Source organism: Pedobacter sp. BG31, assembly GCF_042464845.1.
GTDB lineage: Bacteria > Bacteroidota > Bacteroidia > Sphingobacteriales > Sphingobacteriaceae > Pedobacter > Pedobacter suwonensis.
The window spans coordinates 1-115,343 of record NZ_JBHNZK010000010.1 but is presented as its reverse complement, the minus strand read 5'-3'; the positions used below and the strand labels follow the sequence as shown (position 1 = coordinate 115,343).

General features: G+C 39.6%; 83 protein-coding genes (1 of these 83 running past the window's edge). 52 read left to right on the top strand and 31 right to left on the bottom strand.

Translation table 11 applies throughout. The features are described from left to right. The 3 genes from ACFE6N_RS13690 to murI form a co-directional block, all read left to right on the top strand. Nucleotides 1-385 carry the 3' portion of an OmpH family outer membrane protein gene (locus ACFE6N_RS13690; RefSeq protein ID WP_090986068.1) on the top strand. Its footprint begins 146 nt before the window's first position, so only the last 385 of its 531 coding nucleotides appear in the window; its start codon lies beyond the left edge, outside the window; the stop codon is at nucleotides 383-385. A gap of 64 nt (nucleotides 386-449) precedes the next feature. Further along, on the top strand, nucleotides 450-1,028 hold the full coding sequence (locus tag ACFE6N_RS13685) for an OmpH family outer membrane protein (RefSeq protein ID WP_378937321.1): 579 nt from the start codon (nucleotides 450-452) through the stop codon (nucleotides 1,026-1,028). Between the two features lie 262 nt (nucleotides 1,029-1,290). Then, nucleotides 1,291-2,109 carry a glutamate racemase gene (gene murI, locus ACFE6N_RS13680; protein ID WP_378937319.1) on the top strand — a complete coding sequence of 273 codons (819 nt, stop codon included), beginning with the start codon at nucleotides 1,291-1,293 and terminating at the stop codon, nucleotides 2,107-2,109. A gap of 223 nt (nucleotides 2,110-2,332) precedes the next feature. Here murI and ACFE6N_RS13675 read toward each other — a convergent pair whose 3' ends face one another. The 4 genes from ACFE6N_RS13675 to ACFE6N_RS13660 are packed head-to-tail and all read right to left on the bottom strand — an operon-like array spanning nucleotide 2,333 to nucleotide 9,184. Next, a complete protein-coding gene (locus tag ACFE6N_RS13675) occupies nucleotides 2,333-3,472 on the bottom strand; it encodes a cytochrome-c peroxidase (protein WP_378937317.1) in 1,140 nt (379 codons plus the stop codon). A 2-nt stretch (nucleotides 3,473-3,474) separates the two neighbouring features. Next, nucleotides 3,475-5,034 (bottom strand): DUF6850 family outer membrane beta-barrel protein, encoded by a 1,560-nt coding sequence (locus ACFE6N_RS13670; protein ID WP_378937315.1) that lies wholly within the window; start codon nucleotides 5,032-5,034, stop codon nucleotides 3,475-3,477. A gap of 34 nt (nucleotides 5,035-5,068) precedes the next feature. Then, on the bottom strand, nucleotides 5,069-6,400 hold the full coding sequence (locus ACFE6N_RS13665) for a DUF4876 domain-containing protein (protein ID WP_378937313.1): 1,332 nt from the start codon (nucleotides 6,398-6,400) through the stop codon (nucleotides 5,069-5,071). Between the two features lie 3 nt (nucleotides 6,401-6,403). Beyond that, nucleotides 6,404-9,184 carry a TonB-dependent receptor domain-containing protein gene (locus ACFE6N_RS13660; protein WP_378937311.1) on the bottom strand — a complete coding sequence of 927 codons (2,781 nt, stop codon included), beginning with the start codon at nucleotides 9,182-9,184 and terminating at the stop codon, nucleotides 6,404-6,406. Between the two features lie 222 nt (nucleotides 9,185-9,406). Here ACFE6N_RS13660 and ACFE6N_RS13655 point away from each other — a divergent pair, with 222 nt between their 5' ends. Beyond that, nucleotides 9,407-11,308, top strand: a complete 1,902-nt coding sequence (locus ACFE6N_RS13655; RefSeq protein WP_378937309.1) for an amidophosphoribosyltransferase — start codon at nucleotides 9,407-9,409, stop codon at nucleotides 11,306-11,308. A gap of 182 nt (nucleotides 11,309-11,490) precedes the next feature. Here the strand turns inward: ACFE6N_RS13655 and ACFE6N_RS13650 are convergent, their stop codons facing one another. Both ACFE6N_RS13650 and ACFE6N_RS13645 read right to left on the bottom strand, forming a co-directional pair. Continuing rightward, nucleotides 11,491-11,631, bottom strand: a complete 141-nt coding sequence (locus tag ACFE6N_RS13650) for a hypothetical protein (RefSeq protein ID WP_378937307.1) — start codon at nucleotides 11,629-11,631, stop codon at nucleotides 11,491-11,493. A 49-nt stretch (nucleotides 11,632-11,680) separates the two neighbouring features. Continuing rightward, complete coding sequence (locus ACFE6N_RS13645; RefSeq protein ID WP_378937305.1) at nucleotides 11,681-12,307, bottom strand: LysE family translocator; 627 nt, start codon at nucleotides 12,305-12,307, stop codon at nucleotides 11,681-11,683. 143 nt (nucleotides 12,308-12,450) lie between these two features. On the opposite strand from ACFE6N_RS13645, the gene ACFE6N_RS13640 reads away from it, so the two are divergent. The 7 genes from ACFE6N_RS13640 to ACFE6N_RS13610 all read left to right on the top strand — a co-directional run bounded on the left by ACFE6N_RS13640 (nucleotide 12,451) and on the right by ACFE6N_RS13610 (nucleotide 19,329). After that, nucleotides 12,451-13,887 (top strand): MFS transporter, encoded by a 1,437-nt coding sequence (locus ACFE6N_RS13640; protein ID WP_090986049.1) that lies wholly within the window; start codon nucleotides 12,451-12,453, stop codon nucleotides 13,885-13,887. A 64-nt stretch (nucleotides 13,888-13,951) separates the two neighbouring features. After that, nucleotides 13,952-14,410: a deoxycytidylate deaminase gene (locus ACFE6N_RS13635; protein ID WP_378937303.1), complete on the top strand. Its 459-nt coding sequence runs from the start codon at nucleotides 13,952-13,954 to the stop codon at nucleotides 14,408-14,410. A 91-nt stretch (nucleotides 14,411-14,501) separates the two neighbouring features. Next, nucleotides 14,502-14,738, top strand: a complete 237-nt coding sequence (locus ACFE6N_RS13630) for a type II toxin-antitoxin system Phd/YefM family antitoxin (protein WP_378937301.1) — start codon at nucleotides 14,502-14,504, stop codon at nucleotides 14,736-14,738. Further along, nucleotides 14,735-15,133, top strand: coding sequence for a type II toxin-antitoxin system VapC family toxin (locus ACFE6N_RS13625; protein ID WP_378937299.1), 399 nt, complete (start codon nucleotides 14,735-14,737; stop codon nucleotides 15,131-15,133). Before ACFE6N_RS13630 ends, ACFE6N_RS13625 begins: the two co-directional genes overlap by 4 nt. 141 nt (nucleotides 15,134-15,274) lie before the next feature. Beyond that, a complete protein-coding gene (guaA, locus tag ACFE6N_RS13620; protein WP_145860314.1) occupies nucleotides 15,275-16,804 on the top strand; it encodes a glutamine-hydrolyzing GMP synthase in 1,530 nt (509 codons plus the stop codon). 119 nt (nucleotides 16,805-16,923) lie between these two features. Then, nucleotides 16,924-18,135 (top strand): ABC transporter substrate-binding protein, encoded by a 1,212-nt coding sequence (locus ACFE6N_RS13615; protein ID WP_378937294.1) that lies wholly within the window; start codon nucleotides 16,924-16,926, stop codon nucleotides 18,133-18,135. Nucleotides 18,136-18,162: 27 nt separating this feature from the next. Beyond that, nucleotides 18,163-19,329 (top strand): RsmB/NOP family class I SAM-dependent RNA methyltransferase, encoded by a 1,167-nt coding sequence (locus tag ACFE6N_RS13610; RefSeq protein WP_378937292.1) that lies wholly within the window; start codon nucleotides 18,163-18,165, stop codon nucleotides 19,327-19,329. Between the two features lie 477 nt (nucleotides 19,330-19,806). Here ACFE6N_RS13610 and ACFE6N_RS13605 read toward each other — a convergent pair whose 3' ends face one another. From ACFE6N_RS13605 to ACFE6N_RS13590, 4 genes are all read right to left on the bottom strand, one after another. Then, the gene (locus tag ACFE6N_RS13605) at nucleotides 19,807-20,373 is read right to left on the bottom strand and encodes a MarC family protein (protein WP_029274105.1); all 567 of its coding nucleotides are present in this window, start codon (nucleotides 20,371-20,373) and stop codon (nucleotides 19,807-19,809) included. Nucleotides 20,374-20,452: 79 nt separating this feature from the next. Next, complete coding sequence (locus tag ACFE6N_RS13600) at nucleotides 20,453-21,784, bottom strand: porin (RefSeq protein WP_378937290.1); 1,332 nt, start codon at nucleotides 21,782-21,784, stop codon at nucleotides 20,453-20,455. Nucleotides 21,785-21,882: 98 nt separating this feature from the next. Next, nucleotides 21,883-23,340 (bottom strand): amino acid permease, encoded by a 1,458-nt coding sequence (locus ACFE6N_RS13595; RefSeq protein WP_090986039.1) that lies wholly within the window; start codon nucleotides 23,338-23,340, stop codon nucleotides 21,883-21,885. A 130-nt stretch (nucleotides 23,341-23,470) separates the two neighbouring features. Beyond that, complete coding sequence (locus ACFE6N_RS13590; RefSeq protein WP_378937288.1) at nucleotides 23,471-25,717, bottom strand: sodium-translocating pyrophosphatase; 2,247 nt, start codon at nucleotides 25,715-25,717, stop codon at nucleotides 23,471-23,473. A gap of 315 nt (nucleotides 25,718-26,032) precedes the next feature. Between ACFE6N_RS13590 and ACFE6N_RS13585 the strand changes: the two genes are divergently transcribed. From ACFE6N_RS13585 to ACFE6N_RS13530, 12 genes are all read left to right on the top strand, one after another. Continuing rightward, on the top strand, nucleotides 26,033-27,475 hold the full coding sequence (locus ACFE6N_RS13585; protein WP_378937285.1) for an APC family permease: 1,443 nt from the start codon (nucleotides 26,033-26,035) through the stop codon (nucleotides 27,473-27,475). A gap of 787 nt (nucleotides 27,476-28,262) precedes the next feature. Beyond that, a complete protein-coding gene (locus ACFE6N_RS13580) occupies nucleotides 28,263-28,832 on the top strand; it encodes a hypothetical protein (RefSeq protein ID WP_378937283.1) in 570 nt (189 codons plus the stop codon). A gap of 5 nt (nucleotides 28,833-28,837) precedes the next feature. Then, nucleotides 28,838-29,554, top strand: coding sequence for a hypothetical protein (locus ACFE6N_RS13575; protein ID WP_378937281.1), 717 nt, complete (start codon nucleotides 28,838-28,840; stop codon nucleotides 29,552-29,554). 34 nt (nucleotides 29,555-29,588) lie between these two features. Then, complete coding sequence (locus ACFE6N_RS13570) at nucleotides 29,589-31,403, top strand: type VI secretion system Vgr family protein (protein WP_378937279.1); 1,815 nt, start codon at nucleotides 29,589-29,591, stop codon at nucleotides 31,401-31,403. A 1-nt stretch (nucleotide 31,404) separates the two neighbouring features. Beyond that, on the top strand, nucleotides 31,405-32,331 hold the full coding sequence (locus ACFE6N_RS13565) for a hypothetical protein (protein WP_378937277.1): 927 nt from the start codon (nucleotides 31,405-31,407) through the stop codon (nucleotides 32,329-32,331). Next, entirely contained in the window at nucleotides 32,328-33,422 is a 1,095-nt protein-coding gene (locus ACFE6N_RS13560) for a hypothetical protein (protein WP_378937275.1), read from the top strand. Before ACFE6N_RS13565 ends, ACFE6N_RS13560 begins: the two co-directional genes overlap by 4 nt. Before the next feature lie 5 nt (nucleotides 33,423-33,427). Next, the gene (locus tag ACFE6N_RS13555) at nucleotides 33,428-34,006 is read left to right on the top strand and encodes a hypothetical protein (RefSeq protein WP_378937273.1); all 579 of its coding nucleotides are present in this window, start codon (nucleotides 33,428-33,430) and stop codon (nucleotides 34,004-34,006) included. Nucleotides 34,007-34,108: 102 nt separating this feature from the next. Next, on the top strand, nucleotides 34,109-34,375 hold the full coding sequence (locus tag ACFE6N_RS13550) for a hypothetical protein (protein WP_378937271.1): 267 nt from the start codon (nucleotides 34,109-34,111) through the stop codon (nucleotides 34,373-34,375). A 326-nt stretch (nucleotides 34,376-34,701) separates the two neighbouring features. After that, the gene (locus ACFE6N_RS13545; protein ID WP_378937269.1) at nucleotides 34,702-35,649 is read left to right on the top strand and encodes a TIGR01212 family radical SAM protein; all 948 of its coding nucleotides are present in this window, start codon (nucleotides 34,702-34,704) and stop codon (nucleotides 35,647-35,649) included. A 347-nt stretch (nucleotides 35,650-35,996) separates the two neighbouring features. Beyond that, complete coding sequence (locus ACFE6N_RS13540; protein WP_090986021.1) at nucleotides 35,997-37,403, top strand: ammonium transporter; 1,407 nt, start codon at nucleotides 35,997-35,999, stop codon at nucleotides 37,401-37,403. A 36-nt stretch (nucleotides 37,404-37,439) separates the two neighbouring features. Continuing rightward, nucleotides 37,440-38,465, top strand: coding sequence for a porin (locus tag ACFE6N_RS13535; protein ID WP_090986019.1), 1,026 nt, complete (start codon nucleotides 37,440-37,442; stop codon nucleotides 38,463-38,465). A 93-nt stretch (nucleotides 38,466-38,558) separates the two neighbouring features. After that, the gene (locus tag ACFE6N_RS13530; protein WP_378937266.1) at nucleotides 38,559-39,137 is read left to right on the top strand and encodes a hypothetical protein; all 579 of its coding nucleotides are present in this window, start codon (nucleotides 38,559-38,561) and stop codon (nucleotides 39,135-39,137) included. 6 nt (nucleotides 39,138-39,143) lie between these two features. Here ACFE6N_RS13530 and ACFE6N_RS13525 read toward each other — a convergent pair whose 3' ends face one another. Together ACFE6N_RS13525 and ACFE6N_RS13520 are read right to left on the bottom strand one after the other, a co-directional pair. Then, complete coding sequence (locus ACFE6N_RS13525) at nucleotides 39,144-39,611, bottom strand: SRPBCC family protein (RefSeq protein WP_244950748.1); 468 nt, start codon at nucleotides 39,609-39,611, stop codon at nucleotides 39,144-39,146. 244 nt (nucleotides 39,612-39,855) lie between these two features. After that, the gene (locus ACFE6N_RS13520) at nucleotides 39,856-40,329 is read right to left on the bottom strand and encodes a ribonuclease H-like YkuK family protein (protein ID WP_090986015.1); all 474 of its coding nucleotides are present in this window, start codon (nucleotides 40,327-40,329) and stop codon (nucleotides 39,856-39,858) included. A 215-nt stretch (nucleotides 40,330-40,544) separates the two neighbouring features. Between ACFE6N_RS13520 and ACFE6N_RS13515 the strand changes: the two genes are divergently transcribed. The 5 genes from ACFE6N_RS13515 to ACFE6N_RS13495 all read left to right on the top strand — a co-directional run bounded on the left by ACFE6N_RS13515 (nucleotide 40,545) and on the right by ACFE6N_RS13495 (nucleotide 46,048). Next, on the top strand, nucleotides 40,545-40,763 hold the full coding sequence (locus tag ACFE6N_RS13515) for a hypothetical protein (protein WP_378937264.1): 219 nt from the start codon (nucleotides 40,545-40,547) through the stop codon (nucleotides 40,761-40,763). Between the two features lie 50 nt (nucleotides 40,764-40,813). Beyond that, a complete protein-coding gene (locus ACFE6N_RS13510; protein WP_378937262.1) occupies nucleotides 40,814-42,118 on the top strand; it encodes a DEAD/DEAH box helicase in 1,305 nt (434 codons plus the stop codon). A 228-nt stretch (nucleotides 42,119-42,346) separates the two neighbouring features. After that, a complete protein-coding gene (locus ACFE6N_RS13505) occupies nucleotides 42,347-42,580 on the top strand; it encodes a DUF1456 family protein (RefSeq protein WP_029274124.1) in 234 nt (77 codons plus the stop codon). After that, on the top strand, nucleotides 42,531-45,254 hold the full coding sequence (locus ACFE6N_RS13500; RefSeq protein ID WP_378937259.1) for a TonB-dependent receptor: 2,724 nt from the start codon (nucleotides 42,531-42,533) through the stop codon (nucleotides 45,252-45,254). The genes ACFE6N_RS13505 and ACFE6N_RS13500 overlap by 50 nt, the downstream gene beginning before the upstream one ends. Before the next feature lie 59 nt (nucleotides 45,255-45,313). Then, a complete protein-coding gene (locus ACFE6N_RS13495) occupies nucleotides 45,314-46,048 on the top strand; it encodes a GDSL-type esterase/lipase family protein (protein WP_378937257.1) in 735 nt (244 codons plus the stop codon). Between the two features lie 689 nt (nucleotides 46,049-46,737). On the opposite strand, the gene ettA is transcribed toward ACFE6N_RS13495, so the two are convergent. Beyond that, nucleotides 46,738-48,417 carry an energy-dependent translational throttle protein EttA gene (ettA, locus tag ACFE6N_RS13490; protein ID WP_378937255.1) on the bottom strand — a complete coding sequence of 560 codons (1,680 nt, stop codon included), beginning with the start codon at nucleotides 48,415-48,417 and terminating at the stop codon, nucleotides 46,738-46,740. Nucleotides 48,418-49,240: 823 nt separating this feature from the next. Between ettA and ACFE6N_RS13485 the strand changes: the two genes are divergently transcribed. From ACFE6N_RS13485 to ACFE6N_RS13460, 6 genes are all read left to right on the top strand, one after another. After that, complete coding sequence (locus ACFE6N_RS13485) at nucleotides 49,241-52,492, top strand: SusC/RagA family TonB-linked outer membrane protein (protein WP_378937253.1); 3,252 nt, start codon at nucleotides 49,241-49,243, stop codon at nucleotides 52,490-52,492. Between the two features lie 20 nt (nucleotides 52,493-52,512). Beyond that, entirely contained in the window at nucleotides 52,513-54,498 is a 1,986-nt protein-coding gene (locus ACFE6N_RS13480) for a RagB/SusD family nutrient uptake outer membrane protein (protein ID WP_378937251.1), read from the top strand. 25 nt (nucleotides 54,499-54,523) lie between these two features. Continuing rightward, the gene (locus tag ACFE6N_RS13475) at nucleotides 54,524-55,723 is read left to right on the top strand and encodes a DUF5000 domain-containing lipoprotein (RefSeq protein ID WP_378937249.1); all 1,200 of its coding nucleotides are present in this window, start codon (nucleotides 54,524-54,526) and stop codon (nucleotides 55,721-55,723) included. Between the two features lie 30 nt (nucleotides 55,724-55,753). Next, a complete protein-coding gene (locus ACFE6N_RS13470) occupies nucleotides 55,754-56,953 on the top strand; it encodes a DUF4998 domain-containing protein (RefSeq protein ID WP_378937247.1) in 1,200 nt (399 codons plus the stop codon). Between the two features lie 119 nt (nucleotides 56,954-57,072). Then, entirely contained in the window at nucleotides 57,073-58,311 is a 1,239-nt protein-coding gene (locus ACFE6N_RS13465; RefSeq protein ID WP_378937245.1) for a hypothetical protein, read from the top strand. 1,125 nt (nucleotides 58,312-59,436) lie between these two features. Then, nucleotides 59,437-60,498, top strand: coding sequence for a cyclic nucleotide-binding domain-containing protein (locus ACFE6N_RS13460; protein ID WP_378937243.1), 1,062 nt, complete (start codon nucleotides 59,437-59,439; stop codon nucleotides 60,496-60,498). Between the two features lie 135 nt (nucleotides 60,499-60,633). Here the strand turns inward: ACFE6N_RS13460 and ACFE6N_RS13455 are convergent, their stop codons facing one another. Then, nucleotides 60,634-61,194, bottom strand: coding sequence for a hypothetical protein (locus ACFE6N_RS13455; RefSeq protein WP_378937241.1), 561 nt, complete (start codon nucleotides 61,192-61,194; stop codon nucleotides 60,634-60,636). A 400-nt stretch (nucleotides 61,195-61,594) separates the two neighbouring features. On the opposite strand from ACFE6N_RS13455, the gene ACFE6N_RS13450 reads away from it, so the two are divergent. The 9 genes from ACFE6N_RS13450 (at nucleotide 61,595) to ACFE6N_RS13410 (ending at nucleotide 76,588) form a co-directional block, all read left to right on the top strand. After that, on the top strand, nucleotides 61,595-62,776 hold the full coding sequence (locus tag ACFE6N_RS13450; protein WP_378937239.1) for an efflux RND transporter periplasmic adaptor subunit: 1,182 nt from the start codon (nucleotides 61,595-61,597) through the stop codon (nucleotides 62,774-62,776). A gap of 19 nt (nucleotides 62,777-62,795) precedes the next feature. After that, on the top strand, nucleotides 62,796-65,936 hold the full coding sequence (locus ACFE6N_RS13445) for an efflux RND transporter permease subunit (RefSeq protein ID WP_378937237.1): 3,141 nt from the start codon (nucleotides 62,796-62,798) through the stop codon (nucleotides 65,934-65,936). 1 nt (nucleotide 65,937) lies between these two features. Beyond that, nucleotides 65,938-67,347: an efflux transporter outer membrane subunit gene (locus tag ACFE6N_RS13440; protein WP_378937235.1), complete on the top strand. Its 1,410-nt coding sequence runs from the start codon at nucleotides 65,938-65,940 to the stop codon at nucleotides 67,345-67,347. Between the two features lie 46 nt (nucleotides 67,348-67,393). Next, the gene (locus ACFE6N_RS13435; protein WP_378937233.1) at nucleotides 67,394-68,491 is read left to right on the top strand and encodes a sensor histidine kinase; all 1,098 of its coding nucleotides are present in this window, start codon (nucleotides 67,394-67,396) and stop codon (nucleotides 68,489-68,491) included. Continuing rightward, a complete protein-coding gene (locus ACFE6N_RS13430; RefSeq protein ID WP_378937231.1) occupies nucleotides 68,488-69,249 on the top strand; it encodes a LytR/AlgR family response regulator transcription factor in 762 nt (253 codons plus the stop codon). Before ACFE6N_RS13435 ends, ACFE6N_RS13430 begins: the two co-directional genes overlap by 4 nt. A 633-nt stretch (nucleotides 69,250-69,882) precedes the next feature. Further along, nucleotides 69,883-70,389 (top strand): hypothetical protein, encoded by a 507-nt coding sequence (locus ACFE6N_RS13425; RefSeq protein WP_378937229.1) that lies wholly within the window; start codon nucleotides 69,883-69,885, stop codon nucleotides 70,387-70,389. A 99-nt stretch (nucleotides 70,390-70,488) separates the two neighbouring features. Next, nucleotides 70,489-73,641 (top strand): hypothetical protein, encoded by a 3,153-nt coding sequence (locus ACFE6N_RS13420; protein ID WP_378937227.1) that lies wholly within the window; start codon nucleotides 70,489-70,491, stop codon nucleotides 73,639-73,641. Next, nucleotides 73,641-75,500: a clostripain-related cysteine peptidase gene (locus ACFE6N_RS13415; protein WP_378937225.1), complete on the top strand. Its 1,860-nt coding sequence runs from the start codon at nucleotides 73,641-73,643 to the stop codon at nucleotides 75,498-75,500. Before ACFE6N_RS13420 ends, ACFE6N_RS13415 begins: the two co-directional genes overlap by 1 nt. A gap of 110 nt (nucleotides 75,501-75,610) precedes the next feature. After that, nucleotides 75,611-76,588: a methyltransferase domain-containing protein gene (locus tag ACFE6N_RS13410; protein WP_378937223.1), complete on the top strand. Its 978-nt coding sequence runs from the start codon at nucleotides 75,611-75,613 to the stop codon at nucleotides 76,586-76,588. An 81-nt stretch (nucleotides 76,589-76,669) separates the two neighbouring features. Here the strand turns inward: ACFE6N_RS13410 and ACFE6N_RS13405 are convergent, their stop codons facing one another. The 5 genes from ACFE6N_RS13405 to ACFE6N_RS13385 all read right to left on the bottom strand — a co-directional run bounded on the left by ACFE6N_RS13405 (nucleotide 76,670) and on the right by ACFE6N_RS13385 (nucleotide 82,393). Then, complete coding sequence (locus ACFE6N_RS13405; RefSeq protein ID WP_378937221.1) at nucleotides 76,670-77,542, bottom strand: hypothetical protein; 873 nt, start codon at nucleotides 77,540-77,542, stop codon at nucleotides 76,670-76,672. A 32-nt stretch (nucleotides 77,543-77,574) separates the two neighbouring features. Continuing rightward, nucleotides 77,575-78,144 carry a glycoside hydrolase family 108 protein gene (locus ACFE6N_RS13400; RefSeq protein WP_378937219.1) on the bottom strand — a complete coding sequence of 190 codons (570 nt, stop codon included), beginning with the start codon at nucleotides 78,142-78,144 and terminating at the stop codon, nucleotides 77,575-77,577. 270 nt (nucleotides 78,145-78,414) lie between these two features. Next, entirely contained in the window at nucleotides 78,415-79,428 is a 1,014-nt protein-coding gene (locus ACFE6N_RS13395; protein ID WP_378937217.1) for a phytanoyl-CoA dioxygenase family protein, read from the bottom strand. 2 nt (nucleotides 79,429-79,430) lie between these two features. Next, nucleotides 79,431-80,624, bottom strand: a complete 1,194-nt coding sequence (locus ACFE6N_RS13390) for an aspartyl/asparaginyl beta-hydroxylase domain-containing protein (RefSeq protein WP_378937215.1) — start codon at nucleotides 80,622-80,624, stop codon at nucleotides 79,431-79,433. Further along, on the bottom strand, nucleotides 80,621-82,393 hold the full coding sequence (locus ACFE6N_RS13385; RefSeq protein WP_378937213.1) for a carbamoyltransferase: 1,773 nt from the start codon (nucleotides 82,391-82,393) through the stop codon (nucleotides 80,621-80,623). Before ACFE6N_RS13385 ends, ACFE6N_RS13390 begins: the two co-directional genes overlap by 4 nt. Before the next feature lie 126 nt (nucleotides 82,394-82,519). Here ACFE6N_RS13385 and ACFE6N_RS13380 point away from each other — a divergent pair, with 126 nt between their 5' ends. From ACFE6N_RS13380 to ACFE6N_RS13340, 9 genes are all read left to right on the top strand, one after another. Continuing rightward, entirely contained in the window at nucleotides 82,520-83,236 is a 717-nt protein-coding gene (locus ACFE6N_RS13380; RefSeq protein WP_378937211.1) for a Fe2+-dependent dioxygenase, read from the top strand. Nucleotides 83,237-83,245: 9 nt separating this feature from the next. Further along, nucleotides 83,246-84,370: an ABC transporter substrate-binding protein gene (locus ACFE6N_RS13375; protein WP_378937209.1), complete on the top strand. Its 1,125-nt coding sequence runs from the start codon at nucleotides 83,246-83,248 to the stop codon at nucleotides 84,368-84,370. Nucleotide 84,371: 1 nt separating this feature from the next. Then, nucleotides 84,372-85,310 carry a formyltransferase family protein gene (locus ACFE6N_RS13370; RefSeq protein ID WP_378937207.1) on the top strand — a complete coding sequence of 313 codons (939 nt, stop codon included), beginning with the start codon at nucleotides 84,372-84,374 and terminating at the stop codon, nucleotides 85,308-85,310. 6 nt (nucleotides 85,311-85,316) lie between these two features. Next, nucleotides 85,317-85,922 (top strand): phage tail protein, encoded by a 606-nt coding sequence (locus ACFE6N_RS13365; RefSeq protein ID WP_378937205.1) that lies wholly within the window; start codon nucleotides 85,317-85,319, stop codon nucleotides 85,920-85,922. A gap of 24 nt (nucleotides 85,923-85,946) precedes the next feature. After that, entirely contained in the window at nucleotides 85,947-86,564 is a 618-nt protein-coding gene (locus tag ACFE6N_RS13360; protein WP_378937203.1) for a phage tail protein, read from the top strand. Between the two features lie 33 nt (nucleotides 86,565-86,597). After that, complete coding sequence (locus tag ACFE6N_RS13355; protein ID WP_378937201.1) at nucleotides 86,598-87,218, top strand: phage tail protein; 621 nt, start codon at nucleotides 86,598-86,600, stop codon at nucleotides 87,216-87,218. Between the two features lie 113 nt (nucleotides 87,219-87,331). After that, on the top strand, nucleotides 87,332-94,966 hold the full coding sequence (locus ACFE6N_RS13350) for an MBG domain-containing protein (protein ID WP_378937199.1): 7,635 nt from the start codon (nucleotides 87,332-87,334) through the stop codon (nucleotides 94,964-94,966). A gap of 13 nt (nucleotides 94,967-94,979) precedes the next feature. After that, nucleotides 94,980-95,840 (top strand): PorP/SprF family type IX secretion system membrane protein, encoded by an 861-nt coding sequence (locus tag ACFE6N_RS13345; RefSeq protein WP_378937197.1) that lies wholly within the window; start codon nucleotides 94,980-94,982, stop codon nucleotides 95,838-95,840. A gap of 729 nt (nucleotides 95,841-96,569) precedes the next feature. Further along, nucleotides 96,570-99,122, top strand: coding sequence for an ATP-dependent Clp protease ATP-binding subunit (locus ACFE6N_RS13340; RefSeq protein ID WP_090988276.1), 2,553 nt, complete (start codon nucleotides 96,570-96,572; stop codon nucleotides 99,120-99,122). Between the two features lie 88 nt (nucleotides 99,123-99,210). On the opposite strand, the gene ACFE6N_RS13335 is transcribed toward ACFE6N_RS13340, so the two are convergent. The 12 genes from ACFE6N_RS13335 to ACFE6N_RS13280 form a co-directional block, all read right to left on the bottom strand. Then, on the bottom strand, nucleotides 99,211-100,083 hold the full coding sequence (locus tag ACFE6N_RS13335) for a RimK family alpha-L-glutamate ligase (RefSeq protein WP_378937195.1): 873 nt from the start codon (nucleotides 100,081-100,083) through the stop codon (nucleotides 99,211-99,213). Nucleotides 100,084-100,260: 177 nt separating this feature from the next. Next, a complete protein-coding gene (locus tag ACFE6N_RS13330; protein ID WP_378937193.1) occupies nucleotides 100,261-101,328 on the bottom strand; it encodes a PA0069 family radical SAM protein in 1,068 nt (355 codons plus the stop codon). Nucleotides 101,329-101,445: 117 nt separating this feature from the next. Continuing rightward, nucleotides 101,446-102,684, bottom strand: coding sequence for a carboxypeptidase-like regulatory domain-containing protein (locus ACFE6N_RS13325; protein ID WP_378937191.1), 1,239 nt, complete (start codon nucleotides 102,682-102,684; stop codon nucleotides 101,446-101,448). Between the two features lie 991 nt (nucleotides 102,685-103,675). Continuing rightward, nucleotides 103,676-104,911 (bottom strand): carboxypeptidase-like regulatory domain-containing protein, encoded by a 1,236-nt coding sequence (locus ACFE6N_RS13320; RefSeq protein WP_378937189.1) that lies wholly within the window; start codon nucleotides 104,909-104,911, stop codon nucleotides 103,676-103,678. Between the two features lie 120 nt (nucleotides 104,912-105,031). Then, complete coding sequence (gene recN, locus ACFE6N_RS13315) at nucleotides 105,032-106,684, bottom strand: DNA repair protein RecN (protein ID WP_378937187.1); 1,653 nt, start codon at nucleotides 106,682-106,684, stop codon at nucleotides 105,032-105,034. Nucleotides 106,685-106,783: 99 nt separating this feature from the next. After that, a complete protein-coding gene (locus ACFE6N_RS13310; protein ID WP_378937185.1) occupies nucleotides 106,784-108,880 on the bottom strand; it encodes a M56 family metallopeptidase in 2,097 nt (698 codons plus the stop codon). A gap of 94 nt (nucleotides 108,881-108,974) precedes the next feature. After that, a complete protein-coding gene (locus ACFE6N_RS13305; protein ID WP_378937183.1) occupies nucleotides 108,975-109,346 on the bottom strand; it encodes a BlaI/MecI/CopY family transcriptional regulator in 372 nt (123 codons plus the stop codon). A gap of 403 nt (nucleotides 109,347-109,749) precedes the next feature. Next, the gene (locus ACFE6N_RS13300; protein WP_378937181.1) at nucleotides 109,750-110,862 is read right to left on the bottom strand and encodes a redoxin domain-containing protein; all 1,113 of its coding nucleotides are present in this window, start codon (nucleotides 110,860-110,862) and stop codon (nucleotides 109,750-109,752) included. A gap of 54 nt (nucleotides 110,863-110,916) precedes the next feature. Continuing rightward, nucleotides 110,917-111,810, bottom strand: a complete 894-nt coding sequence (locus tag ACFE6N_RS13295) for a DUF4835 family protein (protein ID WP_378937179.1) — start codon at nucleotides 111,808-111,810, stop codon at nucleotides 110,917-110,919. After that, nucleotides 111,807-113,003 carry a bifunctional phosphopantothenoylcysteine decarboxylase/phosphopantothenate--cysteine ligase CoaBC gene (gene coaBC, locus ACFE6N_RS13290; RefSeq protein WP_378937176.1) on the bottom strand — a complete coding sequence of 399 codons (1,197 nt, stop codon included), beginning with the start codon at nucleotides 113,001-113,003 and terminating at the stop codon, nucleotides 111,807-111,809. Before coaBC ends, ACFE6N_RS13295 begins: the two co-directional genes overlap by 4 nt. A gap of 77 nt (nucleotides 113,004-113,080) precedes the next feature. Next, nucleotides 113,081-113,407, bottom strand: coding sequence for a DNA-directed RNA polymerase subunit omega (locus tag ACFE6N_RS13285; protein WP_090988294.1), 327 nt, complete (start codon nucleotides 113,405-113,407; stop codon nucleotides 113,081-113,083). 3 nt (nucleotides 113,408-113,410) lie between these two features. After that, the gene (locus ACFE6N_RS13280; RefSeq protein ID WP_378937174.1) at nucleotides 113,411-114,358 is read right to left on the bottom strand and encodes an outer membrane protein assembly factor BamD; all 948 of its coding nucleotides are present in this window, start codon (nucleotides 114,356-114,358) and stop codon (nucleotides 113,411-113,413) included. Between the last annotated feature and the right edge of the window lie 985 nt (nucleotides 114,359-115,343).

The following is a 115,343-nucleotide window of genomic DNA, read 5'->3' as shown; positions in this document are numbered from 1 at the left end:
ACAATGGCAGCAGCAGGTTGATCAGAATTTTTCAGAAATCGACAGAATGTACAAGGCTTATCAGGCAGATCAGGTTTTATTAACTGATGATATGCGCAAACGTCGTGAAAACGAGATTATAGAAAAAGAAAAACAAGCTAAAGAGTTTCAACGCTCTAAGTTTGGGCCAGACGGAGATCTTTTTCAAAGCAGGGTGAAACTGATTAAGCCAATTCAGGATAAAGTGGCTGAAGCCATTAAACAGATTGCAAAATCTAAATATTTAGACTTCATTTTCGACAAGAGCAGTGAGGCCACAATGATGATTTATGCCAGTAGCAGTTACGATGTGAGTAATGATGTAATTGTAAAATTAGGTTATAAACCAGGGACCGTAAATAATTAGTATATTCGTCCCTGATTTTTGAAGAAAAACAAACAGAAAAAAATAAAAAAAGTAAAGTAAAACGATGAGAAAGTTAATTAACGTATTCTTTGTAGCAGCGGGGTTATTGTTTACAGCGAATATGGCAAGTGCACAACAAAAATTAGGTCACATTAATTCTGAAGAGGTTTTTGCAAATTTACCTGAAGCTAAAACAGCTCAAACTACCTTAGAAACTTTAGGTAAACAAAAGCAAGCTGATATTGATGCAATGATCAAAGAATATCAGACTAAAATGTCTGCTGCAGAGGCTAAACAAAAAACGTTAAGTGAGGCGAATAAAGAAACAGTAGGTAAAGAATTACAAGCTGCCGGTCAGGAATTACAGGACTTGGAAAAACGCATTACCGATGCACGTACCAAAGCATCACAAGATATAGGTACCAAACAAGGTGAATTATTCCAACCTATCCAGGCTAAAGTTGCAAATGCAATTTCTGCTATCGCTAAAGAAAAAGGTTTGGCTTACGTTTTTGATATTGCAAACGGTCAAGGTGGTAACAATTTAGTATTCTGGGATGGTGGCGATGATATTACCGCTGCAGTTAAAACTAAATTAGGTATTTCAGCTACTGCTGCAAAACCAGCTGCGCCTAAGAAATAGTCTTCAGTCAGAAGTCAACAGTCTTTGGTCTGTATGACAAAGCGGAATTAAGTGTAACTTAGTTCCGCTTTTTTGTTGGAAGACAAATCGTCATCTCGACCGGAACACAGTGAAGTGGAGAGATCTACCTTGAGATAGATTTCTCGACTTCGTTGCACTCCGCTCGAAATGACGGCAAATTAGAAAAGTGAAATACAGATACTTTATTGAATAAAACATTTCAACCTTCCTCCAACATTTAACTAATTTTACAACAGCACGTATGCAAAACTCTTCACCAATAGGTATTTTCGATTCAGGTTACGGTGGTTTAACGGTATTCCGTTCTATTGCCGATCAGTTACCAGATTACAACTATATTTATTTAGGTGATAATGCCCGTTCGCCTTATGGTGATCATGCTTTTGATACCATTTACAAATACACTCTAGAATGTGTAGAATGGCTCTTTGCCAAAGGTTGCCATTTAGTAATACTCGCCTGTAATACTGCTTCAGCTAAGGCACTTCGAACCATTCAGCAGCGCGATTTACCTGCTAAGTATCCAGATCGGCGCGTACTCGGCGTAATCCGGCCTACAGCCGAAGTAATCGACCAGTACACAAGTACCAAACAAGTAGGGGTAATGGGTACCAGAGGAACCGTTAATTCGAAATCCTACCTTTTGGAAATCAATAAATTTTACCCCGATATACAAGTGTACCAGCAAAGTTGCCCAATGTGGGTACCATTGATCGAAAATAATGAGCATTTAGAGCCAGGGGCAGATTTCTTTATCAATGAATACTGTAGTCAGCTGCTAAAACAATCGGCCGATATCGATTGTGTATTGCTGGCCTGTACGCATTACCCTTTATTATTACCCAAGTTAAAGACCATATTTCCTGATTACATCAACATTTTGGCACAAGGTGATATTGTAGCAAATAGTTTGGTAGATTACTTGGCAAGGCATCCGGAAATTGAACAAAAGCTGGGCAAACGGGGTGAGCGATCTTTTTACACCAGCGGCGATCCGGTTGCATTCGATGAGCATGCCTCTATCTTTTTTGGCGAAGCATTGAAATCGGGTAAGATGTAAGGTCGTTCATTGGTCATTGGTTTATTGGTCATTAGTCATTAGTCATTGGTTATTTGTCATCAGGCCATTGGGTGATTAGTTCATCGGTGAGTTGTTTATTGGGTATACTAAACGCTAAAATGCTAACTAAGGCGAGAGTTAATGTTCAACTGTTCAAAGTCGTTAAGAGACTGTCAACTGCCAACTGTAAGCTCCCAACTCCAAACTCCCAACTCCAAACTAACTATTGCGGTAACTGCTCAACCCTAACCAATACCGCTGGCGATGATAAGGCATTTAGAAAGGCAACAACAGCATCTTTCTCGGCTTTGCTCAGTTTTAAGCCCTTTAACAATTTATCGTTTTTAGGCAAAAGCGGATCGTTTACCTGTTCTGGCTTTACCCTTTGTACAGGCATGCCCATATTGTACATGTTCATTACGCCATCCATATCAGGGAATAGGCCATTGTGGAACCAGGGGGCAGTTTTCATTACATTTCTTAAACCCGGGGTTTTAAATTTGCCCACATCTTCCGGTTTTTTAGTTACGTTATATAAGCCTAAATCTTCGTATTTACGGCCATAATAAGTTAAACCGTCATTATGAAATTCGTTATCCGTAAATAAGGGACCATTATGGCAATTGATACAACGTGCTTTAGTACGGAACAGGTGTAAACCCACCAATTGCTGATCAGTAAGCGCTTTTTTATCTTTTCCTAAAAAACGGTCGAAAGGTGTTCTGCGGCTTACGATACTACGCTGAAAAGTGGCCAGGCTCTCGAAGATACGTTTATTGGTAATTTCTTTTGAACCAAATGCAGATTTAAAATAAGGTTGATAACCTTTTATCTTACTTAGTTTTTTAGATAGTGCTTTCATATCCTGGTGCATTTCATTATGTGCAGCTACCGGACTACCAGCTTGTTCTTCTAAGTTGCTTGCACGGCCATCCCAAAACAGGCGTTTGTAAAACCAAACATTCTCTAAAGACGGGGCATTGCGGATATTGGCCAGATGATCGTGTCCAATAGATACCTGGCGGCCATCAGTCCAGTGTAAATCTGGCGCATGGCAGCTCGAGCAGGAGATTTGGTTTGAGCCTGATAAACGTGGATCGAAAAATAAAATTTTGCCTAACTCCACCACACTTTTCACCGAATCATTTTTTAAATCGACAGGCGAGGGAGGAAGTTCACCAAGTTCCTGAAAAACGGCGCCTGCATCTACCGTAGGTTTGGGCCATTGGCTGGTCGGTTTTGAATAAACTTTGCGCAGGCTATCAATACTCAATTCATCGTCATCATTAAAATTGGCCGATTGAAATGAAAACAAGATCAACCCACTCAGGATTATGGTAAGGATGGTAAAGATTTTACTCATGGTTAAAAATAGAGGTTTAAGCTGATGTTGGAAGAAAGGCGGTCTTTGCCGGGAGTATTTGTTAATATTCTACCGAAATCTTTTAGTTCGTCTCTTCTCCAATAGCTAAGTCCAAGTTTAATTCCGGCCTGGATTTGTTTGAACATCGGGATACTATAATCACTTGATAAGCCAACACCAAATTTCGAGGTCGTATTATAGGCATAGTCGTAGTAAATTACATTCTTAGTAAAAACACCTTCGTTAGCCAGCAGTACACTGAAATCAGAATTAAGGTACTGATTGTATAAACCGGTTAAGCTGATGCCCCAGTTGTGGTTGTTTTTGTTTTGATGGTTTACACCATAACTAAGTGAGTAGATTAGCTGGTTAAATCTGATATCATTTCCGGCAATGCCATCTTGTTTACGTTCTTCATACTGTTTCAGACCCAAACCAAAGTTATGGGTAAATTGGTTATTTCTTATGCTGTAGTAAGCCTGTGTACCCAATGACTTGTTCCTAAATAGGTAACTGTTTGCTAAATAAACATTCATGTAATTATCGCCGGTATTTGATTTATAACTAATGTTTATACTTAATGCACTTGAAGCTGTTTTCTTTAACCAAAAAAGACGATAGTTTTCACTTACCAGATTAAAGTTGATATATTCAGTAATCGCCAGTGAAGTTCTGTAATCAAATTTTTGTTTCTCCCTAGATGTCTGGAAAATAAAATTAAAGCTTCCCAACTTTTTATTTTCAAAGCTTAAATAAGCATCAAAGCCGTTCCTTATCTGGTTATTTTGAACGGTTCTTCTTTCATTATACTCTTCGCCTTCACCATACCCGTTTATTAAATAGTTCGTAAATTCAGGAATTACTTTGCCTTGAGAAAGACTACTGTTTTTATATGCAACGTTTACCTTTTCCAATCCGTAGCCATGTCTGTAAGCTGTACCCAGGGCTAGTTCTTTTGTAATATGATAACCTACTGAGGCGAGTAAATTTAATTGGTAGTCGCTGATTTCGCCACGTGGATCATTCGTAGAGTAATGGTTGCCTATCCTATAATCGGCTCCTAAGCCAACGTTTAAATGATCATTCAGTAAATTTTTACTTGCTGAAGCCTTCAGATTATAAACTGTTCGTTGATAATTTAAATTTTTAACTGAACCAAAATAATAAGGGTTTGCCAAATTATTCCGGGTTTGATGAGAAAACGATGTACTGTCTTCTACCGATCTGTTGTATGAGAACAATCCCCACAATGTGATCGAATTAAGTTGTGAAACTCCCTCCGTGCTTAATGAAGTGGTACTTACCTTTGATGCATCCTGGGCTTTCATCAAAGTACCTTTTTCAAAAACCTGGTTAAGCTTTAAACTATTAAAAGTTATGGGCATTAGCTTTTTAATGAAAAAAGGGCTGATTTTTGCGAAATCATAGGCGCCAAATTTCACTGAGTCTGCAGAGAATCGTTTGGCATCTGTTGCGGTATGCTGCGCATTGTTAATTTGGGCTGATGCCGTGAATACAGTGCCAAAAATTAAAAGTATATATAAAATATTGTTATGCTTCATTTTTATGTTGCGGCTATTTTGACCCATGTAATAATTATTTAAATCCCCTGGGATTAGCAAGTGGAAGGAAGTCAAAATCCTCTGCTGAGTTATTGGTGTCTTTTAAAATGATCCTGCCATTCACGATGGCTTCTGTTTTTCTGATTACAGATTGAGAAGAATATATCCCATTGGGTACGTAGGTATATAATGCATCAAGGCTTGCAATAAGTTTTTTAGGTACTCTTGATGTTGCTACATTGGTTTGCGTCTCTACAGCATCAATGATGAAGGACCGGGGAATCTGATAATATCTGTCAGCACTAGCACTTGGCGGAGCAATGGTTGGATATGGGTATTTTGGTAAATCTTTAATAGCTGTTGTACCAGGGTTTTTAAATATGATGTATCCCATTCTGCCACTTGTTTCTAAAATCAGATCAGTTCCGTTGTAAGATAAAACGTCAACATTGGGCACTAAAGGATTATCTATATCGGAAGCGAGAGGTCGGGGCAGGAAAGGGGCGTAATAGGCTTCAAAATCTGCACCACTCAAATCGATTGTTAAAGAGGGGTCTCTCGCTGCAATTACCTTTCCGTCAGAACCGGTAAAAGGTGCTTTGTGGTTTACAGCAGTTTGTGCCAGTACAATACTATTGCCCGGTTGAACCGGATATTGCTTTCCAGTTCCAGGTATCATCAATACTGCTCTCGTATAAACATAATCATTATTGGCATCAATATTTGTAGGCATACCTTGCGCTTTACTCCAGTCATACTGGCTGTTCGGTTGCCTGTAAATATTTACGGCAGTGAAATTTTGGATGCCCAATGCTTCCCCGATATACAAACTATCAGCATATAATACAGAATCAGAATTGTTGTAAATCTCAATAAATTGATCTCTAAAAGAAGCACCGGTTGTGGTATTAGACCCTGCAAAATAGATTTGCTTGATTACCCATGGGCCTGTTGGGCCTGCGATAAGTTTTAAATGAATACTTTGACCGTTTTCAATGGTAATAGTCCTTGCTTTTTCTGAAGCATTAAAAACCACATTTTTAGATACGGTTTCTCCTGTAAGAGTAGAATATTCGGAAGCTGAAATTTCTATGGAGGCTGAAATATCATAGCTTCCCGGTGAAATTGAATCTAAAGAAAACGTGCCATCAGTTTGGGTAGAATAAATATTTTCTTTGTTATTTTTATTGTTCTTGAAAGTCAACTTCACTTTGCCTAAGGGTAAAGCCTTTGCCAGGTTATCTGAAGCGTATGATGTGATCACCTTAAACTGAACCGGATGGATTTCTGGTATATCGCCCTGGTATTTTTTGCAGGCAGAGAAAAGAGATACAATAACAGCGATTGCGAATATAGTTTTTTTCATCGTCTATAGTTTAATCGATAATTCAGCACCAAAAGTCGGGCTGCTGTTTGGATAGTTGTATGTTCCCGAAGGAGTAACATAATATGGCTGATAATTGAACACATTATAAACGTTAAATGCGAATTTGAAACGTTTCTTAATCTCTTTTGCAATGCTCATGTGGTAGTTAGAGAATATACGGGGAAGATTGGCTTCGGCCTGTTGCTCTGGCGTTTTATACAAATGGCCATAAGAAGGGTTATTCTTATCGAAATTTGTAATGCCTATATACTTATTGGTACTGGTGTAATAACCTAATGGGATTCTTGAACTTTCGGTATTGATAACTTTATCCAGTAATTGGAATTCGGCAATAAATGAAACCACGAGGCTTAATTTGGGTATATGGGTTAAGCTGGTAATTCTACCGTTGCTGAAATAAGCTCTGGTATTTTTTGGCTCATAAACGCCGATATAAGCATAGTTCGGATCTGTTGTAATTGTGTTGGGGATTTCACTGCTTAATAAATTATGAACCGAACGCGATTTAGTTTTGAAAAGTCCGCCGCTAATATTAAAAGAGGTTTTAATCTCCCTGATCTCTGGTGTATTTAAAATGGCTTCAAATCCCTGATTATCAGATAAAAGATCGTTTTTAAATGTTGAATAATTAATTGCGTAAGCTTTTGTTCCTGTTTGATTAATTGTTGGCTTTGCACCCGCATTTAAGGTTGCAGTATAACCAGGAAGGAAAATGCTCTGTAAATTTTGGACAGTAGATATTCCGTCTCTCGATTTTTTGTTGAAGGCTGTCAGTGAAAGACTGAAATTATTCATTTTTAATTGGGCTGAAAGCTCTATACTCTCGCTTTTTGACGGCTTTAATCCCACACTTGTAGGTTCGTAACGTTCTACATAAACCAAATAGGTACTTTCATTTACCTTTCCATTATATGCGTTTAGTAAAGGTATTTCAAAAAAGGTTGGTCCGGGAAAACGCTGTGCTAAGCCCGGCGATTTATAGGATAAACCATAGGCAACACCAAATCTTAAGTTCTTATTAACCTCGTAATTGATGTTTGTTCTTGGAGAAAAAGAGGTATAGCCATTTTGTATATCAGTTCTCATACCTGCTCTTACATTTAATGGCTTGCCTAGTATTGTCGCTGTAAAGAGATCCTCAATATAAAAGCCAAGGTCTTTTTGTGCCAGGGCCAGTCTGAAGTCATAATAACGTTCTGAGCTTTTTGTGCCCAGCGATGTGTTTGCAACTCTTGTGGTACCCCGTGGCTCGTTCGGATCAATGGTCTGGCCCAATCCCTTGTTTGCACTGTAGCTAAAACTAGTGCCGAAAGATAGGTTATGCACAAGACTTCCTGTTGCAAACCCTCCGGTAAAATCTAAATTAGCGGCTGCATTTATCGGACGACCATCTATTAATGATTTTGCCGTGTAGATACCTGAATCGTAATATCCTTCGTGTATTCCGGTAGTTGTTGCCGTACTGTATAATACATATGCATCATTAACTAACTCTTCCTTATAACTAACCTGATGTCCTTCTGCATATCTTAAATTTAGACCAATATTTTTTAGGAAACCGTTATTAAAACGATAGTTGCTTCTGTTTGCAACACTAAAATTCCAGCTGTCGAATTTTGTTCGGGTACTTTTTTCGTCATCCGGGTCGAATTTTATGCCATCAAGGTTTCTGCCATAATCTATGCTGAAGGTGTTTTTTAATTGCCTGGTATTGCCAAAGGAATTAGTCCACATCGCGTTTGTATTGATTCTTCGGTAAGCCTTTAATTTATCGCGGTTATCCTCGAACGAATTAACATAATTAATGCCCACATTTACAGCGCCGTATCTTGGACTGATTTCAACGCCTTTGGAGAAACCATATGACGTGGCATTATCGCGTAACTGCATTCTGACATAGGCTGGAGATTTACCCGCTTGTCGTTCAATAATAATTGCTCCATCGGTTAAATCACCATATTTTGCGGGTGCCACCCCAGGTATTACCTCTATGCTTTCAATATTATCAGCTGGAATTTGCCTTAAATCGATACCTCCAAAAGTATAGTCACCAGTATAACCTGTTTTATCATTCCCAGTCCCCCTGATTCCGTAACTTCCACTTTTTACAAATGATGAGCCTACGCCACCGGCCCTGCCAGCATTAAAGCTTTGCATGTTTGCATTGTTACTAATGGTATTCCCATCCATAACTATAGCAATTCCAAATGCATTATTTAGTTCGAAAGCGCCTTTCCCATCAGTAGTAGGTGCATAAGCAGCCCTTAAATTAATGTTTTGTACATTTTGAAGAGAAGGCGGCTGGATTTTTCTGTTCGGAATCTGATTCAAGAGATCGTTTACGCTCAATGCCGGAGTTTGTTCAATTAAATCCCTGGTAATCATCAGCGAAGAGTTGGTTTGACCAGAATAATTCCGCTTAGCGTTAATTTCAATGTTCTCCAAACTGAGATCTAAAATCTTTAACCGGATGTTTCCAAGATTGGTTTCTCCTGCTTTAACGGTTACGGGTAAGCTTAACTTCTGATAGCCGATATGGGAAAATTCGAGGGTTAGGATATTATTCGTTTCAGAGCCGTTAATCCTGAACAAACCATTTTTGTCTGTAATTGCATATTGATTGGTTTCTAAAATTTTAATGTTAACAAGTTCCAAAGGCTTGTTCTGCGGATCGACTACAGTGCCAATTACCCCATTTCTTACCTGCGCCAGCACCGACGAACAAATAAAGAATAATAATAATGATGTGTAAAATTGTTTCAATTTAGACTAAATCTTAATAATGCTGCAAAAATGTTAATTTCAACTTGTTTTTGCAAGTTATTTAGAATTATTCTAATTAATCATACAGATTTTTAACTTGGGAAATGCAATGGCAGTCTATTTGTTTCATCTGTCAGATAAAACTCATCATCACAAAAGAAAACACTTTTGTTTAGGTTCTGAATATTTAAAAGGATAACTTTGCGCCTTCAAATCCATATCATGAGTGATCAGATAAAACACGAATGCGGAATCGCTTTTATTCGCCTGTTAAAACCACTTTCTTACTACCAGCAAAAGTACGGTACAGCACTTTACGGCCTTAATAAATTATACCTTTTAATGGAAAAACAGCATAACCGGGGCCAGGACGGCGCAGGTATTGCCACCATTAAACTGGATATGAAACCAGGCAGCAGGTATATTAGCCGATATCGAAGCATGGCTTCAAATGCAGTGGCCGATATCTTCGAATATGTGCAGAACAAATTTGTTGATATCCAGGAAAACACCCCTGAATTAATGCAGGATACAGAATGGCTCAAAAACAATGTCAGTTTTATTGGCGAAGTTTTATTGGGCCATTTGCGTTATGGTACACATGGTAAAAACAGCATCGAAAATTGCCATCCTTTTTTAAGGCAAAACAACTGGATGACCCGCAACCTGGTTATTGCCGGTAACTTTAACATGACCAATGTGGATGAGTTATTGGAACAGTTGTACGAATTGGGGCAGCATCCAAAAGAAAAAGCAGATACCGTAACCGTACTTGAAAAAATCGGTCACTTTTTGGATGATGAAAACCAGGAGCTTTTTGATCATTACAAAAAAGAAGGACACGATAACGTTGCCATTACACACAAAATATCTGATAACCTGGATATTGCCAATATCCTTCGCCGCTCGGCCAAAACCTGGGATGGAGGTTATTCGATCTGTGGTATGGTCGGTAATGGTGATTCGTTTATCATGCGCGATCCGGCAGGTATCCGTCCGGCATATTATTATTACGACGATGAGATTGTGGTAGCGGCTTCTGAAAGACCTGCTTTACAAACCGCATTTAATATTCAGTTTAAAGATGTAAAAGAGATCGATCCAGGTCATGCTTTAATTATCAAGAAAAACGGCGAGGTAAGCATGGAGCAGTTCCGCGAGCCTACTGAAAGACTATCTTGCTCATTCGAGCGCATCTATTTCTCAAAAGGAAGTGACGTGGAGATTTACCGTGAACGTAAACAGCTGGGGCGTTTATTGAGCGATAAAATTCTTCAGGCCGTTAATTACGATCTAAAGAATACGGTATTCTCGTTTATTCCAAATACAGCAGAAGTTGCATTTTTCGGAATGGTTGATGGTGTTCAGCAATATGTACGCAGGCACCAGAAAGACACCCTTTTGCATAAAAAAGAGCAGCTAAACGACGAGCAGCTTGACGAGTTATTATCGATGGCGCCTAGGGTGGAGAAACTAGCGGTTAAAGATGTGAAATTGCGTACGTTTATTACGCAGGATGCAGATAGAAGCGAAATGGTGGCACACGTTTATGACACTACATATGGTATTATCAACAATCATCAGGATACTTTGGTAGCATTGGACGATTCGATTGTACGTGGTACTACCTTAAAACAGAGTATCATTAAAATTGTAGACCGTTTACATCCTAAAAAAATTATTATTGTTTCTTCTGCACCTCAAATTCGTTATCCTGATTGTTATGGTATAGATATGAGCCGGATGGGACAGTTTGTAGCTTTTGATGCAGCTATTCAATTGTTAACTGAGCGCGGCATGTGGCAGGTAATAGAAGATGTTTACGCCAAATGTAAAGCTTCGTTATTGTTGCCTAAAGAGGAAATTGTAAATCACGTTAAAGATATATACAAGCCGTTTACACCGGAAGAAATTTCGGCCAAGATTGCACAGATCATTACCCCTAAAGGTACTGTGGCAGAAGTTGAAGTAATTTACCAAAGTTTAGAGAACCTGCACGAAGCTTGTCCGAAAAATAAAGGCGACTGGTATTTCTCTGGAAACTACCCTACGCCGGGAGGAAACAAGGTAGTTAATAAAGCTTTTGTGAACTGGAAAGAAGGAAATAACCAAAGGGCTTATTAGTAGCTTCAAAATTTCCCGTAAGAAATAAGATAAAATGGCTCATATCGCTGATATGGGCTATTTTTGTTTATTTGCTGCCGTTCGTGAGGACACGGCTACGGCGTGCAAAAACAAATATTGATTGCTAAGAAACATTTAATTATTGATTGTAAGTTGGTTATGAAAGTATTGTCTGCTTGATGTTACTGACTTTTCCCATCTAAACCTGACATACGCGGAAAGCCCGGAACCCGGTTTTTCACCGGGTGAGGACTTGCAGTATTGGCAGGACGGACCTTAATGGCAGCACTGGCATTGCTTTCCAAAAAAAAGCTGCTAGTCATTAAAGTGTTTAGGACACTGGTGGGTATTAATTTGCCAGAAGGTTAAGTTTTACGCGTAAAACTTCAGGTAAGTTTTAATAATGAGCCAGAAGGCGAAAAAGATGATTATTACACCGGCAATTTTATTCAGCTTTTTAAGCGCATCTTCTTTTATTTTATAACGCAGTTTGCTAGAGTAATAACTTTTGGCGCCATCAATGCCAAGTTGTGTGGCCATGGCAATAAAAAAGCAGACCAGTTTTTCGTTAAGCATATTGTTGAGCTTAACAGAGATAATTCCGCTCACAATAATCCAGAACATGAGGGTAGAAGGAGTGAGGATACACATTAAAAAACCTTTGAGCACGTAACCTCTTTTGCTTACTTTTTGGAGTGTATTGCTATCGTAATGCACAGTAATTTTTGAAACCAGGTAATAAATCCCCACTGCCAGTAGAAACACACCGCCAATACTGCCTACGTATTTATCAAATTCTGCTTTATAATTAAAAAACTGGCTACCAAAAAGAACCAGTCCAATCAGAATAATATCACTTATAATTACGCCAATGGCTAAAGAGAAACCAGCCTTGAAACCCCGTTCGATGCTGGTTTTAATCATTGCAAAAAATACCGGCCCTGTTAAAAACGATGAAATAATCCCTGCTCCTATACCTAGTAATATGGCTTCAAACATGCATTGTATTGTTTATGATATGCGAATATGCAATTTTATACCTAAAGATGTAACATTTATTTTTGTTGCATAGGTTGCATAAAAAATACTGGTTATTAGTTTTTTTTATTTATGTTTAGCCCCACTAAAACTAGATTTATAATATGAATTCAGAACAAACGCAAACCAAGTGGGCGCAGTTTATTCCACTGGTCACTGTATTCTTCTTTTGGGGCTTTGTAGCCGCCAGTAATGACATTCTCATTCCGGTATTTAAAAAGGCATTTGATTTATCGCAGGCCGAAAGTCAATTGGTTTCACTGGCATTTTACATCGCATATACGGTGGGGGCGTTAATTTATAACCTCATTTCAGTTATTATGGGAAAAGATATTGTAAATAAGCTTGGTTATAAAAATTCATTAGCTCTTGGTTTAGTTATCTCGGCAGCAGGAACCTTACTTTTTTATCCGGCAGCCAATTTACATTCTTTCCCATTAATGCTTTCCGGTTTGTTCATCGTAGCCTTGGGTTTTTCTTTACAGCAAACTGTTGCCAATCCGTTGGCCATTGCTTTAGGACCGATTAAAACAGGTTCACAACGTTTAACACTTGCGGGTGGTATCAATAACTTCGGTACAACCATTGGGCCGCTTATTGTAAGTTTTGCCATTTTCGGTTCGGCGGCGAATGCCAATACCAACATTAGCGTAGAAAGCGTTAAAATTCCTTATTTAATATTAGGGGTGGCTTTTATTGCCGTTGCCATTTTCTTAAAAATGTCATCGTTGCCTGATCGACCTGCTTTGGTTGAAGCTTCGGCAGATGACACTAAATCGATTAAGGGATCAGCCTTGAATTACCCGCAACTGGTTTTAGGTATGATCGCCATTTTCGTTTATGTAGGTGTTGAGGTTTCAACAGCGAGTAACCTGCCGGCTTACATGGAGAAAGACTTAGGCTTTGAAATCAAAGATATTGCACCTTATATTTCATTATACTGGGCAAGTATGATGATCGGCCGTTGGACAGGTGCCGTTGAAGCTTTTACCGATAATGTAAGCACACAAAAAGTATTACGCTTTATTGCACCTTATTTAGCCTTTGGTATTTTTCTGGTTGTAAATGCAATTGCAAAACACGATCTGGCACCTTTTTATATTTATGCAGCAATTATTTTGGTGCTAATCTTAGCCGATATGGCCAGCAAAGGTAATCCGGCCAGAATGTTATTGATTTTTTCTGCTATTGGCATTACCGCTTTATTAATTGGTATGTTTACTACCGGCATGACGAGTGTATATGCCATTACCAGTGTTGGTTTGTTCTGCAGTACCTTATGGCCATGTATCTTTACTTTAGCCGTTAGTGGTTTAGGTAAACATACCAGTCAGGGAAGTAGTTTCCTAATTATGATGATTATGGGCGGTGGTATCATCAGCTGGTTGCAAGGTTTGGTATCTGAATTCACCGGCATTCAATACAGTTATATTGTGGGTATTATTTGCTTCGCTTACCTGGCATTTTACGCCTGGAGGGTAGCTTCCATATTAAGATCGCAGGGAATTAATTTCGATCAGAAAATTTCTGGCGGACATTAATTTTTATTCCAGTATTTTAGCAGCCACAAAGATTAAGTTCTTTGTGGCTTTTTTATTTTAGCACATGACAGATAAACCAAGTTTCGACTCCATATTTATGAACCTGGCAACCGATTTGGCTGCCCGCTCACACTGTGTGCGTGCGCATGTTGGTGCCGTTTTAACCAAAGATACCCGCATTATTTCGATCGGTTACAATGGTCCGCCGGCCGGTACACATAATTGCGATGAGGAATGGCCGGAGCATGGATGCGCACGGGATAGTAAAGGAAGCTGTTCATTAGCCTTACATGCAGAAGAAAATGCTATTCTGTATGCCTCGAAAAATGGAGCAAAGATAGAAGGTTGTACACTTTATACCACTTTATCACCTTGTATTGCCTGTGCCCGTCTTATTTTATCGTCAGGCATCAAACTGGTATATTATTCAAAATCTTACGCTGCTTACAAGGGTTTGCCCAGTGATGAGGGGGTTGACTTTTTGAGGAAATTTGGGGTGGATGTAATTCTAATGGAGAGCTAAAGTTAATCGTTTTTAATTGTAGAAGTTTACTGCTAATATTTATCTTGACAACTTGACAAGTATTGTTTATATTTGATAGCAAAAAATAGTTATGAAAACAATGTCTGTTGGGCAATTTAAAGCTCACTTTTCTGAAGTACTTGAAGATGTTAAGGCAGGTATTGGTATTGCCGTAACTTATGGTAGAAAGAAAGAAGTTATTGGTTATTTTCTTCCGGAATCTGGCAAAAATAAAGGTAAAAGAAAATTAGGCCCTTTAGAAGGAAAAGCTCAGGTGATTTTCAATGACGATTTTGCCATGACAGATGAAGAACTTTTAGGGTTATGATTTATTTGTTAGATACTCATGTGTTTTTATGGGCAATAATTGATACAAAAAGACTTTCAAACGAAGCAATATCTATTATTGAAAATAATGAAAATACAATTCTTGTAAGCGCCATCAGCCTTTGGGAAATATCTTTAAAATATGCACTTGGTAAACTTAATCTTATAGGTTTAGAGCCTAATGAATTGTTGAGCCAAGCAAAAGATTTGGGCTTTGACTTAATGCCGGTTTCACCAGAGTTGGCAGCAAATCATTATAAATTAAATGCCATCTGGCATAAAGATCCATTTGACAGGATGTTAATATGGCAGGCCATTCAGAATGATATTACTTTAATCAGCAAAGATGAAAATATGAATAAATACCAATCAGCAGGTTTAAAGATTATCTGGTAATTTTCTACTTGGTTTTTGTTCTGTTAATTTTTTTAAAAAGATTAATTAACGCCAAACACTATGCGCTAAGCGCCAAACTTTTTCCTTCAAAAATCTCTAATCTCCCCTCTCAAATCTCGTATCTAATTGGTACCTTTGCGGATGCAAGAAAAAATCATTATCGTCGATTTTGGTTCGCAATTTACACAACTCATCGCCCGCAGGGTTCGCGAACTAAATATTTACTGTGAAATATATCCATATAACAATCTTCCTGAGGTTACGCCTGATGTAAAAGGTGTTATCTTTTCGGGTAGCCCTTACTCTGTTCGCCAGGAAGATGCACCTCAGATTGATTTATCAAAGTACCATTTAAAATATCCTTTACTGGCTGTTTGTTACGGCGCACAATATATTGCCCAACATTCAGGAGGTAGCGTTCAGCCTTCATCAACGCGCGAATATGGCCGGGCTAACCTGAATTTTGTAAATCAGGAAAACAAATTATTTAAAGGGATCAATATCGGTTCGCAGGTTTGGATGAGCCATGGTGATACCATTACCGATATTCCTGAAAACTTTGAGCTGATTGCGAGTACCGATAGCGTAAGGGTTGCCGCCTACCACATTAAAGATTCCGATACTTATGCCATCCAGTTTCACCCTGAAGTAACGCATAGTATTGATGGAAAAATACTTTTAGAAAACTTCCTGGTTGATATCTGCGGATGTAGCCAGGATTGGACTTCGGCTGCTTTTGTTGAAACGACTATTGCAGATATTAAAGCCACTGTAGGTGATGATAAAGTTGTTCTGGCACTTTCAGGAGGTGTGGATAGCAGTGTTGCTGCGGTACTTTTGCACAAAGCTATTGGTACAAACCTTCACTGTATCTTTGTTGATAACGGCTTATTGCGAAAAAACGAATACGAAAGTGTTCTGGAACAGTATAAAGATTTTGGCTTAAATATTAAAGGCGTTGATGCGAAAGACAAATTTTTAGGTCAGTTGGCCGGCGTAGAAGATCCTGAAACTAAGCGTAAAATCATTGGCCGTGTATTTATCGAAGTTTTCGATGAAGAATCTCATCTGATCCAGGATGTAAAATGGCTTGCTCAGGGAACTATCTATCCGGATATTATCGAATCAGTATCGGTAAAGGGTCCATCAGCTACCATTAAATCACACCATAATGTTGGTGGTTTGCCAGATTTTATGAAGCTTAAAGTGGTAGAGCCACTTAAAACGCTGTTTAAAGATGAAGTGAGAAGAGTAGGCACGGCATTAGGTTTAGAATCGTTTATTTTAGGTCGGCACCCGTTTCCGGGACCAGGTTTAGGTATCCGTATTATTGGAGAGGTTACTCCTGAGAAAGTGGCCATTTTACAGGATGCTGATAAAATTTATATTGATAATCTGAAAGAAGCGGGTTTGTACGATAAAGTGTGGCAGGCTGGCGCTATATTTCTACCTGTAAGATCAGTAGGGGTAATGGGCGACGAGCGTACCTACGAAAATGTAATTGCTTTACGGGCTGTAGAATCGCTTGATGGCATGACTGCAGATTGGTGTCACCTGCCTTACCCGGTATTGGCTAAAATATCAAACGAAATTATTAATAAAGTTAAGGGAATCAATAGGGTAGTGTACGATATCAGCTCTAAACCACCGGCAACCATTGAATGGGAATAGTCCAGTTTGGAGTTGTTAGTTTTTAGTTTGGAGTTTTTATTCCAAACAATATAAATAATAGGCTTATGCTAGCAAGGTGGAATAAACTTTGCTAGCATATTTTGTTAAAAAAGATAGGTATGAATTTGAAGAAAGTTTATGGGTTGCTGGTTTTGTTTACGATAGTCTTGGGTGCTTGCTCGCCTAAAATAAGGACTCCTAAGCCTGAAACCAGTAAACCGGTCGAAAAAGAAAAACCTACAGATAAAAAACCTATCAAGAAGTTTTCGCAGGCAAGCGTTTCTCTGCTGGTTCCATTTAAGCTCGACCAGCTTAATTTAAAAACTGCTACAAAGGCTGAGATCGAAAAATATGCGATGCCTATCGATTTCTATCAGGGCTTTAAACTGGGATTGGATTCTGTCGCAGCACAGGGTTTAAACTTTAAACTAAATGTCTTTGATACAGAAGATGATAATGCGCATATATCACTTTTATATAAGAATGAACGCTTTAAACAAAGCAACTTAATTATTGGCCCTGTTTTTCCGGAAGGATTAAAATTTATCTCTGCTTATTCCAAAGAAAATAATGCAATTATTGTATCTCCATTAGCGGCATCAGAACCTACTGAATTCAATAATCCCAATTTGGTATCCATTGTAAACAATATTGGATTACATGGAAAAAAGATAGCCACTTTTATTGCTAAAAATTACAATCCTGCTAATACGATAGTGGTGTTTATCAACACAAAAAAAACAGAAGACGAGGCTTTCGCAGCACCGATAAGAAGTTATCTTCAAGCCAATAGCAAATTTGTTATACAGGAATATGCATCAGCCTATGCTTTTGAAACAAGGATGATCAAAGGTAAACAATATGCCGTAGTGCTGACTTCTTCCGACCGCGCTTTTGTATTACCAACTGTAGAAAAACTATACAAACTAAAACATCTCCGGACCGGAGGATATAATATCTCGCTTTTTGGTCACCCTAACTGGGTAAAACAGAATTATCCGGCTGATAAATTACAGGATTTGAACACCATTATCAGCTCATCTTATAAAATCGACTATAAAAACGGCAATGTAATTACCTTTATCAAAAAGTATCGCTATAAATATGGTTTTGAGCCTGGGGAATATGCTTTTAAAGGTTTCGATGTTGGTTATTATTTTGGCAGGTTACTGGCAACCCATGGTGAAGATTATCGGGATTATATCGTGAAAGATAAATACAAAGGCTTGCATAATAACTTTTCATTTATTCGTGATGAAAAATCAGGCTACATTAATACCAGTTTAATGTTATTGAAGTATAAAAACTTTGCCTTAAGCCCGGTTGAGTAATCAATAATTTTTCTTTTTAATTATCGCATGAGAGCAGATCACCAGTTAAGGGCCTTTGAACAAATTTTGAGCAGTTATGATGGAAATTTACCTTTACATCGCTTTCTGCCTGTTTATTTTAAACAGCACAAGCAGATGGGTTCGTCAGACAGGAGGTGGGCAACAAGATATATCTACAGTTTTTTTAGACTCGGTAAGGCTTTACCGTCATTACCTGCTGAAGAACGGTTAAGTATTGCAGATTTTTTATGTCACGATACGTTAAGCCTGTTGGTAGAAAAGAACCTGCCCGATTTAAAGGAAAGTATGAATTTGCCATTGGAAGAAAAATTAGCACTGATTAAAGCTAAATATGCAGGCTTTGATGTCGAACAGATTTATCCTTTTCATACGGCACTTTCTACTGGCATTAATAAAAATAAATTTTTTGCATCGTTTTTTAAACAACCTGATCTGTTTATCAGGGTAAAGGCTGAAGATTCAGCAACAGTGATTTCCAAACTGGAAGCTGAAAATATAGCTGTTAAAGTAATTACGGATACTGCCCTGGCTTTGCCCAATGGAACCAAGCTTGAAACCATTTTAAAGGAAGGGACTTATCAGGTTCAGGATTTATCATCACAACACACAGGTTTATATTTTAAGCCTAATAAATGGGATAAATGGTGGGATTGTTGTGCAGCTTCTGGCGGAAAAACGCTATTGCTGCACAGTTTGGAACCGGTAATTGAACTTTTGGTTTCAGATTTGCGGGAGAGCGTGCTCTTAAATCTGGATGAACGTTTCCGCTCGGCAGGAATTAAAAAATACCATAAAAAAGAGCTTGATCTTTTAAAGAACAATGATCAGGTTTTACACCATTACCAGTTTGATGGAATTATTTTGGATGCGCCTTGTACAGGTTCAGGAACATGGGGAAGAACACCTGAGATGCTCACTTTTTTCGAAGAACGTAAGATTGATCAGTTCGCATCGATACAAAAGGGGATTGCCCAAAACGTAGTAAAATACCTTAAACCAGGAAAACCTTTAATTTACATTACCTGTTCGGCGTTTGCAGCCGAAAATGAGGCTGTTGTACAGCATATGATTGATACATTGCCGTTGGAACTGGAAGAAATGGAATTGATAAAAGGCTTTGAAAATAACGCTGATACGATGTTTGTAGCCAGGTTGATTAAGCAAAATGAATAACAGGGCTTTGGATTGTAAGATTGGGATGCTTATCGTTCTCTCCATCCTTTCGAGCGGAGTGCAACGCATTCGAGAACCACGAAGCGCTCAGCTAAGCTAAATCTATCTCGGGTTAGATCTCTCCGTTTCGCTGTGCTTCAGTCGAGAGGACGATAATTTAAGTGTGCTCAAACCAGGATGCAAAATTCCTTTTGACGTACTTCACCGCTTCGATTAAAACGGCTATTGCTCCGATAATTAGGGTATATTCTTCAAAGCTGTTCATTGTGTAAGCTTTATGTTTAGATGAATATACGGAATTATTGTTACAGATTGGTGCGGGAATTGTCATTTAATAGAGTAATCGTCATTTCAACCGTAGTGCCTGCCCGTACAGGCGGGGAGAAATCTTTAAACTTACAATTAAAAGATTTCTCCATTTCGCTACCAATGAAGAATTGGCAGGCTTCAGTCGAAATGACGATCTAACCGGACCTGCTAAAGCCCCGTATTATTCCTGAATAATTTAATGGCAATGGCCAGCAAAATCACCCCAAAGGCTTTACGTAAAATATTCAGACCAGATTTACCGAAAAGTTTTTCCAGTCTGTTGGTATTTTTCAATACAAAGTAAACAAACAACATATTGAGTATAATGCCTACTAAAATATTCTGGGTATGGTATTCTGTTTTTAGCGAAAGTAAAGTGGTCATCGTTCCTGCCCCGGCAATCAAAGGAAAAGCCAATGGTACTATGGAAACTGTTTCAGGTGCTTCTTCCTTAAAAATAGTTAAACCCAACACCATTTCCATGGCGATGAAGAAGATAACGAAAGAGCCGGCAATAGCAAAAGATTCAACATCCAAACCGATTACTTTTAAGAGCGATTCGCCAACAAACAAAAATAGGATCATTAAACCTGTTGCTACCAGCGAAGCCTTTTCTGATTCGATATGACCAGCCTTTCTACGGAGTTCGATCACCACCGGTATCGCACCTAAGATATCAATAATCGCAAACAACACCATCGTTGTTGATAGGATCTGGCTTAAGTTGAATGTCATAAAATCAGATTTCATAGCAGCGCAATTTTAAGCAAAGGTATTGGAATTTGTATCAATTCCTCAAAGGTAAGGTGATTTATTAGAAATAGAATTGCGTACGCAGGGTAAGCACGTTATCTTTTCTATCAGCAGTGTAGCCCGAAAGCTGGGTGGATTCATTTCTGACGATATCGTAATACAATACTGCTTTAAAGTGTGGGTTAAAATGATGTAAAAAGCCAAAACCAAAAGTGTCAAAACGAACGTCAGCAGGCGATAGTCCTTTATCGGCCGAAATGTCCATGCCTTTAACTTTAGCATTTGGGTCATACCAGTCGTATTTTAGAATGAGCTGGTTATCTGTACTATTTAAAGTTTGTACAAACGTGAGGTAAGCACCATTAAAAGTTCTGGTGTAATAAGGCAAGGCTACCGATTTATTATCAACAGGATAGGTACCTGGTGTGGCCGAGGTAGTGGAAGTGCCGGTTTGTAAGCCCGAAATTACTTCTGCCCTAAGTTCTGATTTCCAGCTTTTGGTTTTTGTGGCCAACTGGATATCTGCACCATAATATCTTCTGGGTGCTACTTTATTAACTGTTGAAGCAATAGAATCCTTTTCCATTCTCCATTGATCGTTGATCCTGTTCATTTTATAGCTAACAGGTAAACGATGGTTTAAGCCGCCTTGCAATGTACTGATGCCACCTGCAATGGTAAACTGATTAAATGCATAAGTTTTATGGCTTAACCTGAAGATGAAATCTTTGCTATTGTCAAACTCACCCGGACCAGCCAGGCCCTGACCATTATAAATACCGAAATCAAACACCAGATTTTTAAGTGTTGCATCTTTCCATCGTGGATTTAGCGTAAACGTAACACCCAGGTCACGTTCCGTTTTCATTAAAATCTGCGACATCCGTCCGCGCTCCGGTGCTTCCCTGACAGATGAAGACAGCTGCAGCTCGTTCCCGAAGGGGCGGCCTGAGAGGCCAAGCGTTACCGCTAATATTTTCCATTTGTTTTCGTAATAACGGCCCCAGAAATCGCGGATGGCTACACCCTGCTCGGTACCATCAAACTGGAGTACAAAATAGGTAGATGGGCTACCATCTTCTGTCAACATCATGTAATCAGCCCGTAATCGGCCCCTTCTCAATCTGAACCTGTTATTGGTGAATTCGCCAAAATTCCCTCCCTGGTATTCTGCCTGGGCCCCATTTGATTGCGCAACCTGAAATTGTGGCTGCAAATATCCACTAAATGATAGTGAGCCGTATTTCTTTGATATGATGAGTAAATGATTTACTGTTGTAGAATCCATTACGTCATTAATCGTCCGTTGGGCACGCACCAATGTTGAAATGAATAATAAAACAGCAGTTAAAAAGAAATAAGTGATTTTAAGTTTAGCAGGATGGCGGTACATTTTGTTAATTTTTTTGCAAAGGTAACTTTATTAACAATTATTTAACACAAAAAAGCCCCGACTTTTGATCGGGGCTTTAATTAAAAAAGATAGTTTTTTTATAATTCTGGTTTTGGAGGATCAACTGGTTTAACCGTATTACCGCTGTTTCTAAGAACCGAGTTCTTTTTACCATATAAGAAATAAATCGCTATACCTAATCCCATCCAGATTGCTAACCTGATCCACGCTTCTAACGGAAGTGATGACATTAAATAAACGCAAACAATGATGCCCATAATTGGCACGAAAGGCACTAATGGCGTTTTGAAAGGACGTGGCCGGTCAGGATCTGTTTTGCGTAATAACATTACACCAATACAAACTAAAGAGAATGCAAACAAGGTGCCGATAGAAACCATGTGGCCTAAATCGGTAACCGGAACAAAACCTGCAAAGATGCTTACAAAAAGCATAAAGAAGATATTGGTTTTGAAAGGTGTTCTGAATTTAGAGTGGATAGTGCTGAAGAATTTTGGTAATAACCCGTCTTTGGACATGGTATAGAATACCCTTGACTGGCCCATTAACATCACTAATATTACTGAAGTATAACCTGCTAAAATGGCAATGATTAGACCCATTTGCAACCAGCTGTAACCGGTTACTTTAAAAGCTGTAGCAGCAGGAGAGGCATCACCTTTAAAAACGGTGTAAGGTACTAATCCTGTCATTACGTGCGCAAACAATACATATAATATGGTACAAACCACAAGTGATCCTAATATACCAATTGGCATGCCTTTTTGAGGATTTTTAGCTTCCTGCGCAGCTGTAGAAACGGCGTCAAAACCGATAAATGCGAAGAACACCAACGCTGCACCGGCTGCTATACCTGAGATACCAAACTCTCCTTTAACACCTGTGTTTTCAGGAATATAAGGCGTGTGGTTAGCAGGGTTGATGAATTTCCATCCCAGTGCAATGAAAATGATCACTACTGCTACTTTCACAATTACTAAAATGTTATTAAGACTCGCTGATTCTTTGGTACCGCGGATTAACATTAAAGAGAGTAAGGAAACAATTACTACAGCAGGAAGGTTGATTCCTCCTCCATCTACCTCTGCAAATGATTTAGTTAGGTAGAGGGGCATTTCGAGTCCGAACTCGTGCAATAATTTATTAAAGTATCCAGACCATGAAACGCCGACGGTTGCAGCACCTAAAGCATATTCGAGAACCAAATCCCAGCCGATAACCCATGCCATAAATTCGCCCATGGTAGCATAAGAATAGGTATATGCACTTCCTGCTACCGGAATCATTGATGCAAATTCGGCATAACATAATCCGGCAAAAGCACAGCCAACTGCCGCTAATACAAATGATAGAGTTACAGCAGGTCCGGCATGATCGGCAGCAGCAATACCCGTTAACGAAAATAAACCTGCGCCAATAATAGCCCCAATGCCCAACGCGACAAGGCTTGTACTGCTCAGTGTCCGTTTCAACGTGCCTTCACCGCTTTCAGCAGATTCTGCTATAAGCACATCAATAGGCTTTTTTAGATTCATAAGTTGTTTAGTCTTTTATGTTTGTTGATTTTTATGATAATAAGCAGTAAACCTAAATAAAAATTACCAAAAACAAAAAGGGATTCTGTTAAAATCCCTTTTATGAGTCTTTATATCTATGATTTTACAACTAACGGCTTAATGTATCGGTTGTATTTATCAAAGTGTCTGTTTTTATGTTTCCCAAAGCATCGGTTTTTTGTTCAATCCTGATTTCTTTCCGAACTTCCTGTTTGTGTTCGCCTTCAATTGCCTTAACTGCGATGTAAGGAGCGATAACCAGTGAAACAATAGACATTAATTTAATCAGAATATTCATTGAAGGGCCGGAAGTATCTTTAAAAGGGTCACCAACCGTATCTCCTGTTACCGATGCTTTGTGCGGTTCTGATTTTTTGTAGTGCATTTCGCCATTAATCATCACCCCCTGTTCGAAAGATTTTTTGGCATTATCCCAGGCGCCACCGGCATTACTCTGGAAAATGCCCATTAATACGCCCGTAACGGTAACGCCGGCCAATAAACCGCCTAAAACTTCAGGTCCAAAGGTAAAGCCTACAATCACCGGGGTAATCAAAGCAATAGCCCCAGGCATCATCATCTCGCGGATAGAGGCTTTGGTAGAAATGGCCACACATTTTTCATATTCAGGTTTGGCTTTGTATTCCATAATGCCAGGTATTTCACGAAACTGGCGGCGTACTTCCTGCACCATATCCATTGCGGCTTTACCAACTGCCTGGATACACAAAGCAGAAAAAATGAAAGGAATCATTCCCCCAACAAATAAACCTGCCAGCACAGGTGCTTTATAAATATCGATCGCAGTTATGCCGGCAATACCAACAAAGGCAGCGAATAAAGCTAATGAGGTAAGTGCAGCCGAAGCAATGGCAAAACCTTTACCTGTTGCTGCGGTGGTATTACCTACAGCATCTAAATTATCAGTACGTTCGCGTACCTCAGGAGGTAATTGACTCATTTCTGCTATACCGCCTGCATTATCCGCAATTGGCCCGAAAGCATCAATAGCCAATTGCATAGCTGTAGTGGCCATCATTCCGGCTGCAGCAATTGCAACGCCATATAAACCTGCAAAATGATACGAAGCCATAATTCCTCCGGCCAGCACCAGAATAGGAATTACAGTAGATTTCATTCCAACAGATAAACCTGCAATAATATTGGTAGCATGTCCCGTAGACGATTGTTGAATAATCGAGTTTACAGGCCCTTTGCCCATCGCCGTAAAATATTCGGTCACAACACTCATAATCGTTCCGACTACTAAGCCTACTATAATGGCATAAAAAACATTGATGCTTGAGAATTCGTATCCACGCAGATTAAGCGTTTCAGGCAACATCCATTTCACGATAAAGAATGAAGCTATAGCAGTGATGACAATCGATGACCAGTTACCCAGATTCAATGCATGCTGAACATTTGATTTTTCATCCTTAATAGTGACGAACCAGGTTCCAATGATTGAAAATATAATGCCCAGCCCACAAATCACCATCGGTAACAGAATAGGAGACATCCCACCAAAATTATCGGTTACATTAATTTCCTGGCCCAAAACCATGGTAGCTAAAATGGTGGCTACGTATGAGCCGAATAAATCTGCCCCCATACCGGCAACATCACCGACGTTATCGCCCACGTTATCGGCAATGGTAGCGGGGTTGCGCACATCATCTTCAGGGATACCAGCCTCCACCTTACCTACTAAATCGGCACCAACATCGGCAGCTTTGGTATAGATACCACCGCCGACACGTGCAAACAGCGCAATGGATTCGGCGCCTAAAGAAAATCCTGTTAAAACCTCTATCGCAGTTTTCATTTCGGTACTGTTAACCGAAACCACATTAAAATGCTTAAGAAATGCAATGAATAAGCCGCCTAAGCCTAAAACTGCCAAGCCGGCAACGCCCAATCCCATTACTGTACCTCCGGTAAATGAGACTTTCAGGGCTTTTTTTAAACTCGTCCGGGCCGCCTGTGTGGTTCTTACATTGGCTTTGGTAGCCGATTTCATACCGATATAACCTGCTGTGGCAGAAAATACTGCTCCAATAATAAAAGAGATAGAGATAATCCAGCTCGAATGCATCGGGATGCCTTTAATCTCGGTAATTGTTCCCGAATAAGCCAGGAGCGCGGCCGTAAAAACAGCAAAAATACTCAATACCTTCCATTCAGCTTTTAAAAATGCCATGGCACCATCGGCTATGTGGCCCGCAAGTTCCTGCATGTTCTTGTCACCCGCATCCTGCCTGTTTACCCAGGCACTTTTAATCATCATAACTATAATGCCAACAAGGCCTAGCGCCGGAATACAGTAAATTAAATTGTTTTGTAAAAAGTTCATAGTTAATAACTGGTTTTTATATTTGGTTAGTGTTTACTTATTGATCAACTGTTTGAATCTGTTAAATGTTTAAGCTGTTTTATTTAGAATAGGCACCCGCTCTAAAATCCACACATGGCTAATCCGTTAATTTCTTCAGACTTAGAACTAAATACTTCTGGCTTATTTATAGCAAGTTAATAAAATATTCTTCTAGTGATTAAAATTTTCATGGCCCGCGTAAATAAAATTTTGTTCAATTAAAATAATACAGGCGAAGCGCGCCTAATTTCTTTTTTTTAAATAAATTAGCCACCGACTAAACCAAACTAAAAGATGAAAATGGAAAAAGAAGGTGGATCCGCTAAAAGAAAGTTAAGCCTTTTTGATGCCACAATGCTGGTAATGGGCTCGATGATTGGTAGCGGTATCTTTATTGTAAGTGCTGATATCATGAGAAATTTGGGCTCTGGTTATTGGTTAATTGTGGTATGGATCATAACAGGAATAATGACAGTTGCAGCCGCAATTTCTTATGGAGAGCTTTCTTCTATGTTTCCTAAAGCAGGCGGACAATACACTTACCTGAAAGAGATTTTTGGTAAAATGATGGGGTTCCTTTATGGTTGGGGTCTTTTTACCGTAATCCAAACGGGTACAATTGCCGCAGTGGCGGTAGCTTTTGGTAAATTTACAGCCTACCTGATTCCCGCTTTAAACGATGCTGATCCGATTTTCCAAGCCGGGAGTTATAAAATTACCTGGATCCAGATCTTGGCCATCGGTGTGATCCTGCTGTTAACTTATATCAATACAAAAGGTGTTGAGGGTGGCAAGATACTGCAGAATATTTTCACAGGTTCGAAAATTGTTGCTTTAATCGGCCTGATTATTTTAGGTTTTCTTTTGGTGAAAAATAGTTTTTGGTCTGGAAATATGAGCTTTGGATGGAATGCTTTCAATAACCTGGAAACAGATCCAGGCGGTAATTTCCTGAAATCGGGATGGGAATCCATTTCAGGAATGACCATAATAGGTGGCATTGCAGCAGCGATGGTAGGCTCGGTATTTTCGAGTGTGGCCTGGGAGAACGTAACTTTTGTTTCCGGAGAAATCGAAAACCCTAAAAAAAATGTGGTTCGTTCAATGGTTTTGGGAACATCTGCGGTAATGATTCTTTATATACTGGTTAATTTTATTTACCTCAATACCTTAAACAGAGATAGTATTGCTTTCGCCCTTAATGATCGGGTTGCGGTTGCCGCTTCAGAGCAGATTTTTGGTAGTGGTGCAGGTACAATAATTATTGCGTTGCTGGTGATGATTTCTACTTTCGGTTGTGTTAACGGAATCGTATTGGCGGGAGCACGGGTGTTTCAGACCATGGCACAAGACGGTATGTTTTTTAAGGCAGCACTTAAAAACAATAAAAATGGTGTTCCAGAAAGGTCGTTATGGATGCAAGGCATTTGGGCGGCAGTTTTATGCTTAAGCGGCCAGTACGGCAATCTATTAGATATGATTTCTTTTGTTATCGTGCTTTTTTACATGATCACCGTTTTCGGTGTCATTTACTTAAGGATAAAAAAACCTGGAATCGAAAGACCTTACAAAACCTGGTTATATCCAGTCACGCCAATTATTTACCTCTTAATCGGCGCAGCATTTTGCATCCTGCTTTTAATTTACAAACAACAATATACCTGGCCAGGACTTATAATTGTTTTGCTGGGAGTTCCTGTTTATTTTCTGATCAATAAAAAAGAACAAGAGGATTAGTGTCCCGCTTGAGAATCCTTTAGCTCTCGAACTCATTTTAAAGGTAGCTACAGCGTTTTAATTGTCTTTTAGCTACTATAGGACAGCGTCTTAATCGCCGATAAATTCTGAAACAAACTGGCATTCACAGCATCCCTTTAAAAAAGTCGTCATTATAAGGAGGAACGACGAAGCAATCCATCCACGCTTTGATCCTTATTATAAAGATTGCTTTCCTGAAAATCGGAAAAGGCTATCGCATGAACAAGCCTTCTTGCAATAACGATGCTTTTGAATGGTTTATTTCCATTAATGCTAGCCTAAGCATAAACTGTATCATCTTGTATACTTATACTGGCAAAACTGCATATTAGCATTGGGTGTTGGTAAAAAAAAATAAGCAATCATATTAACCTGTATGATTAGTTTAAAACCATCTTCAGTATATATAAACATTTATTTTTCTCTTTTTAGATTTTCCTTAGTGATTGTTAATGAGTCTTATGACTTTCAATTGGCCTGATATTTGGTTGATGAGATTGTAGCCCGGCGCTGCACTAATCAAATTTTAACCTTTAAATTTTAAAACTATGGCTTTCAAAGCTGGCTTAAATTTTTCAGGCAAAAGGTACCAGGTACTTCAGTATGCCTACATATTACAACTTAATATAGATTTCCCCTCGTGCTGCGCTTCTAACTGCCCCAGGAAAAGGAATATATAACTTTAATCAATCAGGCTCAAGGATTACGAAAATTTTGTATTCCTGTCTTCAATATTTACATTATTTCTTCAACATAAATTAGTTAAATGAAAATGATGCGCTTACCTGTTCGCCTTTATGCATTTCTTGTTTTAACTGCTGCAATAGTTTGGTGTTTTTCAGGCTGTAGTGGAGGTGATCAAAAGCCAGATCAACAAAAAGGCAATAAGTTGGCAAAGAAAACCAGCTCTACCGATAATTTTCTTTCTTACACAGATGCTTTAACCAAATTGCCTTTAAGCAAATTTGACAGTCTGGGAATCGTTCCAACTAACAAAGCATTTGCCGATAAATTACCCATCAGCATTTACAAAGGTGAAGCGATTGGGCATGATAGCATCATCGTCCATCCCTATAAAAATAGTGATGTGGCTAACATTAAAGCAGCGATTAGATTATTGGTAGCTCAGTCGATTACAGATTCCTTAACCATAGGAGATTTTACCAGGTACTTTGGGGATATCAAAAAAGAAAAACCGTTGATCGGCAATACCGAAACGCCGCTACCTGTTGAAATTACTGTTGATGCCAATACAGCCCTAAAATTAACGTTTAATAGTAATAAAAAGTTAGCGCTTGCCCATGTCACCATGGTTGAGGTTTTAAAATATAAATAATAGCAATGAATACGCTCGTAAAAATTAAGGAATATGATGCGCATGGCGGACCATCAAATGTTAAAATGGGAGATGATGGCCATGCACAAACCTCTACAACTACGGGTAGGTTTGTGATTAAAAGTATAGAAAAACATGTGAGTTATGGAAAATATGCCGAATGGTCAGGAATAGCGTGGGGTACCGAAGTTAAAATAAATGGAGATGTTGTGATGGTGAAACATATGGGTACCTGGAAAAAGTTAACTGATGTAAACGCAGCATGGGGTAAATATAAAAACGATCAGAAAGGCGTAAAAAATTTTATTCTCAAATACCAGCGTGATCTTTACCCCAAATCACCTATTCCAACAAAATGGTTTTTCAATGATTTTGGGCATGTTTCGGTCAAATATTTTAAAGACCTGAACAATGACCGTAAAATGAATGGTAAGGAACATATTATGGGCGATTTTATCCACACTACGCCGCCTGATGAAGCGGCAACCGCTGCGGGTTTGCCCTTTCTATTGTCAGAATCACATGGTTGCATCCATGTTCGGCCTAAGGATATTGATACCATGATCGGCAATGGTTATTTAAAAAAAGGCAATACGATTGAAGTGCACCCCTATACGAAAAAGGTTATAGATGCATCTTTTAAGAGAAATGCCTTCGGTACAAAATTCGAGGTGCATTTCTACCCCGGACTTTATAAAATTGCAGTTTACAGAGTAATGTAGCCGAAAATGCTACAGAATAGTAATAAAATACATCATGGAAAATAAACTTATCGTAGAAATTAGTATAGAAGATGCAGCAATTGCTCATTTCGCTTCTTTTAATCTGCTACAGGCTTTTAACCAGCACCACTATTTTGAACTTCATTTTAACCACGATCAATTAGGTGCACCTGGTTTGATTAGTTTAGATGATAGTCGCGATTTTGTGGGCAAAACCTTGACGGCTTCCTTTGGCTATTCCCCAGAAAACCTCCAGCATTTTGCCGGACTGGTTACCAAAGTAGAACTCTCGCAAAGTCATGGTTACCACGGCGTGCTTATTGTAAGTGGCTATAGTCCCACCATATTAATAGATCGCGGACCCGATTTAGGCTCATATTTAGATAAGGACTTAGATACCATTGTTAAGCTGGCTACGAATGATACACCAGCTAATGACCTTTCAATAGTAAGTAATGCATCCAGAAAAGCAGCGATCGATTATCTTATACAATACCGCGAAAGCGATTTCGAGTTTCTGAACCGTTTATCAGGCGAATATCATGAGTGGTTTTACTATGATGGGAAGCAGCTTAACTTCGGTAAACCCGATAAGCAAAAAGAAATATCGCTTTTTTACGGACGCGATGTGTTTAACCTGCAGTACGCCATGGAGGTTTCGCCCATCAAGCACAAACGCTTTGCTTATAATCCTAAACAGGATGAAATGTTGCACAGTGAAAGTACAGGTAAAGCAGACGGAAATCCAGATCTGGCACATGCCATCAAGGCATCAAATACGATGTATAGCAAAACGTTTAATCAGCCATCTTTAATCAGGGTTGATAACAGCAACGATATCAAAAGCCATGTAGAAAACGAAGAAAAAGCGCAAATCAGTGAACTGTTAAAAATTAATGCCAGCGGCGATAATGCTCATCTTAGTATTGGTAGTATTGCCGAAATTACCATGAGCATCCGGAAAGAACTTGCTTTTGCTACTGAAAGTCTGGGAAAATTTTTGATTACCAACATTAACCACCAGATAGATGGAACTGGTAAGTATAGTAATACTTTCGAAGGTTTGGTGGCTACCACCGAGCGTATCATGGTTAAGAATTACCAAAAACCACAATCCGATATGCAGCTGGCCGATGTGATTGATAATGACGATCCGCAAGGTCAGGGCAGAGTGAAGGTTAAATTTAAATGGGAATGCCAAACAAACGACCCGACCGAGTGGTTAAGGGTAGTGAGCCCTAATGCAGGTAGCGGCGATACCGGAAAAAACAGAGGGTTCCACGTTATTCCTGAAAAAGGCGACCAGGTAGTGATCGCTTTTGAAGAAGGAAATATAGCCAGGCCGGTGGTGATGGGCAGTGTATACCACGGTAAAAGTGGCGATAGCAGCGGCTTTAAAAACAGCAATACCAAAGGGCTGACTTCAAGAAAGGGGAGCAGTTTAAGTTTTGATGATCTTAACCATGCTTTAAACCTGGGTACCAATGCGGCAAATTTTGTTAAAATAGAAAACGGGCCGGGATTTATCACAGAGCAGGCCGCTACCAAAATAACATTAAGTACGGGCGGCAAGGATGGAAGTAGTATTACGCTAAATAGTAATGGTACTATTGATATTATTGGAAAAGTAATCAATATTCAGGGTACGCAGGTAATTAACGCAAATGCGGGCGATAAGCCCGGCGATGCAGTAAATATTGGTAAAAATGCCACCACAGCTGTAACCATCGACACAAAAAATATAGATTCAAAAGCAAGTAACGGTATTACTGTAAATTCTCAAACCACTATTTCACAAACTTCAACTGGCGCACAAACTATTAAAGGTAAACCAGTAAAAATTAATTAATATGAGCAGATTTAAATTTTTTGATGATAACTCAACAGATCATTCTACAATACAAGATGAGTTAAACAGAAAAACTATAAATGATAACACGCTGACAAGATACCGTTCTGAACAACAAATTATCACTAAACACAGTGGCAATTTAGCCAGTCATGGTGTTCTTAAGCATGAGTATCTTTTGGGTATAGAGAAAATAGATGGAGGATTTAATGCTAGTATTACCATAACAGATGCATATGGATCATATGAGCCAGAATTGATGAAGGATCTTATTCAATTAGGTTTATTAATAGATTCGGTTAGACATGAACAGAAATTTAGACTTAGTGAGAATGGAAAAATGAAGGAATTGTTAAATAAGTCTGAAATGATAGGCAATTGGATGACTTTAAGAACCATGCAGTTAAAGGATAATAAACTTTTAAGAAATTTTGAAAAGGAAGAGCAAAAACAAATCTTAAAAGAAGTCAATAACTATTGTGATGTAGTTTTTTCAGATAATTATCCGATGCTGGAAGAATTATCGAAAAACTTATTCCATTTCACTGTTTTTGATAAATATTTATCTAAAAGTGATTTAATCGGAAAGAGTAATGAGACTACTCAATTTTATTCGAGTATGTTTAATCTTCCGCTTACTATGGAATTCGAATATCAAAATTTTCAGGAGAAAGATGATTCATATGTTTTTGAAAAGAATAGTAAGTTACTATATGTAGATTACAATACAATAATTGATATTTATCGAACACAGTATCAACCAGTACTACATTATGCGTACACAGATTATAACTACAGCATTTCTTCGAAAATAGAGGTTGATAAAGCAAGTAATTTTATCACTCAGGCCTATGTTACCATAGAAGAAGCAGTAAAAAATAATGTAGAAAGCACTATCATTTATAATTTAAAACAAGTAAAATTATGAGTAAGGGCTATTTAGATGAGGGTACCTGTGTAGTATGTAGTTTTATGACATCAAGTTCACCTAATACGGTAGTTACAATCGATGACAATTTAGACGTAATTCATGCAAAGCCAGGTAAAAGACTGTTGAGACATATTGATGTTAAAGTGAAAAATGATTTTGTATGTAAGAAACCTTTTTCAACAATGTTGGGCTTCGCAGGATTTTTAATCGGCTTTGGAGCAGGTTTTGCTGCATTAGGAGGTGCTGCTGCTATGGCGGCATTAATGGGGCCAGTAGGTTGGGCTGCCTTAGCAATAGCAATTATAGCCATAGCATTAATTGCAGCTTTTGCTAAGGCTAATAATATGTGTAATTCTTCGTTAAAAGGTAAAGAATGGGAGATGTATCATGGAGAGGTTACTTTTAAAGGAAAGTTTGCAATCCACCAGGGTTCTATATTAAATTGCAACCAAGGTGGACTTATTAGGGCTATCCCAGATCCTGCAATGGCAGCCGATGCTGCTAGTGAAATAGCATCTAATAGTGTAAAAAGTATAGGTTTAAAAACTTTATCGCAAGCTGTTTATGGCTTTGTTGCTGGCGCTTTCTCTGCAAAAACAGGTGGGCTAGGGGCTAACGCAGCTGGTGCATCTACTCTTAATTTTGGTGCCCTTACAAGCACATTGGCATTTAGCGGTATAGGATATTATGTAGGTGAGGTTACTAATACCCATGGTGGTGCAGGAGCTGGTACAGGAATGGCTATAACAGTTCAGCCATATGTTGATGAATTTGCGGATGGTGCGACGCTTTCCAATTTAGGGAGTAGGTTCAACGCTTGGTGGGCATTTAAACCAAGTTTAAAAGAAATGCCTTTGATAGCATTTTTTAAAGGAATCAGACCATCTAATGCTATAAATCGTGCTGTTTATTGGTATAGATTTAATCCTAATTTTGTGAAGGGATTAGGTATTGGCTTAGCAACATATGCTTCAGATGCGTTAATTGTTGATCCTTTAAATGAGAAGTTGGAATCAGCTTCATCTACCACAGCTAAAAACAAATCTATGAAAAGTGGTTCAGGTACAGATATAATATCATCGAAATAAACGAAATGAAAAAAGAAAGTCCACATGCATTTGGTTATGGTTTGTTTTTAGCCCCCTTCTTGGCTATTTCTCTTATAATAATATTCGCTCCGGATAGTCCCTCAGATGATGCTGTGCATAAATATATTAAGAACTCATCCGAAATAGTTATTCCTGTTAGTAAAGTAATAACCTCAAAAAGTACCGATTGGGCAGGATTATTGGTTAATGGAGATGAAACCTCATTTAACCATTCTGTACGTTATTATCTGAATTTTCGCAAAAATAGATATAAAGAGTATGCGGTTTTCTATTCTTCGGCTTTCAAAAAATATTTTGTGATGGAGAGTTATAATAAAAGTATACTAAATCTGATTGATTCTGATAGTAAAGAAGTAAGAGGTATGGTTAATAAAGAGGAATTAGAAGATCGTAAATATGGTAAGGCGAGTAATCCTGTTCCTATACTTTGGTTAACGGAATATCATCATTTATCAGATCCTGTCAATAAGCAGAAATACAAATACAATGTAACAGAATACCTCAGGTTTTACAAGGGGCGTAAAAATTATGATGAAGGTGCTTGTGCAGTTTGCCCATATTAACTTTTTCAAAATCAATTTAATGTGAAGTAACTAAGTATTTGTTCGTGATGATTTATCTGAATGATTTTTCTTGAAATGTTTTAGTTAAGATATATCTTATACATGAACAAACAATTTATAGGCTGGATAATTGGTGTTTTTATCTTATTTCCTTTACTCGTTCTTTTATACAATAAAATCACGGTACGTAACAATGATGGGGAAAGGTACTTCAAGGATTTTTTTGATGCAATAGCTACAATCAAGTTATCAATACCTAAAGACGATCCATATTATCTGTCAAAAGATTATATAGGATTTGCTCACTATAGACGAGGAGCTAGTGCTATTGGTTTTAAAGGTATGAGTGGTAATATTATTTCTGTGTGATTTAGAGATTCCCTTCTTAAAAAGTATTTTATCGTAAGTGTATATGATGTTAATGATCAATTATATTCTCCATTAGCATCTGTTATGTACGGAACTAAGATAATTGCATGGGTAAATAAAGATGACCTAAAAGATCCTAATTTATGATAAGTTGCATTTACACGCCGGTCTAAATACGAGTTGAAAATAAATATGATCTGTTAGACGATCACAACACAACCGCCTGCAAAGCTGTTGAGTTCCTAATTGTTCTCAAATCTCACATCTCATGTCTCAAATCTCAAAACTCACTCCACGTCTCAAACAAAAAGCGTATTTTTGTAACAATGGGAACACTAGTAGATTCAGGGATAAAGGGGTATAAAAATTACGGAACATACCTGCGCGAAAAGTATAAAGGACAGCGTGTATTTAAAGTAATTGTAGATGGTGGTTTTACCTGTCCGAATCGGGACGGAAGCAAAGGTTTCGGAGGCTGCACCTATTGTAATGTAGATTCATTTACACCAGAGCCTTCACGTCAAAACCCAAATATTAAAGATCAGCTGGCCGAAGGGATGTTAAGGGCTAAAACTTCTTATAAAGCTGATAAGTATATTGTTTATTTTCAGCCGAATACCAACACCTACGCGCCGGTACATTATCTAAAGATGATGTATGATGAAGCCTTATCCGTTAATACCAAAGATATTGTGGGGTTTGCAGTAGGTACCCGTCCTGATTGTATCGATGCCGAAAAAGTGGCACTGTTGGAAAGTTATACCGATCGTTTCGATGTAGACTTAGAAATGGGTATGGAATCGATCTATGACGAAACCCTGGATCAGATCAACAGGGGCTGCAGTCATGGTGAATTCTTGGCTGCGGTAGAACTTTTAAAAGACAGTAAACTCGATCTGTGCGTACATACCATTTTCGGTTTCCCATGGGAGACGAGAGAACAGATGTATGGTTATATTCACGAAATTAACCGTTTTCCCCAGATTAAGTTTGTAAAGTTCCACCATCTTCATGTTGTAGAAGGTTCTATAATGGGCGCTAAGTATAAGAAAGAACCCTTCAAATTGTTTTCGCTAGAAGAGTATACTGATTTACTTTGTGAGTTAATCCCCTTATTGCGCCCAGATATTGTGATTCAGCGCCTTTTTGGCATTTCAGATTGGGATTTATTAATTGCACCTAATTGGGGGCTCAATAAATCAGCAATTCAAACTTATATGGATAAAGAAATCGAAAAACGAGGAGTTGTTCAGGGTTCCGCTTATCGTTTGTGAAATTAAGATTCTTTAGATGTTTTTTTGCTAAAACCCATGAATTTTCATGGGTTTTTCTGTTTTAGTGCGATTTTTCAATTTGTTTTTAGTGTATTTTAGCTAAAATAATGTCGGATTAGGTTAATATTCGATTTTATTTTTATTAAAAACGTGTGTTAAAAATAGATGTATTTTTCGTTATTTTTATTTTAAACCTTTCTTTTTGTGTTGTTTTATAAAAATTTCTATTTTTTATTAAAAAAATTAAACTAAATGGTTTAAAAAATGCAATATGTTGTATTTTTATAAAAATAAATCAAGCATATTTAAAATATTTAAAACATCGCAAACAAATTAACCTAAAAACTATGAGTAAATTATCCTTTAAACAGTATGCGCCTTTTGCGATATTGATGATTGTCGCAATTTTCGCTCTATTTATCCCGCTTCTTCCAAATTTTGATGAAGGCAAGTATAGTGGACCAGACATTGCATTTATATTAATCGCAGCAGCGCTTGTGTTTTTAATGACTCCGGGCCTTGCATTTTTTTATGGCGGAATGGTTCATCGTAAAAATGTATTGTCTACCATGATTAAAAGTGTAGTGGCAGCAGGCGTTATTACCGTTTTATGGACGGTAGTAGGTTTTAGTTTAGCCTTCGGAGATACTATTGGCGGTTTTATCGGAAATCCATCCACGTTTTTGTTCTTTAAAGGTGTAAATTCTGGAGCACCACATCTTCAGGGGGGAGCAGACTTAACTATTCCGCTTTCTTTATTTGCTGTGTTTCAGTTAATGTTCGCCATCATTACACCAGGTTTGGTTGTTGGAGCAGTTGCGGAGCGTATACGCTTTACTTCTTATATTTTGTTTATTGTTTTATTTGCCATATTTGTTTATTCGCCATTAGCACACTGGACATGGCATCCTCAAGGTTTCTTGTTAAAGATGGGGGTATTGGATTTTGCAGGTGGTACGGTAGTGCACATATCTGCCGGTATGGCTGCTTTAGCAGGCGCATTGGTGCTTAAGCGTAGAAAATCGCATTTAGAACATAAAGAAGTTCCGCCAGCTAATATTCCTTACGTATTAATCGGTACTGGTTTATTATGGTTTGGTTGGTTCGGTTTTAATGCCGGTTCTGCATTAAGCGCAGGCAGTTTAGCTGTTTCTGCATTTTTAACCACTAATACCGCTGCAGGCGCTGCAGGTTTATCGTGGATGTTTTTTGATGTTGCAAGAGGCAAAAAACCATCTGTGTTGGGTTTTTGTATTGGAGCAGTTGTTGGCTTGGTAGCCATTACTCCAGGTGCAGGTTTTGTAAGTATTCCATCCAGTGTATTTATCGGTGTTATTGCCGCTGTTATCTCCAATCTTGTAGTTTCATGGAAACAAAAAACCAGCCTGGATGATACATTAGATGTTTTTCCTTGCCATGGTGTTGGTGGTATTGTAGGTATGCTGCTGACTGGTGTTTTTGCAACTAAAACCGTAAACGCTGCCGGCGCTGATGGATTGTTTTACGGAAACCCTGCTTTTTTTATCACCCAGTTAAAAGGTGCTGTAATTGTAATCGCTTTCAGTTTTATCGTGTCCTTTGTAATCTTTAAGCTGGTAAATCTTATTAATCCGATCAGGGTTTCTGAAGAAGAAGAAGAACTTGGTTTAGATGCTTCTCAACATGATGAGAAATACTCTCAAGGCACTTTACTGGTAGAAGAACGCGCCATCTATATCGAAAGAAACAGTCCAATAACAGAACCAATTTCTTAAAGATTTAATATATCTAAACTCAAATCAAGCTCAAACATGAAGAAATTTTTAACCGCTATTTTTGCAATGGCCAGCACTACGTGTGCCCTGGCTCAAGAGACCACATCATCTCCACTTGAAATTTCAGGATCGGTAGATACCTATTTCAAGTATGATTTTGCGAAAAATCCGCTAAACTCCAAAACCTCTTTTGTAACCGATCACAATTCCGTTTCCCTTGGAATGATCGATATTGCACTGAAGAAAAAAACAGGCAAAGCTTCATTTGTAGGTGAACTTTCATTTGGCCCTAGAGGACAATCGCAATCTATACCTGATGCTGCGGCTGGCGGTTCGTCCTTTAATATTCAGAATTTGTACGTTAACTACGATTTTACTGATGAATTTAGTATGACCGCTGGTTATATGGGTACATTCATCGGATATGAGGTAATCTCACCCGTTGGAAATTTCAACTACTCTACTTCCTATCTATTCACAAATGGTCCGTTCCAGAATGCTGGTATCAAAGCAACTTACAAATTCTCTGATAAGGCAAGTTTAATGGCAGGTTTATTTAACGATTGGAATGTATATTCTGCTACACGAGGTGTTTCGGCCATTGGTGGGCAGTTAATGGTTGCCCCGGTTGAAGGCTGGACAGCTTATATAAATGCTTTGTCTGGTGCTGGCTTTGGTGGTTACGGAACCATTGTCGACTTAACTACTGCTTACCAGATTACAGAGAAGTTTAAATTAGCTTTAAATGCAGCTAATTATGATATTAAGGATAATGCGGTACCGGGAAGTTATGCTGGTGCAGCACTTTACCCTCAGTATGCGGTATCAGACGCTGTAACTTTAGGTTTGAGGGGCGAATATTTTAAATTTAAAGCAGCAGGAGCAGTTCCGGAAACGGCCTTCACTGCAGTTACACTTACAGCCAATATCAAATCTGGCGGTTTAACTTTTATTCCTGAAGTTAGATTAGACCATAATAAAGATAAACCTTTCTTTAACAAAAGTGGAGCGGCTGCGCCAAATGGTGGTCAGTTTTCACTTGCAGCAGTTTACGCTTTCTAAATCATAAATTTGAAAAATATGGAGCCGTCCTGGTGCAAATCAGGATGGCTTTTTTTATCTTTAATATTTAGTTTTATCCTTTTATTTATTTCCATGAAATATATCATCTTTGGTCTTCTTACCATTTTTACAGTTAAATTATCGGCACAGCAAAAACAGTTTTCTAAAAACGATAACGGTAAATTCATCTATTACCAAGTGGTAGATTCGCAACTAATTGACAAAAATATATTGCTTCAGCGGGCCAGGTCTTTTGTTGATTTGGCATATAAAAAATCAATGAAACTGGAAAGCAGCACAGATTCTTCTGTTTTAGCCAAGGGAAATATGGTAATTGATAAAACTATTCTGGTTGCCGGTCACCCCAGCGGGGAGATCAGTTACAACTTCGTTTTTGAAGTGCGCCAGGGTAAATACCGGTTTTGGTTAACCGATATGCTGTTTATTCCTTATCAAAGAGATCGGTATGGTAATTTTGTGCCAGCGACAACAATCGGCGTACCGTTAGAGCGTACACCAGGTAAACTTGGTGCCGGTGCCTGGAAAGACATTTTAAACAGTACTTATAATAAAGTCGAAAAATTCGGTGATGAATTTAAAAAATACTTAGCTACCAATAGGATGGAAAAAACCAAAAATAAAGCGGAAACGATCTCAACCAAAAAGTGGTAATTAAAGCTAAAACCTGCCAAATAAGTCCTCTACCTTTTGATAACGGAACTTAAAAATTTCGTTGATTCTGTTTTTTACGATCATGGCATTTGCAATCACACCGATTGGTCCCCAGCCGATGCTGTAATGTAAAACATCGCGCATCAATACCCCGCCATCTATTTTTTCAAAATGATGCTGATGGTGCCAAAAAGCAAACGGACCAAAACGCTGTTCGTCTATAAAATATTCTTTGTCCTTAACATGTGTAATTTCGGTTACCCAACTCAATTTAATGCCGAACAAAGGAGAAACTTTATAGGTTATAATTAGCCCTGGATACATTTTAGTGCTGGCCATATTTGGCGAAGTGACGTCAAAGGCCATGTTCTGTGGAGTGATTTCAGCCAAATTCATTGGCGAAGAAAAAAAGTCCCATGCTGTATCCAGGTTGATAGGCAGTTTTTGTGTGAATTCTAGTCTGTACGTCTTCAATTTCTTTTATTTTAAAGCACAACAACAAAGTGTCGATTTTGTTGAGATCAACCGCAAATTTAGCAAAGTGAGTCGCAAAGATGAGCGTTTTGAACTCTTCTTGCCTTAGAAATAATGATATATTTAAATCACCCGCAGCGATAAGTTCCCATAACCCTTTAACGGATAATTCTTAAACTTCGGAACACTGGCCCCGGACTTCCGGAATAACCTATTATCCCTTTTCCATCACACGCATTCCCTCTCAGTGCACCATTTTATCAGCACAGGTAGAACTGGCAAATGCCTCCGGCTTAGCCTTAAAAATAAAACCCATGCTTAAAATATAGCCCATAGCATCATTTAATGCTTTGTTTGATTTAAATGATGGGTTGGTATTGATGTCAGCATGTACTTCAAGCGCCACATCGTAGATATCAAGTAAATCGCAAATGGAATATGCCGTTTCTATAGATTTTTGTACTTCCATCAGCATTCTTTCTTTGATACTTACCTGCTGCGTACTTTTTTCCTGGTGGATGTACATAAATCCGCCATGATGTTCTCTTAAAAGTACAATTACGGTTGCGAAATCGGTTATTGCGCCCTTAACCTGCGAATCGGTACCGATGCAAACTTTAAGTTTATAACCTTTTTCGCTTTCTCTGATAATCGCATTTTCTATTTCTTCTAGAATTGAAGACTGAATGATTTCACCACTAAATTTTTTCCACGTCATAACTGGTTTTTTTTGAGGTTAACGAATGGTAATCAGGTTTTTATAAAAATAAGTGCTATAAATTAAATAAGTGTTAAGTGATGGTTGTTTATTTGCTAACAAAAAGTTAGTTATCAGCAAGTTAGTGATAATAATCCAAATCCAAATCTAAATTATCGAAACAAATCATTATCCGGTCCGTTAATTATTTATACATTCATTTAAATTTGTTGATTATGAGAGCAGAATTAATTCAAGAGCTCCAGTTATTACAAAATAGCAGAGCGAATAAATTTGTAGATGAACTTACTGACAGAATTTTATCTTCAGTTGATGCCGTTAATGAAAAAGTATTGTCTTCAATGTCTAAACGCGGCAGAATGTTAATGTTGCTGGATAAGAGACTTAATTTTTCTACGCTCCTTAAGCTGCGAAGAAAATTTTTAAGAGCCTAACCAGGCATGCAATTTTTGCCCTGAGGAGAAATGATTACCTTTATGGCGCAATGATGAAAAATGCCTTAAAAAAACTGAATATTTCTGCACTTAACGAGATGCAGGAAGCTTCGTTAAAAGCCGCTAAGACTGGAAAAGATCTAATATTAATAGCGCCAACGGGTTCCGGGAAAACGTTGGCTTTTTTATTACCATTGCTTTTCAATTTAAAAACCGGGGTAAATGGCATACAGGCTCTGGTTTTAGTCCCATCAAGAGAGCTTGCCCTACAGATTGAGCAGGTTTTTAAACAAATGGGTACAAAGTTTAAAGTAAATTGCTGTTACGGCGGTCATGCGGTAAGGGTAGAGAAAAATAACCTTGCACATCCACCGGCTGTTTTGATTGGAACACCAGGCAGGATTGCTTACCATTTGGAACATCAGAACTTTGACGAATCTTTTATTGAAACCTTGGTTTTAGATGAATTTGATAAATCGCTGGAATTTGGCTTTGAAAATGATATGTCGTACATTATTGGCACACTGCTTTCACTAAAACAGCGTATACTCACTTCCGCTACCAAAATGGAAGAAATTCCGGTTTTTGTAAAGTTAAATGCTCCCGTTGAGGTTGACTATTCAAAAAATGTCGAAGCAAAACCCGATTTAAAGCTCAAAAAAGTAATAGTACCTGCAGCCGACAAATTAGACTATCTGTTTAGGTTACTCAGTAAAATCGGCAATAAAAACACATTGGTTTTCTGCAACCACAGGGAAACGGTAGACCGGATTAGTGATCTACTGTTCGGGAATGGACTAGGACATGATGTTTTTCATGGTGGAATGGAGCAGTTGGATCGCGAAAAGGCATTGCTGAAATTCAGAAATGGCAGCCATCGGATTTTAATTACGACAGATCTTGCCGCTCGTGGCCTGGATATCCCGGAAGTAGAATATATTGTACATTATCAACTGCCCTATACCGAAGATGCCTATATTCACCGCAATGGCCGCACGGCCCGTATGTATGCCAAAGGAACTGCATACGCTATTTTAACCACTGAAGAAAACTATAAGTATCTGCCTGACGACGTGGAAGAGGAGGTTTTAGACGACCATTATGCACTACCTGAGGCAAGTGACTGGGTAACCTTATACCTGGCACACGGAAAAAAAGATAAAATTAATAAAATTGACATTGTAGGCCTGTTTCTACAAAAGGGGGATCTAGGAAAAGATGATTTAGGGTTGATTGAAGTAAAAGATACCACTAGTTATGTTGCGGTAAAAAGGAGCAAGGTTACTCAATTGTTAAAAAAACTAAATGGCGAAAAAATAAAAGGGAAGAAGCTTAAATTAGAAATAGCGAGTTGAAGTTTTTGATTTTATAGTCTGTTTGTTGGTTAGTCATTGGTTAATTAGTCATTAGTCGTTGGTCATTGGTAATTGGTCATTGGTTGAGTCGTCATTGGCTCATTGGACAGACGTTATGTCGAATTTCAGTTTTTCTCAATTAAAATTTTTCCAACTTTGCAACATTTCAATTTTAAAACGTTCTAACATTAACATTCCAGTAAGCAATCATTCAATAAATCAAACTGCATGAGCAACAACGATATATTAAAAAAACTAAGGGTAGCCTTATCACTTAAAACAGAAGATATTATCACTATTTGTGACCTTGTTGGATTTAAGGTAACCAAGGCGGAGCTGGGCGATATTTTCAGAAATGAAGATCACGAGAATTTTAAACCCTGCGGCGATCAGATCTTGCGTAATTTTTTAAATGGTCTTGTCATTTACAAAAGAGGTCCCAGGGATGAAAAAAAGCAATAATTCATGCTTTTTATTATTTTTTATACTGATCATATTTTCCTTTAACGCTCTCGCACAATCTCAGTTTAAAATAAGTGGCCATGTAATCGACTCTTTGAAGAAACCTATTGAGGGTGTAAGCATTAGATTGATTACTGATCAAGACACCCTCCGTACAAATTCTGACGAGAAGGGGGGCTTTTCATTTGAAAAAACACCTAAAACAAAGTTTTACCTTTCCGTTACTGCATTGGGCTATAAGCCTTTTAATTCTATCTACCAAATTGAATCGTTTAAAAAAAATGCTGTTTTAGACCCGATAATGCTCCAGACGGAAACAATTCGTTTGGAGGATGTGCAGGTTAAAGTAAAAGTAGATCCCATCAAAATCAAGAAAGATACCATTGAATATAATGCAGGAGCATATACGGTTAGAGAAAATGATAAAGTAGAAGATCTGCTCAGACAACTGCAGGGTATTGAGATTGACACAAAAGGTGCCGTTACCGCTATGGGGAAAAAAATGACCAAACTTCGGGTAAACGGCGAAGATTTTTTTACCAATAACGTAGAAGATTACATCAGGCAATTGCCCGCAGATATCATTGCGAAGGTGCAGGTTATTGAAGATTATGGTGATGAAGCCAATTTTACCGGTATTAAAACAGGTACACCACAAAAAATGTTAAATCTGGTCACCAAGCCAGGACTCGGCAAAGGTATTTTTGGTGGCGTGGATCTAAATTCTGCAACGAGTAATGCACATAATTTGGGCGCTAAGGGAAATGTGTGGAAAAACAACAAGCAAATAGGTTTTGGTGGCCGGTATGGTATGACCAATAATGAATTTTCTACGTTGAACAATGGTGCTTTAAATGGCAATATCAGAGACAAAATTTCGAAAGAATTCAGTATTCATGGCAGTTACGATTTCAGCAATGGAACCAACAGATCTGTTCAGAGTAATTACCTGGAAACATTTAATCCGCAAGGAACCATTTATGATTTAAGAGAAAGCGTCAACCATTCCAATTCATTAACAAACGACATTAACCTTGGTTTAAACGGCTCTACTGCAAAAAATTACTTTAATGTTTCACTTGCTGGCGCATTGGCTGATACCCGGAATGAAGCATCTTCCACTTCAAATAAAAGCGGAATAATCAGGCAGGACCTCAGTTCTAATTCAGGATCAAGGAACAACAATCCCAATCTTAATGGAAGCATCAACTGGTCGCGACGGCTATCCAATAATAAACGCTCATTATCCATGGGCATTAACTTTGGTACCAATGGAGGGAAAACCGTCAGCAGCATTAACGATATAATCCGGTATTATAATGAAACGACCAATATATTGCTTAAAGATTCAATTTTAAACCGGTTGGTGGAACATAATGCTTCAAGTTCCAATTTTGGCGGTAATATTCAGTTTTCAAATTCCTTAAAAAAGGCGACTGATAGTGCCGGATACAATTTCATCAATGTATCTTATCGGTTTATGGTGAGCAGGAGCCGTAACCAGCAAACAACTACGGTTAATCATCCATTGGGAAACAGTTTTGTAGTCGATTCGCTTGGGCAGGATTACGTTTCGAGTTTTATCAATCAGAATATCAGCATTGGCTATAATGCCAACAAAAACCAGCTTAGTTATAATTTTGGGATTAATTTTTCGCCAAGTATCATTATTGGTCAGTACCGGGACACGGGGCAGAAACTTAAAAACTATCAATTGAATTTTTCGCCTTTGGCGAATTTAAGCTATCAGATCAAAGACAATGAAAGTTTAAGTTTTGACTACCTCGGCTATACCAGTTCACCCGATTTTAATAAACTGCAACCCATCAGAAACAATAATGATGTACAGAACCTGATTATTGGTAATCCTGATCTTAAGGCAACCTCAAGCCACACGGCTGATTTAAGTTATAATAAATTTGGACTTAAATCTGGTTTGAGCATGATGGCTAATTTATCGGGTACTTTTGCCATTAACAGTGTGGTGAGCAATACGGTTTTTCTCAGGGATACACTAAACAGCCTAAAACAGCAGACCACCTACGAAAATGTAAACGGTATTTACAATATTGGCGTAAATTACGCTGTGAATAAAAGGTTGTTGGATAACAGACTGTCCTTATCTATCGATGGTAATGTTGCCTACAACCACAATGTTTTTTATACCGATAATGTGCTGAACCGTAGCAAAGGTATCAATGTTTCCAATGCGCTTAAATTTAACCTTAACCAGAAAAAATATAATTTTAATACAAGTGCATCTTATAGTTTCAGTTCCAATACTTATTCGGTAATGAACCAGAACATTAAAAATGTGCAGGTTGTGGCGCTAAGCGTAAGTGCAAGCTGGATTCCCGGTAAACACTTCAGGCTAAATGCATCAGCCTCTAAAAGTTTAAATTTTGGATATAGCTTATATGCCGGGAATCCATTATTGGTAAATTTGGGATTGAATACTTCTTTTCTGAAAGACAATAGGCTGTTATTTTCTGTTCAGGCGAATGATTTGTTTAACCAGGGGGCGCTGTTTAGTACCAGTATTACCAATAATTCCATTTCAGAGAACAGGACCAGGTTCATCAGCCGCTTTATACAGGCAACATTAAGTTATAACCTGAGGCATTTTGGTAATAAAAACAGCAGGTTAAACAGTAACATTAATGCTGAAGAATAAATACTTAAATCCAGATTATTTAGTTTTAAGGTTTGATTACATTTATCCAATTTTACCTTATGAATAAATTCCTCTTTTTTATTTTATTGCTTTCCGGTCATGTTGCGTTTGCCCAAAATCAGCAAGCAGACTCATTAAATACCAAAGCTGAAAAGGAAAATTTTAGTGACGATTGGGCTGCTTTAACGAAATATCAGAAAGAAAATGAAATTTTACTGCTACCAGCCAAAACAGAAAAAAGAGTAGTGTTTTTGGGAAGTTCTATTTTCGAATTCTGGAAACAGAAAGATCCTGAATATTTTAACAGGAATAATTATGTGGATAGGGGAATAAGTGGACAGATTTCGCCACAATTGCTGATCCGTTTTCGGCAGGATGTAATTAACCTGAAGCCAAAAGCGGTGATTATTTTGGCAGGTAGTAATGATATTGCAGGAAATACTGGCCACGTTACCATAGATAAGATTATGGATAATATTAAATCTATGGCAGAACTTGCAAGGTTGCATCATATTAAGGTTATACTTTGTAAATATCTTCCGGTTTACGAATATCCATGGAACAAGCGCATCAAAGCAGCTGATAGTATTGTGAAGCTAAATGAAAAAATTGAAGCCTACGCCAAAGAGCGGAATTACACTGTTCTGGATTATTGGACACCTTTGGTAGACGAACGAAAAGGTCAGCGCGCTGAGCTAACGGTAGATGGTGTTCATCCTAACCTTGCAGGTTATAAAATAATGGAAGAGGTAACCGACGCTGCGGTAAAAAGGGCTTTCAAAAACTGGCACTAGAAAGATCATGGGCCATTAGTTCATTGGCTGATGATTCTAAAATTTGAGGGCTTCAGATCAAAATTACTTTCTTTTATGTCATTCTCAACGCAGTGACTGATCTTAAACAACACGTATAACTTTGGCCTTCGATATTTTAATTTAATTGAGGCTTCGAGTGCTAAAATTGGTGGTTTTGCCTTTACCCTGGCATGAGCTTTTTATTAATATGAATTTCTTTTTTTGGACAAATGCAAACAAAAGAAAATCAAAGTCCTGTGTCATTTGTGCAGCCTGCGTAATCATGAAAATGAGCCTGTCTCAAAATAACAGATCAAATAATAGCAGGAGAATTAAATTTGGGTATATCGTCATGCTCAGCTTGACTGGGCATCTTAATGCTCTGTTAAGGACTTATTTAGTTGCCGTTCTATCGCATTAAGATTAGCTTCGCTGAGCACTCCGTGATTCCCGTTTTCACGGGAATGACGCCCTTTCAAAATATTATTCTGCCAAAATGTCCAAAATCATTTCTGAGACAGCCTTCGGTGGAAAACGATAATTTGTTTACGATGATTGCTCGATTTATTATAGCATATATTTTATCTAACTGTTTTAGGCTCAAGAATATTTCCGGTCAAAAGAGCGATGATTTTTATTAACGCAATCATCTCAAACAAAAAAAGTCCCGATATCATCGGGACTTTTTATTAATCTAATTTTTTATACCTGATGCGTTTTGGAGTTACATCGCCCAAACGTTTTTTACGGTTTTCTTCGTAATCAGAATAGTTCCCCTCAAAGAAATAAACTTCAGAGTTCCCTTCGAAAGCCAGGATATGCGTACAGATCCTGTCCAAAAACCACCTGTCGTGACTGATTACCACTGCACAGCCGCCAAAGTTTTCTAAAGCTTCCTCCAGCGCACGTAGAGTATTTACATCAATATCGTTGGTTGGCTCATCCAGTAGCAATACATTGGCTCCTTTTTTTAAGGTAATGGCTAAATGCACGCGGTTACGTTCACCTCCTGATAAAACGCCGACTTTTTTCTGCTGATCACCGCCATTAAAGTTAAACTTTGAAACGTAGGCACGGCCGTTAACGGCTTTGGTACCTAACTGGATATTGTCTAATCCATCAGTAATGTTTTCGTAAACGGTTTTCTCGGCATCTAAATCATTGTGCATCTGATCTACATAACCCAGCTCAACCGTTTCACCTACGCGGAAAGTACCGGCATCTGCCTCTTCCTGTCCGGTAATTAAACGGAATAAGGTGGTTTTACCTGCACCATTGGGCCCAATAATACCAACAATACCTGCCGGAGGAAGGGAAAAGTTCAAATTGTCGAACAGCACCTTATCGCCATAAGCTTTGCTAACATTCGTGGCTTCAATAACCACGTTGCCCAATCGCGGCCCTGGAGGGATGAAGAGTTCCAATTTCTCTTCTCTTTCCCTGCCATCTTCCGAAGCTAATTTATCATAGTTGGCAATACGTGCTTTCGATTTTGCATGACGTGCCTTAGGTGCCATGCGTACCCATTCGAGCTCTCGCTCTAAAGTTTTCTGACGTTTGCTCTCGGTTTTTTCTTCCTGTGCCAAACGTTTTGCTTTCTGATCTAACCAGCTGCTGTAGTTCCCTTTCCATGGAATACCTTCACCACGGTCTAACTCTAAAATCCATCCGGCCACGTTATCAAGGAAATACCTGTCGTGGGTAACCGCAATGACCGTTCCTTCGTAATTTTGCAGGAATTGCTCCAACCAATCAATACTTTCGGCATCTAAGTGGTTGGTAGGCTCATCTAATAATAATACATCAGGATGTTGCAGCAATAGACGGCACATGGCCACACGGCGGCGTTCACCACCAGATAACACACTAATTTTGGTATCCGGATCAGGGCAACGTAAAGCATCCATGGCCCTTTCCAGTTTTGAATCAATTTCCCAGGCACCCAAAGAATCGATTTTATCCTGCAGTTCGCCCTGTCTGGCCATTAACTTATCCATTTTATCTGGATCAGAATAGTTTTCCTCCAAACCGAAGGCCTCATTCACTTCTTCATATTCTTTTAAGGTGGCCGTAACTTCGGCTACACCTTCTTCAACTACCTCGCGAACGGTTTTTTCCGGATCAAGGATCGGCTCTTGAGCCAGATAACCAACCGAATAACCGGGAGAGAAAACAACTTCGCCCTGGTAAGATTTATCCAGGCCGGCAATAATTTTTAGAAGAGATGACTTACCAGAACCATTTAAACCGATTACTCCGATTTTGGCGCCGTAAAAGAAAGAAAGGTAAATATTTTTTAAAACCTGTTTTTGTGGCGGGTAGATTTTGTTTACCCCTGCCATTGAAAATATTATTTTCTCGTCAGACATGTTGATTTTTTGTATTTAGCTTTTTAAAGGCACTATTATTTCCAATACGAATTTTTAAAGCCAGAATTTTATTTTTCAAAATTATCCGGTTTGCAAAAGCGGCAGTGCGAGGCCGGTTACAAAGATAGAAACAACAGGACCATTACAAAATGGTTTACAAAGTATATCGTAACTTTTCTTGGCGGAGTGAAGTATACGGTGTTTGATAAATTAGATCGACTAATGTTCTGCCCACATTAAAAAATGAGTATACCAAAATTGATCTAAACCGTCGCAGGAACTATCGTTTATTTGCCCGTATTTATCTTGCGTTCGATAGCATCATATTAAATCATCATGGATACTATAAACCAGAAGATGCCAGTGTTCAACAGCCCTCAACGGAACGGATTTACGTGCGCTATAAACAAAACCTGCTAGTGATAATGTTTAAGACAAATTAGTTTAACATTATCGTTATAATTGGATAATATGGGTTTTTTAGGTGCTTCAACAGCTATCTTATTAATTTGGCCCCTAAAAATTACCATATTGCCCCTCACTCATATGCCGATTTTAGTGGTTAATTTGTTACAACCAAATATACTATTGAACATATGAAGAAAACCAGACTATCAAGAACATTAAACTAAACCTCTGCTTACAATTATCTCTATTGAGGTGATTGCTGCCAAATTATCATCAAGCTTTTTTTTAACTAGAAAAAGCTTTCTGGCGAGTTTTGCAAAGTAAGAATATCTGTCATTGTACGGTTTTACCGTATGGTGGTTGGTACGCTCATGAATAAACTAATAAACAAACAATTTCAAACTAAAATCAAAAAATGAGAAAAATCTACAAAAAGAAAGCTCAAATTTCGGGCTGCCTGTTTTTCCGTGGAGGCGTATTCCGAACGCTGCTCAGTATGCTGTTGTTTTTGAGTATGGGCTTTGCAGCCTCAGCTCAAAATGAAGTAACAGTAAAAGGAGTGGTAAAGGATACTATGGGCGGATTACCTGGTGTAAATGTTAAAGTTTCAGGGTCAAGTCGGGGGATTTCCACAGATGACCTTGGAAGGTATACCATCAAAGTTGCACGTTCGGGTAAATTGCTTTTTTCCCTGGTAGGTTATAAGGCACAAACTAAAGCTGTCGCTGATTACGAGAAGTCAGGTGATGGAAGCTATGTTATCAATGTAGTATTAAAACCCGATGCAAATTCTTTACAGGATGTTGCGGTAGTTGGTTTTGGTACACAGAAAAAACAAAGTGTAATCAGTTCAATCACATCAATTAATCCAAAAGAATTAAAAGGGCCAACCAGTAACCTAACTACCATGTTGGCAGGTAGAGTTGCGGGTATGATTGCTTATCAACGTAGTGGCGAGCCTGGTGCAGACAATGCATCTTTCTTTATCCGCGGGTTAGGTAGTTTCGGTGCCGGTAAACAAGATCCGTTAATTTTGATCGATGGTGTTGAATCTACTCAAAATGACATGGCTCGCTTACAACCTGATGATATTGCTTCATTTAACGTATTGAAAGATGCTACGGCTGCGGCTGTTTATGGTGCCAGAGGTGCAAATGGTGTGCTTTTGATTTTAACCAAGGCAGGACAGGCTGGAGAGACAAAATATTTTTTCCGTGCTGAAACTTCATTATCAGGTAATACCAAAAATTTCAAATTTGCAGATAATATTAGCTATATGAAATTAGCTAATGAAGCTGCTTTAACCAGGAGCCGATTAGCGATATTGCCTTACCTGCAAACCAAAATCGACGCTACCGCCGCTGGTGAAAATCCGCTTTTATATCCAAATAACGATTGGATAAAAGAGTTGATTAAGGATTATACTTTTAATCAACGTTACAACATGAACGTAACAGGGGGGGGGAGTAAAGCCAGTTATTATATTTCAGGTACGTATAACATTGATAATGGGGTATTGAAAGTAGCTGATCTTAATAATTTTAACAGTAACATAAAACTAAGAAATTATTCATTGAGATCAACTGTTAATATTAACCTGACGAATACTACAGAAGCTATTGTCAGAGTGTATGGCCAGTTTGACGATTACAGAGGACCAGTAGGAGGTTACGATAGTAATGGAAATAAAATCAATGGTGGCCAGAAAATTTTTAACCAGGCACTCTGGTCAAATCCTGTAATGTTCCCTTCAGTTTATCCTGCAAGTTATCAGCCTTATGCTAAACATCCTCTATTTGGTAATGCCATTTCTCCTTCAGGGTCGCTATATGTGAATCCATATGCTGAAATGGTTAAAGGATATCAGGATAATAATTCTTCAACCTTACAAACACAGATTGAACTCAAACAAGATTTAAAAGGTTTGTTGCCAGGTTTGAGCGCGCGGATGATGTCGTATGTGATCAGATATTCCTATTTTGATATCGCGCGGAATTATAATCCTTTTTATTATTCAGCTGTTCCAAATCCAGCAGGCGGTGATTTTATGCTAAACTTGTTAAATAGTGGTGCACCTCCAACATATGGCCTTACCGGTACAGAATATCTTAATTATTCAGAAGGTACTAAAAGCTTGAACTCTACTTTTTATACCGAGGTAGCAGTAAATTACAGCCATACTTTTAAAGAGAAGCATGCGGTAACAGGAATGTTGATTACCAATATGAGAAATTATCTGGCGGCAAACGCCGGAAGTCTTCAGTTGTCATTGCCTTCCCGTAACCAGGGGGTGTCTGGACGTGCAACTTATGGATATGATAATCGCTACTTGGCGGAATTCAACTTCGGTTATAATGGATCGGAGCGTTTTGCTGCAAATAATCGTTTCGGATTCTTCCCTTCATTTGGTTTGGGTTATCTGATCTCGAACGAGAAGTTCTTTAAGCCTTTGAGCAAAGTATTAAGTAATGTAAAATTTAGAGCTACTTATGGTATAACAGGTAATGACCAGATTGGAAGAACCCAGGATCGATTCTTCTATCTTTCTGAGGTAAATATGAATGATGCAGGCTATGGTGGAACATTTGGAGAGAATAACTTTTATTATAAAGATGGTATTTCTATTTCAAGATATGCAAACCCTTTGATCACATGGGAAAAATCAAAACAACTTAATCTTGGTTTAGATATGACCCTGTTCGATGCGTTAAGTCTTAATATTGATGTATATAAACAGAACCGTTCGAACATTTTAACAGATAGGGTATATGTTCCTAGCACTATGGGACTTCAGGCGGCAGTTAAGGCAAATACAAACGAGATGGAGAGCAGAGGAGTTGATTTTTCGGCTAATTATAATAAGTCTCTTGGAAACGGCATGTATTTGCAATTAAGAGGTAACCTTACCTATGCAACTAATAAAGTTTTGATCAATGATGAGCCTGCTTATAATTCAAACGAGGCCTATCGTACACGCGTTGGATTGCCAAGTACGCAAGCTTTTGGATATATCGCAGAAAGACTATTTGTTGACGATGCCGAGGCTAAAAATTCACCTGTACAATTTGCAGGTAAACCGGGACTTGATTATGGTGGTGGTGATATTAAATACAGAGATGTAAATGGCGATGGCATAATATCTGCAGCAGACGCAGTACCCATCGGGTTGCCTCAGGCGCCAGAAATAATTTATGGTTTTGGAGGAACTTTCGGCTTCAAGGGCTTTGATATCTCTGCCTTTTTCCAAGGTTCTGCACGCTCTTCATTTTTTATCAATCCACAAAATATTTCTCCATTTGTATTTAACGGAGGTTCACAAAACGGCCTTCTTGACGTTATTGCCAATAGCCATTGGAGTGAAGAAAACCGTGATATATATGCATTTTGGCCACGGTTAAGCGACAAATTCGTTGCTAATAATAATCAGACATCGACTTGGTGGATGCGTAATGGATCATTTTTAAGATTAAAAACAGTAGAACTCGGGTATAATCTCCCAAACAGAATCCAAAATAAACTTGGAATCAGGGCTACCCGCTTTTATTTAAATGCCAGTAATCTTGCTGCGTTTAGCTCATTTAAATTATGGGACGTAGAAATGGGAGGAAATGGTTTAGGTTACCCTATTCAAACGGTATACAATTTAGGTGTGAGTTTAAGTTTTTAAAGATTGTTAAAGAAAATACAATGAAAAATACCGAAATATTATTTCAGATTAAAAAGAAACCTGGTTTAGTGGGGTTTGCCTCCATTCTAATGCTGAGTTTAGTTTTATTGGGTTCATGTAAAAAGTATCTGGATATCGTTCCTGATAATGTAGCCACAATAGACAATGCATTTACCTTAAGAAGTGAGGCAGAGAAATATTTGTTTACCTGTTATTCTTTTCTGCCAAAGGATGGTGACCCGTTGAACAATATGGGCTTTATGGCCGGAGATGAAATCTGGTCTAATATCGAAGAACGTGAGTTTATTTCTTACGGATGGCGTATTGCCAGAGGTAGTCAGAATGCTGACAATCCCTTGATGGATGCATGGAACGGACGCTATCAGGGTGGTGGATATAATGATAACTTTGGTTTGTACAAAGCAATCAGAACCTGTAATATTTTTTTAGAGAATGTACAGGATCAGACGAAAGTTCCAGATCTCAAATTGGATGAAAGACAACGTTGGATTGCTGAAGTGAAATTTTTGAAGGCATATTATAACTTTTTACTATTACGGATGTACGGTCCGATTCCAATTGTCGATAAAAACCTGGAACTAGATGCTTCTGTGGATGAAGTGAGAATTAAAAGGGTGCCTTTTGATGATTGCGTGGATTACGTGAATAATCTGTTGGACGAAGCTATCACCAACTTGCCCATGATTATTACTGACAGAACTAATGAGTTGGGACGCATTACCAAGCCAATCGCACTTGCAATTAAGGCTAAGTTATTACTTACTGCTGCCAGCCCGCTGTTTAACGGAAATACAGATTATGCTGGTTTCAGAGACAAAGATGGTGTTGCCCTTTTTAACACTACCTATGATGCAAACAAATGGGGAAAAGCCAAGGATGCAGCAAAAGCTGCAATAGATGCAGCTGAAAGCGCTGGATTTAAATTATATCAATTTCCTGGTTCTCAGTTTAAATTGTCTGACACAACGCTAAGACAGCTAACCATTAGAGGTGCATTAACCGAAAGGGTAGCGCAAAATTCTGAGCATGTTTGGGCAAATCCAAATAGTTTATCATTGTTTATGCAACAGGTAGCAATGCCACGTTTAATGAAAGGGTCAGATCCTATTCCGGTGGGGTTAGCACGACAACAGCTTGCTCCCCCCATAAAAATTGCAGAAATGTTTTATACCAGAAACGGTGTGCCGATCAACGAAGACAAAACGCTTGATTTCAGTAATCGTTATAGCATCAGGAAAGCAGTGAAAGCAGAACGTTTTTACATCAAAGAGGGCTACAATACTGCCAGATTAAACTTTGACAGAGAACCACGTTTTTATGCTGATTTGGCGTTTGACGGTGCAACATGGTACAAGTATGATAGCCCTTCAGGCACAGATGAAAATACCTATACTGTTGAAGCAAAATCTACACAATTGGCTGGCGCAAACAACTTTGGTTGGTATAATGAAACTGGTTATTTTGTTAAAAAAGTTGTGGATTGGAACATGTCGCAAAGCAATAGTGGGGCGACATACAGAACCTATGCCTGGCCCGAGGTTCGTTTGGCGGATCTGTATTTAATGTATGCAGAAGCGCTAAATGAAACTTTGTCTAGTCCTAATTCGGATGTATACACATATATTAACAAAATCAGAACCAGAGCTGGGCTTCAAAGTGTAGAAACTTCATGGACAAACTATTCAAGTAATCCAGCAAAATATACCACTAAAGATGGTATGCGTCAGATCATTCAACAAGAACGCTTAATTGAGATGGCTTTTGAAGGTAGTCGCTATTGGGATATCAGAAGATGGAAACGGGCAGCCGAAATGTTTAATCAGCCGATTACTGCATGGAGCGTAAACCAGCCCGATGAGCAGTCTTATTACCGTGTAAGAACAGTGTTAAATCAGAATTTTATAGCGCCGCGCGATTATTTATGGCCAATTAGAACATATGATTTAACTGTTAATCCTAAACTGGTACAAAACCCTGGATGGTAAAATTATTATTAATCAATAAAAAAATATGAAAAAGATTAATCAACTACTTTATTTGGTGCTGTCAACAATGATAGTGTCATTTATAGGATGTAAGCAGGATGAACTTAAGCCATTTGAAACGAATGATACGCCGCCGGGGCAAGTTTCTAACATCGTGGTAGAGAACGGTCCGGCCAATGCTAAAATTAGCTATACTTTGCCCGCAGATAAGGATTTACTGTATGTTAAGGCGGTATACAAATTAGCAAATGGTACGGAGGCAGAAGTTAAATCCTCGTATTACAATAACAGCTTGTTAGTAGAAGGCTTCGGCGATACCAATGAGCATGAGGTGATGGTTTACGCAGTAAACAGAAGCGAAGTTGCCTCAGCGCCAACAATCGTTAAAATCAAACCTTTGGAAAATCCGATTAAAGGAGTATTCAGAAATTTAAAAGTAATACCCGATTTTGCAGGCATTAACTTTACGTCTATTAATCCGGCTAAGGCCGATTTATCAATTGAGGTAATGATTATGAAAAATGGTAAATACGAATCGCTCGGCAAAAACATTTATACTTCCGCGGCGGATATTAACCAGTCAATTCGTGGTTTAGACACTCTCACCAGTAAATTTGCAATTACGATTCGCGATCGTTGGTTAAATTATAGTGATACCTTATATACTACCTTAAAGCCGTTATATGAAACAGCGCTTTCAAAATCGCTATACAAAGCGTTAAAACTTCCTACAGATACTAAGCAGACTTACACGGCGACTGCCTTAGAGAATATGTGGGATAATAACTTTATTGACTGGCCAAGATGTTCACTTACCGACGTTACACAAATAACGCCACAATGGGTAACTTTTGATCTCGGAAAGTCTGCAATTTTAAGTAGAATCGTAGTGTGGAACTATCCTGAATACCTAAATGGCGGAAGGATGTACTATTACGGCGGAAACTTAAAGGATTTTGAAATCTGGGCATCTGATAACCCTCCTGCCGATGGCAGCTTTAATAATTGGGTAATGATCGGATCTTATAAATCAACTAAACCATCAGGTAGTGCGTATGGTGTACAAACGTCGGAAGATTATGCCTTTGCCAATGCTGGTATCAGTTATACTTTTGGGGCTGTTGCGAAGAAATTCCGCTATCTGCGCATTAAATCTAATAAAAACTGGCAAGGTACAACCTTCCAATCTATTTCTGAGATTCAGTGTTATGGAGATCCGCGATAGCAATTTAAGTTTCATTTAAAAATGATAAACATGAGTAATTATAAATTAAAAAAATATAGAAAGTTAACCGTTTATTCCGTGCTTTTATTAGTTCTAGGAATTTACAGTGCCTGTACCAAACAGGATGACTTTAAGAAGTTCGTTGCAGGTGGCGAAATTTCTTATACAGGTAAGTTAGATTCTGTTAAAATGTATTCCGGTGATTCTAGAGTGTTGCTAAAAGGGCTTTTTCTAGCTGATCCTAAAGTTGTAACCTGCAAAATATTTTGGAATAACATGAAAGACTCATTGGTAATCCCGGTGATTAAAAAAAACGTTATAGATACTCTTAAGTACTCCATTCCAATAACAACAGAAGGTTTACAGAATTTTATCATATATACTTATGATAAGGCAGGTAATAAATCCATTCCCGTTTATGCTAATGCTAGATCGTATGGCGATCGATATAAGGCCTCATTATCGAACAGACCTATTTCTTCTGCAACTGCTGATGCTAGTACTGGTAAGGGTGTTATATCGTGGTTAGGTATGGATAATCTTACCGGAGTATTTGCTACCGAAGTACAATATACCAGTACAAGTGATGTATCTAAAAAAATTAGAACGATAATTGATTCTAGTAGAACAGTTATTCCTGATTTGAAAGCGGGAACAGATATTCAATATCGCACACTATTTTTACCGGATACCACATGTGTTGATACTTTTGCTACGGCTTTTCAAACACAACGTATATTAATTGATTATACCGGATATTTTAAAAATAAAGGGAATCCATTCGTATCAGATGGTGCAAGTGGTAGCGGCAGATGGCGTGTTTTAAAAGATTGGGTTGTTTCTGCCAGTGTTAAAAACCATGGTGGTTACGGAAGCTGGTGTTCTGATCAAGGCGGAACCTTGGCAATGGAAATGGGGTGGAGCAATACGGCCGCAATAATCGATGGTAAAATATATCAATCGTTTACGCTACCTGCGGGTAAATATAATTTCGCAATTGATATAGGAGCAAACGAAGCCATTGATCCCGTTTATATTGTCGCCGCTGTTGGAAATACACTTCCAAATGTAAATTCAATATCAACAGCAATAGCTTACACGAATTTTGCGGATAAAAACCTCCAGTTTACGCTAACACAGCCGACTACGGTTTCAATTGGTTTTCTTGCTACTATGACTACAGGTAATCAATATTGGATAGTAAAAGGCGTGTCGCTGAAATCACTTTAATGATAAAATAAACATTATTGAATAATCCTCAAGTCTTAACTTAGCTTCGAGGATTATTCAGTTTTGCCCACGCTCTATTTTTAATTAGCAAATAGTAAAACCTATAATTATCGCTACGTATGAAGACTCAATCAAAAAAATATCTTATTGCAATATGTTTTATTCTTGCCCTTTTTGGCGGATGTAAAAAGACTGAAAAAGTAGCTGAAACCACAACACCTAAAACGGAGTCAAATGGTTCCATTGCTACTATTACCACTAGCACTTTTACAAGTATTACCACCACTTCTGCCATGAGTGGGGGAGTGATAACCGACAAAGGCGGGTCGCCGGTTACCGATCAGGGGGTTTGCTGGAGTACCTCTCCAAAACCAACAGTGGATAACAATAAATCCGGAGTAGTGAGTGTAAGTGGGTCAGGTACGTTTACCAGTGAAATTAAAGGGCTAACCGCTTCAACTAAATATTATGTAAGAGCTTTTGCTGTAAACAAAGCCGGAGTTGCTTACGGCAATGAAATCGAGCTCGTTACCGCCAGCATAGCCAGCGCTACCTTTGGTTTTTCTCCCATGTATATTATTGGTTCTACTGTGGCAGCAGCAGATATTGAAGTGTTAACAGATGGTGGTGATGCCATAACAGAACGGGGAATTGTTTATGCTTCCACATCAAATCCTACTATTAATAGTAGTAAAGTGAAGCATAGTAATAAAGGGCTTGGTAAATTTAGGGTGAGCTTAAAAGACCTGACGCCAAAAACCACCTATTATGCCCGGGCTTATGCCATTAATTCAAAAGGAGTAAGTTACAGTAGTGAAGTGACGTTTAAAACCATTGCAAAAGGTAACTTCACCTATACCTTTAACAAATCTCAAAATCCTGGGGCGGAAGAGCTCGCTGCGTATAGCAGGCTGCAGGTTGCTATTGATAGTGCAGCCTGGTATTTTAATAACTATACTTCTGTTACCAAACACGTATATCTCAATTATGTTGATGGAGTACCAACAGCTGATGCAAACAATCAGGGTTGGATGCGTTTTGGAACCAATTCTTCCTATCAAAATCTCCGCACAATGCTTCATGAAGGTTCGCACACTTTAGGTACAGGAACTTCTTCATGGTGGTGGAATACGTTGGTCAATGGTAAACTTCAGGCGCCTAGTGTAACGGCTATATTGAGGCTGATCACAAATGACAATACTGCCCAGCTTAGTGGCGATAGCCAGCATTACTGGCCTTATGGTCTTAATCAGAATTCAGAGGTGACAACAAGCTGGGATTTTGCCTATACCTGCTTAATTATCGAAGCCATGCGTAAAGATGGTTTGACAGAATTCAGCGGTAGCTATACACCATAATGACTACATTTGAATGCAATAGTATATGCCGGTTTTCAATAACGAAATGAAAACAGGCTGTTCCAAAAATAGTAAACCCCAAAGGCTTTAGTTTAGCTTTTGGGGTTTTTATTTGTATAAGATAAGTTTTAAAAAGTTGCCTTATTGACTTAACCTGTGTCGGGTGTAACGAATGGTCCATATGTTTTAAAAACATCCTGACAAATCTTTCGAAGGTCATCAAAACGGTTTCATACGGTTGAAATAGCTTCAGTTTCCAGATTTTGGATCGCTCGGATAGCAGGTACATTAGCGAGATTATAACCCCTAAATTTAGTATCGCGTATGCTTTACGGTCAAGCTATTCAGTATAATGGTTTTTAATCTCTAACCTTCCCAAAAACCAAAATCATCCAAATCAGGCTTTTTATTCTTTACCTCTAATCATTTTCTGCAATACGAAGATTCATCTTTTAGGTTTTGTGCATAATATATTCATTTTCAATCATATGTGATTTGTTTTTCTCGTTAAAGCTAAGGGTATGACCTCTACAGCGCTCAACTTTTGAATCAGCAAAAAATTTGAAGAACTGAAAAAATACGCCAATAAAAACGATTTATTAAAATAAATTGTATTATGCTTATATTTCTGTTTGATTTTTTTCAACCCATTAGTTGATGATGATCAAGAGGTTTTTTTATTTTTTTAACAACCTTTGAGAATATCTACCCTAAGTCTTTAACATCAATGCAATGCAAACCTTTTGAAATAAATGTGATTACCATAAACGCGATCACAAAGAAAAAAAAATGTAACGGATATGGATTTTTAATGTCTCAATCGATACGTTTGATTATCAGGTGCTTTTCCGGGCTTTGTTTTATGTTTTTCCTTCTTATACAAAATTGCTATCTAAATGCACACAGTTTGGTGGCTTTAATGATTAATTATTGACCTAAGGTAATGAGATAGCCCTTTTGGGATGATATGCTTTTACTAGGAATTCCCCGTTATACCCAGTTTCAAAGCGATTAAATGCTTTGACTAGGTAATGCTTTTTTCTGTAACAGCCGGATAAGGAACAATTAACAAACTTCGATACCTAACAGGGGCAAATGGTTTTCTGTTGGAAAAATTACATGCAAATGGAAGGCTCTAAGATATTGATTATATTAAAGGACGCCAAGCTCAGGGCGAAGATTTCCGATATATTGGTCACAGGTAAATACCTGGTTGAGTTTACAGATAATGGGAAAAAGGCTATGGAGCTGATCAGAAACCTCCCCATAGATCTGATCATTTGCGGCATGGAGTTAAACGGGATTGATGGGTTTGGTGTACTGCGGATGGTAAACAAGTTTATTGATACGGTGAGCATATCTGTAGTGATGATTGTAAAGGGAGATGATCAGTATGCGATAAGAAGATTGATGGAAATTGGTGCCGATGGTTTTCTTATTGGCGACTTTGACGATGCGGAGTTACTCAACCAGGTGGAGGCAAGGTTGAGAAAAAGACGACTTCAGCATGAGTTTTTTCTCCAACAGCAGTTTCAACAAAAAAGTCCTACGGGCATGGATAATGGTCTTTTCTGGTTGAATGCCAAGCGACAAACATTAGTACCAAGAATTTTTAAAAAAAAACAGATAATTTTTTATAAAGGCGAACCTTGTACGGGGATTTATTACGTACTCTCAGGAAAAATAAAAACTTTCGTAGCAGATTCTTCAGGCCGCGTATTGATTACAGCATTATATTACGCAGGTGATTATTTTGGTTTTCAGGATTTTACTGCCGGATCACGCATGTCAAATACTGCAATGGTTGTTAATGATGCACAAGTGGTGGTTATTCCTTTAGGGATTATTAACGAATTGATTCAGGAACACCCGGAGGTGACAAACTTTTTAGCTAAAAAATTAGCGAAAATGGTACACGAAAGGGATGAACAGACATTAGAACTCGCTCATGCCACGGTAAGGGAACGGGTATCGAGATCCATTGTTAAATTGGCGAAAAAGGAAAGTAATGTATCTGATAACACCCGGCTTACACTTCCCAGAACCGACCTTGCGAATGTTATTGGAATTGCGTCAGAAACCCTTAGCAGAATCCTCGGCGATTTTACAAAAGAAGGCCTTATTGAAAAGGATGGAAACGATATCATTTTAAAAAAAGTTGAACGTTTAAAAAATGTATATAGCTAATGCAGTTAAAAATGCCAGCCAATCTGGAGCAGCTATTCTGCTGGTTGGTTCTCTATTGTGTTTGAACTGTACCGATTCTCATTATCTTGCTCATTTGAATACAATTAAAAGAATTGATCCTGGTAATTTCGGCGATTATCCACATAAAGCGTAAGAAAGAAGTAGTTCTTTTGGCAGGCGTTCGTACAGCCCCGGATAAAATGTTCGAAAACGCGTAATTCTGCAGCCTGCATCAGGTAAACGAAAAATTATATTTCTTTCGCTGACATCGTTCATGGCACAGGGAAGAAGGTGGGAATAGAATAATTCAGCTAACTCGGGATGTGATTTATAGCAGGTTTCAAGGTCCTCATAATCTATTAGAAAAACGATGGCATCTTCTATGGCCTCTAAATTTAGATTTTCTGGCCTGGAACTGTTCTGGCCTTGACAAATATAAATGCTACCTTCCTGTCCCAGCCATACGTTTATCTTGCCAAATTCGTCATCCTGCAAAAAACTGTTAACCAGGCCACTGCATATCATAATAATCTGACCAGCGGTGCTGAAGGTGTTTTTCGGAAAGAGCGTTTCTCCTTTATGTATATTCAACGCTATGGTATGCCTAAACAGGCATCTTAGTGCTGCCCGGCTTTTAATTCGATCGATTAATGGCAGGAACATTTTCAAAAAAAGCTTAATTTCTAATATTTCCATTTCCGGTTCTTTTGATGCTTTGCACAGCACGCTTAGCTTGTTTATGCCCTAAACAGATAAAACGATCAATAACTTTTTAGAAAGTTATGGAGTGGTTTAGCTATCGCATGCTGTTAACTAATAAAGTCTATGCACTAAATTCTCCTTTACAAACTGCTATTCTATTGATTTTGCTCAAGGCGATACTTGATTCATTTCAATTAAGAGGAAATATTAAAATTAGTCCTGCCAGTTCGTGTTCCATTCAATCTTATTTTAATCGGATACCAAAGTATAATGGATGTGTATTGGCAATTTCTCAGGATAAAAGGCCTTGAGGGTGTTCGCTTCAGGGCGTATATAATACGTTTGAGCTGCTATTTTCAACACCTGGGTATCATTCTAAATAAGGGTTGTCCTCATGGGGCTTTATTTTGTAGCCGAACAGGTAATAGGACCTGTTTCTACTTTCAAGATTATCATGAAAATGGGCATAACAAAAAAATCCTTGAGTTGGTTCTGTATCTCTTTATTATGGGTGGGGTGCAGCCAAGGACCACAAAATGCTTCTACAGTACAGTCGCAGGCTTTGGAGACTGATTTTATTACCTTAAAACCTGGCCGTGCAACAGTTAAACAAACGTACCCAGGCAATATCGAAGGGCTCGTAAATGTTGATATCAAAGCACAGGTGAGCGGTTACCTGGAGAAAATATTTGTTAAAGAAGGTGATTATGTACTGAAAGGACAGTTGCTTTTTAAAATCAAGTCAGATGTTTTTCAGGAACAGGTTAGCAACAGCCTGGCCGCCTTGCAGGCTGCAATTGCAGCACAGGTTAACGCTCGGATCGAAGTAGAAAAAATGAAATCACTTGTTGGCGGAAGCGTGGTGTCGCCAATACAATTGAAGACGGCTGAAGCTAACCTGCAGGCAGCTAATGCGCAGGTAGCCCAGGCGAAAGCCACTGTTGGGACATCTAAAATAAACGCTGATTTCGCACTGATCAAAGCACCCGTAAGCGGCTATATAGGCAGGATTCCGAACCGGGTTGGCAACCTGATCTCAGCAACTGATGCTACTCCACTGACCACCCTTTCAGATATCAGTACAGTATATGTTTATTTCTCGGTTAGTGAGGCAGAATTTATGCGCCTGCATTCCGGAAATCCCGATCGCACTGCCAAAATGAAAATTGGCCTGGTTACAGCCGACGGGCAGTATTATCCCGAAAATGGTAAGCTGCAGATTGCCAGTGGAAACGTTGACCGGATAACCGGAACAGTAAGCATGAAAGCCGTATTCAATAACCCAAAAAGGATTTTGCGTTCTGGAGGCTCGGCCAATGTGGTAATAGAAGAATCTATATCGAATGTGCTATTAGTTCCTAAAGCAGCTGTTAAAGATATACAGGATAAGTTTTTTGTTTACCGCCTGGCTGATAACAATATGGTGAGATTGATTCCTATTGAAATAAAAGCCGAAAGTGGTGATGACTATATTATCAGATCGGGTGTGAAAAATGGGGAAAAGGTTGCCATCAACCGTATGGATGTACTTTATGATGGCGTTCAGGTAAAACCAAAGATCAAAACAAAATCGTAAACTTTTTTCATTGAAATTTATGTTACAAAAAATAATAGATAGGCCGGTATTTGCAACCGTTATTTCCATGGTCATCGTGATTTTGGGTGTAATCGGTTTAACACGCCTGTCGCTAACCCGGTTTCCGGATATTTCTCCGCCCACGGTAATGGTTTCAGGTGCCTATCCCGGAGGAAACAGTGAATCTGTTATCCGTTCGGTAGTTACCCCGCTGGAAGAACAGATTAATGGTGTTGAAGATATGCAGTACATCAAATCAACAGCATCAAATGATGGTTCGTTTTCTATATCCATCATTTTTAAGCAGGGTGTAAATGCAGACCAGGCTGCCGTTAACGTGCAGAACCGGGTACAACAGGCCACACCAATTCTTCCGCAGGAAGTGGTCCGTAACGGGCTAACCACTTCCAAGCAGCAGAATAGTATGATCATGATTTTTAATCTATATACTGACGACAATAAAAAATATGATGAGCTTTTTCTGCAAAACTATGCCAATATCAATTTAATTCCACAGATCAAACGTGTTCCGGGCGTAGGCCAGGCACAGGTATTTGGTACGAAAGATTATTCCATGCGTATTTGGCTCAATCCACGTAAAATGGCTTCGTTGGGACTTGTACCTGCAGATGTTTCTAATGCTATTGCAGACCAAAGCCTTGAGGCTGCCCCGGGAAAACTTGGTGAGGACTCTGATGCTGCCCTTGAATATGTAATTCGTTATAAAGGAAAGAAAAACCTGGTTCAGGATTACGAACGCATGGTGGTTAAACGAAATGGCGGAAGTGTCATCCGTCTGAAGGATGTAGCTAGAGTGGAATTTGGATCAACCAGTTATTCAGGAGCGAATAAATCGAATAACCGTAATGCAGTAACTATTGCGATTAACCAAACAACCGGATCGAATGCAAATGAAATTGAAAAGGGCGTTGATGTTGAAATTAAAAAGCTGGAAAAAACTTTTCCGCCTGGAATTCATTTTTCTAAGATTTTAAGTACAAAAGAAAAACTTGATCTTTCGATCAGCCAGGTTAAAACTACCTTGATAGAAGCATTTATTCTGGTATTTATTGTTGTTTTCCTGTTTCTTCAGGACATCAGATCAACTATCATCCCTGCTATAGCAGTGCCGGTGGCCATTATTGGAACTTTTTTCTTTTTGTTAGTTTTAGGATTTACCATAAATGTGCTTACCCTTTTTGCACTGGTGCTGGCCATTGGAATTGTTGTGGATGATGCCATTGTGGTGGTTGAAGCGGTTCATAGCAAGATGGAAACTTCAGATTTAAGCGGTCGTGCAGCCACAAAAGCTGCAATGAATGAGATTACCGCGGCCGTAATATCGATAACCCTTGTAATGGCAGCGGTGTTTATTCCAATTGGATTTATGTCCGGATCAGCTGGACTTTTTTACAAGCAATTTGCCTATACCCTGGCCATCGCTATTGTCATATCAGCTGTTAATGCGCTTACGCTTACGCCTGCTTTGTGTGCAATCCTGTTAAAAAACAATCACCAGGATGGTACAGCTACAGCACACCGAAAGCCCATTGGACTTAAGGATCGCTTTTTTAATGCCTTCAATGCTGGATTTAATCATTTAACGAATAGATACATCAGTGGGCTGCGGTTTTTAATTTCAAAAAAATGGATTTCAGCAGGGCTTATCGCATTAACGATTGGGGTGGCGGCCTGGTTGATGATCACCACCCCGAAAAGTTTTGTACCAGAGGAAGATGATGGAATGTTCATGTTTGCGCTATCCATGCCGCCCGGGACAGGACTCAATAGAACTACCCAGGTAACCAAAGAAATTGGAGACAAACTCGCAAAAATCGAAGCTGTGGGAGAAAATACCTCCATTACCGGTTTTAATTTATTAAGTAATGCAGCAGGACCATCCTATGCAATGGGTTTTGTTACTGTAAAACCTATCAGGGAGCGGGGTAAAGTAAAAGATATCAATCAGATCATGAACCAGGTTAACCAGGCCGTTACTACTGTTAAGGGCGGAACTGTAATGGCTTTTCGGATGCCGCCTGTAGAGGGTTATGGCGTTACGGGTGGTGCTGAATTTGCCTTACAGGATCGTATGGGACGTAATCCACAACAGCTTAAACAAAAGGCTGATCAGATTATCGGGGAACTTTCAAAGAAGCCGGGAATAGCCATGGCATATACCACTTTCAGGGCCGATTATCCTCAGCTTGAACTGCAAGTGAACGAAGATAAGGCAAAACAAATGGGGGTTGGTGTCAGTAACCTGCTGGGTGTTGTACAAAATTATTTTTCCGGAGACCAGTCGCTGAACTTCTCCAGGTTTGGTAAATTTTACCGGGTAAATATCAAGGCCGAAGGAATATTCAGAATGGATGCCCATGCTTTTCAGGAAATCTATGTAAAGAGTGAAGACGGACAAATGGTTCCGGCATCTACGCTGGTAACCCTGCACAAAGTATACGGGCCAGAATCGGTAGGGCGGTACAATCTATATAACTCGTTAAATATCAATGTTACCGGGGCGCCTGGTGTAAGCAATGGGGTGGTTATGCAACGGGTTGAAGAAACGCTATCAAAACTGCCTGCTGATTATAGTTATGAGTGGACGGGCTTAAGCCTGGAAGAAAAAGCCAGCGGTAACCAAACAGTTATAATTTTAGGGCTATGCCTGCTATTCGTATTTTTTATTCTTGCTGCAAAATACGAAAGTTATCTATTACCGCTTTCGGTGTTGTTATCCATTCCTACAGGTGTTATAGGCGCTTTTATAGGTATCAAGGCAGTTGGATTGGACAATAACATTTACGTGCAGATCGGCCTCATCATGCTGATGGGTTTGCTAGCCAAAAATGCGATCCTGATTGTAGAATTTGCCATTCAGAAACGCCAGGCTGGTTTAACTATTGTAGATGCAGCTATTGAAGGCGCCCGTTCAAGGCTGAGGCCAATCATCATGACCTCTCTTGCCTTTATCGTTGGAATGATTCCGCTCATGACGGCCACCGGGGGGACCGCAGTAGGTAACCGTTCCATCAGTGTAAGCTCTGCTATGGGCATGCTTTCAGGTGTAGTGCTAGGCGTAATTGTTATTCCGCTGCTATTTATAATATTTCAATATCTGCAGGAAAAAATTTCTGTTCAAAAATTAAAGTTTAGATAAAATGATTCGGATACAAAATTTGATATTATTGGCATTTTGCATCATGTTTTATTCATCTTGTTTGTTGAGGAAGCCTCAGGTTAAGCCCTCCATGCAAATGCCCAAAAGCTATAGGGAATCTTCATCACTTACCGGCGATTCCCTAAGCCTTCCCTGGAAATTTTTTTTCGGTGGTGAAAAACTACAGCATCTGATCTCCATGTCCTTAAAACGAAATAATGATCTGGCGGCAGCCAAACTTACTATAAAGCAGCTGGAGGCTGGATTAAAGGAAGCCAAACAAGCGCTCCTGCCAACCCTTGATCTGAATGTAACGGTGGCCAGAAACTGGATGTCTAAAAACTCATTAAACGGTTCATTGAGTGAGCAGTTTACGAAAACGAGCTATATAGATGATTATAATGCACAGTTCAGGGTATCATGGGAAGCCGATATCTGGGGGAAAGCCGCCCTGCAGCAAGACGGTGCTTATGCAGATTTAATGGCGAATAAGGAAAGTGCCAGGGCTTTGCAAACCAGAATTGTTGCCCAGGTAGCCCAGGCATATTATAATTTGCTGTCGCTTGATGAACAATTGAGAATTGCGGATCGAAATCAGGTTTTAAGCGACAGTACGTTGAAGATGACGGCTTTGCTGTACAACGCCGGACAGGTAAATTCATTGGCTGTTCAGCAGGCTAAAGCACAATTGAAAACGGCCGAATTACTGGTTCCGCTTGTAAAACAAAACATCGCTATACAGGAAAATGCATTGAGCATATTGTGTGGTGAATTTCCAGCTTCTATTGACAGAGAACAAGACTTTAGTCTGACTGCACTTAAGCAGGGTTTTGGTAGTGCATTGCCGGTAAGGCTGCTAAGCAGAAGGCCGGATGTTAAAGCAGCAGAATGGGTTGTAATGAATGCACAGGCCAAATTAGGGCTGGCAAAAGTGGCCATGTATCCTTCGTTCAGCCTAACGCCATCTATTGGCGTCAATTCATTTAAACTGAACTCCTGGTTTAATTTGCCTGGGTCGCTGGCTAAAAACCTGGCAATTAATCTCACCCAGCCGATATTTCAGAAGAGGGCACTTAAAACAGCTTATGAGCGAGCCTCTTTGGAGCAGGAAAAGGCTGTACTTCAGTTTAAGCAGAGCGTGCTGACTGCCGTGGGAGAGGTGAGCGATGCCCTGGAAAAACAGAAACGTGCTGCAGAACGGCTGGTATTGGTTGACGAGAAGGTAGTGGCCCTAAAAAAAGCAACGAAAGATGCTTCGTTACTTTACCAGAACGGGATGGCAACCTACCTGGAAATTATCACGGCGCAAAATAATTTACTGCAGACCGAACTCGAAGGCGCCAATATACGTTTGGAAAAACTTCAGGCTGCTGTTGATTTGTACCGTAGCCTGGGCGGAGGATTGCAATGATATGAATAGCTTTGCTACTGATGCCGGCAAAGCTTATTTTTACACTATGGGAAAAACAAACTATATAAGGGAGAAAATGCCTGTACGCCATGTAATTATAGTAAGTTTAGTCGCGCTGCTGATTCTCACCCTGCTTTCTTATCTGGTAGATCCATACGACCCCTACTGGAAAGAGCATTATATTAGCCCGGGCTGGATTGCTTTTCGCGATACCCTGTACACTTACATATATGTTTTGCTGCTCACGGTGATCAGTTTTTGGGTAGATCGTAAACTCGATCGCTGGTTAACCTGGGAAAAAAAATCGGGCATACGGCTACTTGTCCAGACACTTTTGCAGACCATTATAGCCATTATCTCTGTTCACCTTATGGACCTGGCCTATGTTGCTGTTTTTTTAGAGAAAGAACCTAATTATTCAAGAGAAGAACTCAGGCTTTTCTCGCAATTTCTAACCTCAGCAGTTATTCTTTCTTTATTGATCATGGCGGGTAATATTGGTTATTATTTCCTGACCAACTGGAAGAAAACAGCCACACTGGCGCTTGAACTGGAAGTAAATGCAGCCCAGCATAAACAGGCTGCCAGTGAGGCCGAACTCTATGCTTTAAGGCTGCAGATCGATCCGCATTTTGTTTTCAACAACCTGAGTGTTCTGGCAGAGCAGATTTTACAGGATCAGCAAAAAGGCTTTGAATATGCAGAAAACTTCGCCAAGGTATACCGCTATTTGCTGGTCAATTCAAAAAAAGATAAAATTTCGGTTGCTGAAGAACTTAGGTTTTTAGAATCATATTTGTTTTTGACCAGGGTAAGGATTGGCTCAGGGATTTCCTTTGCCATAGATATTGCGCACATCAGTAAAGATGCCATGATACCACCTATGTCACTGCAGCTTTTGGTAGAAAATGCCATCAAGCATAATCGCACAGTGAAATCAGATCCTTTGCTGATCGAAATTAAATCGTTAAAAAGCGACGAAATTTCAGTACGTAATGAACTAAAACCATTGTTGACCCATTTGGATGGAACCGGAATTGGCCTGGGTAATGTCAGGGATCGTTATCGCCTGCTCAATGCGCCTGAAATCATAATAACCAAAACGGACAAGCATTTTACGGTAATTTTACCCTTACTAAAATGATCAATATATTAATTATAGAAGATGAACAGCCTAATGCCGAACGACTCAAAAGGTTGGTGCTGGCCATAAAACCGCAAGCGGTGATTTTGGATGTATTGGATACCGTTGCCGGCAGTGTTGACTGGCTACAATCAAATCCTGTTCCTGATTTGATCTTGATGGACATCAGGCTTGCCGATGGAATTAGTTTTGAGATTTTTAATCAGGTAGAAGTAAAAAGTCCTATTATTTTTACAACAGCTTACGATGAGTATGCTGTACGGGCATTCAAGTTTAACAGCGTGGATTATCTGCTTAAACCAATAGAGCAGGAGGAACTTGCTGCAGCGCTTGAGAAAGTCGGTCAACGGACAGAAAATGTATCTGCAATGATAACCGACCGGTTGCAGGGCGTAATTGATGCACTAGAGAACAAAAAGATCAGAACACGCTTTCTAATCCCTTATAAAGACGGTTATAAAATTCTTGCCGCTAACGATGTCAGCTTTTTTCATTCTGAACATAAAGTTAATTACGCACATTTGCCCAATGGCAAGAACGAAGTTGTACCCCAAAATCTGGAAGAACTGGAAGAGCAATTGGATCCAACACTTTTTTTCAGGCTCAACAGACAGTATATCGTAAACGTAACTGCCATTGACAAGGTCTACAATCATTTCAATTCAAAACTCAAAGTTACTTTTCGTCATTATGCCTCATACGAAGCATTTGTAAGCCGGGAACGGGCACCGCTATTTAAAGCCTGGTTAGACCAATGACAATCTGGTTTAGCTTTAAATACGACCGGATTTTAACACGCTGATTGATTTAAAAGGAATTGCAGCAGCCATCTCAAAAGATGCAAGTACTTTATTGCCATCTTCTACTCCGAAGACCATCTTAATATTTTTTCTTCATAGAGTTTTACTTAAAATAATAAAAATATTATATTCGTAAAGCAGTTATCTGTAAGATGCAATAACTGTTCAGAATTATCTAACAATAATTTTGAAGAAACAATCCGGATACGCAACGCTCTCAGATCACAACTCTTTCTCGTTGCAACTGTATTGCACAAGGCCAATTTTCTATTCGCCATAAAATGGGCTGATGTTTTTTGTGCCTAAAAATGGATTTAACAACCAAATATAGTTGATATGCAAACAATAATAACCTTAATGCGGGCTTTGGCAAAAAATGCCAGAGACAAATCAAATAATAAGCCAGCTTGTGTAGGCTCATATCACCGTTTTTAACTTTGAAACCATTGCCGATTGATGATAGATTGCTGAGCAATCTGGATTCGACTGGCTAATTATCTTATAAAAACTAAGTGGAGTCCAGAGACCACCAAGCAAACGGGGCATCATCCGAAAAGCCAGAGGAGTAGGAAAAAATAAGAACTTAAAAAAATGAGTGACATGAATCTTCAGTTGGGCGTACAGTTCCAATTACTTAAAACCAAATTAGTAGCAGTTTATGAAAAAGCCGGGAACGACTCTTCTTTTCTTTTGATGCCAACAAATTTGGAGGAAGTAGGTAGCGCTACCTTAGGAGAAATGATAAAAGATTTAACAGCTGCCTTTAGTGATAGTGTAGATACAGAAAAGATAAAATCTGATCTTCAAGCATTAAGTGCTGATAAGCCTGGATCTCAGTTTAAGGTAGATAACTTGAAATTTAGCTTGAAAACTGCTTACATTTATGTAAAAGGAAATGTGAAGGAATATGCTTTTGCCATTGAGGTAGATTGTGAAGGTGCCGTTCCTGATTTAGGATTCGTAAAAATTGAGAAATTGGCTTTTAAAATCTGGAATACGAGAAGGAATGTCGTATTGAAGCAGCTAAATTTAGATACCATTGAAAATTTAGTTAGTAAGCTCAATGTACCTGAAAAACAACTGGTCAAAGGAGAATAACCAGCGATTTAGGATAGTTTAGATTAAGGGGTAAGTATTTAGCTAAGTTGATTGATTTTCAGTTAAGCAGCGCTGCTAAAGCATAATTTTTGATTTCAAATGAGCAACCAGACCAATATCGCTTTTTCGGCAACCGGGAAGATTTTTGAGTTAGATGCCTCAGTAACCATCATGGTAAATAACAATGAAAAATTGATTTTTGGAGAGCTTGACACCAGTCGCGCTAAAATCAAAGATTTGTTGAATAACAATGAGTTAGGCGTGGATGGGCTGTCTGGCCAATTTACGTTATTTAATAGCTTATCCGGGACCTTTAAAGCACAGGTGCTGAAATCTGCAGGTGTGTGGTCTGTGGTGATTCATTACGATAAAGATGTGGCAGGTGAAAAAGCTTCTCTTTATGCCAATGTAGTGGTGCTAACAGATGCTAAACAGTTGGCTTTAAGTATAGATACCGGTTTTTTTCGGAATGGAAATGCATTGGAGCAGTTCATTTATGATACAATGACTTTTTTGGGTATAAAAAAAGTAGCGCTAATCGTCAGGAACAAAACCTCCAATGCAGTTAACCAGTATTTGAAGCGAACCGCATCAGGTCATTTTCCCGATATGGTCATGTCAGACCGCTTTAACCAGCAGTTGGTTGCTAACTCATTGTTTGATTTGAAAAATAGTGATAGTGCATTTGGAAAGGGACTTTATCAATTAACAGGTCTGGATCATATTGATCTGATCATAGGAACGGCGTTAAACGCTTCAGCATTTGAAGCAATGCTGATCAGTGCCGATATCAAAAAAGAAGGTTATGAAATCGAAAATTTGTATTTCGGTATTAAACAGCATAATGGATTCTACTTAGCGGCAGGAGGGAAGCTCAATTTTCCATTGAAAGAAGATGTGTTAACCTTTGTTCTTGCCGGAAGCCTGTCCGTTTCTTCCTTTAACCTGTCTGCCTCTTCAAGCTATAAAATACCGATAAATAATAAGATTAGCCTGAGCGATTTAGGTTTGATGATTGGCGTCGGGGCAACTGGTGTTACTTTCGGCATGACCGGTAGGGTAACAACCAATAATATATCCATTTTTGCAGGGTTTATTGTGAGCCAGGCTAATATTGGATTAATTACCGCCGCAATTACCTCTACCAAGGGCAGGACTTCCCTAAAGGATATTATTGTTGATATTGCGGAAGTCGATTTTCCTGGAATAGAATTTCTCGATGTGGTAGCCTTGGCTGATTTTGAAATCAATAACGCTAAAATGTCCCAATGGACATCCCCATCTCATCCGGATAATACCGATAAAGCGGAGATTTTAAAGAACTTCAATTCAAGCCTGCCAACTGAACTCGCCATACCTGCCGTTGAAAATCTTCAGGTTTCTGATTTAGGAGGCAACCATCAATGCATCGTTACCGATACCTCAACCATGCGCCATTACCGGGTTGATACCTCGGGAGCCATATCTCTAAACTGCCAGCTGTTTATATGTACTCAGCCTACCGTAATTGGAAATTACCAGATGAATGTGGGCTTTTTTCTCTGCGGTACCATCGAAATCTTTAACGTAAAAGCAAGAGGACTTTTCCTGATCGAGCCTGGTAACGCTATTTTGGCATTGATTGAAATTTCAAAGATTGAAATCAAGGGAATATTTGAATTGACGAGGTCCCGAAAAACAATGCCTATGGAGCCTGTAAAGGGTGGGCTGGCGGGCGCGCTGATAAAAGCAGATGCTCAAGGCCCGGTATTGTATTTAAATGTTAACAGGGCAACAAAAAAACTCGAATTTTATTTAAGTGCTTACGTCAATATCTTAAATATTTTTCAGTTGGATGCCCTGATTCTCCTTAAAGACAGGATGGTATTTATTGATCTGGAACTGCAATATGTTGGTTTTAAAATCCTTTTTCATTTAGAAGGAAACTATGCCAATTTTTCGAGCAGTGGATTTAATGCGCGTGTGGTGTTTGATACCAGTGGATTTATCAAGCTTTTGGAAGAAGCCCAGAATGCTGTGCGGGATGCAGCCAGGACCGTGCAAAATTCTATAGAAAATGCAAACCGAAAATTGACTGAAGCCCAACAGCAGATCTTAAATCTGAATAACACCATCAATGAGTATAACAATTACATCAGAGATTATGGTAATAGAAGAGCAGATGCTTCCTGGTGGCGGGTGGATGAAAAAATTTATTATTCAGCTCAGATTTTATACTATGAAACCCTAAAAGTAGGTGTAAATGTGGCTATCGGAGTAGCGTATGGTGCTTTGGAGATAGCTAAAGCAGCTTTAACGCTTGGCGGTAAAATCGCATCAGGAGCTTTGGAGGCGGTAGCAAATATTTTAGGCGCCATTACCAGGTTATTTTGGATCAAATCTTTTGTATTGGGCATGGAATTTGGCCCTGATGCCAAAAAAATAGAAGCTGAACTTGAATTGACCGTTTTTGGAAATGATATCACGTTAAAAGGCTCGTTGGATATCGATAAAGCAATGAACGATATGGGTGCTTTGATTACCGGTTTTGTGAAGGATAAACTATCTGCTAAAACGAAAGAAGTGACCTCAAATATCAATAACGGCATTTTCAGAACTTTAAGTTCAGAAACGGATTATCATATGTTAACACCTAAGCTGCAAAGCATTGCCCAAAATAAAAAGGACTATTATGACTTGCTGGAATTTCATGAAATGATAGAATATTTTCTGGTCGAATCGAATAAGAAATACCTGACCGAGTATGAAAAACAACCCGACGACTGGCAACAAAACATATGCGAAATGGAAGAAGTAAAACTCAAAAATGATGTGATCCAGCGCCAGTGCGTAGAAGCCTTTGACGATGAGTTTGTAAATTCATTGGATGAGGTGATTACATTGGTAAGGGAAAACCAGGTGAGAGCCAATATTTCTAATGAAGCGGATCAGCAAATGACCGATCTCCTTAATCTTGTTAGGGATATCAATAATCAGAAAACAGTTGCAAGAAGTTTGAGGAGCGAAAGACGTTCTTTGTTTTCAAGAGTAGAAAATGTTGTTGAAGATAATAACGAGGTTAAAAGATCATTTAAGGCCAGTAGCGATTTTGATATCGATCAGGCCAATGAGAATTATGCAGATGGATTGTCAGAATTGCTGAAAAAAACCTTCCCGGATAATACGAATGAATATAGCGAGGAATTTAAAGAATCTGTTGCCGCAGCCATTTATCAATTCAGAAACCCTCCACAAGTTAACCCGAGAAGATAATGGGCTTTATTAAAACAAATGTCCGTATACTGTTCATACTGGCTGCACTGGTATTTTACGCCGTTACCAGCCATGCCCGAAACCCGGAGCCTAAACGCAGTTTTGTACTGCTGATCTATATGAATGGATCAGACCTGGAAAGCAAGCATGAATTGGCCAGTGAAGACATTAATGAGATTATCCGTTCCTATAAAAACACCGGGGATAATTTTGCAACGGTGATTTTGCATGGTGGGACTAAAAAGTGGCATTTTTCTGAGCAGATCTCCGGCGATAGCCTTACTTATAGTAAGGTGACTAAAGAGGGGTTTGAAAAAGTAAAAGTAACAGCAAACAAAAGTATAGGAGATCCATCAACCCTGGTTGATTTTATTTCTTTTAGTAAAGAGAACTTCCCGGCAGAAAGATATGGGCTGATTTTTTGGAATCACGGAAGAGGCAGTGTGCATGGTTTTGGTTACGATGAATTATTTCCTGAAGATATTTCCCTTTCCCTGCATGAAATGGGAGAGGCTTTCGCAGATTTGAAACGTAGCCAAAATGATTTGGATCTGGATTTTATAGGTTTTGATGCCTGTTTAATGGCAACTATCGAAACCGCCACTGTATTTGCACCTTATGCTGATTATATGATAGCTTCTCAGGAACTTGAACCAGGCAATGGCTGGAATTATGAATATATCATCAACGCCTTATCTGCTCAACCAAACCTAAAAACAGTTGATCTTCTGGAGGGAATTGCAAAATCATATATTGATGCCTATTCGTCTCAACCTTATTTGCAAGCAACCTTATCAGTAATCGCGCTTGATAAAGTAGCTGCTTTAAATGCAAGTGTAGGAAACCTGATCAGTAAAATTTCTGCAAATCTAAATTCAACGTACCCGGCTAAAGAAGCTTTTAAACAGAAATCCAATTACAGGGCCAGGTCCAAATCATTCGGATTACCTTCTTTTTCGTTCGCGGCTGAAGATATGATTGATATTTCCAGCTTTTTTAAAATAGCAGCGAAAAACACTGACACATTGTTTGGCGATTTTGAGAAAAAGCTGAAAGATGCAGTTGTATGCAATGTTTATTCAAAAAACCTAGATAAAGACGCCATTTCAGGCCTTTCGGTGTATTTTCCCTATTATAACAGAAAAACCGCCAGTCAGTTAAAAGATTATCTGCTAACACCATTCAATATAGAATTTGAAAAATTTATCGAAAATTATGTAGCCGAACTGATTGGAGGAGATGCGGATAGCGTTTTTGTTAAAGATTCCGGAAGAAAGCTAAATGCAGCCATGTTGGTTAATACCAATAAGATTTATTTAACTATCAGAAGGTTAACGGGAGACAGTACGTTGGTGTCGTACGGATTGGATGCTTACGATACAAATGTAGATGACCGCGGATACATCACGCTGTATGGCGGGAATAAAAAATGGGACGCCAGGTGGATCAGTATCAACGATATCAACGTCTGTGCATTTATGGGACTCTCCAACCAATCGGGGATATCATATAATGTGCCTGTACTTTTGAATGGAAAACAAGCAGAGCTGGTAATAAAGTATTTTAATGTTGAAGGAAAGAATCTGGCTAAAGTAACCGGATATCGGGAGATTTCTGCTGAAGGGATTACAGATAAAATTAAGAGCCTGCAGGCGTATGATGAAATTACTTTTCTGGGTCAGAATAGTATTGATGGATCAATGAGTATCACATTGGGTAAACTGCTTATCGCTGATCCTTTAGCTTTAGATATCAAACTTTCAACCATGCCAAAAGGAAATTATCAGGTAGGGTTTTGTATGGTCGATTTTTATGGCAATAAACACTATACCAAATTTGAAGATTATATCATTAATTAAAAACCTCGTTACTACAGACCTAAATAGATTGATGATCAGATCATCATACCAACTAACTTTATACTTTTAGTTTAGCATCAATTTTTCAGCACTAGATATCAGAAATAAACATGGAATTAACGACTCAACAGCGCAATGAAAGCCTTTCGGCAGCTACGCATAGCTTACTTTTCGATAATGACTATCTGCACATTAAAAATGCAATTGAACAACTCCATTTGCTGTTTGCCGGCGTAACGGGAGTAAAAGCAGGCAACATTACAGATCAGGATATAAAATTAACCTATGGCACTGCTGTTTCAACCATTAAAGCTGCGCATTGCCTTAAAGAATTAGAACGTACCCTTAAATTTATCAGGGGCATTCATCAGGCAGTTAATCGTTTATTAAATACAATGCCCGGGCAAACCATAAACATATTGTATGCCGGTTGCGGCCCTTATGCCACGTTGCTTACACCTTTAACCTCAAAATTTACCTCGGCGCAGATCAACTTCATTTTACTGGACATCAATACAGATTCGTTGGATGCTGCAAAAGTGCTTTACGGGCAATTAGGCCTGTCTGATTACGTAATCGACTATGTTTGCGCTGATGCAACTATTTACACATTCCCTGATGCCATCCGTATTGATATGGTGATTTCTGAAACCATGTTAAATGCGTTGCGTAAGGAGCCTCAATTGGCCATTATGAAAAATTTAATTCCACAAATGCGTCCAGAGGCTATATTTATTCCGGAAAAAATTTCTGTTGAGGCCGTATTAACGTGGTGGGAAGAAGAATATCGCTGTTTTACAATCCCTGATTATCAACCTAAAAGGATAAAAGCAGGATTGGTATATCTTGCCAGCCGCCAATTTGAGCTTCCACAGCCTATTATTATACATATACCTGCTTCTGAAACCCATAACCGGCTTGAATTATTTACAGAAATAACCGTATTTGGTGAAGAAGTGCTAACTACCTACAATTGTAGCTTAACCATGCCATTAGCTGTATGTAAATTAGAAAACCAACATGAGGGTAAAGCCGTGAAATTTGAATACATCATGTCTGATCATCCTGGCTTTACCTATACCATTTAAAGATTGAAATACCGGCAGATATACTTTCTGCCAGCGCTTTTAAAATTAAACTTGCTAAGAATAGGGTTCATTACGATCATTTTACGATGATGGATTTGTGTCCTCCGATGCCGATCCCGGGTTTTGATATGATGATGTATCGTTTGCAGGAGGCGTGTTTGTAGGCTGCGGTATGGGATTAGTTACCGCCGGATTTACCTGTGAAATGGAAGGCGCAGCCTGCTGTTGTCCTGGCAAAATACCTGGTGATGGATTATTTGCTGCAGCAGAATCAATTGAGGGAGCGTTTTCTTGGGTTTTTAAAACCAAATAGGCAGCGCTGCTTATGCCGGTAAGCCATAAAAGTGTTTGGCTAAGTTCAGGTAAGGCACATCCTGTTTTAATGCTGTATACTTTATTGAGAAAGATAATAACAGCAATGCAAGTCCATACAACTTTTTGAAAACGATGTACGCTGATGCCGTTATCATCAGAAAGAATATCTACAAAAAAGCCTTCAGAAGGGCTATTCTGATGGCGAAAACGGCCATCTTGTATTTCCCGTTTATCAATTATGGCGCCACCTGCAGTTACACCGGCGCTTATTCCCATTAACACCAACGCGGTTTCATTTAATCCTGTGTCGTTACAGTTGGCCATACAAAGTTGCAAATAAATATAACTGCAGGAGATCACCACTGTCCAAACCCCTAATTGTACACGAGATAGGCTAAAGGGATTGTTACTTTTAAACATCAGCAGCTGTTCCTGCTGTTTTATTTTCGCGGCATTGGCATTAAACGCACCCGGATCATTTACATCATCACGAAGCATGTTGGTGAACATGGCCAAAGCAAAAAACGCGGTGATAATCCCTATGATGATAACCAGTGCCAATGTTTTATGAAGATCATACGTTTGTGCGTTTCCTTTGCATCCTGTTGCAATTCCTGTAACAACTAATGCTAACATCATTATTAAACTGCTCTTTTTCATAATAGTTGAGTTTATGGTAATGATGGATTAAATGGCGTTAAACGACTGAACCAGGAGTTCTGAAACTGCGCCTGGGAAGGGTTTTGTTTAATAATGTTTAAATATCGCTGTTTCCGAAGTGAAATAACCTGGTTATACAGCGCTTCCAGCGGCATACTGTTGGCAGCCGCAATGGTTTGTGGCCCAACTATGCCATCTACTACAAGTTTGCCAGGCGTAATATTATTTACGGCCTGCTGCAAAAAACGGGAAGCGATACCAGTACCCATATTTACAGCCGTATCAAAGAGCTGGTTGGCTAGCTGTTGGCTGTTTAAGTTGTCCAGGCTGATCACATCCCAGAAATTCTGTTTGTAAAATGATTGTACTTCCGCCTGTACTGCACCATCGGCAGCAAGTGTGGCACTTATGTTTTGAGGATGTGTTGAAACAGCCTGGTCTACCGCTGTCCAACCACCCCAGTTAGGCCAGAAATTTCTTGCGATACCAGCGTAGGTTTCACCACCGCTGTCATTTGGGTTATTGGCATAACCGCCTTCGTTACCCATTGTAATTTTAAATGCAGAATTGAAAATTGCCATATGTAGATATAATTAGTTTTTAACTTCACTATCTATATGTCAATGCATTCATGTATAACCCACTGCTGACCGTGGTTAAATTGAGATTGATGAGAGCATTAACGGCCTGTTTTTAAACTGCTACATGGTATTATCACATTGTTTATAAACAGGTTAACTCAAATATAGCTTTTTCCTTTTTATTAAGCAGCAAACTGAAGTATAAAATTATCTGAAAGTTTAATCAAAAACCTTTACGGCTGATAAAGTTTTACAACAGGTGATCATGACCTACATCCATTTCTTCTGAGCAGTAAAATCTGCAGGCTGATAGTTGATATATTGTACAAAGCGTGGCTTTGATGAGGTATTGGGGCTGCTGCCATGCGGTAAAGCCTGATGCCAGATGATAAAATCTCCCGCCAGGGCAGCAATAGGTAAACTGCCCAGCATGTGCAAGTTCTCTGTTCGGGGATTTGTGCCATTAGGAAGGGAATGAAGCCATGCAAAAATGCGGTTATGGAATCCGGGAACCAACGTAAAGGCTCCCTGATTGGGTGCCGTATCCGCAAGGTAGAGTAAGCCTTGCAGATTAAATGGAATAGGCAGCTCAAGGCTGCAATCCCAATGCAGATCAGGCCCTGGAAATTTCCATGTTTCCGTTTCAGGGGGATTAAAACCAACGCGGTCAGTTGTTACCCAAACATCGCTGCGTTGCCATAGTTGTTCGTAAGCCATCCTGATACGCGCTGTTTGCCTGTTTTTCTGCAATAATGGGTGTTGAAAAAGTTGTACCATAATACCCTGCCGCGCATTATGATCGCCATACCAGGTGTTAGTATCATCGAGTTTGATGTTCAAAAAATCACATATTACATCAACGGTGGCTTGGCAATCTTCCTTCGGAACAGCATTTTTGAGAATCAGATAGCCGTTTTCGTCCCAAAATGCTAATTCTTCATCGCTCAACACAGATGGTATGGGCTGGCTAGACCTTGGCGTTTCATCAAACAGGCTATTAAATTTACTGATCTGTTCGCCTGTTGGGATGCCTGAAGTATGAACGATCCATTGCTCAAATTCTTCAAATGTTGGGGCATGCTGGAAAACATAAGTGAGCGTTTGCTCCAGGCCAAGACCTAATATACTTAGCAAGGTTTTATCCAATTGCCATTCCTTGCTCCATAGGTTTTCATCAAACTGTTTTACTCTTCTCAGCATTATTTTGTTCCAAAAACGCTTCAAATGCATTAGTCCGGAAGTGCTGGTTTCTGTGGATGGTGATAAAGTGAAGTCTGTGATCATCCTTATTCCTTTATATTGTTGTTATACATATTTTGTTTACAGGTCCAGCTGATCATTTGTGGAAAGGACAGGTTGTTTCCCTGTTCTGAAGGATAAGTCATCCCATTCCATTGTAACAATGGCACACCGAAAAAATTGCCTTTCTTAAAGTTATCCACAAGATTCTGGCCCCCACCTTTATATCCTTTATCGTGGAAAATGATAAGGGGATCGATATCCAGATGTATACATGCCGCGTACGACCAGGCAATAGCCATCATTTCACCACCATTGTTGAGGTCATTGTTCGGCAGCGAATCGCTCATCTCCATGCGTATTTCAGTTGGCATGCAGGCCAGATGCCCCGCTTCGTGTAAAATATCGCCCGGATACAATAGTTTTTCGGTATCTATAATCAATATACCGTCCCTTAGTTTAAGCCCCGGTAAAAACGTTTCATCAGTAATGGGTTCTAATTGGTATTGTAGCCCGATTTCAGAAATAAAACTGAGCATTTTGGCTATTAACAAATTGTTTTGCAGGTCTTTTTCCATTTGATCTGCAAGATCATCTGCCTTGGACGTGTTTGCAAGTCTCAGGCTTTTAATTACTTGTTTGGCAGTTTCCGGATCTTTTTTCAGAAACACTGTTTTTTTTATACCGGTGGTAATCCGTTTGGTAAGCCAGTTATTTACTACACAGTCAATAACCAGGTGTATACGGTCTGTACTCCCATGATTTGCTACATGGTGTTTTTGATTTGCGTTAATGTACCAGCAGTCGCCTTCGTTCATCACAATACGGTCTTCATCCACATAAAATTCAACTTGCGGGTTAGTGAATATAGGGACATGCAAACGTGCTTCTCCATGCTCGAAAGACAATTCAAGGTCGCGGTGCGGCTTAATAACCGACCCTCTGCGGAGATTTAATAAGCGAACGGAAAGTTTTTCGCAATCCAGTGCTGTTAAAAAACGGGCAGTTTCCGGCAGTTTATTTAGCAGTGCGGTATCTTCAAAATTTTTATAGCTAAAAAGATCGGCAAAGGCATTGTCAGCATTTCCTCCGGGCGTACGTAAAGGCAAAACATGCCAGTTCCCCGTGTAATCGGCAGTATTGTAGTGGGGCATCCATTTATTGCCATTTAAGAGGTCATTCAATTCTTTTTGCAGCGATTGGATGTTAATATTGAGGTTTAATTTAGAGAAGCAGATCATGATTGTTTACAAATTATAAAATTATTTAATACCAATACATCAATTGAGCCAGATAAAAAAAGTGATAAAGCTTCTGCCGGTGTTTCTACTATAGGCATCCCTTTACGATTGAGTGAGGTGTTTAATAAAACACCAATTCCCGTTTCTGCTTCAAAATCACCGATAAGCTGATAAAACTCAGGATTGAAAGTACTGGTTACCGTTTGTACCCGGCAGGTGCCGTCTTGATGAACAATCCCACCCAGCTGATCTTTCCATTCTGCTTTTATTTCGTCAATTAATATCATGTAAGGGCTTTCCCATCCATGAACAAAGTATTTCTGTACATCATCAATTCTTACCGATGGAGCAAAGGGCCTGAAATCTTCCCTGAACTTGATATTGCTGTTAATATGGTTTTTGATATCCTTGATACGCGGATCGGCCAGTATACTCCTATGGCCTAATGCCCTTGGCCCGAATTCGGCGCCGCCCTGAAACCAGCCTACTACTTTACCACGGGCAAGTTCGGTTGCCGTAAGCGCTACAAAATCTGGCGTTTGTTTGATGGAAAATTTAGCATTGTTGGTAATGCCAGCATTCAATATGGCTTGTCTGATATCATCATCGGAGTATTGACGTCCGAAAAAAATATGGTCGGGAATGCTTCTTTTTGGCTGGGCCAGGATCTTGTGCCAGCCGTAATAGGCACAGCCTATAGCCAGTCCGTTATCGCCTGCTGCAGGTTGGGTATAAAGATTCTTTACAATGCCCGAACGGCGTAACTTATAATTCGCCACAGCATTTAAAGCTACACCACCGGCATAAGCAAAATTAGCGTGCGGTTGCAGTTTAGACCGTTCCTGGAAGAGGTAAATGATGGCCTTTTCAGTTTCATCCTGTACCCAGCGTGCCATGTCTGCATAATGGTTAAAATCATTTTTAAAAGCGTCATATCCCGATGAAGGTTTGGTAAAATACCGGTCAACATTTTCGTAAAGCACTTCGATGATACCATTCTCCAATTTGAATAGTGGTGGTTTGCTGTTTAGCGTACCATAGGGCGCCAAACCCATTAGTTTTCCAACGTCGTTCAGATTGCCAAAGCAATATTGGCTTGCTGCATGATAAAGGCCCCCTATGGAATGATAGTTGGTTGGCAATTTTAGGGAAGAGGTTTGCTGAAATAACTTAACCTCAGAAAAATCTTTGAATAAAGGTGTTAAGCTAGTGCCATCGAAAAAGTAAAAACTGTCTTTCTCACAATACATTCCGTTGCTAAATGGATAGTTGGGGACTGTTGTATCTTCTATGTCGAGGCAATGACTATAGGGACTGCCAGCGCCGTCAATAACCATTACGTTGCATGATGTAAACGAAGACATCCCTACAGCACTCCAGGCGTGGGCCAGGTGATGGGACAGGGTAATTACGGGTGTCTGAATATCCCTGTCAAAGTACCTTTGCCCGGCATATTGGTTTGGCAAAATATGGTTTTCGAAATTTGAAGCTTGTACAATTAATGTTAAATCATCGGCGCTAATCCCCGCAAAATCAAGGCAGTGTTTGACCGTGTCAAAATCATTACCTCCATCATGTTTGATCCTGCTAAGCCTTTCCTTTTCAATGGCAACCAATATTTTGCCGTTTTTCAGTAAGACTGTTGACCCATCGTGTGATAGGCCTGTTCCTAGAATATAGGTGTCCATTAGTGCTATAGATATGTATTTGGTAGAAATTTCACTATAAACATATAAAGAATTTTGAAATGATCTAAAGTCTAAAACCATTTGTCTGTTAAAATAGATAAGTGGTTAATAATATTTGTTGATTTTTGTCAAATTATTTTATTTGATACCATGTGTAATATGAAAATTAATTAATAGATTTACACTAATCTAACCTGATATATCTTAATGAGCTCTCAAATACTAAACGCGGATATAAAAAATACTTGTATTTTAAATAGTACATATCTGCATGTCCATGATTTACTTACCGATAGTGAAGTTAACAACATACATGCTCTTTTCAAATCCGGTACATTTGACGATGGCAGGTTAACAGCACACAGCGCTGCAAAAGAAGTAAAAATTAACCTGCAGCTTAATCATCAAACTCAGGAGCATACTGCTATCCAGCAAATCATTTTAGCCGCACTTAACCGGAATCCGGTATTCCGAAACGCTGTGTTACCTCAAAGCATCCATCCCTTTATCATTAGCAATTATAAGCCTGGTATGCATTATGGCTGGCATGTAGATAGTCCGGTGATGGGGAATATGATCCGTACAGATGTGGCCCTAACCATTTTTCTGAATGATCCGGAAGCTTATGATGGGGGTGAGCTGGAACTCCAGACTGCGAACGGAAATGTCTTGTATAAGCTCAATAAGGGTGATGCCATCTTTTATCCCTGTACTCAGGTTCACCGGGTAAGAGAAGTTACCCGTGGCGAGCGGAACGTTGCGGTTAGCTGGGTACAATCACTGGTTAAAGAAACCGCACACCGGAAAATGTTATTTGAAATTTTTCAGATTACTGAAAATCTCCGTAACAAAGCAGTAAGCGAGGAAGAATATCTTTTATTGCAACAACATTATAGTAACCTGTTGAGGATGTGGGCAAACTAATTAAAATGAATGGAAACTAAAAAATTAACGGTAGGCGTTTTGCTTTCTAACTCAAGTATACTGCCCATGGCTAAGCATTTTAGCGCAGGGCTGAAAAATGGATTAAAGGCGTTAAGCCAGGAGGTTGAACTGGAGATTGTGCCTGAATTTATCGGGCAGGGATCCCGGGAACTGGCTGAGAATGCGATTACCAAACTGGTTGGTTTTGACGATGCAGATGTCATTACTGGTATTGTTTCCAACAAAGTAGGAGTCGATCTTTCAGAGAAGATCGCAAATGTTAAGCGGCCCTTCATCATCAATAATATTGGTGAGCACTTGCCCGATCCTGAAAAGTTTAACGATTACATGTTTCTTAATTCTATCCATACCTGGCAGCAATTGTGGTCAGTAGGCCAATGGGGGGTGAAGAATTTCGGTAAAAAAGGAATGTATGTTTCAGGTTTGTACGACTGTGGTTATTCATTTCAGAGCATGTTAAGTGCCGGCATGGAATCGGCATCAGGTGGTGTATCCATGCCATTTGCTATTGCACCTACGCCAAACCCTAAAGAAGCAGGCGATATTGCTGCTGTTTTTGAGCATATACATCAATATAAACCTGATTTTATTCTGGCTACATTTTGTGGAAAAGAGGCCGAAATGTTCCTGAAACAATATGTGGAGCAGGGTTTGCATAAAACCACTCCACTGCTTGGTTTGCCTTTTTTGCTTGAGCCGTTTAATGCTACTGAGCCTGTTGAGGTTTATACTACACTTTCATTAAACAGGGCGCTAAAACAAGAGCAGCTTGATGAGGTAAGTAAGGTGATGGCAAACCCCTTTACACAGTTCGGTTTTGAAACAGGTTTGCTCATTGCGCAGGCTGTTAAAGACCGGGGCGGAAAATCATTACAAAAAGCCATTGCTGAAGCGGCAATTGAAACGGAACGGGGCAGGGTTGAAGTTGAGCCCCGCTCAAATGCGGTACAAAGCAGGGTTTATTTAGTTAAAAATACTTTTAATGGTGTTACCGGCGAAATATCGCGACAGCTGGTAGCGGAATTGGAAACGATTGATACGGAACACGCAGATGTGCTGCGGGTAAATAAACAGTCGGCAGCGTGCTGGATGAACCCTTATCTTGGTATCTGATATGAAAATAACGGTTGTTTGCAATTCAGATTCGCTGGCATTTCCTGCCATTCAGGCATTGTATACACAAGGGCTTTTGGCTGCTGTGGCTATTCTTGAGCGGAATAAAAAGGTATTACTCGAGCCTTTACTGGCTATTGGAATAGGCAATGAAAATGTGCTGCAATTAAATAAAGCAACATGGCAACATCAGTTACAGAGGGGGCTGGCAACTACAGGTACCGACGCCGTTTGGGTATTTGGCTTTCCCTGGCTAATACCTGATGATTTGTTGCAGGCCGTACCCCGTGGTTTTATCAACTTTCACTTTGGTGAACTGCCAAAATACCGGGGTGCCGACCCCATATTCTGGCAACTTAAAAACAATGAAGATGTTGCAACGCTAACCATACATCAAATGACGGCGGATGTCGATGCAGGTCCTGTGTTGTACACAAAGCAACTGCCCATTATAAAAGGTGAAAATTATGGGCTGCTTTGCCAGCGCTTGGGGTTTGTGGCTACTGAAGCAATCCCCCAGTTGCTAAATGAAACCGGTATACCATGTGCTTTGAATCGAAGTAATGCTGTTGCATCATTGTTTGATCAGAAACCCGGCGATAACGATTTGGCTATCAACTGGGCGCTACAGTCTGCAGCTGAGATAGAATGTCTGGTTAATGCTGCTAACCCTAAGTATGACGGTGCAACGGCTTGCATTAAAAATACCGAATTACGTATACTGGAAGTTTCACCGGCTGAAATCCAATTGAAGGGGGAGTTTAAACCCGAACCCGGTACAATCGTTTACGCCGATGCCCTTTACGGATTGATTGTAGCATGCATAGAAAATCGTTTTTTAAAGATCAATACTGTACATATGCGTGAAGGCTACTTCTCCGGATCTAAGCTTTTTCACATGGGTATACAATCAGGAGAAAAATTTATAAACCTAAATTAAAACACAATGGAAGGAACACTAGCTGAAGTCCGGATTTTTGCCGGTAACTTTTCGCCCAGAACCTGGGCTTTTTGTCAGGGACAACTGTTAAATTTAAGCGCTAACCAGGCGTTATTCGCCTTGTTAGGTACCACATACGGTGGTGATGGACGGACAACATTCGGATTACCTGATCTTCGTAGCAAAACTGTGATCGGTACGGGTACTGGCGCTGGTTTGTCGGCTTACACACTGGGGCAGAAGGTAGGGGTAGAAAGTGTAACGCTTACAGTAAGCCAGATGCCGGCCCACACGCACCAAACCGTAGTAACCCCAACCTCAGGTCTTCCAGCTGCGACATTTTTTGCCAGTCCGGATCTTGGGAGTCAAGTGGATGGTTCAGATGCATACGTTAGTGAGGATGGCACCGGCCAGGTTGCCTGTTATACCAACGATGGCAGCGCGCTGACACCTTTAAGTCCAAAATCTGTTGAAGTAACCAATTTGAACATACCTGCTCCAACGGTAAGCCTGCTCAATGTGGGAGGTAGTAATTCCCATAATAATATTATGCCGAGTATCGCATTAAATTATATTATTTGTTTACAAGGCCTTTTCCCCTCAAGAAATTAATTATAAACCTTTAAGAAAAAAATTATGGAAGGAACACTTGGCGAAATCCGTGCTTTTGCAGGTAATTTTGCACCACGCACTTGGATGTTTTGTACAGGACAATCACTATCTATTTCAATGTATACCGCGCTTTATGCGATACTTGGCACCAATTATGGCGGTGATGGGGTTAATACCTTTAATCTGCCAAATATCGCCAGTCGTATTGTGGTAGGAGCAGGCCAGGGGCCAGGTCTTAGCTATTATAGCTTGGGGGAGGTAACCGGAGAAGAGAAGCATACGCTCATTCAAACTGAAATGCCTATTCATACCCATCTAACTACGCAAACAAATACCACAACTGCAGCGGCCATTGATATTTCATTAAATGGTGTTGATGTAGCTGGTACTTTATCAACCCCTCAAGGTAACTACCTGGCGCAGGAATCAACTGGAAATGATAGTATTTATGCCAATCCAAATAATTCACCAAATCTGGTGAGTCTCAATAGCCATGCCGTACAGCTTGGTAATCTGGCACCACCCAGACCTGTTGTAACCATAGGCGTAACGGGCTCAAGTATGCCGCATAGTAATATTCAGCCAGTACTTGGCGTAAACTATGTTATTTGTGTGGAGGGTTTATTCCCATCTAGAGATTAATAATTGATTAATTCATACTAAATTTTATCAAAAATGGAAGGAACTATAGGCGAAATAAGAATGTTTGCCGGAAATTTTGCACCGTATGCATGGGACTTTTGTGCCGGACAGACATTTTCTATACGAGCATATACTGCACTTTATGCAGTAATTGGAACATACTATGGCGGTGATGGGACAACTACATTTAAGCTGCCAGACTTGCAGGGACGTACTATCATAGGTGTAGGACAGGGAGTAGGTCTTTCACCTTATAATCTTGGCACTAGTGTAGGAGTTGAGGGTGTTTCAATTGATACTACTCAGATTCCAATGCATACACATGCGGTAAATTATGCTCAAACGGGTTCCGCCAGCGTAGCAATTAAGGCATCTGCAGATCAGAGCGGAGAACCAAACCCTTCTGGCAATCTTTTGGGTGCGCCAGCGGCGGTTTCAGAGACTTTATATAGTACTCCGATTCCTCCAAAACAACCTGTGGCTATGGGGCAGGGTACGCTCAAGGTAAATAGTGTGAGCGGCCCTCAGTTAACCGGCCTTACTGTTCAGTCCACCGGGGGCTCAGGTCCCGCTTTGGTACATGAGAACAGGCAGCCGGGATTGGCGCTTAATTATGTGATTTGCATTAACGGAATATTCCCGGCGAGAGATTAAAAATCAACGCACAGTATAATTATTTTACGGGTATAACCGGTGTTCTTCAATCCCGGTTATACTCTTTTACTTATCGCAAGATACCGTATTGAAGATTTACAAAAAGTTGTTATATGAGGAAATTTTACACTTTAAAAAAGATATATCGTTTTTTATTAATCATCCCGCTGCTTTTGATGGGCTTATCGCAGGTAAGGGCTTCTTTATCTAAGGGTGATCTTGCGGTTATCGGTATGAACGGTGATGTGGATGTGTCATCTACTGTACGTAGTTTTGCTGTAGTTGCTTTAAATACAATTGCTGCTAATGAGACGATCTATATTACGGATAGGGGCTGGATTAATGGCTCTCCCGGAAATTTTACTGTTAATACGACCTTGGATGGAACGATCCGATGGACAACATCTTCTACCATAACAGCGGGTACAGTAATTATATTCAAACTGAATATGGCTTCTTCCGTGAATAAAACGGTATCTGCAGCAAAGGGAGATGGTATAGCAATTCCAGGTGCGGATGTATCGATCCTTTCAGGCTGGACCAATTCTGTAGTTACATCACTACCTTGGAACAACGCCAGTGGCGATCAATTGTTGATTTATCAGGGAACAGACAGTAACCCATCTTTCATTTTTGCTTTTAATAACGTTAGAACCACAGGAACAAATAACGGTTCCGGCGGCTGGTTTGTTAATCCGAGCAGTGTTACAGGCAGCCCAAATACGGCAACAAGCAGTATTCTCTACAGCGAGTTGCCCTCGGAGCTTGCAAGTACTAACTATGCTATCGGTTTTTTGACAAATAGTTCCAGTGATTCACGTTATCCAAACATGAGCTATGTGCCAGGTTTATCAAGTGGAACAAAAGCCACCTGGTTAGCGGATATTACTAATACAGGTAAATGGACAGGTAATTCAGCAGGTAGCCCCTTTAACTTCGGGCTTGGCTTCGGCAGTAATAGCTTAACGCAATTTAGTATAACGAGCGGAGTGCAGGCACCAACGGTAACCAGTGTGTCTGTTCCGCCTAACAATACCTATAAAATAGGAGAAACATTGTCCTTTACCGTAAATTTTTCGGGCAATGTTACAGTAACCGGCACTCCTCAATTGGAACTTACGGTGGGTTCGGCCAGTAAACTGGCCAATTATATAAGTGGTTCTGGTACCTCGGCATTGACATTTAGTTATACGGTTGCAAGTGGCGATCTGGATGCCGATGGCGTTACCGTTGGCCTTTTGGGCTTAAACGGAGGTACAATTATGGATGGGTCAAATAATAATGCGAGCCTAACGTTAAATAATGTTGCCTCAACAGCAAATGTACTTGTAGATGGAGTTGCACCTACAGTGGTGATCAGCAGTACGGCTGGTGCATCGGGTGGCTCGACCGGCACTTCACCAATTCCTTTCACCGTTACCTTTTCAGAATCGATAACGGGTTTTACAGCGGGAGATGTAACTGTAGGGAATGCCACGATCAGTGGATTTTCGGGAAGTGGAACCACCTATACTTTTAACGCAACGCCAACAGCAAACGGCGCTGTTACGATCAATGTGTCAGCTAACGTGGCTCAGGATGCTGCGGGCAATGGCAATACAGCCGCCAGTCAGTTTTCTATTACATATACACAGGCCGTAACCGCCGCTCCGGTAGTGGTTAGTCCTGCCAATGGTAGCTTAGTGAGTACCACCACTCCAGGATATTCAGGTACCGCAACAGCAGGTGCAACCATCACGGTTTACGTAGATGGAACATCTTCAGGCACTACAACAGCAACTGGCGGAAACTGGTCACTTACGCAGCCTACGGCATTGGCACAAGGTTCCCATACGGTTTATGCAACTGCACAGGTTGCCGGTAATGCGGTAAGTGCAAACAGCAATACCAATATTTTCACGGTTGATAATTTGGCTCCTGTGGTGGTCATCAGTAGCACGGCTGGTGCATCAGGCGGCTCGACCAGCACTTCACCAATTCCATTCACCATTACCTTCTCAGAATCCGTAACGGGCTTTGTAGCTGGCGATGTAACTGTAGGCAATGCCACGATCAGTGGATTTTCGGGAAGTGGAACCACTTATACTTTTAACGCAACGCCAACTGCAATTGGCGCTGTTACGATCAATATTGCAGCTAACGTGGCACAGGATGCAGCAGGTAATGGTAATACAGCCTCTGCAACTTATACACTTACGGCACTGCCTTCGAATGTTGTTCCTATCCTTACTACAACCGGCGGTTCAACAGCATTTTCTGGTTCGGCAGTTGCCATAGATGCCGGGCTAACGGTTACAGATGCTGATAATACAACGCTTGCCAGTGCCACTGTAATCATTACCGGAAATTTCCAAACCGGGCAGGATGTTTTAGCTTTTAGTAATACCAGCACTACTCTTTACGGTAATATTATTGGCAGTTTTGACAGCAACAACGGCACCTTAACCTTAAGCTCCGGTGGGGCTACCGCAACGGTTGCGCAATGGCAGTCATCTTTAAGGGCAATTACTTACGCCAATTCCGCATCTACGCCAAATACCGCAACCCGAACGATAAGTTTTAGGGTAAACGATGGTATCTCAAATAGCAATACGGCGACCAAAAATGTAACAGTTAGCAATCAGCCCGCCTTAACATCGTCTGTTACCTCTCAAACTAATGTGGCTTGTAATGGTGGTTCTAATGGATCAGCTACTATTTCCGTTTCGGGAGGTACTCCAGGCTATACTTATTCTTGGTCACCTTCCGGAGGTACGGCTGCTACGGCAACGGGATTGTCTGCCGGAACTTATACCTGTACAATCACTGATGCTAATGGTTTAACAAAAACTCAAAATGTTACCATTACCCAGCCAACGGCCATTACGGCCACCACTTCGCAGACCAACGTGGCCTGCAACGGCGCAAGCAATGGTTCTGCTTCGGTAACTGCTGCCGGAGGTGCCGGTGGTTATACTTATTCATGGTCTCCTTCAGGGGGAACTGCTGCTACGGCAACGGGATTGTCTGCCGGAACTTATACCTGTACCATCACTGATGCCAACAATTGCCAGATCATTAAAACCTTTACCATTACCCAGCCAACGGCCATTACGGCCACTACTTCGCAGACCAACGTGGCCTGCAACGGCGCAAGCAACGGTTCGGCTTCGGTAACTGCTTCCGGAGGTGCGGGCGGATATACTTATTCATGGTCTCCTTCAGGGGGAACTGCTGCTACGGCAACGGGATTGTCTGCCGGAACTTATACCTGTACCATCACTGATGCCAACAACTGCCAGATCATCAAAACCTTTACCATTACCCAGCCAACGGCCATTACGGCCACTACTTCGCAGACCAACGTGGCCTGCAACGGCGCAAGCAACGGTTCAGCTTCGGTAACTGCTTCCGGAGGTGCGGGCGGATATACTTATTCATGGTCACCTTCAGGGGGAACTTCTGCTACGGCAACGGGATTGTCTGCCGGAACTTATACCTGTACCATCACTGATGCCAACAATTGCCAGATCATCAAAACCTTTACCATTACCCAGCCAACGGCCATTACGGCCACTACTTCGCAGACCAACGTGGCCTGCAACGGCGCAAGCAATGGTTCGGCTTCGGTAACTGCTGCCGGAGGTGCGGGCGGATATACTTATTCATGGTCTCCTTCAGGGGGAACTGCTGCTACGGCAACGGGATTGTCTGCCGGAACTTATACCTGTACCATCACTGATGCCAACAATTGTCAGATTATCAAAACCTTTACCATTACCCAGCCAACAGCCATTACGGCAACTACATCAAAGACCAACGTAGCCTGCAACGGCGCAAGCAATGGTTCTGCTTCGGTAACAGCTTCCGGAGGTGCGGGTGGCTATACTTATTCCTGGTCACCTTCAGGGGGAACTGCTGCTACGGCAACTGGATTGTCTGCCGGAACTTATACCTGTACCATCACTGATGCCAACAATTGCCAGATCATCAAAACCTTTACCATTACCCAGCCAACTGCCATTACGGCAACCACTTCGCAGACCAACGTGGCCTGCAATGGCGCAAGCAATGGTTCGGCTTCGGTAACTGCGGCCGGAGGTGCGGGCGGATATACTTATTCGTGGTCACCTTCAGGGGGAACTGCTGCTACGGCAACGGGATTGTCTGCCGGAACTTATACCTGTACCATCACTGATGCCAACAATTGCCAGATCATCAAAACCTTTACCATTACCCAGCCAACGGCCATTTCAGCCACCACTTCGCAGACGAATGTGGCCTGCAACGGCGCAAGCAACGGTTCGGCTTCGGTAACTGCTGCCGGAGGTGCGGGCGGATATACTTATTCATGGTCTCCTTCAGGGGGAACTTCTGCTACGGCAACGGGATTGTCTGCCGGAACTTATACTTGTACCATCACTGATGCCAACAATTGCCAGATCATCAAAACCTTTACCATTACGCAGCCAACAGCCATTAGTTTCACAACAATAGTTTTGCCTGGTTATGATTATAATACGGGATATAGTCAAACTATAGTAACTTCTGGAGGAACGGGACCTAAAACGTATGCAGTTACAGCGGGCAGTTTGCCTTCTGGTTTTTCGCTATCAACAGCTGGGCAGATAACAGGTACTTCAACTCAAATTTCTGACAGTAACTTTACGGTTACCGTGACTGATAATAATAACTGTACTGCCACATATAATTATGTGTTAAAATTAAATCAAATTCCAGTTGTAGTAACAGCAACTGCATCTCAAACAAAAGTATATGGGCAAAACGAGCCGACTTTAACTTATACTGTAACGCCAAGTTTATTATCAGGAGATAGTTTTACAGGGAATTTAACCCGGACCGCCGGAGAAGCTGTAGGTACTTATACGATAAGTCAAGGCACACTTTCTGCAGGTTCTAAATATTTAATAACTTTTGTTGGAGCTGACTTTACAATTACAGCCAAGCCAATAACTGTAACGGCTGCAGTGAAGAGCAAAACCTATGGCGATGCCGATCCTGCGCTGACCTATACCTTTGCTCCGGCACTGGTAACCGGCGACAGTTTCAGCGGAAGCTTAACCAGAACACCAGGCGAGAACGTGGGTACTTATGCAATCAACCAGGGTACACTTGCACTAAGCAGCAATTACAGCTTAACTTATGTTGGTGCTGATCTGACGATCAGTGCGAAAACCATTACGGTAACGGCTGCAGCTAAGAGCAAAACCTACGGTGATGCCGATCCTGCGCTGACCTATACCTTTGCTCCGGCACTGGTAACCGGCGACAGTTTCAGCGGAAGCCTGACCAGAACACCGGGTGAAAATGTGGGTACTTATGCAATCAACCAGGGAACACTTGCACTAAGCAGCAATTACAGCTTAACTTATGTTGGTGCTGACCTGACGATCGGAGCGAAAACCATTACGGTAACGGCTGCAGCGAAGAGCAAAACCTACGGTGATGCCGATCCTGCGCTGACCTATACCTTTGCTCCGGCACTGGTAACCGGTGATAGTTTCAGCGGAAGCCTGACCAGGACACCTGGCGAGAACGTGGGCACTTATGCCATCAACCAGGGAACACTTGCACTAAGCAGCAATTACAGCTTAACTTATGTTGGTGCTGATCTGACGATCGGAGCGAAAACCATTACGGTAACGGCTGCAGCGAAGAGCAAGACCTATGGTGATGCCGATCCTGCACTGACCTATACCTTTGCTCCGGCACTGGTAACCGGTGATAGTTTCAGCGGAAGCCTGACCAGAATACCTGGCGAGAATGTGGGTACTTACGCGATCAACCCGGGCACACTGGCTTTAAGCAGCAATTATACCTTAACTTATGTTGGTGCTGATTTAACGATCGGTACGAAAACCATTACGGTAACGGCTGCAGCGAAGAGTAAAACCTATGGTGATGCCGATCCTGCGCTGACCTATACCTTTGCTCCGGCACTGGTAACCGGTGATAGTTTCAGCGGAAGCCTGACCAGAACACCAGGCGAGAACGTGGGTACTTATGCGATCAACCAGGGTACACTTGCACTAAGCAGCAATTATAGCTTAACTTATGTTGGTGCTGATCTGACGATCGGAGCGAAAACCATTACGGTAACGGCTGCAGCTAAGAGCAAAACCTACGGTGATGCCGATCCTGCACTGACCTATACCTTTGCTCCGGCACTGGTAACCGGTGATAGTTTCAGCGGAAGCTTAACCAGAACACCAGGCGAGAACGTGGGTACTTATGCGATTAACCAGGGCACACTGGCTTTAAGCAGCAATTATACCTTAACTTATGTTGGTGCTGATCTGACGATCGGAGCGAAAACCATTACGGTAACGGCTGCAGCGAAGAGCAAAACCTATGGTGATGCCGATCCTGCGCTGACCTATACCTTTGCTCCGGCACTGGTAACCGGTGATAGTTTCAGCGGAAGCCTGACCAGAACACCGGGTGAAAACGTGGGTACTTATGCAATCAACCAGGGTACACTTGCACTAAGCAGCAATTACAGCTTAACCTATATTGGTGCTGATCTGACGATCGGAGCGAAAACCATTACGGTAACGGCTGCAGCGAAGAGTAAAACCTATGGTGATGCCGATCCTGCGCTGACCTATACCTTTGCTCCGGCACTGGTAACCGGTGATAGTTTCAGCGGAAGCCTAACCAGAACACCGGGCGAGAACGTGGGTACTTATGCAATCATCCAGGGTACACTTTCTTTAAGTAGCAATTACAGTTTAACCTACGTTGGTGCTGATCTGACGATCGGAGCGAAAACCATTACGGTAACGGCTGCAGCGAAGAGCAAAACCTACGGTGATGCCGATCCTGCACTGACCTATACCTTTGCCCCGGCACTGGTAACCGGTGATAGTTTCAGCGGAAGCTTAACCAGAACACCGGGTGAAAACGTGGGTACTTATGCGATCAATCAGGGAACGTTAGTCTTAAATGGGAACTATGTTATCTCTTACCTAAGCAATAACCTGACTATCAGTAAATCAGTACTAACTGTTACGGCTAATAATGCGGTGATGTGTCAGTCTGACGGGTTCCCAACCTTTGGTGTAACTTATAGCGGCTTTAAAGCTGGCGATAATGAGAATTCGTTAAGTACAAAACCAACGGTGAGCACTACAGCAAATAGAAATGTAGCAGGAAGCTATGTACTTTCAGCATCTGGTGGTGTATCTAACAATTATAGTTTTGTGTATGTAAATGGTACATTAATAATTAACGCCATCCCGTCTGTGAGTATAGTAAGCAGTAAAGGGACTGAAATTAGTAAAGGCGAAACATCGGTATTAACGGCCATTGGAGGAACAGCTTATAGCTGGTCTGCAGCAAGCGGTATCGTTAGTGGGCAAAATACGGCTTCTCTAAACGTTCGTCCGTTGCAAACCACAACATATACGGTCCGGGTTACCAATGCCAGTGGTTGTATCAGTTCAGCATCCATCACTATTAAGGTAAATGAAGATTATAAGTTGGTTGCAAATAATATCCTAACACCAAATGGTGACGGGATAAATGACACGTGGTTTGTACAGAATATCGATATGTATCCAAACAATGAAGTCCGTATTTTCGACCGAAATGGAAGGGAAATGTACAGCAAGAAATCTTATGATAATAGCTGGAATGGAACGATAGGAGGAAATGACCTTGCAGAGGGAACATATTATTACATCATTACTTATGGCCCAAATAAATTGGTTCAAAAAGGATTTATCACGATTATCAGAAATCGCTAAGAAAATGAAAAGGATGAAAAAAACAATATTGATACTGGCTGCTCTTATTGGTATTTCGAAGGTTAATGCGCAGACTAATCCATTATTAAACCAGTATTTTAACAACACATATCTTGCTAACCCGGCGATGGCCGGATTAGCAGGAGGAGCAACCGCAGACCTTACTTTCCGTTCACAGTGGAATAATATTCCCGGAGCTCCTATGGTACAAAACCTGAGCGCCACTTATGGATGGGAAAGAGTAGGGGTGGGACTAAACATGAATCTGGATAAAGCCGGCTTACAAAGACAAACGAGGATCCTGGCAAGTTATGCCTATCATCTTCCGCTCAATGGATCTGCAAAATTACATTTTGGTTTATCCGCAGGCTTTATGAACCAGCGGGTTGATATGCAGGATTTGATCGGTAATCCAAATGATCCACAGGTTGGCGCTTACAATACCGATCACAGGACTTATTTTGATGGCGATTTTGGAGTCGGGTTAACTTCACAGCGATTTAATGTAGATTTTGCGATGGTGAACCTTAAAAATTATTTCAATAGGGATAAGTTAAAACTAATCAATACACCAGCTGTGTATGCTTCGGCAGGTTATAAAATTGATTTAGGAGAAAGCTTGCTTCAACCTAAAGTGGCTTATCGTTCCTTTACGGGCATTGATGATATCGTGGATATTGGCGCTCAACTTGGAGTTGCTAATCAACAGTTATTGTTTACAGCCATGTATCATACCAGTAAGGCCGCAAGTTTCGGTGTGGGCTTACATTACAAGAAAAAATATATGATTAATACCGCATATACCACACAAACCGGTAATTTAAGCGGTTATACGGCAGGAAACTTTGAAATCAATCTGGGTATTAACTGGTAATGGATAATTTTCCAAATGAATGAGTATTCATGATTGAAATGGCCATAGCAATAGCTGTGGCCATTTTAATTTACTCATCTGGTCTTAATGTCGTACAAGGAAGCGGGCTGTCCCGACCGTAAAGAAGGTCTCTCTTTCCGGAAAATTTTTATCAGGGGATCGTTCTTACATAAATTTCTTTCGCTGTGTTCCGGACTGCTACTATCTACCTCATGGTCATGTTTCGTAAAATTCTTCGTTAAAAATCATTATACAGTAACAAACTCATGAGTTAAAAAACAAAAAAGACCTAACTATAGTTAATTTCGTATAAAGATTATTTTATGAGGTTGGGTTATTGTTGATTATTATTGACAAAGTAATTAAACGATGTCATGTTCTTTTTTATTTTTCTGTCAAAACTTGTAAATTGCTTTAATAAAAAGATACATATTGTCAGTTTCTGATGGCAAAGAAATCCTTACAATAAACCGACAATATAATGTCTGCAATTGGATGTTTTTAATAAATGTCCCTTTAGAACCTTTAGAACACTTATTACGTAAATAGAGATAATCAAAAAAATATTTATCATAATAATAATCTTACATGGAATTTTGGGTTTTCAGGCAGGTAAAGGCCTCTTTATCCACCCATATGGCGCAATTGTTGATAAAATAAAGAAAACAGTACGTTCGTTTTTATAAAGTTATTTTATAGTTTAGGGACGTAGCTGTTAAGAAAGGTATTATGGAAGCAAAATTTTCACCACAGGTTAAAGATGTAATCTCTTTTAGTAGGGAGGAAGCGCTCCGCTTAGGGCACGATTACATTGGAACCGAGCATTTATTATTAGGCCTCATCCGCGAAGGGGATGGTATGGCTATAAAAATTTTAAGATCGTTAGGAGTTGATACCGGTAAATTGCGCCGCTCGATTGAAGATGCTGTTCGCGGTACTTCGAGTGTTACAGTGAACTTAGGCAATATTCCATTAACTAAACAGGCAGAGAAAGTTTTAAAAATTACTTACTTAGAAGCTAAAATATTTAAAAGCGATTTAATTGGCACTGAACATTTGCTCTTATCGGTTTTGAGAGATGATGATAACATCGCCTCACAGATCCTATTGCAATATGGCATTACTTATGATGTTTTTAAACAGGAGGTAGAAGTGAATAAAAATGGTTTCAGAGATGATATCTCCAACAGTGCATCTACAGGAGGCGATGATGATTATCGCGAAGAGGAAAGCTTTAGCACACCTAAAAAAGTTTCGGATATAAAATCTAAAACCCCTGTTCTGGATAATTTCGGCCGTGATTTAACCAAGGCTGCAGAAGAAGGAAGATTAGACCCTATTGTAGGCCGTGAGAAAGAAATCGAACGCGTATCGCAGATTTTATCCCGCAGAAAAAAGAACAATCCGATTTTAATCGGAGAGCCAGGGGTTGGTAAATCGGCAATTGCAGAAGGTCTCGCCTTACGCATCGTACAACGTAAAGTTTCACGTGTGCTTTTTGGCAAACGTGTAGTTACTTTGGATTTGGCATCGCTGGTTGCCGGTACAAAATATCGTGGACAGTTCGAAGAGCGTATGAAAGCCGTGATGAACGAGCTTGAAAAGTCTACTGATGTAATTCTATTTATTGATGAGATCCATACCATTGTTGGCGCTGGTGGCGCATCTGGCTCGTTAGATGCATCCAATATGTTCAAACCTGCTTTGGCAAGGGGCGAAATTCAATGTATAGGTGCCACAACATTAGATGAATACCGTCAGTACATTGAGAAAGATGGTGCTTTAGACCGTCGTTTTCAAAAAGTGATGGTTGAGCCTGCTACACCTGATGAAACTGTAGAGATTTTAACGCGTATTAAAGATAAATACGAAGAACACCATGGGGTTACCTATACAGAGGAAGCTATCCTGGCCTGTGTTACATTAACCTCGCGTTATATCTCTGATCGTTTCTTACCTGATAAAGCGATTGATGCCTTAGATGAAGCCGGTTCACGTGTTCATTTAACTAATATCCATGTTCCGCAGAACATTATTGATATCGAAGCCAAAATTGAGGATATCAAATTGGAGAAAAACAAGGTGGTACGTAGCCAGAAGTATGAAGAAGCTGCAAAACTGCGCGATACAGAGAAAAATTTAATTGAAGAATTAGATAAAGCTAAAGCAGAGTGGGAAGCCGAAACCAAAACCAAACGTTACGAAGTATCGGAAGATAACGTAGCCGAGGTAGTTTCGATGATGACTGGTATTCCGGTACAACGTGTTGGACAAACAGACAGTGCAAAACTGTTGAACATGTACGATAAAGTGGCTGAGAAAATTATCGGTCAGAATGATGCGATCAAGAAATTGACTAAAGCCATCCAACGTACAAGAGCTGGGTTAAAAGATCCTAAAAAACCAATCGGTTCCTTTATTTTCCTGGGGCCAACTGGTGTAGGTAAAACGGAATTGGCAAAAGAGTTGGCGCGTTTCATGTTCGATAGTGATGATTCTCTGATTCAAATCGACATGAGTGAGTACATGGAGAAATTTGCGGTTTCGCGTTTAGTAGGAGCGCCTCCGGGATACGTAGGTTATGAAGAGGGTGGCCAATTAACCGAAAAAGTTAGGAGAAAGCCTTATGCCGTAATTTTATTGGACGAGATTGAAAAAGCACACCCTGATGTATTTAATATCTTATTACAGGTTTTAGATGAAGGTCAGTTAACAGATAGTTTAGGTCGTAAAGTTGATTTTAGAAATACCATCATCATCATGACCTCTAATATCGGTGCACGTCAACTTAAAGATTTCGGTCAAGGCGTTGGTTTCTCTACAACAGCAAAAACAAGCCAGGCCGATTCTCACAGTCGCGGTGTAATAGAAAGCGCATTGAAACGTGCCTTTGCGCCTGAGTTCTTAAACCGTGTTGATGATGTTGTGGTATTCAACAGCTTAGGTAAAGAAGAAATCTTTAAGATTATCGATATTGAATTAAAAGCCTTATTCGGTCGCGTTCATACACTTGGTTATGAGATTGTATTGACTGATAATGCCAAAGAGTATATTGCAGATAAAGGTTTTGATAGTAATTTTGGTGCCCGTCCATTAAAACGAGCAATTCAGAAATATTTAGAAGATCCGATTGCTGAAGAGATTCTGAAAGGCGAATTGACCGAAGGTGATGTTTTAGAAATTGATTATGATAAAACAACCGAACTCGTATCAATTAATCATAAAAAAGGCGAAAGCAAAAAAGAAGAACCAAAACAAGAAGAAGATTCTTCAAGTAAATAAAAAAAACTCCCGATGAAAGTCGGGAGTTTTTTTTATTATATCTGCCTGGAATTAACTGATTGCGGGTAACGTTTAGCCAAAAAAGTAATTACATCAGTTTTTTCAATGCTTCATAATAACGGTCATAATTTTCAGGAGCTGTATTTAAAAATAGAAAAGGTTCTATAAGTTCCAACTCCATCAGTAAAAATTCGCCATTTACGAAAGTACCGTCAACACGGGCATAAAGACAGTTTTTAGCAAACAAATCAACATATTGCTGTGCCATGGCAATCAGGTCATGATCGGGATTTTGCGGATGTACAGATCCACCATGTGCTGGCTGCACCCTGAAATCGCCAGGTTTAGCTTTTTTAATGAGCGAGTGGCTGTAGGTGCCATTGAAGAAAATGAACGACCATTCTCCGCTTTCCAAAATTTCCGGTAAAAATGGTTGAATAATAAAATCCTCTTCCTGCAGAAGATGGTTTAACTGATGATTTACTGCCTCAACGTGATCTATTGTTACCTTGAAGGTATTTTTTGCACCACCGCTGATGCAGGGTTTCACAATTAATTTATCTGTATTAAACTCGTCGAAGAAGTGTTTAAGCGATACGCGGTTTTGCTTATTGATGAAAATACTGGGTATAATTTTTAAGCCAGCGGCTTCGATCTCTTTCAGGTAGCGTTTATCCGAATTCCACCTCACCACATTGATTGGGTTGAGCAGTTTTACTTTTTTAGTTGCTAAAAGATCCAGCCAGGTATAAAAATCTTCAATCAGGTCAAAATAATCCCATGGTGATTTTAAAATCGCCACCTGGTAATCCTCCCAGTTGATATGTGGATTATTCCAGATTACCAGATCAATGGTCAATCCTTTTTCTTTTAAAAAGTAGAGGAGTTTGTCGTCTTCACTTTCAACGGTGGTTGTATCATAGTCGCCTTTGTCCAGGTAGGTAATCAATGCAATCTTCATAGTTTAAAACTAAGTTTTATGCCAGTAGTTTACAAATCTGTATTTACAAAGAAGTTTTTCTATGATGAATTACAAACCCAAAGCTCAAAAATCTTTATTGCAATCGGAACAAACGCATTGAGATGGCCGTGATCATAAACCACGGCCCGAGCGTTGGGGATTTCTCTCCCCGAATGTTTAAAATAGGCTCGCCTGGTTACTCGGAACCTTAAATAGCGTATGATCTAAAATAATGTCTTTTATATTTAAGCCATTTAAACGGCAATGCAATCTGAAATTATCCCTGATTATCTGCGAAATATTGCCATCGCCGCGCATGCGGTCGCCAAACCGGCTGTCATTTACATTACCGCCGTGGCAACTCTGAATGGAATGCCAGACTTTATCAAAGCGGTCCGGAAAATTTTTCTGCAGCCAATCTTCAAAGATCTCGCCGATGGCACCATTGAGCCTTACTACCGTGTATCCCGCTTTAATGGCGCCAGCATTGGCTACTGCTTTTAAAATTTTTGGAATTTCATGGTCACTTAAACCTGGAACAAGAGGGGCAACCATTACACCCACAGGAATTCCATCCTTACTGAGTTCTTCTACCACCTTTAACCGTTGTTTGGCCGTTGTGGTACGCGGCTCCATTACCTGCCTTAAATCTTCATTCAAACTGTTAATGGAAACATAAACCATGCACAGGTTTAATTTAGCCATCTCTTTCAGAATGTCCCTGTCGCGCAGGATGAGTGAATTTTTGGTAATCATCCCAATCGGCTGTTTGTAGGCCAATGCAATTTCGAGCAACTGCCGGGTTAGCTTAAATTTTCTTTCAGCAGGTTGGTAGCAATCGGTATTGCCAGAAAGCGAAATGGTAGTGGCATCCCAGCCTTTTTTCTCCAGAAATTTTTTAAAGAGCGTTGGTGCATCTTTTTTAACGATTATTTTCCGCTCAAATTCTATTCCGGCGCTATAGCCCCAATATTGGTGCGAATTGCGGGCGTAACAATACGTACATCCGTGCTCACAACCTTGATAAGGATTTAAAGAATAGGCCATGCCAACATCCGGACTGTCGACCCTATTTACAATGGTTTTCGAATTCTCGAAAATGAAAGAAGTTTTACGATCACTTTCCTCCCAGTCATCTATTCCTTCATCGTGCTCTTTTACATAAACATCTTTCAAAAATTTGTTATGTGGATTAAGCTGTGCACCTCTACCCTTAAAATATTGATTTTCTCTTTCCCTAATCATAATTTAAAATTACTAATATTTTTAGTAATTCTCAGTACCAGTTGTGGTTACTTTTCAACAATTAATTTTAGAGTTGATCATCCATTTTCCGTCTTACCGCTCACATCTTATCGTCCATCATTCCTTCTTTGGGAGTGGAATATAATCCATTGGTACCATATCGGCCACTTTTTCATATGCCCAGTAACCTTCATAAAGCAACGAACGGGAATCGTAAATGCCACCATTCTCGTAAAAACGCACACCTTCGCCGGTTAAATTCGCTACTGAAATTTCATTTTCCGGTACATCCAGTGGCCTGAAGATCCAGAAGCCTGTTTTGGCGTATGCAAGAGATTCTTTCTCCTTGGTATACTGAATCAAAAGGGCATCAGTATAGCTCAGGTATTTCAAATTCTGGTTGTAGTGATGTACTAAAGTATCCGTAAGCACTTCCGCCCTCGAAAATTTATCAATGGTTTTAGGCATTTCCTGTTGTTTCGTCCAAAAAGCAAGTAAGGCGGTATCTATTTTCCCTTTCATTTGCCGGATACCTGTTTTCTCAGGTACGGCTTTAATTTTTTCTAAGTTGGCATTGATCACGTATTGCGGATATCGATTAGGATTGGGAATTTTGATCATTTTATTAATGATGAAACCTTCTTCCTTTGTTTTATTGGCGTAAAGTGAGCGGAAAAAATGTTGTGATGAGCCGTAATAGGCCACTTCTCTTGCCGCAACATACTTCTTCTTTTTCGCCGCCGAAGCTTTTAATTCTTCAAAAAAGGGATGGCCAGAATAAAAAATGATGTGTGTCCGGGAATTATACTCAAAATGATCAAGCATATATTTTAGGCGATAACCTAATGCTTTATTTTCGACAATTAAAAATTCGGTAGTAGATACTGTTAACGTACTTTTGGTAATATCGAAATCTACATTCAGAACCTGCGGATTTAATATCTTGCATTGCGCTGCATTTGGTGTTTTACCAATAAAAAACTCTTTAAACTGGTTGATATATTTCTGTCTGTTCGGGTCAGCCCTGATTACCACTTCATCAAGCTGTGCAACATTCTCTTTCAAAACCAGCTCTACCTGAACTGATTTATCAGAAATGATAACACTTTTAGAATAGGGGAGGTAGCCAACAAGCTGCACAAGCAGGTCGTAACTGCCGGGCTTTAGATTTGAAAGTTTAAATTTTCCATCGTTATCGGCAACTGTTGCAATCTTATATCCGCTTAAGTAGATACTCGCGCCAGGCAATCCATCTTTTTTATCCCTAACTACACCACTGATTGAGAAGGTATTTTGAGCAATGGCATTAGTAGCCAACATGATCAGTATACAGGCTACTAAGAGGTTTTTAATCATGGAGACGAATGTACCCAAAAGGCAGAATATTTATTAAAATCGCTAAAATTTTTTAACAAATTTAACATTTGATATGGATCGTCAATGCCACTTTCCCCGCGTGTATAACGAAGGATCTTTTATCACGCAATTTATCCAAACCAGGCCTGATTTAGCCTGTTGCATTTTAATGGCATGGTCCCAAAACCCTTAATCGTGTTACCGGCACTGCCAGTTAAACCCGACCGTAGTGAAAAACCCACAGCCCGAAGCATGAGGACGAGGATTTGTAACAAAGGGCGGGACAGTCGGAACCGATTAGCAGTGCACCTGCTTTCCAAAAAAAATATCTTATTCAAATCCTGGCGAGCGGCTAAGCCCAGATAATTATAAATAACCTGAGTTCGATTATTAATATTGTCTTTCGTTAACTTATATCGGTTATTTGATTAAGAGGCCGTCACCCTGAATTCATTTCAGGGTCTTTCCTGCTAAAAAGATGCTGAAACAAGTTCAGCATGACGAATCGACCAGGGATGGGTCGTTTATAAGGCAGTATTTTAATTAAATAATTATCGAGTTCAGGTAAATAATAAATTGCTGTCGTGCTAAGCCTAGCGAAGAATCTTTTTCAAGTTAATCATTAAGGCATTCTGATAAGGAATTATCTTTTTGTTTTGGAACAAAAGTTTCGTTTTTCATAGCTGTAGTTGTCCCGCCATCGCTTTTGGTCCCGTTGTGCCGCGCCACATAGCAGGTTAACTTACGCTGTCGGTTTTATTTAACCACAACCAGTACTAATAGCACGGTCCCAAAACCCTTAATCGTGTTACAGGCACTGCCAGCTAAACCCGACCGTAGTGAAAAACCCACAGCCCGAAGCATGAGGGCGAGGATTTGTAACAAAGGGCGGGACGGTCGGAACCGATTAGCAGTGCACCTGCGTTCCAAAAAAAATATTTTATTCAAATCCTGGCGAGCGGCTAAGCCCGGATATCGAAACACTACATTCCTATTTTTTCACATCAACCGGCGGTAAATAATCCATTGGCACGCTATCTGCAATTTTTTCCCATCCCCAATAGCCGGCATAAAGCATAGCGCGTGGATTATAGATTCCACCATTCTCATAAAAATATACCGGTGCTATTTGGAGGGTAATGGTCGATACCTGATAATCGGGCATATCCAAAGGCCTGTTGATGGATAGGCCAATACGGTTGGCAAATAATGGATCTTCCTTTTCTTTAGCATAGATAATATAAAGTTTATCAGTAAAGTTTATGCTTTTGACGTTTTGGTTTTTGATATGAACCAAGGTGTCTTGTGCAACAGGACGGCGGCTTAAAATGGAAATGCCATCAGGGAGGTTTTTCTGTCTGATCCAATAGCTGAGTGAGTCTCCATGATTAAAGTTTATTTTTTTTTGTAATAAGCCTCCCTGCAGTTTTGTTAAACGTTTAATATTTGCGTTTATGATACTATCGGCCGGCTTGTCGCGATTTGGCTGGGTAATTAATTTGTTAATGATAAAACCTTCTTCAGTTGCCCTGCCATTGTAAAGTGATGTAAAAAAATGCTGTGGGGAACCCAGGTAAGCGGTTAAGCGTTTCTTTGCCCATATCTTTTTTTTCCGGTCCGATCCTTTTAAATCTTCATAATAAGGAAATCCTTCATAATAGATGATTTTCGTTCGGCTACTGTATTCAAAATTATTGACCAGGTATTTTATCCGGTATCCCAATGCCTGGTTCTCAATAATTAGAAATTGATTTGTCTTAACCGTGAGCTTCGCCTCTTCTCTATCGTAATCAACCAATAGCACATTCGGATTAATCATTTTACACTGTAGGGCATTTGGCGTAGTACCAATAAAAAAATCTTTGAACATGGCGATATAATGGGCCCTGTTCGGATCTGGTTTAATGGTAACTTCGCTTAACTGGGTGATACTTTCTTCTAGAACCAGATCGAGTTTAATCGCCTTATCAGCTATAATAATGTTTTTATTTACCGTCTTGTAGCCGATTAATTGTACTAAAATATCGTAGTTTCCAGGTTTTAAAGGAAGAGTATAATTGCCATTATTATTTGTTACCGTAGCCATTTTATAACCACTTACATATACACCTGCACCAGGTAAAACTTCACCACGTTTATCTTTAACTGTCCCCGAAAGCACGTAATTTTGTTGGGCGAAACAAATTTTAACGACCAATAAGAAGAATAAAACTGAAAAAGATTTCATAGTATAAATATAAACTAATTTATTAGTTTATATTTAATTCATAATGTAAAATTATTAGTGCTTTTCTTATTGAGGCCTGTCTGATAATATGAAATTGTTAGTGGTGATCAGGATAATAAACTAAGCCAATAGTTCTTTTGCATTTTCTATAGCCGATGCACCCGGATTTTTACCACTTAACATTTCGGCAATTACCTCAATACGTTCTTCCTGTTTAAGTTTACGGATGGCAGTAGTGGTTTTTCCGCGGTCTTCATGTTTATGAACATAATAGTGTGATCTGCCTTTGGCCGCAATCTGTGGCAGGTGTGTAATGGAGATTACCTGCATGTTCTGGCCTAAATCGGAAATGACCTCTCCAACTTTTAGCGCAGTTTCCCCGGAAATTCCGGTATCAATTTCATCAAAAATAATGGTCGGTAAGGAAGTATGTTTAGCCAGTAAAGCTTTAATGGCTAGCATTAAGCGCGATAACTCGCCACCAGACGCTACTTTATTTACCGGTGCGGGCGCCTGACCAGCATTAGCTGTAAATAGCAGGTTTATTTCGTCTAAACCATCTTTATTTAATTCGCTAAATACTTTTTGATCTAAAACCAGTTTTGCATTTAGCATGCCCACTCTTTTTAAGGTCAAACTGGTTTGTTCTTCAACTACTTTAATCGCTTTTTTGCGGTTGGCACTTAACTGTCCGGCCTGCTGAAGTAGTACTTTTTGAAGTTGATCTATTTCTTTCTGTAGGTTTTCGATATGTTCATCAGAAGATAAGAGTTTGTTCAGATTTTCTTCCAGTTGCTTTTGAAATGCTAATAATCCGGTATTATTAGCAACCCGATGTTTTTGCTGCAGTGAATAAAAAAGATCCAGCCGTTGATTAACAATTTCTAAACGATCGGCACTGTGGATGGTATTTTCTTCTATTCCAGAAACCTCATCGGCAATATCTTTTATTTCGATAATGGAGGAGCGTAACCGTTCATATAGCACATTGATTGCGGGATCAAATTTTTCGATACTTTGTAACTGTAATGAAGCTTCTTTTAAAATCTGGAGAGCAGAAGGCTCACCTTCGCTAATTAAACCGGAAGTGGCGAGTAACGCCCTTTTTATGGTTTCTGCATGGGTTAACCGTTCTAATTCCTGTTCTAAATCTTCCTGCTCGCCATCCTGTAGTTTTGCCTGCTCCAGCTCGTTGAACAGAAACTGTTCATAATCCTGTTTATTCCTGGCTTCGTCTGCTTCGGCTACCAGTTTCTTTAACAGGCTGCTATCTTGCTTAAGCTTTTTAAATCCGCGGCGGTAGTCGGTCAACAATGATTTATGGTTGGCCAGTGCATCTACAATCAACAGTTGAAAATCGGTATCGTTGATTTCCTGTGTAGCATGTTGTGAATGGATGTCGATCAGCTTTTCGCCAATCTGTTTTAGGATGGATAAATTTACAGGCGTATCGTTAATGAATGATCTTGTTTTGCCATCTATTGATATTTCTCTCCTCAGGATGCTTTCGTTTGAGAAATCAAGATCATTTTCTTCAAAAAGACTTTTCAGGTTTTCATCTGCCAAAGTGAAATTGCCTTCAATAACACATTTTTTGTCCTGGTTAAAAAAGTACTTGCTTTCTGCCCGCTGACCTAAAATTAGCGACAATGCGCCAAGTATGATCGATTTACCAGCGCCGGTTTCACCTGTAATAATATTCAAGCCTTTATCAAATTCGATATCCAGACTATCAATTAATGCGTAATTACGTATAGAAAGTTTTTGTAGCATGCTAAGCAAAAATATTAAAATTTATTCAACAGGACTCTACAAAACAAAAACAGCGAAGAATAATCTTCGCCGTTTATGATTTGTTTGGTTTATGTGTTGTTATTTGATAGCAATGTTAATAGTATTGTCATTGACAATTTTTAAGTTGGGTACTTTAAGATAAGTTTTTAAGGCCAATTGGTCAGCATTTGTAAAGTCTGATTTTTTATAGGTTACCACCGCATTTAACGTATTAAGCGCTTTATCGGCACCTGTAAAATCTTTATTTTGATACAAAATAACTGCTGGATTAAGCTTTGAGCTTTTATTACTACCTTCAAATTTTTCCTTTTTCTCTTTCTGCTCAATTTTTTCTTTTAATTCTTTTACCTCATTGTCAAATTTTTCTTTCAATTTTTTATACTCTTCCGTTTGTTTCACTTTATTATTCGAGTCATCATTCAATTTTAGAAAAATACCGTCTGAAAGCTGATAATCTTTTCCTGATTTTAAGGTCTTTACGCTTAGATTTTCAATTTGAGCCTTAAATTCCGGAGTATTTATCGTAGCCGCCAGATCTTCGCCTATTTTTTTCCATTGTGCCTGTGCTTCTGGCGACGAGAATTGTTTGTTCATATCTTCAGCAAATTTTTTCCACTTCGCCTGCGCCTCTGGTGAGCTATATTGTTTGGCTACATCTTCACCAAACTTTTTCCATTTGGCCTGTGCTTCTGGCGAACTGTATTGTTTGGCCACATCTTCACCGAACTTTTTCCATTTGGCCTGTGCTTCTGGCGAACTGTATTGTTTGGCCACATCTTCACCAAACTTTTTCCACTTCGCTTGTGCTTCTGGAGAATTGTATTGTTTGGCTATATCTTCACCAAATTTTTTCCACTTGGCTTGTGCTTCAGGAGAGTTGAATTCCTTGTTGATTTTGGCAAATAACAGCGAATCGTCTAATTTAAATTTAAAATTGCTATCAGCACGCAGTCTATAAATATTTTTACCTGCAAACAGTTCGTCCCTGTAAAAATCTCTCTTTAGGCTATCCGGCATTTCTTTTACCGAGTTATATTCGGTCTTTTTACCATTAGCATCAATGGTCACAATTTTGATTTTACGTTTTTTCGTGGTATCCGTGTAAAGAACGGTTTTCAGATCATTGTGGTTGATGACACTTAAGACTTCAATTTTTGTTTTTTGGGTGTCTTTTTTATTTTCTGTTGGATTGATCCAGGCAATAGAAAACAGGCAAGCTACTCCTAAGGTCAGGGCTGCCATTTGCTGTTTGGCGTTTAAATAATTTGTTTTCATGTTGGTTATTCTTTTTATGCGTTGATACAAATTCTGGGTTTTGCCTGTTGCCGCCAATGCATAAGCCGGACTGTTTTTGTCTTTTAATAGTTCCAGTTTAAGTAGGGCATGGGCATAATTCAATGGCTTTCCGGTAATCTTTAATACCAGGTCATCGCAGGCATGCTCGCGCTCAATGTGTATAAACCTCCCTGCCATCCATACAAATGGATTATAAAATAATAGGGTTTCAATAGCTGTTTTAATCAGGTTTAATAAAAAGTCGTTTCTTCTGATATGTGATAATTCATGAATGAGTATCGCTTCCACCTGGTCATTGTCTAATTGGTTTACCAGGGCCAGTGGAAATAATACAACAGGTTTCAAATAACCGATAACTAAAGGCACATTAACAATAGAAGAAATGTGAAACTGAATAGCTTTGTTAATTTTAAGCCGGGCCGTTACATGATCAAAAATAACTTTCCAGCTATCGGGTATTGCACTTAAACTTTCTTTTTTTAGTTTGGAAAGCTGTCCATAACCTTTAATAATAACAAACAACTGAAGCACAATACCAATGGCATAGAATATAACTACTGTAGGGAAGTATTGCTCTGCCTTGCTGCCAAAGGTTGGTGGTAAGTTATTAAGGTATTGGTATACCTGTATATCCTGAGCTTTGATTTCTGGTACATGCGTGTATGCATGTAGCATTAAATAGTGTATGAAATTATAGCCAAAGCCGATAAACATTAAAATGATGGCACCAAAAGCAAGGTTATGCTTATGTTTTGCGGCTAGTTTTGGGATGCCAAGCATGATAATAAATAGGATGCCATAAATGATGGCGCTTTGCCAAAGTGAATTTAAGATGCTCCAGCCAAATGCTTTGATGAACTGTTGTAATAAAGTTTCCATAACGGTGATTTTAATTTTTTATACGGATATCATCCGAAATCTTAATGTTTATTAGGGATCTAAACCCTACACCTTCCAACCTTCAGCAATAGCCTTACTTTAGGCTATCCAAATATTTTTTTATTTCGTCAATTTCTTCTGCACTGGCGCTGTGGTTACCCAGGGCCTGCATCACCAGTCTCGCTGCAGATCCGTTAAATACATTATCGATCATTTTGTTTACCAGTTGTTTTTCCGTTTTATCCTGACTAACAAGTGCTTTATATACGTGTGTTTTTTGGGTAGTATCTCTGTCCACCATGCCTTTCTCATGCAAAATCTGCATCAGTTTTAAAGTAGTGGTGTAACCAGAGTCTTTTTTATTTAACGACTCATGAACCTCTCTTACCGTTGCATTCCCCTTTTGCCAAAGCACCTGGAGGATTTCCATTTCACCTTCCGTAGGTTTGATGTTATAATTATCCATATGTTACAAGTTGTACGAATTGTTTCGTATTCAAATGTACGAAGATATTCGTAATATCAAAATATTATAACAAATTTTTTAATCAGCTAATTGTGGAAACTGGTTAATCGGTTAACTTTTTTGCACGAAGTATCTGATAGGATGTATCCTTATTATTGGGCATTAAAAAGGAACCTGCCCTATGAAAAACCAGTTTGCGTGATTAAACCTGATTGATGTGAATACCGGCCTGTGTGTAAGGCCTGCAGGCGTATAAATGAAAGCAGGACTGCCTTTAATTGAAACGCTGAAATTGCTTTTCTAACATTAATCACAAACAAATAGAGAAACTACCTAGCGATTAACCATATGATGTACAATTAACCGATTTAAACAATTAGCCAGTTAACCCGTATCAATATAATTACTTATTAGCACCTAATAATTCAGCCATTTTATCGCGTAGTTCTTTTCCCTTAATATCTTTTGCAATGATTGTTCCGTTAGGGTCAATAAGAACATTTGAAGGTATTGAAGTAATGCCATAAAGTTTAGCAGCTTCATTTTCTTTTTTAAGATCAGACACCTGCGTCCAAGGTAGTTGATCTTCTTTAATGGCGTTTAACCAGTTGGCTTTGTTCGCCAATACATCGATCGATACGCTGAGAACAGTAAATTTTTTTTCCTTATATTGATGATAAACAGCTAAAACATTAGGATTTTCTTCCCTACAGGGTAGACACCACGAAGCCCAAAAATCGACAAGGACATATTTGTTCCGATAAGATGAAAGTCGGATCGGATTACCATTTATATCATTCTGGATAAAGTCTTTTGCCGTCATTCCTACAGTGATTTTTTTACCTTCTGTAATCCTTCTGATTATTTCCTTAGCCTCTGGCATCATTTTAAGTACTGTAGCTAATTTAGCAAAACTCTGTTCTACCCGTGGTAAATTTTTGCTTGTACGCGCTAGCTGACCCAATGTTAATAAACTTACATACGAACGGGGATGGCCATCGATAAAGTTAAACTGTTGCAAAATGATTTCGTTATCTAAATCAGTAGTTTCCGTTTTATTCAGGGTTACTAATGTGTCAGCTTTTAGTTCATCTGGATTTTTTAACTTCTTCCTTTTATTGTAAAGAGGTTTTAATAAGCCATGTAGTTTGGCATAATCGTTATTTAACTGAGTTCCAGAAATAATGGAGTTGTTTAAGGTATCTGGTGACTTAAGTATGATCTGGCCTTCCTCAATATAAACATCAAAAGAATCAAAAAGCTCGTTCGCGTAACGGGGATTATCATTTCTGCAAATATAACCTCTAACTTTAGTGTTAAAAGTTCCTTTAAATTCGAAAGAACCTTTGTAAACTACAGTAGAATCCTCAATTAATTGAGGGCCTTGCCGAAAGGATAAAAAGATTTTATCGCCATCTTTATAAGCCTTGCCAAATCCTTTAATGCTGAATGAAGATTGTGCCAGCAAGCTTAATGGTAAAAGACACATCGCAACTAATAAAAATCTTTTCGTCATTTTTAGAAATTATATTTGAGCTACCACCATACATTAACTCCTTGATCAAAAAAACTAATTCCTCTTCAGCCCTTCATATTTACCAATGTTTGCCGGATCAATTTCTGCCAGCATGTTGTAGGCTTTCATACGTTCTTGTCCATTAAGTTTAGAAAGTACATTGGTTACCTCTTCGGCTTTGGCAGCAAAGTAAACATTAGGAAAGATAGAGCCGAGTTTCTGTTTATCCATTTGCTGTAGTGCGGGCAAGGCGGCAACAATTTGCGCTAAGCCCTTATCCTGATCGGTTAGCTGATCAAGTCCGCTTAAATGATAACTGTAAATGAAATTGCGCAGTTCTGCAAATATGGGGTTTAAAACATTTTCATTAAACCAAAAACGATTACGTAAGCCATCGGCAGCTCTCCACCCGGTATTGCCCGAGGCTTGTGCAAGGTTGATGATGTTCTGTGCTTTTTTATAAAAAGGAGTGCCACCCATTTTGCTAAAACTATCCTTATCCATCCCGATAATGGTGTAGGCATAATAGGTGAGTAGCGCACTGATATTGGAAATATAATTCTGGTCAGAGAAGTCGATTGTAGCCCCATCGTTAAAGTTGAAATCGAAATTCTTATCACTCATATTTAACAAAGTGCTATTATAAGAACTGTTAAAAACGGGGCGGCTGCTTTGAATCTGCGCTTCGGCGGTATAACCAGAGCCACCATCCCACGAATTGATGGTGATGACGAAACTACAATCTATACGCTCCTGCGGCTTATAACTTTCGTTGCTGAATTTGTTGTTGTTCAAAAAATCGCGGATTGTTTTTTGCAGAGCGTCTAAAGTTGGTTTGCTGATGTTCGAAACCTGGGGAGCCAGTAAGGTTACCCGAGCATTTAGTTCTTGCGCCTGTAGCTTTCCAAACCCCACCAATATCAGTATCCAAACAATCTTTTTTATCATTTCACAATTTTTAAAATGGCAGTACAAATATCTTTTGCAACATCTGTTTTGGATTTCATTTCAAATACAGTCCGTTCTAAAGCTTGGTTAAAAATAGTAATTTTATTGGTATCTGATTTAAAACCTGCTCCTTTATCATTCAAAGAATTTAGCACCACCAGGTCTAGATTTTTCTTTTCCAGTTTGCCTTTGGCATAATTCTCTTCGTCATTGGTTTCTAAAGCAAATCCAACCAAAATCTGTTGCGGTTTTTTTGCCTTACCTAAATAAGCAAGTATATCTGTTGTTTTTTCCAGTTCCAAAAACAATCCGCTATCCTGTTTTTTAATTTTTTGCGTAGCAACCTGCTTAGGCCGATAATCGGCCACAGCTGCGCACATCACAGTGATATCTGTTTCTTCAAAAGCAGTGGTACAGGCCTCAAACATTTCCTGCGCACTTACCACATCTATCCTTTTTAACATTTGACTGGCTTTTTGGGCAGTTGGTCCGGCAATTAAAGTGACATCAGCACCCAGTTTGGCCAACTCATCAGCCAGGGCAAAACCCATCTTACCTGAAGAATGGTTGCCTATAAAACGTACCGGATCGATAGCCTCATAAGTAGGTCCAGCGGTTACCATTACCTTTTTGCCAAACAGGGGTAACGATTTCTTCACAGAATTATCCAGGAAAGTAACAATTTCTTCCGGCTCGGCCATTCGGCCTTCTCCCCAAAGTCCGCTGGCCAGTTCGCCGTTAGCCGGAGCAATAACCGTGTTACCAAAACTGGTTACACGACTAATGTTGCTTTGGGTTGTTTCGTGTTTCCACATATCCAGATCCATAGCCGGGGCTACGTAAACCGGACATTTTGCCGAAAGATAAACAGCCGTTAATAAATTATCGCAGATACCTGTTGCCAGTTTGGCTAAAGTATTGGCGCTTATCGGAGCGATGATAAGTAAATCGGCCCATAAGCCCAGTTCAACATGATTGCTCCATACGCCGGTTTCTTCTTCGAAATATTGTGTGTAAACCGGATTTTTAGAAAGCGTAGCAAGGGTAAGTGGTGTAATGAAATGAGCACCATCAGGGGTAAGGATAACCTTTACGTTTGCGCCAGCTTTTACGAACAGCCGAACCAAAAATGCCGACTTATAAGCCGCGATGCTACCGCAAACGCCAAGGATTATATTTTTATTTTTTAGCATAATGCGCAGAGTAGATAAGGCATGGAGCATAGAGCGTAGTGCTAAACGCTTTGCCCTAAACGCTATGCGCTATGCAGTTACTTTTGTTCTTTAGCAGGGTTTCTGTGGTACACTTTGCCATTCAAAAACTCATCCATAGCAACTAAAACAGGCTTTGGCATTCGCTCGTAATGCTTGCTGATCTCAATCTGCTCACGGTTTTCGAAAATTTCTTCCAAATTATCGTTGCTAGAAGCAAATTCTGCCAGTTTACCGTGTAACTCTTCTTTAACGTTGTTCGAAATTTGATTTGCCCTTTTCGCAATTACCACTAGCGATTCGTATAAGTTATCAGTAGTTTTATCTAAATCGTGTACGTTTCTGGTTACTGTAGTATTAGGTACAGCAGGTTTGTTAGTATTCATCTGTTACTTGTTTTTAATATCCGTATTATCTGCATTCGTTGGTTTTGTAGAAACAGTATCCTTTAATTTACCTGTTCTAATCAACATCTGCTTGTATTTTTCCTGATCAGCAGCATATAATGCCAATTCTTTTTTTGTAGCCGCAATTCCTGCTTCAACATCACTCTTAAGCGCTTTTGCATCTTTAGCAAATTTACTGTCAGGGTGGTTTTCCGTAAATTCAGTATATAAAGAAAGTGCTTCATTGTAACGGTCTTCCTGACGGATGATGTAACTGTTTTTTGCGTATAAATATTGTGCCTTTATCATCAGGAAATCCATTTCCTCAGCATACTTAATGTCTGGATAATCTCTTTGTGCATTTTTTAAGGCAATAACAGCTGCTCTATAATTATCTACATTACTTGGTCCTGTAGTTAAATACATTTTAGCATTTTCAAAGGCTTTATCCTCTAACTTTCCCCTTAATACCGCAATATATTTTCCGGCAGCAGCAGCACGATCGCTGGTAGGGTATAGGTTAATAAATAATTGTAACGCATCAATAGCTTTATAAGTATTTTCCTGGTCTAAAGAGAAATTTGGCGACTCCAGGTAATAGCAGTATGCTGCCATGTATCTGGCTTCTTCAGCATTCTTACTTGCCGGGTAGGTGTCTGCAAAACTTTTAAACTGGTACCTCGCTGTGGTATAGTCACTTAATCTATAAAGGGTATAAGCATAATAATAGTTCAGGTCTTCTGCTTCTGCACGGCCACGGTATTTTTGAGATAGGTCCTCAAAAAGTACTAATGCCTTACTGTAATCGCGTTTATTATACAAACGAAGTGCCTCTTGGTATTTTTTTGCAACGTCATTGCTCGCCCTCAATTTCTCGAAACGACTTTTACAGCCCGCAATACCCAAAGCGGTAATAAATACTAAAATAATTAAGTGTTTAACTTTAAACATTCTGCAAAGATAATTAATAATACGATAACATCAATAAAAACAATTGGCCGCTAAGCTATGCAAAGCAATTCAGTACAAATATACAGTTAACAATTTTTAACATATATACATATCGTCGCTCGTATATGTATATATATTGTTGTTGGTTTTAGCAAAGCAGGGTCAGTGGTACTATATAAGCATGTTCCCGCTATTTGCTCCAAATCCTCGCTGCGCTGCGGGTTTTCCGCTGCTATCGGGTTTAGGTGGGCAGTTTCTTCCAAAGTTTCAAGTGGCCGGGCGCAGGGGGACTTCAGAAGCTTTAATGGGTTTCTCCAGCCGATCCGTCATCCTGGCTACCTGACCTTATCAGATCCTGGAACTGTTCAGGATGGTACTAAACAGGTAAAAGGCATAATTGTTTTGGCCGGTCGAAAAATATTTCCCTTTGAAAACCATTCACTTACGCTGAGATGAACAACATTTAATAAATATCCTTTGGTGTTTTACAGAATTTTCCTACTTTTGCATCCCGCTTCGGAGGAAGGGATCTGTTGAAAAGATGGCTTAGAGAGATGGAGGGCGATATTATTTTAAAATAAATATTGCTTAAGAGAAAAAGATTGCTACCTTTGCAGCCCGGTTCGGAAGAGCGGAAAGCTGGTCAACACCGGCATATTGAAACAGGGGGAGAGAAGAAAAAGCAAACAGAAAAATAAAAATTATTTTATTTGGAAGTTCAAAAAAGATTCCTACCTTTGCACTCCCAACGGAAACTAAGGGAAAACAAAAAATGATCAGGTAGCGGATGTTACGGCGATCAACAGAAAAGATTGAAACAGAGGGAAACACGTTCAGGACGAAGAAGACCTGAACAAACTGAAATCTGGAGATATATAAAGACGGGCCGCGAGGCAACAACAGTCGATAAGTTCTTAAAAGAGATGTCAATGTAGCGCAGTGAGGTAATGAAGTACGTATTCAAGTACAGAATGCCTGACTGAAT

Excerpts from the sequence above, each read along its gene's own strand:
- ACFE6N_RS13685 (WP_378937321.1), top strand. The coding sequence starts at position 450 with ATGAGAAAGTTAATTAACGTATTCTTTGTAGCAGCGGGGTTATTGTTT.
- murI (WP_378937319.1), top strand. The coding sequence starts at position 1,291 with ATGCAAAACTCTTCACCAATAGGTATTTTCGATTCAGGTTACGGTGGT.
- ACFE6N_RS13675 (WP_378937317.1), bottom strand. The coding sequence starts at position 3,472 with ATGAGTAAAATCTTTACCATCCTTACCATAATCCTGAGTGGGTTGATC.
- ACFE6N_RS13670 (WP_378937315.1), bottom strand. The coding sequence starts at position 5,034 with ATGAAGCATAACAATATTTTATATATACTTTTAATTTTTGGCACTGTA.
- ACFE6N_RS13665 (WP_378937313.1), bottom strand. The coding sequence starts at position 6,400 with ATGAAAAAAACTATATTCGCAATCGCTGTTATTGTATCTCTTTTCTCT.
- ACFE6N_RS13655 (WP_378937309.1), top strand. The coding sequence starts at position 9,407 with ATGAGTGATCAGATAAAACACGAATGCGGAATCGCTTTTATTCGCCTG.
- ACFE6N_RS13650 (WP_378937307.1), bottom strand. The coding sequence starts at position 11,631 with ATGACTAGCAGCTTTTTTTTGGAAAGCAATGCCAGTGCTGCCATTAAG.
- ACFE6N_RS13645 (WP_378937305.1), bottom strand. The coding sequence starts at position 12,307 with ATGTTTGAAGCCATATTACTAGGTATAGGAGCAGGGATTATTTCATCG.
- ACFE6N_RS13640 (WP_090986049.1), top strand. The coding sequence starts at position 12,451 with ATGAATTCAGAACAAACGCAAACCAAGTGGGCGCAGTTTATTCCACTG.
- ACFE6N_RS13635 (WP_378937303.1), top strand. The coding sequence starts at position 13,952 with ATGACAGATAAACCAAGTTTCGACTCCATATTTATGAACCTGGCAACC.
- ACFE6N_RS13630 (WP_378937301.1), top strand. The coding sequence starts at position 14,502 with ATGAAAACAATGTCTGTTGGGCAATTTAAAGCTCACTTTTCTGAAGTA.
- ACFE6N_RS13625 (WP_378937299.1), top strand. The coding sequence starts at position 14,735 with ATGATTTATTTGTTAGATACTCATGTGTTTTTATGGGCAATAATTGAT.
- guaA (WP_145860314.1), top strand. The coding sequence starts at position 15,275 with ATGCAAGAAAAAATCATTATCGTCGATTTTGGTTCGCAATTTACACAA.
- ACFE6N_RS13615 (WP_378937294.1), top strand. The coding sequence starts at position 16,924 with ATGAATTTGAAGAAAGTTTATGGGTTGCTGGTTTTGTTTACGATAGTC.
- ACFE6N_RS13610 (WP_378937292.1), top strand. The coding sequence starts at position 18,163 with ATGAGAGCAGATCACCAGTTAAGGGCCTTTGAACAAATTTTGAGCAGT.
- ACFE6N_RS13605 (WP_029274105.1), bottom strand. The coding sequence starts at position 20,373 with ATGACATTCAACTTAAGCCAGATCCTATCAACAACGATGGTGTTGTTT.
- ACFE6N_RS13600 (WP_378937290.1), bottom strand. The coding sequence starts at position 21,784 with ATGTACCGCCATCCTGCTAAACTTAAAATCACTTATTTCTTTTTAACT.
- ACFE6N_RS13595 (WP_090986039.1), bottom strand. The coding sequence starts at position 23,340 with ATGAATCTAAAAAAGCCTATTGATGTGCTTATAGCAGAATCTGCTGAA.
- ACFE6N_RS13590 (WP_378937288.1), bottom strand. The coding sequence starts at position 25,717 with ATGAACTTTTTACAAAACAATTTAATTTACTGTATTCCGGCGCTAGGC.
- ACFE6N_RS13585 (WP_378937285.1), top strand. The coding sequence starts at position 26,033 with ATGAAAATGGAAAAAGAAGGTGGATCCGCTAAAAGAAAGTTAAGCCTT.
- ACFE6N_RS13580 (WP_378937283.1), top strand. The coding sequence starts at position 28,263 with ATGAAAATGATGCGCTTACCTGTTCGCCTTTATGCATTTCTTGTTTTA.
- ACFE6N_RS13575 (WP_378937281.1), top strand. The coding sequence starts at position 28,838 with ATGAATACGCTCGTAAAAATTAAGGAATATGATGCGCATGGCGGACCA.
- ACFE6N_RS13570 (WP_378937279.1), top strand. The coding sequence starts at position 29,589 with ATGGAAAATAAACTTATCGTAGAAATTAGTATAGAAGATGCAGCAATT.
- ACFE6N_RS13565 (WP_378937277.1), top strand. The coding sequence starts at position 31,405 with ATGAGCAGATTTAAATTTTTTGATGATAACTCAACAGATCATTCTACA.
- ACFE6N_RS13560 (WP_378937275.1), top strand. The coding sequence starts at position 32,328 with ATGAGTAAGGGCTATTTAGATGAGGGTACCTGTGTAGTATGTAGTTTT.
- ACFE6N_RS13555 (WP_378937273.1), top strand. The coding sequence starts at position 33,428 with ATGAAAAAAGAAAGTCCACATGCATTTGGTTATGGTTTGTTTTTAGCC.
- ACFE6N_RS13550 (WP_378937271.1), top strand. The coding sequence starts at position 34,109 with ATGAACAAACAATTTATAGGCTGGATAATTGGTGTTTTTATCTTATTT.
- ACFE6N_RS13545 (WP_378937269.1), top strand. The coding sequence starts at position 34,702 with ATGGGAACACTAGTAGATTCAGGGATAAAGGGGTATAAAAATTACGGA.
- ACFE6N_RS13540 (WP_090986021.1), top strand. The coding sequence starts at position 35,997 with ATGAGTAAATTATCCTTTAAACAGTATGCGCCTTTTGCGATATTGATG.
- ACFE6N_RS13535 (WP_090986019.1), top strand. The coding sequence starts at position 37,440 with ATGAAGAAATTTTTAACCGCTATTTTTGCAATGGCCAGCACTACGTGT.
- ACFE6N_RS13530 (WP_378937266.1), top strand. The coding sequence starts at position 38,559 with ATGAAATATATCATCTTTGGTCTTCTTACCATTTTTACAGTTAAATTA.
- ACFE6N_RS13520 (WP_090986015.1), bottom strand. The coding sequence starts at position 40,329 with ATGACGTGGAAAAAATTTAGTGGTGAAATCATTCAGTCTTCAATTCTA.
- ACFE6N_RS13515 (WP_378937264.1), top strand. The coding sequence starts at position 40,545 with ATGAGAGCAGAATTAATTCAAGAGCTCCAGTTATTACAAAATAGCAGA.
- ACFE6N_RS13510 (WP_378937262.1), top strand. The coding sequence starts at position 40,814 with ATGATGAAAAATGCCTTAAAAAAACTGAATATTTCTGCACTTAACGAG.
- ACFE6N_RS13505 (WP_029274124.1), top strand. The coding sequence starts at position 42,347 with ATGAGCAACAACGATATATTAAAAAAACTAAGGGTAGCCTTATCACTT.
- ACFE6N_RS13500 (WP_378937259.1), top strand. The coding sequence starts at position 42,531 with ATGGTCTTGTCATTTACAAAAGAGGTCCCAGGGATGAAAAAAAGCAAT.
- ACFE6N_RS13495 (WP_378937257.1), top strand. The coding sequence starts at position 45,314 with ATGAATAAATTCCTCTTTTTTATTTTATTGCTTTCCGGTCATGTTGCG.
- ettA (WP_378937255.1), bottom strand. The coding sequence starts at position 48,417 with ATGTCTGACGAGAAAATAATATTTTCAATGGCAGGGGTAAACAAAATC.
- ACFE6N_RS13485 (WP_378937253.1), top strand. The coding sequence starts at position 49,241 with ATGAGAAAAATCTACAAAAAGAAAGCTCAAATTTCGGGCTGCCTGTTT.
- ACFE6N_RS13480 (WP_378937251.1), top strand. The coding sequence starts at position 52,513 with ATGAAAAATACCGAAATATTATTTCAGATTAAAAAGAAACCTGGTTTA.
- ACFE6N_RS13475 (WP_378937249.1), top strand. The coding sequence starts at position 54,524 with ATGAAAAAGATTAATCAACTACTTTATTTGGTGCTGTCAACAATGATA.
- ACFE6N_RS13470 (WP_378937247.1), top strand. The coding sequence starts at position 55,754 with ATGAGTAATTATAAATTAAAAAAATATAGAAAGTTAACCGTTTATTCC.
- ACFE6N_RS13465 (WP_378937245.1), top strand. The coding sequence starts at position 57,073 with ATGAAGACTCAATCAAAAAAATATCTTATTGCAATATGTTTTATTCTT.
- ACFE6N_RS13460 (WP_378937243.1), top strand. The coding sequence starts at position 59,437 with ATGGAAGGCTCTAAGATATTGATTATATTAAAGGACGCCAAGCTCAGG.
- ACFE6N_RS13455 (WP_378937241.1), bottom strand. The coding sequence starts at position 61,194 with ATGGAAATATTAGAAATTAAGCTTTTTTTGAAAATGTTCCTGCCATTA.
- ACFE6N_RS13450 (WP_378937239.1), top strand. The coding sequence starts at position 61,595 with ATGGGGCTTTATTTTGTAGCCGAACAGGTAATAGGACCTGTTTCTACT.
- ACFE6N_RS13445 (WP_378937237.1), top strand. The coding sequence starts at position 62,796 with ATGTTACAAAAAATAATAGATAGGCCGGTATTTGCAACCGTTATTTCC.
- ACFE6N_RS13440 (WP_378937235.1), top strand. The coding sequence starts at position 65,938 with ATGATTCGGATACAAAATTTGATATTATTGGCATTTTGCATCATGTTT.
- ACFE6N_RS13435 (WP_378937233.1), top strand. The coding sequence starts at position 67,394 with ATGGGAAAAACAAACTATATAAGGGAGAAAATGCCTGTACGCCATGTA.
- ACFE6N_RS13430 (WP_378937231.1), top strand. The coding sequence starts at position 68,488 with ATGATCAATATATTAATTATAGAAGATGAACAGCCTAATGCCGAACGA.
- ACFE6N_RS13425 (WP_378937229.1), top strand. The coding sequence starts at position 69,883 with ATGAGTGACATGAATCTTCAGTTGGGCGTACAGTTCCAATTACTTAAA.
- ACFE6N_RS13420 (WP_378937227.1), top strand. The coding sequence starts at position 70,489 with ATGAGCAACCAGACCAATATCGCTTTTTCGGCAACCGGGAAGATTTTT.
- ACFE6N_RS13415 (WP_378937225.1), top strand. The coding sequence starts at position 73,641 with ATGGGCTTTATTAAAACAAATGTCCGTATACTGTTCATACTGGCTGCA.
- ACFE6N_RS13410 (WP_378937223.1), top strand. The coding sequence starts at position 75,611 with ATGGAATTAACGACTCAACAGCGCAATGAAAGCCTTTCGGCAGCTACG.
- ACFE6N_RS13405 (WP_378937221.1), bottom strand. The coding sequence starts at position 77,542 with ATGATGTTAGCATTAGTTGTTACAGGAATTGCAACAGGATGCAAAGGA.
- ACFE6N_RS13400 (WP_378937219.1), bottom strand. The coding sequence starts at position 78,144 with ATGGCAATTTTCAATTCTGCATTTAAAATTACAATGGGTAACGAAGGC.
- ACFE6N_RS13395 (WP_378937217.1), bottom strand. The coding sequence starts at position 79,428 with ATGATCACAGACTTCACTTTATCACCATCCACAGAAACCAGCACTTCC.
- ACFE6N_RS13390 (WP_378937215.1), bottom strand. The coding sequence starts at position 80,624 with ATGATCTGCTTCTCTAAATTAAACCTCAATATTAACATCCAATCGCTG.
- ACFE6N_RS13385 (WP_378937213.1), bottom strand. The coding sequence starts at position 82,393 with ATGGTTTTAGACTTTAGATCATTTCAAAATTCTTTATATGTTTATAGT.
- ACFE6N_RS13380 (WP_378937211.1), top strand. The coding sequence starts at position 82,520 with ATGAGCTCTCAAATACTAAACGCGGATATAAAAAATACTTGTATTTTA.
- ACFE6N_RS13375 (WP_378937209.1), top strand. The coding sequence starts at position 83,246 with ATGGAAACTAAAAAATTAACGGTAGGCGTTTTGCTTTCTAACTCAAGT.
- ACFE6N_RS13370 (WP_378937207.1), top strand. The coding sequence starts at position 84,372 with ATGAAAATAACGGTTGTTTGCAATTCAGATTCGCTGGCATTTCCTGCC.
- ACFE6N_RS13365 (WP_378937205.1), top strand. The coding sequence starts at position 85,317 with ATGGAAGGAACACTAGCTGAAGTCCGGATTTTTGCCGGTAACTTTTCG.
- ACFE6N_RS13360 (WP_378937203.1), top strand. The coding sequence starts at position 85,947 with ATGGAAGGAACACTTGGCGAAATCCGTGCTTTTGCAGGTAATTTTGCA.
- ACFE6N_RS13355 (WP_378937201.1), top strand. The coding sequence starts at position 86,598 with ATGGAAGGAACTATAGGCGAAATAAGAATGTTTGCCGGAAATTTTGCA.
- ACFE6N_RS13350 (WP_378937199.1), top strand. The coding sequence starts at position 87,332 with ATGAGGAAATTTTACACTTTAAAAAAGATATATCGTTTTTTATTAATC.
- ACFE6N_RS13345 (WP_378937197.1), top strand. The coding sequence starts at position 94,980 with ATGAAAAAAACAATATTGATACTGGCTGCTCTTATTGGTATTTCGAAG.
- ACFE6N_RS13340 (WP_090988276.1), top strand. The coding sequence starts at position 96,570 with ATGGAAGCAAAATTTTCACCACAGGTTAAAGATGTAATCTCTTTTAGT.
- ACFE6N_RS13335 (WP_378937195.1), bottom strand. The coding sequence starts at position 100,083 with ATGAAGATTGCATTGATTACCTACCTGGACAAAGGCGACTATGATACA.
- ACFE6N_RS13330 (WP_378937193.1), bottom strand. The coding sequence starts at position 101,328 with ATGATTAGGGAAAGAGAAAATCAATATTTTAAGGGTAGAGGTGCACAG.
- ACFE6N_RS13325 (WP_378937191.1), bottom strand. The coding sequence starts at position 102,684 with ATGATTAAAAACCTCTTAGTAGCCTGTATACTGATCATGTTGGCTACT.
- ACFE6N_RS13320 (WP_378937189.1), bottom strand. The coding sequence starts at position 104,911 with ATGAAATCTTTTTCAGTTTTATTCTTCTTATTGGTCGTTAAAATTTGT.
- recN (WP_378937187.1), bottom strand. The coding sequence starts at position 106,684 with ATGCTACAAAAACTTTCTATACGTAATTACGCATTAATTGATAGTCTG.
- ACFE6N_RS13310 (WP_378937185.1), bottom strand. The coding sequence starts at position 108,880 with ATGGAAACTTTATTACAACAGTTCATCAAAGCATTTGGCTGGAGCATC.
- ACFE6N_RS13305 (WP_378937183.1), bottom strand. The coding sequence starts at position 109,346 with ATGGATAATTATAACATCAAACCTACGGAAGGTGAAATGGAAATCCTC.
- ACFE6N_RS13300 (WP_378937181.1), bottom strand. The coding sequence starts at position 110,862 with ATGACGAAAAGATTTTTATTAGTTGCGATGTGTCTTTTACCATTAAGC.
- ACFE6N_RS13295 (WP_378937179.1), bottom strand. The coding sequence starts at position 111,810 with ATGATAAAAAAGATTGTTTGGATACTGATATTGGTGGGGTTTGGAAAG.
- coaBC (WP_378937176.1), bottom strand. The coding sequence starts at position 113,003 with ATGCTAAAAAATAAAAATATAATCCTTGGCGTTTGCGGTAGCATCGCG.
- ACFE6N_RS13285 (WP_090988294.1), bottom strand. The coding sequence starts at position 113,407 with ATGAATACTAACAAACCTGCTGTACCTAATACTACAGTAACCAGAAAC.
- ACFE6N_RS13280 (WP_378937174.1), bottom strand. The coding sequence starts at position 114,358 with ATGTTTAAAGTTAAACACTTAATTATTTTAGTATTTATTACCGCTTTG.